Raw genomic sequence first — 98,501 nt, 5'->3', positions numbered from 1 at the left:
GCTCAAGAACCAAAACCATCAAATCACTCAAGCCTGATATCCGCCTTCTTGATCAACTCCCGCCACTTCACAACCTCGGCCCGAACAAACTCCCCAAATTCCGCGGCACTTCCCGGTTTAGGCTCAGCCCCGGCAGCCAACATAGCCCTGGCAGTCCCCCCATCCGACAGCACCTTCACCAAATCCGCATTCAACTTGGCAACGATCTCCCCAGGCGTCCCTTTGGGCGCCATCAATCCGCTCCACGAATACGCCTCATACCCCGGCAACCCCGACTCCGCAATCGTCGGCACCTGCGGCAACATGCTCGACCGCGCAGGATTGCCGACGCCCAGCGCGCGCACCTTGCCCGTCTTCAAATGCGGCACCGCCGAAGGCCCGTCGGCGAACATCACCTGCACTTGGCCGCCCAGCAGATCCTGCATCGCCGGCGCACTGCCCCGATACGGAATATGTTGAATCTTCACCCCCGCCATCGCATTGAACAGCTCCCCCGCCAGATGCGTGCCACCGCCCGTGCCCGACGAGCTGAATGACAGCTTGCCCGGATTCGCCTTCGCATACGCGATCAGTTCGCTCACCGAATTCACTGGCAGTGACGGATTCACCACCAGCACGATCGGAAACACCGCCGCCATGCCGACCGGCACGAAATCGCGCGTGATGTCGTAGGTCAGGTTGTCGCGCAGACTGGGCAGCACCGCGTGGTGGATGGACGCGAAGAAGAAGTTGTAGCCGTCGGGTTCCGCCTTGGCGGCGAACTGCGCGCCCACGATGCCGCCCGCACCCGAGCGGTTGTCCACCACCGTCGGCACCGACCAAAGGTGGCCCAGCGGCTGGGTCGTGAAGCGCGCCGTCGTGTCCACCGGGCCGCCTGCGGGGAAGGGCACGATGAACGTCACGGCGTGGCCGGGCCAGGTGGCGGCTTGGGCGAAACGGGGTAGCAAAACGGTGGCGCACGCAGCGCCCAGCCCCGCGACGACGCGGCGGCGTTGTGGATCTAGCACAGCAGTCTCCTGAGTGTCGTTCTTGTCGGTGGCGTAGCCGCAAACCGCACCAGAACCACGCGGTGCCTTGCCGCCAGCCTGCCCCTTTTTGCGATGCGCCGCGCGTCAGGCGCGGCCGGGGCTTTTTTTATTATTTGTCGCCTGACCGCTTTTGCCGCTACACATTTTCAAAAGCCCCTCTTTCGCATCCGCGCCCTGTTCGGTCATCGGACACTATCTGATGCCGCCGTCGCAGTGGCGCGACACTTGCACAAATGGGGCCGTGTCGGCGCTCTAGGGAAAAACCCGCGCTGCGTCTATTGCCCGCGCGCCGCGCGTTGCACGTGCTCGATGAAGCACTCGGCGAAACTCGGCAAGTCGCGACCGCGCTGGCGGCACAGCAGACGGTCGCGCAGGGCCCAGGGGTCGTCCAGCTTCAGCACGTGCAATGCATCGGGCCGGCTGTAGCGGGCCGCGCAGGCGCGCGGCACCACGGCGATGCCCGCGCCGGCCTCGACCATGCGACACACGGCCTCGAAGCTGCCGACGTGCACGCGCTGGCAGATGCGCTTGCCCAGGCCGCTGGCGATGTCTTCCAGGAAGGTCTGGATCGCGCTGTCGGGGTGGATGCCGACGAACTGGTAGGCGTCGACCAGGTCGGCGAAATGCGCCGATTTCTGGGCTGCCAGGGGGTGATCCAGCGCCGTGACCACCGTGAGTTCATCGCGGAACAGCGGGGTGACGTCCAGGCCCTCGACGTCGATGTTGCCCGCCACCAGCCCCAGGTCGCCAGCGCCCGCGCGGATCGCAATGACGATGTCGCCCGAGATCTTTTCCTCGAGCTCCACGTCCACGTCGGGGTTCTCCGCCAGGAAGGTGGACAGCGCATCGGCCAGGAAGGAATTGGTCGCGGTGGTGTTGGCCAACAGGCGCAGGCGCCCTTTCAGGCCGCTGGCGTAAGGCTGCAGGTCGGCGTTCAGGCATTCGAGCTGGCGGAACACGGCGTTGGCGTGCTTGAGCAGCACCTCGCCCGCGGGCGTGAGCGCCACGCCCGTGGCCATGCGCACCAGCAGGCGCGCCTTGAAGGCTTCTTCCATGTGCTTGACCCGCGCGCTGGCGGCGGGCAGCGACAGGAACGTGCGTTCGGCCGCACGCGTCAGATTGAGCGTTTCTCCCACGTTCAGGAAGAGCCGCAGGTCAGTCAGATCATGTCTCATGTTCCACCACACAGAAGGGGGGCATTTCTAATTTTGAATTCTTCGAATGCCGTCACGAACATACCATGGGGCAACCCCGTAAACCATCGGGTTTGACGCGGAACTGTTTTCCATGCGGCGTGCGCGCCGCGGCACAGGAGTAGGCGCAATGAGCGGTATTGTTTCCGGCAAAGTAGTGGTCGTGACGGGCGCGGGCGGCGGCATCGGGCGCAGCATTGCGCTGGCCATGGCGCAAGCGGGCGCCAAGGTAGTGGTCAACGATATCGGCGTGTCGCTGACCGGCGAGGGCGGCGGCGACGGACCCGCGCAGGCGGTGGCGCGCGAGATCGTGGCGGCGGGCGGGCAGGCCGTTGCCAATACCGACAGCGTGGCGGCCTACGACAGCGCCAACCGCGTGGTACAGACGGCCATCGACGCCTTCGGCCGCATCGACGCCGTGGTCAACAACGCCGGCAACCTGCGCGACCGCGTGTTCCACAAGATGAACGAAGAAGAGTGGCGCCAGGTCATCGACGTGCACCTGAACGGCTCGTTCTTCATGAGCCGCGCCGCCGCGCCGTATTTTCGCGAACAGGAGTCGGGCGCCTTCGTGCACATGACGTCGACCTCGGGCCTGATCGGCAACTTCGGCCAGGCCAACTACGCGGCGGCCAAGCTGGGTATCGTGGCGCTGTCCAAGTCGATCGCGCTGGACATGGCGCGTTATCACGTGCGTTCGAACTGCATTGCGCCGTTCGCCTGGAGCCGCATGACCAGTTCCATTCCCGCCGAGACCGACGAGGAAAAGGCGCGTGTCGAAAAACTCAAGAAAATGGAGGCCGGCAAGGTCGCGCCCATGGCGGTATACCTGGCCAGCGATGCCGCCAGCGAAATCACCGCGCAGATCTTCGCGGTGCGCGCCAACGAGATCATGCTGATGAGCCAGCCCCGGCCCGTGCGCAGCGTGCATCACAGCGAAGGCTGGACGCCCGAGCGCATCGCCGAGATCGCCGTGCCGGCCATGCGCAAGCACTTCTACGCGTTGGAGCGTTCGCCCGACGTGATCGACTGGGATCCCATCTGAGGCCGCCATGCCGCTTGACTACGCAACCGTGAAGCACTGGCGTTTCGATGACGTGCGCCAGCACTACGAAGACAAGGACACGATGCTGTATGCGCTGGGCATCGGCCTGGGCCAGGACCCCGAAGACGCGCGGCAGCTGCGCTACGTCTACGAAAAGGGCTTGCAGGCGTTTCCGACCATGAGCGTGGTGCTGGGCTATCCGGGGTTCTGGATGAGCGATCCGCGCGCCGGCATCGACTGGGTGCGGCTGGTGCACGGCGAGCAGCGCATGGCGCTGCACGCGCCGCTGCCCACGTCCGGCACCGTCGTCGGCAAGAGCCGCATCACGCATGTGATAGACAAGGGCGCGGACAAGGGCGCCATCGTCATCACCGAGCGCACCTTGCACGACGACCGCGGCACCCTGCTGGCGACCTTGCAGCAAAGCACGTTCTGCCGCGGCGACGGCGGCTTCGGCCAGGGCGATGCCAGCCCCGAGCCGCTGCCGGCCGCCCCGCAAGGCGAACCCGAACGCCGCTGCGAACTGCGCATTGCGCCGCAGGCGGCGTTGCTGTACCGGCTTAACGCCGACCGCAATCCGCTGCATGCCGACCCCGAGGTCGCGCACCAGGCCGGCTATCCGCGCCCTATCCTGCACGGACTGTGTTCGTACGGCGTGGCGGCGCACGCCGTCGTCAAGACCTGGTGCGATTACGACGCCGCGCGCCTGACCGGCCTGGCCGCGCGCTTTTCCGCGCCGGTCTATCCTGGTGAAACGCTGCAATGCGACATGTGGCGCCAGCCCGATGGGCAGATCCGCTTCATCGCCCGCGCCCTGGAACGCGGCACGGTCGTCATGAGCCACGGCACGGCCGAGGTGCAATCATGACGCGCCTGCCCGCGCTGGACGGCATCCGCGTGCTGGACCTGTCGCGCATCCTGGCCGGTCCGTGGTGCACGCAGAACCTGGCCGACCTGGGCGCCGACGTCATCAAGATCGAACGGCCCCGCGTGGGCGACGATACCCGCGCCTGGGGCCCGCCGTTTCTCAAGGATGGGCAGGGCGCCGACACCAACGAGTCCGCCTACTACCTGAGCGCCAACCGCAACAAGCGTTCGGTCGAGGCCGACATGGCCACGGCCGAAGGCGCCGCGCTGATCCGCGAACTGGCGGCTGTCAGCGACATCCTGGTCGAGAACTTCAAGGTCGGCGGCCTGGCCAAGTACGGGCTGGACTACGCCAGCCTGCAGGCCATCAATCCGCGCCTGATCTACTGCTCGGTCACCGGCTTCGGCCAGGACGGCCCGTTCGCGCGCCGCCCCGGCTACGACTTCATGATCCAGGGCATGGGCGGCCTGATGAGCATTACCGGCGAACGCGACGACCTGCCCGGCGGCGGACCGCAGAAAGCCGGCGTGGCCGTCACCGACATCGTCACCGGCATGTACGCCACGGTCGCGATCCTGGCGGCGCTGCAGGAGCGGCACCGCAGCGGGCTCGGTCAGCACCTGGACATCGCGCTGCTCGACAGCCACGTGGCGCTGCTGGCCAACCAGAACTCGAACTACTTCAACTCGGGCGTGGCGCCGACGCGGGCGGGCAACGCGCACCAGAACGTGGTGCCCTACCAGGTGTTCGCCGCCAGCGACGGCCACCTGATCGTGGCCACGGGCAATGAATCGCAGTACCGCGCGTACTGCACGGCCATCGGCGCGGCCGAATTGGGAGAGGACCCGCGCTTTGTGACCAACCGCCTGCGGGTGACGAATCGCGATACGTTGGTCGCGCTGCTGGCCGGCATCATGCGGCAAGGCAAGCGCGATGACTGGATCGCCAAGCTCGAGGCCGTGGGCGTGCCTTGCGGTCCGATCAATGACATCGCCCAGGCCTTTGCCCACCCGCAGGTGCAGGCGCGGCAATTGCGCCGCGATCTGCCGCATCCGGCCGGCGGGGTGGCGCCCGTGACGGCCAGCCCGTTGCGTTTCTCGGCGACTCCTGTGGTGTACCGGCGCGCGCCGCCGCTGCTGGGCCAGCACACCGAGGAAGTGCTGCGCGAGGTCTTGGGTAAATCGCCGGCCGCCATCGCCGCGTTCAAGGCGGGCAACGCGCGCTGAGCGCGGGCCCGCGGCCCGCCGGTCTGCGCAGCAGCCTCGCAACAAGCGCCGGCGCCGCACCCGCCATGCAGGATTGGGCGGCCAGGCAGGCAGGTGTCAAGGATGCCATTGCGTGCGCACCGGCGCGGCGCGTTGCGCGCCGCCGCTCAGCGCATACGACAGCTGGCTGGCCTTCTGGCTGACCAGCTTGGCAAAGCCTTGCAGCTTGGCGCGCGGCAAGCGGCCCGCCGGGCCTGATACGCTCAACGCGCCCAGCAGGCGCCAGTTCGAGCCGAACACCGGCGCCGACACGCTGGCGATCTCGGCCTCGCGTTCGCCGATAGAGATGTAGAACCCATCTCGGCGAATCCGTTCGTACAGCGCGCCCGGCTCGCCCGAAAACGCCAGCAGCACACGCCCCGGCGAGCCCTTTTCCAGCGGCAGCACCTCGCCCATGCGGATGTGGTGGCGAATCGCCTTGGGCCCTTCCACCCGCACCAGGCAGGTGCGGATATCGCCTTCGCGCACGAAGAACGACGAGCTCTCGCCGGTCTCGCGCGTGAGGGCGCGCAGGGTCGGCTCGATCTCGTTGTCCAGGTCGAACGAGGCTTGGTAGCGCGCGCCCAGCCAGCCCGTCGCGGGGCCCAGGCGCCAGGCGCCGTCTTCCTCGCGCTGCACCAGGTAGCGCGCCTGCGCCAGCGTGCGGGCGATGCGCAGCGTGGTGGTCTTGTGCATACCGGCGCGGCGGCTCAGCTCGGCCAGCGACAGGAACGCGTCGTCCACCTGGAACGCTTCCAGCAAGCGCATCGCGCGGGCCACGGCGATCACGCCATCGGCTTCACGGGGCTCGGCGGCGGGGACAGCGGCGACAACGGGCGTCTTCTTCATGGCGTTTCACGGCACGGGCCGCGTTTCATTCAGTGAAACAGCATTGTATGCAGCGAAACGAATTTCTATAGTTCGACGGCCATCAAGCCCGCATGCGACGAGCGGTGGCAACCGGCCCGCGGGGCCTGTGGATACCCAAAATATCGGAGACAAGACAATGAACCTGTTTACGCGCGCGGCCGTCCTGGCCGCCGGCCTGCTGTGGGGCGCCACCAGCCTCGCCCAGACCTTCCCCGACCGCCCGATCCGCCTGATCGTGCCCTTCCCGCCGGGCGGCGGCACCGACATCATCGCCCGCGAGCTGGGCGTGGCCATGAACAAGACTTCGGGCTGGAGCCTGGTCGCCGAGAACCGGCCGGGCGCCGGCGGCAATCTGGGGGTCGAGACCGCGGCGCGCTCGGCGCCGGATGGCTACACGCTGGTGCTGGGCCAGACCAGCAACCTGGCCATCAACCCCACGCTGTACACCAAGCTGTCATACGACCCGTCCAAGGACCTGGCGCCGGTCGCGTTGGTGGCCACCGCGCCGCTGGTGCTGGTGGTGGCGACGAACGCGCCGTACCAGACGCTGGCCGACATGGTGCGCGAGGCCAAGGCGCATCCGGGCGCGCTCAACTTCGCCTCGCCCGGCAACGGCACGGTCGCCCACCTGACCGCCGAACTGCTGCAGCAATCGGCCGGTATCCAGTTGCAGCACATCCCCTACAAGGGCGCCAATCAGGCGCTGAACGACCTGTTCGGCGGCCAGGTGCAGTTGTTCATGTCGTCCATTCCGACCGCCCTGGGCCAGATCCGCACCGGCAAGCTGCGCGCGCTGGCGGTCACCTCGGCCAAGCGCGTGACCGAACTGCCCGACGTGCCCACCGTCAGCGAAGCGGGCTACAGCGGCTTTGACGCCACCACCTGGTTCGGCCTGCTGGCCCCGGCCGGCACGCCCGAACCGGTGATCCAGGCCTTGAACGCCGCCGCCAACAAGGCCATGGCCAGCGCCGAGTACCAGGAAAAGATCCGCGCCGAAGGCGGCGAAGTGCTGGGCGGCACGCCGCAGGCGCTGGCCGAGCGGCTGGGCCATGACCGCAAGCTGTGGGCCGCCATCGTCAAGAAGTCCGGCGCGAAGATCGATTGATCCCCGGTTCTCTTTTTATCCAGACATAGGAAGCAGCATCATGAACCAGACCTCCCTGCCCGCCATCCGCCGCGACATCCAGCGCGTGCGTCCCGACTTGGTCGAACGGGCCCGCGGGTTCCAGGCCGCCATCCTGGCCGACGTGGGCGGACGCCGCGGCGCGCTGGGCGGCCGCATTGCGCCGCTGTCGCCGCGCATGACGGTGGCCGGGCCGGCCTTCACCGTCGAACTGCGGCCGGGCGACAACCTGATGTTCCATGCCGCGCTGGCGTTGGCGCAGCCGGGCGACGTCATCGTCGTCGAAGGCAAGGGCGACCGCTCGGCCGCGCTGTGCGGCGCCATCATGGTGACCCAGGCGCGCGCCAGCGGCCTGGCCGGCTTCGTGGTCGATGCCGCCGTGCGCGACGCGGCTGAGTTGGTGGAAGGCGACTTCCCGGTGTTCGCCGTGGGCACCAACCCGAACGGCCCCACCAAAGGCCTGCCGGGCCGCGTGAACTGGCCGGTGACGCTGGCCGGCGTCACCGTCAACCCGGGCGACCTGATCGTGGGCGATGCCGACGGTGTCGTGGTGGTGCCGCGCGAAAACGCCGAAGAGATCCTGGCGCTGGCGCAGCAGAAGGTGGATGCCGAAGCCCGCCGCATCGCCGAGATCAAGGCCGGCAAGCTGGGCGCGCCGTGGCTGGAAGACGCCCTGCGCGCGGCCGGCGCGCTGCGTGCGGGAGAATCGCTGTGACTGCCGCGGCAACAGCGGCGTCCCGCCCCGCCATTCTGGTGACCGGCGCCGACCTGGCCGACGAAGCCGTCAGGACGCTGGACGGCTACGGGCTGGTCTACGCCGGTGCGCGCCCCACCGAAAGCGAACTGCTGGCGCTGGTGCGCCAGCACGATCCCGTGGCGCTGATCGTGCGCTACGGCCGCATCAGCGCGGCCATCATCGAGGCGGCGCGGTCGCTGCGCGTGATCTCCAAGCACGGCAGCGGCATCGACACCATCGACACGGCCGCCGCCGCCGCGCGCGGCATCGCCGTCAAGGCGGCGGCCGGCGCCAATGCCGCCGCGGTGGCCGAACACGCCATCGCCCTGCTGCTGGCCTGCGCCAAATCCATCGTGCCGCTGGACGCCCGCATGCACGCTGGCCACTGGGACAAGGCCACGCACAAGAGCATCGAACTGGCTGGCCGCACGCTGGGCCTGGTCGGCCTGGGCGCCATCGGCCGGCGCGTCGCCGCCGTGGCGCACGCGATGGAAATGCGGGTGATCGGCCACGACCCTTACGCACAGGACTTGCCGGCGTGGATCGAACCCGTGGATCTGCCACGGCTGTGGGCCGAGGCCGACGCGATCTCGTTGCATTGCCCCTTGACCGATGCCAACCGCGACCTGATCAACGCGGCCACGCTGGCGCAATGCCGCGACGGCCTGCTGCTGGTCAATACCGCGCGCGGCGGGCTGGTGCACGAAGCCGATCTGCTGGCCGCGTTGCGCAACGGCAAGGTAGCGTACGCCGCTCTGGACAGTTTCCAGCAGGAACCGCCGTCCATGCCGCATCCGTTCCAGGGCCAGCCCGGGCTGCTGCTGAGCCCTCACATCGGCGGCGTCACGCAGGACGCCTACGTGAAGATGGGCGTGGGCGCCGCGCGGAATGTGTTGCAGGCGTTGCAGGCATTCTGAAGCGCGAAACGGCCTGGGCTTGCCCGCCCGGCAAAGCGTCTGGCACGGCCAGCGCAGCCGCCCTGGCCTGCTTCAGTGTGGCGCGTCCAGCATCCAGTGGCGCGCCGCGAACCAGCCGCGGAACACGCGCGCGCCTTGCTCGCCGGCCTCGTGCTGAGGCAAGGTGACGCCGCGCGCGGCCTGGTGCAGCCCCCGCATGACTGGACGGAAGCGCGCCTGGAATGCCACGCTCTGCGCAGCCAGGTGCGTCTCCATGGCGGCGATTACCGCCCCCCGCGCCCCAGGCCCCGCCAGCGACAGGAAGAACAACGTCTGTCGCCAGGCAACGGCCGTATTGCGCAGCATGCGTATGCGCGCATGCCAGGCGTCGATCTTCATCTGCTGACGCGCGCACAGCCATTCGAACGCGGCCAGCGCCAGTTGTCCGTGGCGTTCGCTCAAAGCGGGCTCCAGTCCGCCGTCCGTGATCAGCAGCGCCAGATTGTGAGTGGTCAGGATCTGCTGTTGTTCGATCACCATGCCATTGGCGCCGACCTGCCCGAGCGCAGGTGCCACGCCAGCGCGCGCGGCGCACAGCCTGACAAACGCCCCCTCTCCGCGTATGGGCGGCAACGCCAGAATGGCGGGCACGTCAATCGCGTAGTACCGGGCGTACAAGCTGCCGTCCAACAAGGCCGCCGAACGCCGGGCGGCCTCGACAAACTTGGGACCGAACGCGCCCATGAAGATATCGGCCGCCAATTCCTCGACCCAGGGCAGGTCGCGTCCCGCCCGTTCGCTCAAGGCGCGCAGTTCCTGCAGCAACTTGTTGGGCAACGCGGCGTGCGGAAATGCGGTCACGGCCAGGCCGGCGATTTCGATCAACGCGGCACCTGCCGCGTCGACATCCTGTTGCGCCGGCCGGCGATAACTTTCAATAGCGGCAATCCAGGGCAGATCGCCAAAAACGGCCTGACGCGCCAGATTGAGCAACAACAGGGATCGACGGCGGCGAAACGCGCGATAGGTGGCTTCATGCAGTGCCCGCAATGGCGGATCGGCAAGCCCTCCCCCTTGCTGCGCGGCGGTGACCTGCGGGGTCAGCGTAGCCAGGAATTCGCCCGAGCGGATCAGGCCTCGTTCGACCAATTGCGGCAACGAAGCGGTCTGGCAGCGCAATACCCGGCGCGCGATGGGCGCCGGCACCGCCATTCCCGCTGACGCCCCCGCGTCGCGCGCCTCGTCGGCAGCCAATGGCGCCAGCAAGGGCGTCAGATCCCGCACACCGGCCCCCGCGGGGTAGCCTCGCAAACGGGCGGCGACAACGCGCGCCACCCTCTCGAAGCCGGGCCCGGCAACCTCGTCGCGCTGCCGGGCGCGCAGGTCCTTCACGGCCTGGCCGTCCGGCGCGCCGTGTGCCCGCAAATAATCATGCAGCAGGCGGCGCACCCGCCCGACCTGCCTGCCCGTCAAGGCCTCGGGGGCCCGGACGCATTGCGCCAGCAGATCGAATAATTCACGTTTGTGCCGGTGCCGTCGCGACACGCCGGCCAGCGGTTGCCCGGACGCCGCGCGCGCCGCCTCGATCTCGTGCAGTAACACCGCCGCGCGTTCCGTCCACCCCTCGGGATAGCGCCTGCCGGGCCAATCGTCCTGCACTGTTTCCAGGAACAAGGCGACGGCTCGGTCATGCCGCGGCAGCAGCTCGCGCACCGTCGCCTGCTGCGCCCGCAGGCGCGGCTGCGGCGCCAGGCCAGCCAGCCGTTCCGCCACCTCGCCCGCCGTCCCGACATGCAGATCTGCGCCGCCCCACTCGTCGCCGGCCCACGGCGCGGGATAAAAACGCAGGCGATCGAAGAACGGCGCCAGCGTCGCGACCAGGTCGCGCGCAGCCTGCGCCTGGCCTTGCTGCAATAGCCAGGCCACGGTCAGCAACGCCGCTTCCTCGGGTAAATCGATGCGATAGTCGCCGTCCGCCAGGCGCGCCTGCAATTGGGCAACGCCCGCCTCGCTCAGAAAATACGTATTCAGATCGCGCCGCTCGCGGCCCTTGCGGACCCCTGGCGTGCTGGCGGCCAGCTCGCGTTCGAAGTCCGCCAGCGGTCCGCCCGCCAGCAATTGACCGGTGGCAAAGCCGCCCGTGACGACCTCCAGCGTGACCCAATCGGGAATGCCGGCCAGCGGTGTGCGCGAACCATAGTCGACCGTGCCGGCGAGCGTTTGCGCCAGCACCTGTTGCCAGCGCCGCACGCGCTCGGCGGCGCGCTCGCGCACTTCGGGATCGGCGTGGGTTTCGTGGGTCAGGAATGCCTTGGCGAGCATGGCGGCCGCGTAACCGCTACCTATCGCGCCCGCCTCTGGCAAGTCATCATGATGCATCGCGCACCTGGAAGAATGGGGATCCGGGAGCTGGAGTCGAACCAGCGCCTATCCAGACTGGAGCCGGATGTTCTACCGCTGAACTATCCCGGAACAGCGGCCAGTATAAACACAGCCCGGCCCGCGCCCAAAAAAAGGCCGCGACGAGCGCGGCCGATTTCTGATGGACGAGGCTTACGCCACCGCGACCGGGATCTTGCCGATCCTGGCCTGCCATTCCTTAGGCCCGGTCGTGTGGACCGAGGTGCCTTGGGCGTCAACCGCCACGGTCACCGGCATGTCCTTCACGTCGAACTCATAGATGGCTTCCATGCCCAGGTCGGCAAAGCCCAGCACCTTGGCGCCGCGGATCGCCTTGGACACCAGGTAGGCCGCGCCGCCCACGGCCATCAAGTAGGCCGAGCCGTGCTTCTTGATCGCCTCGATGGCGACGGGGCCGCGTTCGGACTTGCCGATCATCGAGATCAGTCCGGTCTTCTCCAGCATCATGTCGGTGAACTTGTCCATGCGCGTCGCGGTGGTCGGACCGGCCGGGCCCACCACTTCGTCGCCCACCGGATCCACCGGGCCCACGTAATAGATGACGCGGTTGGTGAAGTCCACGGGCAGCGGCTCGCCACGGGCCAGCATGTCCTGGATGCGCTTATGCGCGGCATCGCGGCCGGTCAGCATCTTGCCCGACAGCAGCAGGGTCTGGCCCGGCTTCCAGCTGGCCACTTCTTCGCGCGTCAGCGTGTTCAGGTCGACCTGCTTGGACTTGTTGTAGTCCGGCGCCCAGTGCACTTCAGGCCATTCGGACAGCGACGGCGGATCCAGGCGGGCCGGGCCCGAGCCGTCCAGCTCGAAGTGGGCGTGGCGGGTGGCCGCGCAGTTCGGGATCATGGCGACGGGCTTGGAGGCCGCGTGCGTCGGGAAGGTGCTGATCTTGACGTCCAGCACGGTGGTCAGGCCACCCAGGCCCTGCGCGCCGATACCCAGCGCATTGACCTTTTCGTACAGCTCGATGCGCAGCTCTTCCAGCTTGTTCTGTGGGCCGCGGGCCAGCAGCTCGTACATGTCGATGTCTTCCATCAACGACTGCTTGGCCATCAGCATGGCCTTTTCAGCGGTGCCGCCGACGCCGATGCCCAGCATGCCCGGCGGGCACCAGCCGGCGCCCATGGTCGGGACCGTCTTGAGCACCCAGTCCACCAGCGAATCGCTGGGGTTGAGCATGGCGAACTTGGACTTGTTTTCCGAACCGCCGCCCTTCGAAGCCAGCTGCACGTCAACCTTGTCACCGGGGACAAGCTCGACGTGCAGGATACAGGGCGTGTTGTCGCGGGTGTTCTTGCGGGCGAACAGCGGATCGTCCAGCACCGAGGCGCGCAGCGGATTGTCGGGGTTCAGGTAGCCGCGGCGCACGCCTTCGTCGCACAGCTCTTGCAGCGTACGCTTGGTGTCGAAGCGCACTTCCATGCCGACCTTCAGGAACACATTGACGATGCCGGTGTCCTGGCACAGCGGGCGCTTGCCCTCGGCGCACATGCGCGAGTTGGTCAGGATCTGGGCCATCGCGTCGCGCGCGGCCGGGCTTTCCTCGCGCTCGTAGGCGCGGGCCAGGTGGCGGATGTAGTCGACGGGGTGGTAGTAGCTGATGAACTGGATGCCATCGGCTATCGACTGGATGAAGTCTTCTTCTTTGATGAGGACGGACATGGCGATATGCGGGTTACGAAGGGAACATGAAAACGCGGCCGGCTAGCCGGCCGCGGAATGAAAGAAGGATTTTTGCCTTGGGGCCGCCCCAAGGCAAAAAGCCCCCCCGGGGGCAGCAAGCTTGCGAAGCAAGCGCGGCGTGGGGGCAAGATTCATTTGCCTTGCCAGACGGGCTTTCTTTTTTCAGCGAAAGCCGTGGCGCCTTCCTTGGCATCAGCGGACGAGAAGATATGGGCGATCAGCGGCCGCTGGCGGTTGAACATGTCGTCCTGGTTCCAGTCGCCCGACTGCGCCACGATGCTCTTGGCGGTCTGCACCGACAGCGGGCCGTTCTCGACAATGGCGCGGGCCAGTTCCAGCGCGCCGGCCAGGGCGCCGCCCGGTTCGGTCAGGCGGTTGACCAGGCCGAATCCATAGGCGCGCTCGGCGGTCAGCATGTCGCCGGTCAGGATCACTTCCATGGCGATATGGTACGGCAGGCGGCGCGGCAGGCGCAGCATGCCGCCAGCGCCGGCCACCAGGCCGCGCTTGACTTCGGGCAGGCCGAACTTGGCGTTGCTGGCGGCCACGATCAGGTCCGACGCCAGGGCCATTTCGCAACCGCCGGCCAGGGCGTAGCCCTCGACCGCAGCGATCAGAGGCTTCTTGGGCGGCGCTTCGTTCAGGCCGGCGAAACCGCGGCCCTCGACGTAGGGACGCTGCCCCGACTTGGCAAAGGCCTTCAGGTCCATGCCCGACGAGAACGTGCCGCCCGCGCCCGTCAGGATGCCGATGCGCACGTCATCGCGGCTGTCCAGCTGGTCCAGCGCGGCGGCCATGGCCTGCGCGGTTTCCAGGTTGATGGCGTTCTTGGCTTCAGGGCGGTTGATCGTGATGATCTGGATGCCGTCGGCGACTTCCACCTTGATCAGGTCAGACATGCGGATGCTCCTTCCGGGGTATTGATGTTATGCGTTGGTTTTATATAAGACTTGGCGTCAACCTGGAATGATACGACCAATGATTGGCCGCCGCAGGCGCGGGGCCGGCCGGTGTCCGCCAGGAGCACGCCGTCCAGGCGGACCGGGCGCCAGGCATAGCGAGGATGTAACAACGGGGACGGCCCGGCGGAATGTAACCGCGGGATGGCACCCCATTTCCGGGGCCCGGCCCCCGCCCCGTCCCGGGCCAGTTAAAATGCCCGGTTTCCCACGCCCACGGCAGACGTTGCCCGGCGACCGAATTCCAAGAATCCTATGCTCACCTTTCAGCAAATCATCCTTACGCTCCAGGAATACTGGGACAAGCAGGGTTGCGCCCTGCTGCAGCCCTACGACATGGAAGTCGGCGCCGGCACCTCGCACACGGCCACGTTCCTGCGGGCCATCGGGCCGGAACCCTGGCGCGCCGCCTACGTGCAGCCCTCGCGCCGCCCCAAGGATGGCCGCTACGGCGAAAACCCCAATCGCCTGCAACACTACTACCAGTACCAGGTCGTGCTGAAACCCGCGCCCCCGGAAATCCTGGACCTGTACATCGGTTCGCTCAAGGCCCTGGGCATCGACCCCACCCAGCACGACATCCGCTTCGTCGAAGACGACTGGGAAAACCCCACGCTGGGCGCCTGGGGACTGGGCTGGGAAGTCTGGCTCAACGGCATGGAAGTCACCCAGTTCACCTACTTCCAGCAGGTGGGCGGCCTGGATTGCACCCCGACCACGGGCGAAATCACCTACGGCCTGGAACGCCTGGCCATGTACCTGCAGGACGTGCAAAGCGTGTACGACCTGGTCTGGACCGAAGGCGCCAACGGCAACCGCGTGCTGTACCGCGACGTGTTCCACCAGAACGAGGTCGAGCAATCCACCTATAACTTCGAGCATTCGTCGGCCGAGATGCTGTTTTCGCACTTCAACGACTATGAAGCCGAGGCCAAGCGCCTGATGGACGTGCCGCTGGCGCTGCCCGCCTACGAGGCCGCCCTGAAGGCCGCGCACACCTTCAACATGCTGGACGCGCGCGGCGCGATCAGCGTGACCGAGCGCGCCGCCTACATCGGCCGCATCCGCAACCTGTCGCGCGCCGTCGCGCAGGCCTACTACGATTCCCGCGAACGACTGGGCTTTCCCATGCTGGGCCGCGATAAGGCCGCCGGGGAGGCTGCATAAATGACGACGAACATCCGCCCCCTGCTGGTCGAACTGCTGACCGAAGAACTCCCGCCCAAGGCCCTGCAAAAGCTGGGCCAGGCCTTTGCCGAAGGCGTGCGCGCCACGCTGGCCCGCCACGGCCTGCTGGCCGAGGGTTGCGCCGTGCAGGCGTTCTCGACCCCGCGCCGCCTGGCCGTGCACCTGTCGGCCGTGCTGGCCCAGGCGCCTGACCAGGCCTACGCCGAAAAGCTGATGCCCGTGAAGATCGGCCTGACCGAAGACGGCAAGGCCACCCCGGCGCTGCAAAAGAAGCTGGCCGCCAAGGGCCTGGAAAACATCGACCTGGCCACCCTGGAACGCGAATCCGACGGCAAGCAGGACTACCTGGTCGCCCGCGGCACCGCCCCCGGTGCCCAGCTGGCCGCCGGCCTGCAGGAAGGCATCGACGCGGCCATCGACGGCCTGCCGATCCCCAAGGTCATGCGTTACCAATTGGCTGATGGCGTCACCACCGTCAAGTTCGTGCGCCCGGCGCACGGTCTGGTCGCGCTGTTCGGCGCCGACGTGGTGCCCGTCGCCGCCCTGGGCCTGACGGCCGGGCGCGACACCCTGGGCCACCGCTTCATGAGCCGCGGCGCGGTTTCGTTCGCCGACGCCGACGCCTACGCCGCCACCCTGGCCGAAAAAGGCCATGTGGTGGCCTCGTTCGAAGGCCGCCGCGACGAGATCCAGCGCCAGTTGCTGGACCACGCCGGCCGCCTGTCGGCCACCCTGGGCGACGACCCGGAAGTGGCCGCGCTGCTGGACGAAGTCACCGCCCTGGTCGAACACCCCACCGTGTACGTGGGCCAGTTCGAAGCGCAGTTCCTGCAAGTGCCGCAGGAATGCCTGATCCTGACCATGCGGCTGAATCAGAAGTACTTCCCGCTGTTCGACCCGGCCACCGGCCGCCTGACGCACCGCTTCCTGATCGTGAGCAACATGCATACGGACAACCCGGTGAACATCGTCGAAGGCAACCAGCGCGTGGTGCGCCCGCGCCTGGCCGATGCCCAGTTCTTCTTCGAAACCGACCGCAAGACGCCGCTGGCCGCGCGCGTCGAACAGCTCGGCTCCATCGTCTATCACAACAAGCTGGGCACCCAGCTTGAACGCGTCGAGCGCGTGCGCGCCATCGCCCGCGACGTGGCTGGCAAGCTGGGCGGCGACGTCACCGCCGCCGACCGCGCCGCGCTGCTGGCCAAGGCCGACCTGGGCTCGAACATGGTGGGCGAATTCCCCGAGCTGCAAGGCATCATGGGCGCCTACTACGCCGCCGGCGACGGCGAGCCCGACAGCGTCGTGCAAGCCCTGCGCAGCCAATACCGCAACCGCTACGACGCGCCCGTCACGCAAGACGGCCTGACCGCCGCCACGCTGTTCATCGCCGAGCGCGCCGAAACCCTGGTCGGCATCTGGGCCATCGGCCTGGCGCCCACCGGCGAACGCGACCCCTTCGGCCTGCGCCGCGCCGCGCTGGGCCTGATCAGCGCGTTTGAACAACTGGCCGCGGGCGGCTGGCTCAAGCTCAACCAGGACGGCCCGCTGTCGCTGGACGGCCTGCTCGCCGCCACCGCCGCCACCTTCCCGGCAGGCAAGGTGCCCGCCGAGACGCTGGCCGAAGTGCGCACCTTCATCTACGAGCGCTACCGCAACCAGCTCATCAACGACCACGACCGCAACGCCGTCGAGGCCGTCATCGCCCTGACGCCGCCGCTGCACCAGGTGGCCGAGCGCGTGCGCGCCGCCGCCGCCTTCGCGCAGCTGCCCGAAGCCGCCAGTCTGGCCGCCGCCAACAAGCGCATCGGCAACCTGCTCAAGAAGGCCGAAGGCGAGATCGGCGCGGTCAACGACGCCGCCCTGGTCGAGCCCGCCGAAAAGGCGCTGGCCGCCGCGGTCGCCACGCTGCGTCCGCAAGCCCAAGCGCAACTGGCCGCGGGCGATTTCGCCGCCAACCTGCGCACGCTGGCCCAGGCCCGCGAACCCGTGGATGCCTTCTTCGCCGACATCATGGTCATGGCCGAGGACCCCGCAGTGCGCGCCAACCGGCTGGCACTGCTGGGCCAGTTGCACGGCCTGATGAACCAGGTTGCTGACATCTCCAGGCTGGCACAGTGAAACTCATCATTCTCGACCGCGACGGCGTCATCAACCAGGACAGCGACGCCTTCGTCAAAAGTCCTGACGAATGGATCGCCCTGCCCGGCAGCCTGCAGGCCATCGCCCGCCTGACCCAGGCGGACTGGACCGTGGTGGTCGCCACCAACCAGTCGGGCCTGGCCCGCGGCCTGTTCGACATGGACACGCTGACCGCCATCCACACCAAGATGCGGCGCGAACTGGCCGCGGCCGGCGGCAGCGTCGACGCCGTGTTCCTGTGCCCGCATGGCCCGGATGACAACTGCACCTGCCGCAAGCCGCGTCCCGGTATGTTCGAGCAGATCGGCCACCGCTACGACGTCAACCTGGCCGGCGTGCCGGCCGTGGGCGACTCGCTGCGCGACCTGCAGGCCTCCACCGCAGCGGGCTGCTCGCCCTGGCTGGTGCTGACCGGCAACGGCAAGAAGACGCTGGCCAAAGGCGGCCTGCCCGACAACACGCGGGTCTGCGACGACCTGTCGGCAGTGGCCGACGCCCTGCTCCAGGACAACTGATGGCCCGGCTACGCTCGCTTCTGTATTTCCTGTTCCTGGCCATCACGGTCATTCCCTACGCCTTCGCCTGCATCCTGTGGGCGCCGCTGCCGCTGCACCTGCGCTACAAGCTCACGGTGGGCTGGCCGCGCCTGGCCATCTGGGGCGCCAAGGTGTTCTGCGGCATCCGCTGGCAGGTCAAGGGCTGGGAAAACCTGCCCGACGGCCCGGCGGTGCTGCTGTCCAAGCACCAGTCGGCCTGGGAAACCCTGTTCTTCCCGGCCTACATGCCGCGCGAAGTCTGTTTCGTCTACAAGAAAGAACTGCACATGGTGCCGTTCTTCGGCTGGGGCCTGGCGCTGCTGCGCATGATCGCCATCGATCGCGCCAAGGGCCGCGACGCCTTCGAGCAGGTGGTCAAACAGGGCCAGACCCGGCTGGACGAAGGCCGCTGGCCGCTGCTGTTCCCGGAAGGCACCCGCGTGCCGCCGGGCAAGACCGCGCGGTTCAAGATGGGCGGCGCCCTGCTGGCCTCGCGCACCGGCGCGGTCGTCATCCCCGTCGCGCACAACGCCGGCGAATGCTGGCGGCGCAACGCTTTCGTCAAATATCCGGGCATGGTTACGCTATCCATCGGTCCCGCGATAGAATCCAAGGGACTCTCCCCCGAAGAACTGAACCAGAAAGTGCAGGACTGGATCGAAGGGGAAATGCGGCGTCTCAACCCAGAAAGGTATGGCCAGCACTGATCAGCTCGAACTTCTGTTCGACGTGCAAGACCACGACGCGCCCTCGGGCGCGTCGCCGCTGATCGCGCCCCCCCCGGCCCGGCCGGCGCCGCGCCCTCCCGCCGTTGCGCCCGCGCCGCTGTTTCCCGACGCCGCGCCGCCCGCGACGGATGCGCCCGCCAAACCCGCCGGCGAACCGCTGCTGACGCTGTCGCCCAACGCCGTTTCGCGCGTCCCCACGCCCTGCCCCGACCCGATGCCGCCCGGCGCCCGCTGGCGCGAGGTCGATACCGACCCGCAGCCCATCGGCTTCGTGCTGCTGCGCTCGCGCCGCCGCAGCATCGGCTTTGTCATCGCCGACGACGGCCTGCGCGTCACGGCGCCCAACTGGGTCACGCTGGCGCAGATCGACGACGCGGTGCGTGAAAAAGCCCGCTGGATCGTCGCCAAGCTGCGTGAATGGCACACCCGTAAGCAACAGCTGGCCATGGCGCACACGCGCTGGCAGGCCGGCGGCGAACTCCCTTACCTGGGCAAGCGCATCGTGCTGGGCGTGGGCGGCGACAGCCGCCAGACGTCCCTGTCGGGCGATGCCGAGGCCCCCGCCGATGGCGACACCCTGTGGCTGGCGCTGCCCGCCAACGCCGACCAGGGCCGCATCCGCGACGCCGCGCAAGCCTGGCTGCAGCAACGCGCCGGCGCCTGGTTCGGCGCGCGGCTGGCGCACTTCCTGCAGATCAGCGGCCTGAAGATCCGCCGCTGGCGCCTGTCGTCGGCGGCCACGCGCTGGGGCTCGTGCACCAGCGACGGCAACATCATGCTGAACTGGCGCCTGATCCATTTCGCGCCCGCCATCATCGACTACGTCATCGCGCACGAGCTTGCCCACTTGCGCGAAATGAACCACAGCCAGGACTTCTGGCGCGAAGTGGGCCAGATCCTGCCCGACTTCGAAGAAGCCAAGAACGTACTGCGACGCCACGATCCGGCCTCGCTTCCCCAGTTCTAGAACGAGGCCACTTTGCGTACCCTCGGAGACAAAAAATGCTGCTGCTGATTCCCGGCCCGGTCACGACCGACGCGCGGGTGAAGGCTGCCATGGCGCAAGACTACGCGCCGTGGGACAACGAATTCCGCGCGCTGTACCGGCAGGTCTGCGCCGGCGTGCTGCGCGTGGCCCAGGCCGAGGCCGGCCAGCACGAGGCCCTGGCGCTGCCCGGCTGCGGCCACTTCGCAGTGGAAGCCGCGATCCGCACCTTCGTGCCACCCGGCGGGCGCCTGCTGGCGCCGTCCACTGGCGCTTACGCCAGCCGCCTGCAGAAGCTGGCCGCCGACGCCGGTCGCGTCGCCGTGCCGCTGGCCGTCGGCGTGCGCGAGCGGGTCGATCCCCAAGCCGTCGCGCGGGCGCTCGAACAAGACCCGACGCTGACACACGTGGCGCTGGTCTACAGCGAAACCGGCAGCGGCATCTGCCATGACGTGCCCGAGCTGGCCCGCGTGGCTCACGCCCTGGGCCGCCGCGTCATCGTCGACGCCGTGTCCGCCTTTGGCGCGCTGCCGCTGGACCTGGCGGCCCTGCCGGCCATCGACGCCGTGGTGCTGACCGCGAACAAGTGCCTCGAAGGCCTGCCCGGCGCCGCCTTCGTGGTGGGCCGCCGCGACAGCCTGGAAGCCGCCCGCGGCAACGCCGGCAGCTGGTCGCTGGACCTGGCCGACATCTACCAGCACACCCTGGCGCCCAACGCCGGCCCCCGCTTCACGCCACCCGCGCCCACGCTGGCGGCGCTGGCCGTGGCGCTTGATCTCTATCACCAGGAAGGCCGCGAGGCCCGCCTGGCGCGCTATACGGCCAACATGCGCACCCTGTACGACGGCGTGGCCGGCCTGGGCCTCACGCCCTACCTGCCCGCCGCGCTGCAAGGCCCCATCGTGGTCAATGTGCATGCGCCCGACGCGCCGACCTGGAACCTGCAGCTGTTCGTCGATGCGCTCAAGCAGCGCGGCTTCCTGATCAGCAATTTCACCAACACCGAACAACCCACCTTCCGGGTCGGCTGCATCGGCGCCTTCGGGCCCGACCAGATGCGGCTCGCGGTCGACGCCATGGGCGGCGCACTGCAAGACCTGGGCATTTCCAGGGACCACGCCAGGCAAGCCCGGTTCGTCCCCTCGCCCCTCACCGCTTAAGGAATCTCTCCATGCGTATGCTCCACACCATGCTGCGAGTCGGCAACCTCGACAAGTCCATCGATTTCTACACCAACGTGCTCGGCATGCGCGTCCTGCGCCGCAACGACTACCCCGATGGCAAATTCACCCTGGCCTTCGTGGGCTACCAGGACGAATCCGAAGGCGCCGTCATCGAGCTGACCCACAACTGGGACACCGACAAATACGATCTGGGCACCGGCTACGGCCATATCGCCCTGGAAGTCGACAACGCCTACGAGGCCTGTGACAAGGTCAAGGCGCGCGGCGGCAAGGTCACCCGTGAAGCCGGCCCGATGAAGCACGGCACCACCGTGATCGCGTTCGTCGAAGATCCGGACGGCTACAAGATCGAATTCATTCAAAAGAAGGGGCGGGTGGACTGACGACCAAGGCCCCGCTCCGCAGGCTTGCTGCCCCCCCCGAGGGGGCGCTTCCCCCTTGGGGCGGCCCGGCGGGGAAACAAGGGCCCCCACGCCGCGCCCGCTCCGCAGGCTCGCTGCCCCCCGAGGGGGCGCTTCCCCCTTGGGGCGGCCCGGCGGGGAAAGAACCCCTCTCTTAGATTGATTGATTTTTCTCGACCGTCATCATGATCCACACCATCCTGAAAATGGGCGATCCCCGGCTGCTTCGCGTGGCGCCGCCGGTCGAGCGCTTCGATACTCCCGAGCTGCACGCCCTGATCGCAGACATGTTCGAGACCATGGCGGCGGCGCAGGGGGTCGGTCTGGCCGCGCCCCAGATCGGCGTGGACCTGCAACTGGTCATCTTCGGCTTTGACCGCAACGAGCGCTATCCCGATGCCCCGGCGGTGCCGCAGACCATCCTGTGCAATCCGGTCATCACGCCGCTGTCGGACGAAATGGAAGACGGCTGGGAAGGCTGCCTGTCGGTGCCAGGCCTGCGCGGCATGGTGCCGCGCTATCGCCACATCCGCTATCGCGGCAAGGACCCTTACGGCCGCGACATCGAGCGCGAGGCCGAAGGGTTCCATGCCCGCGTGGTGCAGCACGAATGCGACCACCTGATCGGCCGCCTGTATCCGTCGCGGATCCAGGATTTCTCGAAGTTCGGCTTCACTGAAATCCTGTTCCCCGGCATGGACCCGAATCAGGACGACTGAGCGTCCCCGGCAGCGGCCGGCGGCTTCACGGCCGTTTCCACTTGCACCGCCGGCCGCTGGGCCGGCGCCGCGTCGGCCGCGGCCGCCTGCGGTGAAAGGTCCCGTGGCGCGAAATCATCCACTTGCAACACCCGCGACACGATCGTTTCCGCCTCTTCCAGCTGCGCGGCCTGCGCGTCCGTGATCGCGCCACGGCGATGCGCCTCGTGCCAATCGCGCACGCCCGACTGCTTCAGCCGGTCGCGGATCGGCTGCACGGCATCCACCACGGCAAAGGCGCGCGTCAGCAACGCCAGCGGATCGTCGCTGTCCGCGCGGTCGGCCGCCGCCCGCTGCAGATCGGCCGCCAGCCGCGCATGGGTCGGCGACGGCTTGAGCAACAGTTCCGCGCAGTCGCGGGTCAGCGCGTCATCGGGCCCCTTGGCCAGCCGCAGCGGCAGGATGGCGGCCCGCAAGCCCCAGGCCATCACCCGGCCAGGCAGGTTCGACAGCACCTGATCCATGCGTTTTTCGATGTCGGCGTAGCCCTGCTGCATGCACCAATGCACCAGCGGCAGGTCGTCGTGCTTGCGGCCTTCGTCTTCCCACCGCTTGAGCACCGCCGACAGCAGGTACAGCTCGGACAGGATGTCGCCCAAGCGCGCCGAGATCATCTCGCGGCGCTTGAGCCCGCCGCCCAACTGGGCCAGCGTGGCGTCGGCCAGCAGCGCAAAGCCGGATGCATAGCGCCCCAGCCGCCGATAGTGCCGGGCCGTCGGGCCAGACACCGGCGACGGCGCCAGCACGCCGCCCGTCCAGGCGCGGCCGACGGCGCGTAGCGCGTTCATGCCGGTATGCCGCAGGTGGCGCCAGAACACGTCATGGAACACCTCCATGCCGCGCTCTTCGTCGGGATTGCCCAGTGCCAGCATTTCCGGCATCAGGTACGGGTGGGCGCGGATGGCGCCCTGGCCGAAGATGATCAGGTTGCGGGTCAGGATGTTGGCGCCTTCGACCGTGATGGCGATGGGCACCGCGCGATACAGCGCGCCCAGGTAGTTGCTGGGTCCGTCGATGACCGCGCGGCCCGCATGCACGTCCATGGCGTCGTTGACCGACACCCGCATGCGCTCGGTGGCGTGGTATTTCATGATGCCCGACACGACCGCGGGCTTGACGCCCTGGTTCAGGGCCGCGCAGGTCAGGCGCCTTGCGGCTTCCACCAAATACGCATTGGCCGCCAGGCTGGCCAGCCTTTCCTGGACGCCTTCGAACTTGCCCACCGGAATGCCGAACTGCTCGCGCACCCGGGCGTACATGCCGGTGGCGTGCGCGCTCATGACGCAAGCGGCCGCCGACAGCGACGGCAGCGAGATACCGCGCCCGGCGGCCAGCGCGCTCATCAGCATCTGCCAGCCGTGGCCGGCGCGTTCGGCGCCGCCGATCAGCGCGTCCAGCGGCACGAACACGTCGTGGCCGCGATTGGGGCCGTTCTGGAATACCTGCATCGCCGGCAGGTGGCGGCGCCCGATCTCGACGCCGGGCGCGTCGGTGGGCACCAGCGCCACCGAGATGCCGATATCGCGCTCCTCGCCGAGAATGCCGTCGGGGTCCGACATCTTGAACGCCAGCCCCAGCACCGTGGCTACGGGGCCCAGCGTGATGTAGCGCTTGTGCCAGTTCAGGCGCACGCCGATCAGCTCGCGGCCGTCCACCACTTGGCGGCAGACCACGCCGGTATCCACCATGGAAGCGGCGTCGGAACCGGCTTCCGGGCTGGTCAGTCCGAAGCACGGCACCTCGCGGCCGTCGGCCAGCCGGGGCAGCCAGTAATCGCGCTGGGCCGGCGTGCCGAACTGCAGCAACAGCTCGCCCGGCCCCAACGAATTGGGCACCATGACAGTGACGCCCGCCGTGATGGAGTAGGCGGAAATGCGCCGCACCACTTCGGAGTGCGCGTACGGCGAAAAGCCCAGGCCGCCGTAGCGCTTCGGGATGATCATGCCGAAAAAGCGCTGCGCCTTCAAGAAAGCCCAGACCTCGGGCGGCAGGTCGCGCCGGTTCCAGGTGATGTCCCATTCGTCCAGCATGGCGCACAGCTGCGTCACGGGGCCGTCGATGAAGCGCTGTTCATCGGGCATGAGCGCCGCGGCGGGAACGTCGAGCAGCTTGCGCCAGTCGGGGTTGCCGGTGAACAAGTCCGCATCCCACCAGGTGTCGCCGGCCTCGATGGCCTCGCGTTCGGTGGCCGAAAGCGGCGGCATTGCCTTGCGCGCCCATCGATAGGCCGGTTCGGAGATGCGGCGCCGGCGCCATGCGTTCAGATCCATGTGCTCCCCTTCTTGTTCGATGCCACTGGGGCGTATCGGGTCAAAGTACCAGAATTGACCCGCCGGGGCCAAGCCGCGGCGTGCTGACTCTGCGACAATGGGCGACCCCCGCGCTGGTGCGCAATCAACCGCTGTCCGGGCACACTCCGCATGCTGAACAAACTCTGGCTGGGCTTTTTCCTGACGGCCGCCGTCGCCGCCCTGTACCGCTGGCTGGCCATCGGCGACCCGGACGTGTTCCGCGCCATGGTTGCCAGCCTGTTCGACATGGCGCGGGTCTCGGTCGAGGTCATGGTGCTGCTATTCGGCACGCTGACGCTGTGGCTGGGGTTTCTGCGCATCGCCGAGCGCGCCGGGCTGGTCGAACGGCTGGCAAGGCTACTGGGGCCGCTGTTCGCTCGGCTGATGCCGGAGGTGCCGCGCAACCATCCCGCGATCGGCCTGATCACCCTGAATTTCGCCGCCAACGGCCTGGGCCTGGACAACGCCGCCACGCCCATCGGCCTGCGCGCCATGCGCGAACTGCAATCGCTCAATCCCACGCCCGAAACCGCGAGCAACGCCCAGATCCTGTTCCTGGTGCTCAACGCGTCATCGCTGACGCTGCTGCCGGTGACGCTGTTCATGTTCCGCGCGCAGCAAGGCGCGCCCGACCCCACCCTGGTGTTCCTGCCCATCCTGCTGGCCACCAGCGCGTCCACGCTGGCCGGCTTCCTGGCGGTGGCGGCCTGCCAACGCTTGCGGCTGGCCGACCCCGTCATCATGCTGTGGCTGGGCGGCGCGGCGCTGGCGCTGGGCGGCTTCATGGCGCTGCTCGCCAGCATGTCGGCCACGGCCATCGCCGCGCTCTCGTCGCTGATGGGCAACCTGGCCCTGTTCGGCATCCTGCTCGCCTTCCTGGTGGTCGGCGCCTGGAAAAAAGTGCCCGTCTACGAGACCTTCATCGACGGCGCCAAGGAAGGCTTCGACATCGCCAAGAGCCTGCTGCCCTACCTGGTGGCGATGCTGTGCGCGGTGGGGGTGCTGCGCGCCTCGGGCGCGCTGGATTTCCTGCTCGACGGCATCCGCTGGATCGCCGCGCACGCGGGCTGGGACACGCGCTTCGTCGACGCGCTGCCCACCGCGCTGGTCAAGCCGTTCTCGGGCAGCGCGGCGCGCGCCATGATGCTCGAGACCATGACGCACTTCGGCGTGGACAGCTTCCCGGCGCTGCTGGCCGCGGTGGTGCAAGGCAGCACCGAAACCACCTTCTATGTGCTGGCCGTCTACTTCGGTTCGGTCGGCATCCTGCGGGCGCGCCATGCGGTCGGCTGCGCCCTGGTCGCCGACCTGGCCGGCGTGCTGGCTGCCATCGGCGTGTGCTACTGGTTCTTCGGCTGAGCGGCCGCTGGCGGCGGCCCGCGGCCAGCCGCCAGCGCACGGATCAATCCACCAGCAGGATCTTCATCCCATTGGTGCCGCCGCTGTCGCGGTAGAAGTCGCCCTTGGTCAGGATGACCCAGTCGCCTTCCTTGACCAGATTGCGCTTTTTCAGTTCGTCGATGGCGGCATTGCTCAGGTCGGCCGGCTCGTAGTCGGACGGCGAGAACGGAATGGTGTAGACGCCGCGGAACATGGTCACGCGGTTCTGCGTGACGCTGTGGGGGCTGTAGCAGTAGATCGGCACGCCCGAACGGATGCGCGACATGATCAGCGGCGTGTGGCCGCTTTCGGTCAGCGCGATGATCGCCTTGACGCCCGGAAAATGGTTGGCCGCGTACATCGCCGCCAGCGCGATGGTTTCATCGCAACGCGTGAAGGTCTCGCCCAGGCGGTGGTGCGACTGGGTGCTGGTGGGGTGCTTTTCGGCGCCCAGGCACACGCGCGCCATGGCCTGCACGGTCTCGACCGGATACGCGCCCGAGGCGCTTTCCGCCGACAACATCACCGCGTCGGTGTAGTCCAGCACGGCGTTGGCCACGTCGGAGACTTCGGCGCGCGTGGGGATCGGGCTGGAGATCATCGACTCCATCATCTGGGTCGCGGTGATCACCACCTTGTTCAGCGTGCGCGCGTGCTGGATGATGCGCTTCTGGATGCCGACCAGTTCGGCGTCGCCCACTTCCACGCCCAGGTCGCCGCGCGCCACCATCACGCCGTCGCTGGCGCGGATCAGCGCGTCCAGCGCCTCGTCGTCGGCCACGGCCTCGGCGCGTTCGATCTTGGCGATGATCCACGCGTCGCTGCCCGCCGCACGCAGCAGCTCGCGCGCCTCGTCGATGTCGCTGCCGTAGCGCGGAAACGACACCGCAACAAAGTCCAGCTTCATGTCGGCGGCCAGCTTGATGTCGACCCGGTCCTTGTCGGTCAGGCTGGGTGCCGACAGGCCGCCGCCGCGCCGGTTGATGCCCTTGTTGTTCGACAGCGGGCCGCCCACGGTGACGGTGGTGTGGACCTCGTCGCCTTCGACCTTGTCCACCACCAGCACCACACGGCCGTCATCGAGCAGCAGCTCGTCGCCCACGCGGCAGTCCTGCACCAGCTCGGGGTAGTCGATGCCCACGATACTGGCCGTGCCGGCGTCCTTGGGATAGACGCGCGACAGCGTGAACGGCTGGCCCACCTGCAACTGCACCAGCTTGTCGGTGAAACGCGCAATGCGGATCTTGGGGCCCTGCAGGTCGCCCATGATGGCGACGAAGCGGCCCTGACGCGCGGCGGACTCGCGCACCAGGCGGGCGCGTTCGCGGTGATCCTCGGGGCTGCCGTGCGAGAAGTTCAGCCGTGCCACATCCAGGCCCGCCTTGATCATGGCGTCAATGCGTTCGGGCGTCGACGTCGACGGGCCCAGGGTGGCGACAATTTTGGTGCGGCGCAATACAGGCATGGCGATCCACTCTCACATGAACAACGAAAGCGCTATGGTACGCCGCCAGCGAACACGCGGGTATCATGGTCAACACCCTGACACCAACCGACCGTGGCCGCCTGCCGTGAAAATCGTTATCGCACCCGACTCTTTCAAAGAAAGCGTGTCCGCGCCCGATGCGGCCGCCGCCATCGCGCGCGGCGTCAAGGCGGCCTGCCCCGGCGCGCAGACGGTGTGCATCCCGATGGCCGATGGTGGCGAAGGCACGGTGCAGGCGGTGTTGGCGGCGGCCGGCGGCCAGGCGCGTCAACGCACCGTCAATGACGCACTGGGCCACAAGGTCGATGCCGGCTGGGGCCTGCTCGACGACGGCACCGCCATCATTGAAATGGCCGCGGCGGCCGGCCTCGAACTGATCGCGCCGTCCAAGCGCGACCCCATGCGCGCCAGCAGCCACGGCGTGGGCGAATTGATCCTGGCGGCGCTGGACGCCGGCGCCGAACGGATCATCCTGGGCCTGGGCGGATCCGCCACCAACGACGCGGGCGCCGGCATGCTCACCGCGCTGGGGCTGCGGCTGCTCGACAAGGAAGGCCGCTGCCTGCCACCGGGCGGCGGCGCGCTGGGCCAGTTGGCCAGCATCGACACGCATGGGCTCGATCCCCGCCTTGCCAGGATCCGCATCGACATCGCCTCCGACGTCGACAACCCCCTGTGCGGCACGCAGGGCGCCTCGCATGTCTTCGGTCCGCAAAAAGGCGCCACGCCCGAGCAGGTGGAAACGCTGGACGGCATGTTGTCGCACTTCGCCGACGTCTGCGCGCGCCAGTTGGGCGTCGACCGCCGCGATGAAGCCGGCGCGGGCGCGGCCGGCGGCCTGGGCTTTGCCGCCAAGACCTTCCTCAACGCGCACTTCCGGCCCGGCGTCGACATCGTGGCTGAACTCGGCGGCCTGGCCGCGGCGATGGAAGGCGCCACACTGGCCTTCACTGGCGAAGGCCGAATGGACGCGCAGACCCTGCGCGGCAAGACCCCGGCCGGCGTGGCCCGCATCGCACGCCAGGCCGGCGTGCCGGTGGTGGCCCTGGCCGGATCGCTGGGCGAAGGCTACGAAGCCCTGCACGCCGGTGGCATCAGCGCCGCGTTCAGCCTCGCGCCCGGCCCCATCACGCTGCAGCAGGCCTTGAACGATGCCGAACGCCTGCTGCACGACCGGGCGCGCGATGTGATGCAGCTGTGGATGGCGGCGCAAAAGCGCATGCTGTAAGCGCACGTTTGCCGTGCACGAAAAAAAGCCCGCTCGACGCGGGCTTTCTTGATGGCGCGGCGGAATCAACCGCCTTGCAATACGCCGGCCTGGACCAGCGCATCCGACAAGCGGATGTAGCGATCGACCGAGATGTCTTCGGCGCGGGCGGTGGGCGCGATGTCCAGCGCTTCCCAGGGCACCTGCGGCGCCCAGTCGGCCATCACCCGGCGCAGCATCTTGCGGCGCTGCGAAAAGGCGCGGGCCACCACGGTCTCGAAGGCGCGCTCGCTGACCGGGCGCAACCGGTCCGCCGGCAGCGGCACCATGCGCACGATGGCAGACACCACCTTGGGCGGCGGATCAAAGGCCTCGGGCGGCACGTCGAACAGCTTGTGCATGCGGTAACGCGACTGCAGCATCACGGACAGGCGGCTGAAATCGCCGCTGCCGGCCTGCGCCACCATGCGGTCGATCACTTCACGCTGCAGCATGAAATGCTGGTCGCGGATGTGGTCGGCCCAAGTCATCAGATGGAACAGCAGCGGGCTGGAGATGTTGTAGGGCAAGTTGCCCACCACCCGCAGATTGCTGCCGAACTGCGAAAAATCCACGGTCAGCGCGTCGGCCTCGACCACGGTCAGGCGATCGGCCTCGAACTGCTTGCGCAGGCGGGCCGCCAGATCGCGGTCGATTTCAACCGCGGTCAGGTGGTTCAGCCGCTCGAGCAGGGGCCGGGTCAGGGCCGACAGGCCAGGGCCAATTTCGACCACGGCATCGTCGCGGGCGGGGCCAACCGCCCGGACGATGGACTCGACGACGCTCTCGTCGGTCAGGAAGTTCTGGCCAAAGCGCTTGCGCGCCTGGTGTGAAGACATGTAAAGCCCGGGCTGCGATCAGCGGTTGTTCTGGTTGATGCGGTCCTGCTTTTCAAGGCGGTTGTCCACGTACGCCTGGGCGCGCAGTTGATCAAGCCAATCTTCAAAAGCGGGTTGAGCACGACGCTCGAAGAGAATCTGGCGGGCCTTCATGCGGGCCAGGTCGTCGGTGGCGTCATGCTGGCGACGCTCTTCTACCTGGATCAAGTGCCAGCCAAAAGGCGTCTGGATGGGCTGGCTGATCTCGCCCGGCTTGAGCGCGTTCATGGCGGCCTCGAAGGGCGGCACGGTTTCACCCGGGTTGAGCCAGCCCAGATCGCCGCCTTGCGGCGCGGTCCCGTCCTGCGAGTACTGGCGCGCCATGTCCGCGAACTTGGCGTCGCCGGCCACCAGGCGCTGGCGCACCTGCTCCAGGCGTTGGCGGGCAAGCTCGTCGCTCATGACGGTGGACGTCTTGATCAGGATGTGGCGCGCGTGGGTCTGCATCACTTCCACCGGACCCTGCGGCGCTTGCGCCTGGGGTTGCGGACGCGGCTGCGGCGCCGGGGTGGGCGCAGGCGCGCGGGCCGTGCGGCTGGGCGCGGGTTGCGCGGTGCCACGATCCATGACCTTCAGGATGTGAAAGCCGTTACCGCTTTGCAGCAGCGTGCTGACCTGGCCTTTCTGCAGATTGGCGAGGGCCTTGGCGAACAGATCGGGCCAGCCATCCAGCGGGCGCACGCCCATGACGCCGCCCTGCAACGCCTCGGGGCCATCGGAATTGGCGGCAGCCAGGCTGGCGAAGTCGTCGCCACGCTTGGCCGCGGCGAGCAGGCCTTCGGCCTTCTTGCGCAACGCGGCCAGTTGCTCGGACGACGAGCCTTCCGGCACGCGCACCAGGATCTGCGCCACGGCGTAGAGCATCGGGCCAGCCGGCGCGGCGGCCTGCTCGGGCGCGGCTTCGGGCTGCGCCTGCGGCGCGGCCTGTTGCTGCGGCTGGGCGCCGGCGGCAAACGCCGGGTTGCGGCGCTGGTCCTTCAGGAAAGCGTCCACCTCGGCGTCGGAGATGACGATGTTCGAGTCCACCGCGCGCTGGCGCAGGCGGTCGGAACGGATCTCGTCGCGCAACGACTTGCGGTAGTTGTCCCAGGTGGTGCCGGACTTTTCGATTTCCTGGCGCAGTTGCGCCACGCTGATCTTGTTGCGCTCGGAGATGGTCTTGATGGCCTGGTCCACCTGGGCGTCGTCGACCCGGATGCCCATGCGATCGGCTTCGTGGCGCTGCACGCGTTCCATGATGAGGCGTTGCAGCACCTGATGCTGCAGCGTCTTGTCGTCGGGCACCTGGATGCCGCGCGCCTTGAGCTCGCCGGCGATGCGCAGCGAGGCCTCGCGCAGCTCGCGCAGGGTGATCACGTCCTTGTCGACCACGGCCGCGATGCCGTCGACGAACTGCTCGCCGGCGGCGGGCGGCGCGGCCTTCTGCGCAGCGGCCGGCGCGTTCCTGGCGCCCTTGCCGGTCGGCTCCGCCGCGTGCGCGGCGGAGAAAGCGGCGCAAACGGCCAGCAACAGCGCGTTGCTGGAGAAGCGACGCAAAGAGTGCAACCTACGCATCATTCATACCTTTCATATGTGGTCCCGGTGGGAACAGGCGGGGTGATGCGCGAGTAACCGGGGATACTTCTATTCAGCAGGTTCATCGGATCGGTTCCCAGGGAACCCAGTCCGGTCAACTCAAGCTGGAAAAACAGCGCCGTATTGGCGTCGGTGGCGGACACGGCGTAACGCTGGAACACCATCCGGCCAACCCAGCAGCAATCGCCCTTGTATTCGAGGCCGGCAATGGCCTGCGTGATCCGCGGGGAATCCGTGGTGCCGTTCAGCGTGCTCGAAGGCCCGTTGCGCAGCGAATAATCGACCCGTCCCACGCCATACCAGCGCTTGGTGAACGGCCACTGCACTGCCAGGCTGATCTGGTTCTGGCCCTGCGGCTGATACTGTACGCCGGTCTGCGGATCACGCTGGTAGCGATAGGCCAGCGCAACCGTCGTCAGGCGCTGTGGCGACCAGCGGCCACTCAGGAGCGTGCGCGACCAGCGGTTGTCGTAGGGGTTGTACTGCGCGGCCACGTCGGTGGAGAACGTATCGGTCAGCGCGGCGCTGGCGCCCACCAGGAAGTCGGAACGCACGTTTTCGCGCGGCGTCTCGCCCGGCAGGGTCACCTGCTGGTCGGCGAAGTACAGCCGCTGCGCCACGGCTAGCGAGGCGCGCTCGAAACCGGTGGACGCATCGAGCCAGCGCGTGGTCAGCGCGGCCGTCAGTTGGTTGGCGTTGGAAATGCGGTCCCAGCCGCCCGAATAGATATTTTCTTCAAAGGCCTGCGAGAAGCTGAAGTCGGACAGCGACGTGTCATAGACCGGAATCTTGGACTGGTCGCGATACGGCACGCGCAGATAGTACAGGCGGGGCTCCAGGGTCTGCGTCGACGCCTTGCCGAACAGCGTGGTGTCGCGCTCGAAGATCAAGCCGGTGTCCAGCGACATGATGGGCACCGTGCGGGATTGCGAACGCGGGTAGCCGAAAGCCGTACCGGCATTGGCGGTACCGGCGTTCAGGCCCAGGTAGTCGCCGTTGTACCAACTGGTCTGGTACTGGGTGTAGTTGACGCCAACCTTGGGCACCACGAACCAGCCCGGACGAACGATCGGGTAGGACACAGTGGGGTAGCTCTGCAGACGGTCGCCGTTGGGGCCGTTGCGCTTGCCCAGCAGCAGCGGCTGGCTGAAACGCACCGCCGTCGAGGTCCATTCCACGTCAAAGCCGCCCCAGTCGTAACGGGCGCCGCGCAGATACAGTTCCGGTTCCTTGTCGTACGGCGGCGTCAGCAGCGCGTTCGGATCCTGCAGCGTCTGGTACTTGTAGACCTGGGCGTAGGCGCTCCAGTAGTTCGACGACCAGCCCACCCGCGCGCGCTGCGGCAGATAGGTGGTGGAGGCCTGATTCAGGCCCAGTTGGGAAATATCGCGGAAGTAGTCGTTATCCGACACCTTGGCCACGTCCCAGTCCGCGTAGAAGCCATTGGTGAACAACTGCTGGTGGCGCCACCAGTACATCCAGCGGTTGTCGCCGGTGACGTTATCGTTGGGCAGATAGGCGCCGTAGATGCTGCCCGCGTAGCTGGATCCCAGGTAGCGGAATTCGCCGCCCAGTTGCAGGCCGCGCTTGGAGAAGTAGCGCGGTTGCAGGGTAGCGTCGTAATTAGGCGCAATGTTCAGGTAGTACGGCAGCGAGAAATCGAAGCCGCCCTTGCTGGTGGTGCCGTAGGTCGGGATCAGGAAGCCCGACTTGCGCTCTTTCTTGACCGGGAAGGTCATATAGGGCGACGCCAGGATCGGCACGTCCTTGAAATACAGCACGCCATTGCGGGCCACGCCTTCGTTTTCGTCGAAGTCGATGTCGACCGTGTTGGCCTTGATGTACCAGGATGGCGTTTCGCAAGCGCAGCCGCTGTAGGTGACCGTATGCAGCCGCATCTGCGACTTGCTGAAAATGTCCGCTTTGTCGGCCACCGCGAAGCCGCCGGTAGCGCCCAGCCAGAAATTGGGCTTTTCGACTTCGCCGGAATACTTGTCCACATTGAACTTGGCGTTCGGGCCGGTCACCAGGGTGCCGTCGCGCATCATGCGCGCATTGCCCTGCACGTCGACCTCGCCGGTATCCTTGCGGTAGTTGATCCGGTCGCCCTTGATCACGCCGTCGATGCGGCGCACCTGCGCCGCGCCGGTCAGGGTCAGGTCGGAATCCGGATCACCCTCGATGGTGTCCGCCTCCATATAGGCGGGGATGTTCCCGTCGGGCAGGCGGTGTATCCGCAACCCGGGAGATGTGCGCAGCTCGGGAGCCGCGGTGATCGACGTCGATGAGGGAGCCGAACCCTGGCTGCCCTGGGCCTGAGCGGCCCCGGCGACGCTGATAGCAGATAGGATCAACCACCGAACCTTGCGCACGAGTGAAAACAGCCCTTTTTTACGATGGGGGAACCCGGCAAAGGCGCCCAAGAAGGGCCAATGCTAACGGAAACGAGCCGGTATTATAGAGAAGCCGCGCCAGACGCCCAGCCTTATGTGCGCGGAACCCAATTTTCTGCAATGTTGCCCTTCTGACACGGATCTTCCTTGAAAAACGATCACGACCCCCGCCTGGCGCAGATCCGCGGCTGGCTGGCAAGCCTGCCCGCCGCGCTGGGCCTGGCAGTGGACACACTACGTCCCGCTTCGGCCGACGCCAGTTTCCGCCGCTATTTCCGTCTGGACGCCGCCGGCCGCACCCTGATTGTCATGGACGCCCCGCCCCAGCACGAAGACTGCCGCCCGTTCCTGCACGTGGGGCAACTGCTGCGCGACGCCGGCCTGAACGTGCCCGCCGTCCTGGCGCAGGACCTGGAACTGGGCCTGCTGCTCCTGTCCGACCTGGGCGAGCAAACCTATTACCAGCGCATCCAGGACGGCCTGGACGACGCCCGCCTGCAATCGCTCTACCGCGACGCCCTGGCGGCCCTGGTGCGGTTGCAGCAGGCGTCCACCGCCGGACTGGCCGCCTACGACACCTCGCGGCTGGCCGACGAGCTCAAGCTATTCCCCGAGTGGTACGTGCAAAAGCACCATGGAGTCACGATCGACGACAAGACCGCGCTGTCCCTGGAAAAGATCTTCGCCCTGCTCTCGGCCAGCAACGGCGGCCAGCCCACCGTGCTGGTGCATCGCGACTTCCATTCGCCCAACCTGATGGTCTGCGATCAGCCGCAATACGGCCCCAACCCGGGCGTGATCGACTTCCAGGACGCCCTGGCCGGCCCCATCACCTATGACCTGGCATCGCTGGTCACCGATGCGCGCACCACCTGGGAAGAGCCCCAGCAACTGGACTGGGCCATCCGCTACTGGGAAATGGCGCGCGCCGCCGGCCTGCCCGTGGATGCCGACTTCGCCGAATTCCACCGCGCCTACGAATGGATGGGCCTGCAGCGCAACCTGCGCATCCTGGGCGTGTTCGCGCGCCTGAACCACCGCGACGGCAAGGCCCACTACCTGGCCCACATGCCACGGGTGAACGGCTACGTGCGCCAGGTGGCGCAGCGCTACGGCGTCTTCACGCCCCTCTTGCGCCTCCTGGACAAGCTGGACGACCGCCAGGTCAGCGTCGGATACACCTTCTGATGCGCGCCATGATCCTGGCCGCGGGACGCGGCGAACGCATGCGCCCGCTGACCGACCGGCTGCCCAAGCCGCTGTTGCCGGTCGGCGGCAAGCCCCTGATCGTCTGGCACCTGGAACGCCTGGCCGCGGCCGGCATCCGCGAGGTTGTGATCAACCACGCCTGGCTGGGCCACGAGATCGAACAGGCCCTGGGCGACGGCGCCCACTTTGGCGTGCGGATCCAGTACTCGCTGGAAGGCGCCGCCCTGGAAACGGCCGGCGGCATCGCCCAGGCACTGCCGCTGCTCGGTCCGGCCCCGTTTCTGGTGATCAGCGGCGATATCTGGTGCGATTGGGACGTAGCCGCGGCGCCCGCTCTGGCCGCCGGGCTGCCGCAGGACGGCGCCTGGATCCTCATGGTCGACAACCCGGCCCATCACCCGGCGGGCGATTTCGTGCTGGAACCCGGCGGCCGGGTGCACGACCACGGCGAGCCCCGTTTGACCTATTCAGGCATGGGCGTCTACCATCCCAGCCTGTTCGCGGGCATTTCCCGCGGCACGGTCGCGAAACTGGCGCCGCTGCTCCGGCAAGCCATGGAGCAGGACAGGGTCCGCGGCGCACGCCACACCGGTCGATGGACCGACGTCGGCACTCCCCAACGGTTGGCCGACCTCGAGGCGCAGCTTGCTGCCCGTGCGGCGTAAGCCCCGGCCAATGCCCACATATTTCACAATATCAAGGTGCGCAACGAGGCTTGTCCGCGCGCCCTACGCCCCGGTTAACCGGGTATTCTCTGACGCTTTGGCTGGCGCGCGCTGCGCGCAGCCGGGCAACACACAGGAAGTTTTCTAGGAATGGGGATGTTCGGAAGATCACAACGGGCCGTATTCAAGCCCTCCGTATACCAACCCGGCCAACGCACGCGCCGCATGCCGCGCTGGCTGGTCCTGCTGCTGGTGGGCATCGCCCTGGGCGCGGGCGGCGTGCTCTTCCTGCAAACCAACTATGGCCCGCAGCGCCTGACCGTCGAGCAATCCGAACAGTTGCACAGCGAACTGAGCGCATCCAAGCTTGAAAACCAGCGCCTGCAAAGCCAGCTCGAAGAAGCCACGCAGCAGCGCGACGCCAACAAGTCGGGCCACGAAAAGCTGACCGCCGACCTGGCCGACGCCCGTGCCAAGCTGGAAACACAGAACAAGGAACTGGTCCTGTTCCAGGACGCCATGCCGCCCGACCCCCGCGGCGGCAACCTGGGCATCCGCTCGGCCACCTTCAAGCGCGCCCCCGGCCAACTGGACTACCAGGTGCTGGTGATGCGTGAAGAGCGCACCGGCGCGCCGTTCAAGGGCACCCTGACCTTCTCCATCGACGGCAGCTACCCCAACGGCCGGGTCGCCACCATCACCCCGGAAGGCCCCGCGCTCAACGTCGACCGCTACGACTACGCCCTGGGCCAGTTGAAGCTGCCCGACGGTTTCACGCCCAAGGTCGTGGTGCTGCGCGTCATGGACGGTGCCCAGAAGCAGCAGGCCATGCGCATCTACTACGTGCGCAACTGAACCTCGCCTGCCCCAATGAAAAACCCGCCCATGCAGGCGGGTTTTTCATTGCTTGCCGCTCCCGGCCGGCCGCGCACAGCAAGCTCGCCAGCGAGAGCCCGGTTCAGGCCGCCTTCGGCGCGGTGGCCCCCATCTGCGCCGCCGCCTCGTCCATGAATTGCGCCATGCGCACATCCAGTTCCGTAACGCCGCCCGCGTCATGCGTGGTCAGCGTCACGTCCACGCGGTTGTAGACGTTGGTCCATTCGGGATGGTGGTTCAGCTTTTCGGCGAACATGGCGACGCGTGCCATAAAGCCAAAGGCGGCATTGAAATTGGCGAAGCGAAAGCGCTTCTCGATGGCGTCGCGCATCGCGACGGCCTGCCAACCGGACAAGGCGGCGACCGCGATGTCCGTGCCGATGCGGGCAGGGGGAAACATGCTCATGACTGACTCCTTATTGCTTGACCGCGTACAGGTAGATCTCGACCCGGCGGTTCAGCGCACGGCCATCCGCGGTGGCATTGTCGCCGATCGGATCGTTGGGCCCGCGGCCTTCGATCGACAAGCGCGTTGCCGCCACGCCCTGCCTGGACAGGTAGTCCGTCACGCTGCGCGCCCGGTTCACCGACAAGGTCTGGTTGTGCGCCAGCGCGCCCGTGCTGTCCGTATGGCCCACTACCTTGGCCCGCAGTTCGGGATGCTGGTTGAGCGACCGCGCCACGCTGTCCAGCACCGGCAGCAGCGCCGGCTTCAGATCCGTCTTGTCGGTGTCGAACGACACGTTGCTGGGGATGTTCACCTTCAGGCTGCCATCGGGCATCTCGACCACGTCGATGCCCAGCGAGGTCGCGCCGGAGCGCTGCACGTCGTCTTTGACCACCTTCCAGTTGTAGCCCACCAGTCCGCCCGCCACCGCGCCGATGCCGGCGCCAACCGCCGCGCCCGTGCCATGTCCGACCAAGGCGCCGATGCCCGCGCCGATTGCGGCCCCCGCCCCTGTGCCAACCGCGGTATTGGTCTGCTGCTGGGTGGCGCAGCCCGCCATCAAAGCCCCTGAAGCCGCAACTACAGCGATACGCTTGAGTATTGTTCTTGAGTACATGACAACCTCCACGATCCTGTCCGTGCGCCGGCGGATGCCGGCAGGAATCATGTTAAGTCCAGTCATGCCTCGGGCGTCAGCGGGCAGCACGCAACATTTTGTACGGCGGCGCCCATGGCTGAAGGCTCTGCAGCCCGCCATCCGACGCGGATTGCACCGCAGCAACTATCGCACTGCCGCCCCGCCTTGGAAGCCGGCCAGCCAGGGCAGCGCCTCGTCCAGCCGCGGCGACTGCGCTTCGGGCAGCGGCGCGCCCTCCGGCAGCGCCAACCCGACACGGTTGTGCCAGTAGGTGCGCAGGCCGACCTTGCTGGTGCCGAACAGGTCATAACCCGACCCGGCAATGAATGCCACCTGCGGCGCCGGCGTCTCCAGGCGCGTCAACGCCAGCTGATAGGGCCGAGGATCGGGTTTGTAAAAGCCGGCCTCTTCCGAAGTGACGACTACGTCCCAGTCCACCCCCAGCAACCCAGCAGCCCGATGCCCCAAACGCTTCGAACAGTTGGTGACAACGCCCAGGCGGCAATGCGGCCGCAGCGCCTGCAGTAATTCGCGCGCGCCGTCCCACACGGGCAGGCCGTCCCAACCCGCTTCCAGCGCTGCGGGAGCCGTCGCCGGCAGACCGACGGCGCGGGCCGCCGCCTCGACCAGTTGCTCGTAGGGCTGGTAGGCGCCGCAGCCGTACGTCAAGCGCAGGTATTCGGCCCGCCACGCGCGCCCCTGGGCCTCGGACCCGGCAGCGGCATTCCACACCGTCCAGGAATCCAGCAGGGCGGTAAGCAGATCGAACAACACCGCGCGGGGATAGGCGGCGGGCGAAACAACGGCGGACATGGCGGCACTCCTGAAATCGATGCCGTCACTATAGAGAGGCCGCCGCCCGCCGTGGTTTAGCCCCAGTGCAACCACCCTTAAGACCTGCCTTAATGCGCGCCCGCTGCCCGCAATGGACAACCCGGCTCCTCTGCCCCAACGGACAGCCCGCCCTCGCATCGAACAGCGGTTGCAATTAAATCGTGAGGCGATAGAATCCAGTCTGCATACGATTGCAATTGCAATCATATGGATGCGGACCGGGCGTGACGCATCCCTGGCAACGCCTTCACTCAAGCCTACTCATCCAGGTCATGCAGCATGCGACTATTGAACATCGTGTCCTCCCCCCGCGGCGCCCACTCCGCCTCCATCGCCATCGCCGACGCGTTCATCGACGCCTATCGCCAGGCCTGCCCGTCGCTGGAGGTCGATACCCTGAACGTCTGGGAAGAGGATCTGCCCGACTTCGGCAACCAGGCCATCGGCGCCAAGTACAAGCGCGTGTCGAACACGCAGATGGACGCCGCCGAAGCCTCGGTTTGGACCCGCATCGAAGCGCTGGCCAAGCGCTTCCAGCAGGCCGACCGGATTGTGTTGGGCGTGCCGATGTGGAATTTCGGCTACCCCTACAAGCTCAAGCAACTGATCGATCTGGTCAGCCAGCGCAACCTGCTGTTCACCTTCAACGGCCAGGCCTACGGCCCGCTGCTGGACATCGAACGCGCCCTGGTCATCCACGTGCGCGGCCAAAGCCACGACAAGGCCGCCGGCGCCGACAGCCCTGGCTTCACGCATCAGGCCGATTACGTTGAGTTCTGGTTGCGGTTCATCGGCGTGAAGGACGTCAGGAGCCTGACGGTGGAACACACCTGGGATGCGCTGGCGCCGGCAACCATCCTGCAGGGCAAGGCGCAGGCGGTTGCGATGGCGGGGGATTTCTAGCCGGGTGCGTGCAAGCGCAAGAAGGGCTTGCGGGCGCTTGTCGAAGCGCCTGCGCTGCCCGCACCAGCCGCGGGTGCCGCGGGCAGCCTTGCACAAGGCGCGGCCGGAAATTGAAAAAGCCGCTGACGATCAGATCGTCAACGGCTTTTGAATTCTGGTGGGCTGTGAGTGGCTCGAACACTCGACCTACGGATTAAGAGTCCGTTTCAGGGGTGTTTTGCCAGGGGCAGACCAACATGAATATCTAGAGAAATCATGAGCTTAGCTTACCGGGACTTACCGCCACCTAACGCACTTTACTGCGGTCAGTGCGTTAAAAGTGCGGTCAATTTCGATGGCGCCGGGGCAGATTGTACGGCCTACCGGGGGGTACTGCCAGGCAGCCATGGCTACCCATGCCTGTCTATACTTTTTGCTGGCATGTGCCAGTGCCTTCGCGAAAGTAAAGATGGAAAAACTTCTTACCCCTGCTCAACTGGCCGCCGTCCTGGGCTTGTCCGTGCAGACCTTGTACAACCGGCGCACGCGCGGAGAGCCCCTCCCTCCTTGTGTGAAAGTGGGCAGACTGCTGCGCTATGAGCAGGCGGAGGTTCAAGCTTGGCTGGCATCACAGCGTGAAGCGCAGCATGCCCCCCAAGTAGCTCTTGCAACATCTGAGCGAACAGCTGCGCTACAGGTTGCACGCCGACGTGGGAGGCCAACCAAGGCTGAACAGCTTCAACGACGGCAACTGGCAAAGCCAGATTAGGCCAAGGCGTATATCGGCCAAACAGCCCCGCCATTTGTGGTGTTCTCTTTCAGCGAGCCCACCCCATACGCCGCTCTGCACCCGATTTCGGAAAAACACGTCAAGGGCGGGCTGCATGGTCAGTCGATCATGGCACAACAAGCCTCGAGAGAGCTCGGCTCTACCTTACTGAATGTCGAAGCGTAGGTAATGCCACAGTGTGCTACTTTCCCTCGTTGCCAGTACTACAAAATTAGTTACATACCAATGATCGACGACATCAAGCGGACGTTATGGTCCGCAGCAGACAAGTTGCGCGCCAATATGGATGCGGCCGAATACAAGCACTTGGTGCTAGGGCTGATCTTTCTGAAGTACATCTCGGATGCCTTCGCGGCACGGCAGGCCGAACTGCGTGCACGCTTCGCCGACGAGAACGATGAGTTCCACTTTCCCGGTGCTAGCGAAGATGAGCTGACTGCCGAGCTGGAAGACCGCGATTACTACACAGCGGCTAATACTTTCTGGGTGCCCGAGGCGGCTCGTTGGGAAAGCCTGCGTGCCGCCGCCAAGCAGCCCGACATCGGCAAGCGCATTGATGATGCCCTGACTGCCATCGAGTCCGAGAACCAAAAGCTCAAGGGCATTTTGGACAAACGCTATGGCCGTGCCCAGCTTCCCGACGGCAAGCTGGGCGAACTCGTAGACTTGGTGTCGACTATCGGTTTCGGCAGCGACGCCAACGCAGCCCGAGACATCTTGGGTCAGGTGTACGAATACTTCCTGGGCCAATTCGCCAGCGCCGAAGGCAAGAAAGGCGGTCAGTTCTACACTCCCGCCAGCATCGTCAAGACGCTGGTGGCGGTCCTTGCTCCGCACAAAGGCCAGGTGTATGACCCCTGCTGCGGCTCGGGCGGTATGTTCGTGCAGTCAGAGAAATTTATCGAGGCGCACGGCGGCAAGATTGACGACGTGTCCATTTATGGACAAGAGTCCAACCCCACCACCTGGCGCCTGGCCGCCATGAACCTGGCGATTCGGGGCATAGACTTCAATCTGGGCAAGGAGCCGGCTGATACCTTCACGCGCAATCAGCATCCGGATCTACGAGCCGACTTCGTCTTGGCCAACCCACCGTTCAACATCAGCGACTGGTGGCACGGCAGCTTGGAGGGCGATGCCCGCTGGGAGTATGGCGACCCGCCCCACGGTAATGCCAACTACGCCTGGCTACAGCACATGCTGTATCACCTGAAGCCCAACGGCCGCGCAGGCATTGTGCTGGCGAACGGGTCGATGAGCTCTAGCCAGAACAACGAGGGCGTCATTCGCGCCGCCATGATCGATGCCGACGTGGTGGAGGTGATGGTGGCGCTGCCCGGGCAGCTGTTCTTCAACACCCAGATACCGGCCTGCTTATGGTTCCTGGCCAAACAGAAAAAGCGCAAAGGTGAAGTGCTTTTCATCGACGCGCGGAAGCTGGGGAAAATGATCTCCCGTGTGCAGGCTGAGCTGGATGACGCAGCCATTGCTCGGATCGCAGAAACCGTGGCCGCATGGCGTGGGGAAGTCGAGGATGGCGCCGACACCATGGAGTATGCAGACGTGGCAGGGTTTTGCCGCAGCGTGCCGCTAGCCGAGATTGTCCAGCATGGGCATGTGCTGACTCCCGGCCGCTATGTGGGTGCAGCAGAAGTCGAACACGACGATGAAGCCTTTGCCGAAAAGATGCAGAAGCTGACCGAGAAGCTAGGCGAACAGATGGCAAAAGGGGCGGAGCTGGATGCGCTGATTCGGCAGAAGCTGGGGGGACTGGGCTATGAGTTCTGAGTGGCCTACAGGAAAACTCGGCGAGTTCATCGAGTTAAAGCGCGGCTACGACCTGCCGAAAGCCAAACGAAAACTCGGCACGGTACCCCTGATCTCGTCATCTGGCATTAGTGATACCCACGAAGTTGCGATGGTCAAAGGGCCCGGTGTCGTAACGGGGCGATATGGAACCATTGGTGAAGTATTTTATGTTGATACCGACTTCTGGCCCCTTAACACGACACTTTATGTTCGAGACTTTAAGGGAAATGACAGAAAATATATAAGTTATTTCCTTAAAACACTGGATTTTCACGCCTACTCCGACAAAGCGGCTGTGCCAGGCATCAATCGAAATCACTTGCATGAGGCGGTAGTGACGTTGCCGCCAATTGGTGAGCAAAGAGAGATTGCAAAGGTTCTCGGAACGCTAGACGACCGAATCACCCTCCTACGCGAAACCAACAAAACCCTCGAATCCATCGCCCAAGCCATCTTCAAGTCCTGGTTCGTGGACTTTGACCCGGTGCGCGCCAAAATGGAAGGCCGTCGGCCTGAAGGGATGGATGAAAAGACCGCGGCGCTGTTTCCTGATTCGTTTGAAGAGTCAGGGCTTGGATTAATTCCAACGCAATGGAGTGCAATCTCCTTCCACGAAACGATCCGCATCATCGGGGGGGGAACGCCTAAGACCTCCAATCCTGATTACTGGGGAGGTCACATACTCTGGTACTCCGTCGTTGACGTGCCGAGCGGCGCTGATACCTTTGTGGTAAATACGGAAAAGAAGATTACTCAGGCAGGCTTGGACGGATCTTCAACAAAACTGCTTCCATTTGGCACAACGATCATTTCCGCTCGGGGAACGGTTGGCAAATTGGCTCTTACTGGATGTGAGATGGCAATGAATCAGTCTTGCTATGGACTGAGAGGGAAAAATGATGATATTTACTTCACCTATTTCTCTACGCAACGCTTGGTCGAGCAGCTTAAACAACAAGCCCATGGCTCAGTTTTTGACACTATTACCACAGCAACATTCAAAGGCGTGAGAGTGGCCAGTCCACCGCCGAGCATAATCGCCAAGTTTGAAACGAATGTGGAGATTCTCATGGAACGGGTGCTCGTGAATCTTAAGACGCTGACATCGTTAGCGCAGCTTAGAGACACCCTACTCCCCCGTCTCATCTCCGGCCAACTTCGCCTCTCCGAAGCCCAAGAACAAGCAGAGAACGCTTTGCAATGACCGAAGACCAACTCGAACAGGAAACTCTAGGCTGGCTCGCAGAAGTCGACTACACGGTTCGCAGCGGTCCAGATATCGCCCATGACGGTCCGGACCCCCAGCGTACAAGCTATGCACAGGTCATTCTGTCCCAGCGCCTGCGGGCTGCCATCGACCGCCTGAATCCCCACATCCCGGCTTCCGCGCGCGATGATGCGTTCAAGCAAATCGAGAACCTAGACACTCCTGTTCAGTTGGCCGCCAACCGCGTTTTCCACAAGCTGCTAACCAACGGCGTGAACGTCCAGTATCAAAAGGATGGCGAAACCCGTGGCGACTTCGTGCGGCTGGTGGATTGGGCTAATCCGCAAAACAACGAATTCTGGGCGGTTAGCCAGTTCACCATCAAAGGCCCGCACCATACGCGACGACCAGACATCATTTTGTTCATCAATGGCTTGCCGTTGGTGCTGATTGAGCTGAAGAACAGTGTCAATGAGAATGCCGACATCTGGAAGGCCTACGACCAGATTCAGACATACAAGGCACAGATTCCAGACGTCTTCGAGTACAACGAGATTCTGGTCGTGTCCGACGGTAGCGAAGCCCGGTATGGCTCACTGTCCGCCAATGCCGAGCGCTTCATGCAATGGCGCACGATTGATGGTGTAGAGCTTGACCCCTTGGGGCAGTTCAACGAGCTCGAAACGCTCGTGCGCGGTCTGCTCGCGCCTGCATACCTGCTCGACTATCTGCGCTACTTCGTGCTGTTTGAAGACGACGGCGCCCTCATCAAAAAGATTGCCGGCTACCACCAGTACCACGCCGTGCGGCTGGCCATCCAGCACGTGGTCGAGGCGTCGCAACTACAAGGCAGCGCGAGCCAGCGCGGTAAAGGCGGCGTGGTATGGCACACCCAGGGCAGCGGCAAAAGCATCACCATGACCTGCTTTGCCGCCCGCGTGATGCAGGAACCGGCCATGCAGAACCCCACGGTTGTGGTCATCACCGACCGCAATGACTTGGACGGCCAATTGTTTGGGGTATTCAGCCTGTCGCGAGACCTCCTGCGCGAACAGCCCGTAAAGGCCGATACCCGTCAGGACCTGCGTAGGTTGCTGACCAATCGTCCTTCAGGCGGCATCGTCTTCGCTACCATTCAGAAGTTCATGCCTGGAGAAGATGAGGACACCTTCCCGGTCCTATCGGACCGCGGAAATATCGTTGTGATTGCAGACGAAGCCCACCGCACGCAGTACGGTTTCGAAGCCAAGCTCAAGACTCGCAAAAACAAGTCCTTCAGCACCAACGAATACGGTCAGTTGGCTGCGAACGATGACCTGGGTGTTGGCGTGACCGCCGCGTTGGCAGTTGCAGAACCCACGGTCACCTATCAGGTGGGTTATGCCCAACACCTGCGGGATGCGCTGCCAAACGCCACCTTTGTGGCCTTCACGGGCACGCCCGTCAGCAGCACCGATCGCGATACGCGCGCCGTGTTTGGCGATTACATCCATGTCTACGACATGCAGCAGGCCAAAGAGGATGGCGCCACCGTGGCCATCTACTACGAGTCGCGCCTGGCCAAGCTCAAGCTCAAGGAAGCTGATCTGGCATCGCTGGACGAAGAGGTCGACGAACTTGCCGAAGATGAGGAAGAGCAGACCCAGGCTCGCCTGAAATCGAGATGGGCAGCCCTGGAAAAAGTCGTAGGCGCCGAGCCGCGTATTGCCAGCGTGGCAGCCGACCTCGTCGAGCACTTCGAAGAGCGCAACAAAGCGCAGGATGGCAAAGCCATGGTAGTCGCGATGAGCCGCGATATCTGTGCGCTCCTGTATAAAGAAATCATCGATCTGCGCCCCGACTGGCACGATAAGGACCCAGAAAAAGGCGCTATCAAGGTCATCATGACGGGCAGCGCGAGCGACAAAGCCTTGCTGCGCCCGCACATCTACAGCGGTCAGGTCAAGAAGCGGCTAGAGAAGCGCTTTAAAGATCCCAAGGACCCATTGCGGCTGGTCATTGTGCGCGACATGTGGCTGACAGGCTTTGACGCGCCGTGCGTCCACACCATGTACATCGACAAGCCCATGAAGGGCCACAACCTCATGCAGGCCATTGCCCGCGTGAACCGTGTCTTCCGGGACAAACAGGGCGGCCTGGTGGTCGACTACATCGGCATTGGCAATGAGCTCAAGGCCGCCATGAAGGAGTACACCGCCAGCAAGGGCCGCGGTAAACCCACCGTCGATGCCCACGAAGCCTTCGCCGTGTTGCTGGAGAAGCTCGACGTCCTGCGCGGCATGATGCATGGCTTCGATTACTCGGGCTTCAAGACTAGCGGCCACAAGGTCCTGGCGAGCGCCGCGAACCACATCCTGTCGCTACGCCCGCCTGCGGGCGACAAGGACGCCAAGCTGGACGGCAAGAAGCGATTCGCTGATAACACGCTAGCCCTGAGCAAAGCGTTCTCCCTGTGCTGCACACTGGATGAGGCCAAGGCGCTTCGCGACGAAGTTGCGTTCATGCAGGCCGTCAAGGTAATCCTGACCAAGCGTGACATCAGCACGCAAAAGAAAACCGACGAACAGCGAGAAGCCGCTATCCGTCAGATCATCAATCAGGCCGTGGTCAGTGAAAGCGTGGTCGACATCTTCGACGCCGTAGGTCTGGAGAAGCCCAACATCGGCCTCTTGGATGACGAGTTTCTTGCCCAGGTTCGCAACCTGCCCGAGCGCAACCTGGCCGTCGAGCTGCTGGAGCGTCTGCTGGAAGGAGAAATCAAAAGCAAGTTCGCCAGCAACCTAGTGCAGCAAAACAAGTTCTCCGACATGCTCGGCAATGTCATCAAGCGCTACCAGAATCGCAGCATCGAGACGGCTCAGGTCATGGAAGAACTGGTCGACATGGCCAAGAAGTTCCGTGAAGCGGCGAAGCGTGGCGAGGAGCTGGGGCTAACTGACGACGAGATCCGCTTCTATGACGCTCTGGCCAACAACGAATCTGCTGTGCGCGAGTTGACCGACGAGACGTTAAAGAAAATCGCGCACGAACTGACAGAGAACCTGCGCAAGAACATCACGGTTGACTGGTCCAAACGCGAAAGCGTTCGGGCAAGTCTGCGACTCATGGTCAAGCGCATATTGCGCAAGTACAAGTATCCGCCTGACATGGCGGATTCTGCCGTAGAACTAATTCTGATGCAGGCTGAAAGGTTGGGAGAGGAATGGGTTGTTTGAGTTGTGAGCTGTTCGATTGGGCCAAGCCGACTCGCGCTCCCGAGGGGATACAGGGAGACAGTGAACGGGCTACAGCGGTCATACGTGAGAGGCTGTTTTCGGCCAAGAGCCCGCAATGGCCTGAATATCTGCTCGTCCGCAAGAGCACTGAATTCCGCCGAATCTGAAGTCTGAGCCTCACTAATGGACCAACATTTCGTTTGGCGCTTTGCATGGGAGACGCAGCGCAGGAACTGCCATCGTGCGGGCTCGCTGCGTGAATCTGTTCAATTTTCCCTGACTTTCTGTTACAACTCTAGGAGCATCCCGGCCCGAAGCTGTTACCGAACAAGGAGGAGTTGTGGCGGAGACCATAAATATTGGGGAGATCGCGGCCCGTCTTTCCAAAGATATTTTTAAGCATTTTCTCTGGGAAACCCATCCAAAAACGGATGACAACTTCGAATGCATAAACGAGAAGCATGTCGGCGAAGGGGGAAAACCAAAGGCAACACACCCCGGTGATGTGGTGTTTTCATACCGGGATCCCTACTTGGGTAAGACGGTTTATCTCCACACAGATTTGAAGAGCTACGCTACTGACTCAATTACGCCTACCAGGCTGCGTGGCGCGTTCAAATCTCTCTGCATGACAATAGACTGCGCACGCTGCTCTGACGTGTGGCGTGCAAAATACTCTGTAGACGAGTCAGACATGCATGAAGTGCGCGGATTGCTGTTCGTTCACAACCACGACAATGGCTACGACAAACCGTTTTACGAAGCCATTGACAAGGTCAATCTAGACGCGCTCCCGGTGGCCTCAGGAACTCAGTTGCATTATCTTGGGCCAAAGGACATCCAGCGCCTGTATAGCGTAGCGAACGACATAATTCGCCTAAAGGGCGAAGGTGAACTGCCGCAGACCTACACGTTCTATTTTCCCGATTTGGTACTGACTCGTCGTCAAGGGGACGTCTGGGCACAGCCCGCATCAGTTGAGACACTCACTGCACCCTATATCATCATCAAACATCTCGCGAATGGCGATCGAAGTGCGGGATATGTGATCTACTACAACGCGCCTGCGTCGTGCCCAGAAGAGTTCGAGTATTTCCTCGATAGCTTATCGAGGTACCAGATGCTCGAATCCGGCGAGCGAATCCTTTTGCGCGTGACCCATCCAGACGCGCCGAATGACCTCAAGTCCATCTTTCGCATGGCACAGAAAAAGTACGTGAAAGCCTGGGGGTTCGACCCCGCACGCGAGGAGATACTAGGGCAGATCCAAATAGAAAGGATCACGAGCGTCACCAGCACATATAACCCTGGAGACATGGGATGGCGGGAATGAAAAAGCGTGCTTACGGCCCCTCGCTTTATTATGCCAGTGACAAAAACGTCTTTGACGCGTTGAATCAGCACAAGGTAGACGCCCCCACCGTCAGCCGACTTTTCCAGCGACGCAATGTCGTTGTAAGCAAAAAGACGCCGCGAGAGGATCTCGCGAAGTACTTCTCCACGCTCACGCACGACTACTATGATCACAAAGAGATCGCAGCGAGACTCGGAGTGGCTGCAAGGCGTGAGCGTACGACGTCAATGGACGTTTCCGGGATCGACGATGTTGAGGATTTGCAGGCCGTCGTTGAACAGTTAAAAAAAGAGATGGAGGCTAGTGGTGACACCGTGCGGGTGACGCGCGACGGGGATAATCTTAATATTGGCGTCCAATATTCTCAGATTGACTATAAGCGAAACGAGTTCTCCCAAGTGCAAGTCCGAGACGGCACTGTTGAATTCGTCAAATCAGCTACGGGTTATGTCGTACGAAACACGCAGAATGATTATCTAAACGGGGTGCGGGAGACACTGCTTGCAAAAGTCGAAAAAGTCGTTCCAGCGCCTTTGACGAAGGTGACAGTCTCCCTGTTCGACATTCCGTCGCCGAAGCTTCGATCGAAATTTTTTCATGAACTAGCGAGTTCACTGCCAGGCTTCGTTCGCCGCGACGTTACGGACGTTTATGTATTTAAAGCCAAGCCAGAATCGGAAGAGGATGACGGGGAAGATACTGCTGATAGTTCGGAAACCCATGTGGAGCGAGTTTTCCTCCGCGGCAACGGCGTAAGTCGCTCAGAGATTCTGAATGGACTACTCGATGAAGAGGATTACTACATTATTAAGATGGGTTGGACTGCAACCGAAATTTTGGGAGATGGTAATGTCTACGATGTCGAGGCGGGATTTTCTGATTTCAGAGACTGCACCGGCTTTTCATTCATCTTGAGTGGTGTTTTCCCGGTAGAAGATGGGAGGACATCAACGCGGCGGCGATCGCCGCACAAACACGAGATTCACGCCTTTTCTCGAGTTATTGAATCGAAAGCACGGGACCTTGTAACGGCTCTTCACGCTGATTTTCTTGCAACCGTCACCGGGGATGAGTGATGCAAATCAGGTATCGGTGGTTTCGAATTCAACTTCCTACCCGTGTTTTGGATCTGGGAGCACTCATAACGACCTGCCCCTTTGAGTCCACTTCCGCTTATGGTTTTGCGCGAGCAGCAGGGGACGGTGCGTCTTACCGTTTCATGTGGCGGTCCCGTGTGGTGGTGACCAGACTGGATGCTGAAGGAGCTCCAACCTATGAGCAGATTGACAGCATCAGTTTTACTGATTTCGTAGTGGTCGAACTGGACGACCTGCTCTTCCTGCGGATTGAGAATCCGAGTAGGAATATTCGTGATCTGCTCAACGCTCTGGAGAAACTCACCGGAATGGGATTCACAGCTAAGCCTGTGACTTTCGAGAGGGGGCGCCCCTCGACTATTTTTGATTCGGTTGACTCTTCTAAGCTTGTAGGGTTAAAGGTCATTGGGGCTGTCCTTGACCACGACCTCGTGGCTAGAATGGAGTTTGCGTCAAAGGAGGGGACGGCAATCGAGCGAATTTCTGTTCTTGCTGGCCTAAAATACAAAGTCGAATTCGCGGCATTCGAACTCTTCCTGACTGGGCTGAAAGGGCAAATTTCGTTTGCAGCAAACGGAACCGTTAAAATTAGCGGCCAACTTGCGCCGAAGATAATAAATCTGATCGAACAAGATCTTCCTCATTTCATTTAATCGGAATCCAACCCCCACCCTATTACATGATCAATCCGCCAAATTACCGACTAAGCTCCATAGCTCCGGACAAGCGGTTCTGCTCGAGACCCTCGCCGCAATAGGTCGGAAGCTACCCTCCATTGACGGCCACCTCGGCCTGTTTCTGTCATTCAAGACAGTATACCAATCACGCAGGAAGTACTAGTTGGTGACTACTATCTTAGATTGCAAGAAACGGCAAAGGCCCTGCCCCTGAAACCAGCTATGACCTAAGGCGAACTAATTTGCTAGAAGCACTCATAAAAAATCTGAGCCAAGACATTGCCGTGATGCAGCGTCGCATCGAGTTAGGCAAAGACGCTGGCTTCAACGACATGTCGCGACTCCTGGAGGTTTTGACAATTCAGTTCTTTAGGTCGTTGGATATTGCAGACCTCGTGCGCGCCGATCAACTCCGAACGAACTTTCCGGCCATTGACGCCGCCGATAAGAACAAGAGTGGTGGTATTGCTGTGCAGGTCACCTCGGTGGCGAATGCAGCCAAGGTAAAAAAGACGATAGAGGCCTTTGAGAAGAAGGCCCCCAACGGAACGTCCATCAAGGACAGTTTCGCCAAGCTTTACATATTCGGCTTCTGCAAGCACGCAAAGCGGGCGGAAGTGCCAACGTATTGCGAAGTGATTGGCCCGGGGTTTCTTATCAACCGATTGGTGGATCTCGGCGATGAAGTTCCCGTGCAGGACATTCTGGATGCCATCCGGCGCCATCTAGATTACGGATCAATTCATCCATACGACGACGTGGCGTGCTTGCGAATCGCACTCGGATACATCAGCCGCAACGCAGTGAGGCACTTCATGTCATGCGAGGGCGACGTCAACGATATGACCCGAGGCCTGACTGAGATCACTGAATTGATAGGCAAAGGTACGGTGAACCGTAAAGAAAAATCTAAGGCGCACCATGAGTTCCAGGACGACGAGATAGCCGGCTTCCTCCGGCTTGTGATGGATCGGATCGGCCGAATCACAGCGATGGTCAACCATCGACGGCGTCCCGGTCAGGACTTTGTATGTTTAGAACATAAGGACATGCAGACAATCGACCAGTTGAAACAATCAATAGCATCGTCGGCTCAGACCATCGCCACGCGCTATGGAATTTCCGACATTCATCTGGCGATGCACGTGGTCGACTAGCGAGCAGTTATCGCGGTCGGCCAGCAGCTGCCCCTGGATGCGTGTAGTGACAATTACAACAGGCTGATAAGAGTCGTTCACCACAAACTGATCGATTGGCCGGTGCACTTATCGCACGACGCGCGATGGAAATGGCATCAAAAGACTGCGGTGCAGATAAGATCTATCAGTTCCGATCTAGTGGTTGGATGCGTCCATCTCATAGCTGTGAACACAGTCTTAGGTGCCTCTGGGATTTTGATTAGCCACAGACCCATGTGCCCAGTGGTGTGGGCCTCCTACGGCAATGTAGCGCAAACTCTCTTACGATCTTATTTGCTGTTCTTAGCCATAAGTCGAAATCCACCATGCTGACCTTTAATGAAGCCCTAGCGACTCTTCCTGCCAAAACTCTGCCGGCAATTTTGCTGGGGAATGGGTTCTCTCAGTCCTGGAATGCGGAGATATTTAATTATGCAAGCTTGTTCCAGGTCGCTAATTTTGGCGATCGTGACGCTCAAATAAGGTTACTGTTTGAGCGTCTGAATACTTGGGATTTTGAAGCAGTTATGCGCACGCTGCTCTCGGCAGAACTGGTAGCCGAGGTGCATGGACTCGATCAAGAGGTCATTGACACGATAAAGGGCGAGCAAACGATCCTCAAAGAGGCACTTCTGAATGCAATCTCCGAAAACCATCCTAACTTGCCCAATGAGCTGTCGGAAGCGCAGTATCAAGCCGTACGTCAATTCCTCAGACGCTTCAGCCATATCTTCACGGTCAACTATGATTTGCTGATGTACTGGGCACGAAATCAGGATTTAGAGCCTGCGTGGATAACCGACGATGGTTTCCGTGCGCCACAGCTCTGGAAAGGATACGGGACCGATCAGGCGGTTCACTTCCTCCACGGGGGCATCCACCTCTATGAAGTTCCGATGGGTGTTCGGAAACATGCGTACACGGGCGAAGTCGGCGGCGGAATCGTCGGTCAAGTACGAGACAATCTGAACCTTCAGCCACCACGATTCCCGCTGTTCGTAGCCGAGCCGACCCACCAGAAGAAGAAGGAGCGGATTGATCGTAGCCCATACTTGTCCTACTGCCTGCGTAAGTTGACGACCATTTCCACCCCAATTTTCATTCTCGGACACTCGATGGATGAGAACGATTTGCATATTTTTAGGGCAATCCGCGCATCAGCTGCGCGGCAGGTTTTCGTCAGCGTGTTCGGCGACGAGCACAGCGATGCGAATCGTCGATTGATCGCCAATGCAAATGCACATCTTGGAGGACCGTTGAGGACCATAGACTTCTTCGATGCCAGTACCGTCGCAGCCTGGGGCTGAGCCCGCCAAAGCCGATTATCGGGCTAGTGGCATCGCCTCGCGCCCATGTTCTGACCACTTGATTGTTCACACAAGGGAAAAAGCATGCCGGCGTTTGGCTTCAACCTTGGGTGACCGCTTCCCAGCATGCCACCGAAGGTGAGCGATTGGCCGCAATCGGTCGTCAGCAGTTACAGACGCCCATATGCTTGAATCGGCTCCTCGTAAGTCGCTCTCACCCCATCCTAGTGAAGTTGGGACAGCCATTCGTCGCGAGCAGTCCTGTGGAAATGCTCGCCATACGCGTTCTGCTGCGGCTGGCCAAGCTGGAGGTGTTCGCCCGCCAAGCCGCATCCCAGTGCAAGATTGCCGCGCCTGGATACTCGGGGCCGTTATCGCACCAAATAATGGCTGAGGGCTTGCGTCGCCCGCCGGAGATCTCCGTGACCGTGCGAATCGCGCGCTCGGACGGCAGCGAAAAGTCGACCTCAATGTCCAACGCGTCGCACTTGAAGTTATCGTTCACGACGAGCACCCGAAGGCTGAGGGTAATCCCCCCGCAAAAGCGATGAGGTCAGAAGTAGAATTTTCTCGTTGAGGAGTTCTACCGCATGAAGAAGTCGAGATTTACGGATAGCCAGATCATTGAAGCCATCAAGCGCGTGGAGGCTGGTCTTGCCGTTCCTGAGCTGTGCCGAGAACTGGGCATCAGCTCGGCTACGTTCTACAAGTGGCGTTCCAAGTATGGCGGCATGGACGTATCGCTGATGGCACGCATGAAGGAGTTGGAGGCCGAGAACGCCCGGCTGCGCAAGATGTACGTCGAGGAGAAGCTCAAGGCCGAGATCGTGACGGAGGCGCTAGAAAAAAAGTGGTGAGGCCATCTCGCCGCCGCGAGATGGCCCAACGTGCTGTGCAGGACCGCGGCGTATCGATCCGGATGGCCTGCGAGGCGTTCGGGGTTAGCCAGACTTGCTATCGGTACGTCGCCAAGACGGATGCCGAGAACGAGGAGATCGCCAACTGGCTGCTGCGTCTGACCGACAACCACCGCAGCTGGGGCTTTGGCCTGTGCTTTCTGTATCTGCGCAATGTTCGAGGCTTCGGCTGGAACCATAAGCGGGTGTACCGGATTTACCGCAATCTCGAACTGAACCTGCGGATCAAGCCGCGCAAACGGCTGATTCGGCAGACGCCTGAGCCACTGACCGTGCCGACCAACGTGAACCAGGTCTGGTCGATGGACTTCATGCATGACCAGCTTGCCGATGGGCGCAGCATCCGCGTGTTCAACGTGATCGACGACTTCAACCGCGAAGCGCTGGGCATAGAGGTTGACTTCTCGCCGCCGTCCGAGCGCGTGATCCGCACGCTCAAGCAGATCATCGGCTGGCGGGGAAAGCCCTTGGCCATTCGGTGCGATAACGGGCCCGAATACCTGAGCGCGGCAATTGTCGATTGGGCCGGGGCATGGGGCATAAAGCTCGAATATATCCAGCCGGGCAAGCCACAACAGAATGCCTACGTCGAACGGTTCAACAGGACCGTGCGCTACGAATGGCTGTCCCAATATCACTGGGAAGATCTGGACCACGTACAGCGCGTCGCCACGCAGTGGATGTGGTCCTACAATCACGAGCGCCCAAATATGGCTCTGGGCGGATTTACCCCAAAACAGCGGTTAGCCATGGCCGCGTAGCGTTCCTACTTCTGCCAATCGCTAAAAATGGGGGGATTACCCTTCCTTAAACTGCCACCCGATACCGTCTTGATGGTGGCCGACGAGGGCTTAGATCTGGCAGTCCAGAGCGACAAACCAGCGCCCAGGCTGATCGGAGAGTGGCGATCACTCTGGGCCTTTGAAGCAGTTATCACACAACAACATTCAGGGATTTGTTCTTTCTACTACGCCATCTCGACTTCTAATGGGCCGAGCGAAGGTCTCGCAACAAATCCGGGCAGAGACTTCTGATGAACATGAGCAACCTATGCAATCGGCATTCGCCGAAGACCAGAGGGCGCCTGCGGGGGATCACTCTCAGCGAGCTCAGAAATGCGGAGGCAAGAAGTGGACAGTCACGAGCGACTATTCACTGCCAATAGCAGCCAATGACAACTAGCGAAGGCGGACTTTCAACGTTGAAGCTCATCGGCGGAATGACGCTTGTCCAAGCGGATTCGGTAGAGCGATCATCAGGCGTCGCTTTCGCCTCCAAGCGACAGCGATGACATAGAAAACATCACTAATGAGGAATTTCCATTACATCCAGCACCTCAAAAGAAATTCTCTTATTTTCTTCAATCGACATGCCCAATCTGTCTGTCATCGCATTCAGTTTTGGCCAGTTGCTCTCAAGAATTTCCATCCGTTTACCGTTATCCATGGAAACCATCATAGATCGAGCGTGAGCTCCAGATTGATCAGGTACTCGTTGAGTATTACTGAGGCAAGCCATATATGCCTTAAATCCATAGGCAGGTGAGATGAGGTTGCAAAAATAAAACCAGTTAATATTTGGATCAACCTTCTTGAACCACTTGCACACCTTCCGAATTTCCCAGAGTTCCCTCCGGTCTGCATCATAGCCAGAGATGCTCAATTCGACACGGCCTTGGAATTTCCGGCACAGTGCGTCACTGGCTTCAATCCGGCGAAAAAAACTAATTACTGGGCGAACATTTCCGTCTTCAATGTCCTTCCGGTCGACGGCGTAGTGAATGAAATCGAAACGAGACAGCGTGTCATTGAAGACCCAATGCGATTTCAACCGATCTAGGTGGTCCGTGGGTGGACCCACAATTTCAAGTAGTCTCTTCTTGTCGCGTTCGAAGATGTTCTCCCTGGGAATTAACATCTTCCACCCTGTAGGAGTTCCCTCAATTCGAGACTGGCTGAAATGCTGCCAATAAGTCTTCCCGCTTGTGTCGTCATGAATGACGATCAAAACCGGCATAGGTAAATTCAAGTAGTAGTTCAGATGTTTGAGCTCGCCATAGAATGTGAAACCCGCGGCTCCGCCATCTCTAAGAAACGACTTTCCAGTCTTGATCTGAACTGCGAGGCATTGACCGGTGACAGCTCTACTGTCAGTGACTATGTCGATATAGCCATCAATGCCGAAGTCATGCTCGTTGTGATTTCGTCGAAATATCCATTCGAACTTGTTGTTCACTGTGGACGAAACAGCGTTGACGCCCGTTTCCCCAGTTCGTATGGGCTGGCGGATGCTTGGAAATCCCTCTGTCATCTAAGATCACTCTTGATATTTATTCAATTTCGGCCTCACATTCAGCGAGCCTGAATGTGTGCGATGATATCTCTCCACTCTAAGCGCTCGCTGTTCCGCAACTGCCCCGCACGCCCATAAGTTGTGTCTCGTGGCAGACTCGTAGCATTCACAAGGGCTAACCACCCGTCCACACGACGGTAGTGCTCCGGTTCCCAAATTCATTTGGGAGCAGTGTGAGAAAGACGTTGCATTTTTACGCGAATGGCGCTTCCTTAGGTTTTCTTGTGCGGCCTTATGTTGGAGGTGATGTACGCAGTTAGGCGTCCGTCTGAGCGACGAGTTAGGCTGGATCGATGACGTGTTCGTTGATCCATTCCCAAGCGTCTTCCGGGAGCCAACCCTGATACGTGCGCACGACCTTAATGACGAGAAGCCGGTCGTTCTTGTCGGTGTGCGCCAACAACCGATCAGAAAGCTGGTCCGCGCTTTCTGCTGTAGAGATTAACCACGTCGAGTCGAGGTAGTGCCACCAACTGGAAGATTTTTTCAGTTCTTCGTAGAGCGCGCTGTAGTTTTGTCCGGCCTTGTTGAGGTCATACGACACAATATATACGGTCATCAATTTTTTCCCTTCATTTGCCTACCGTAATGTACGGCTACACCGATCCGTAGCCCATCGCTAGCGCCTGCGTCTAAATCGGCCGGCCCAAAACCATAGAAACAGTTTGTATCATAACGCTATATAAATTCCCACCATTAAGGTCAGCCGTTCGCTGCCCACGTCTGTGACGTTATAGGCTCAGAACCAAAAGTCGGCGTTTACAGCGTTGGGCTATCACCGCGCTGATTGCGTGCGTTCGGGGGCCCACCGGAACACAGCTCAGGGTCGAAAACGGACCGTCGTCAACGGCTGCTTCCGGCCAGGAGCAGCCGTCACCGCAAATGAAAGCGGACGTTCAATGTGAAGGTGAGCAGCGCCTTGCCGCAACTTGTCCGAGTCCACCGACCTGTTATGCGGCATCTGCGACGCCCTCACGGACTCGCGTTCTTCTCGAAGAGTAGCTTGCCGATCCACCACACGGCGCGCCCGACGTTGTGGATAAGTTGCTCGCCCTGGCGCAGGTACGAGAAATTCTCGTCGATCCCGGCGAGTTTCAGGGCGTCCCCAATCTTCGATCCAGTCGGATGCGCATCGCCGACTCTCATCTCATAAGCGCCGACTACGGGACCAAGCACCGTTCGCGCTCTATCCTCCCCGACTTGCTTGGCTAGTACGTCCTGAAGGAGTTTGTTGGAGCCAAGCTTGTCCTTCTCCTTGTGAGTCGAGAGTTTACGGAGCTCTCGAACGTTAAGGCGATCCGAAAAGACTCTGATGATCTCCTTCGCGAGACGCAGCAATGAGGCTTGGTCCTTGCTGTGAAAGCGAGATACCTGCTGCATGGCTGAATCGTCGTCGATACTGTGGCTGAACAGCTCAACCCCAAACTTGTCGCGGAAGCCCTGTTCGAGCATTCGCATGCTCACAAAGAGCAACTCTTCCACGGCATGTGTGGACGCCGGTTGCGTCTTAACTTGCGCAGATAGCAGTTCTCCTGAGACCTTTCCATCGGGAGGAACGTTGTGTGCTGCCCAGATATGCTGCTCCCACGCCGCGAGCCGAGCGATATCGTAGGCGTAGACAGTTAGCAAGTCAGCGGAATTGATACCGAAATGCGTGGCGTAGCCAGAGGTAGACCCAATGGCACCAGTCTCTGCGGTGTACCACTTGAGGGAGAAACCTCGTCGACCGAGTAGGTCGGTCACCACGCTTGTGCGAAACCATAGCCAGCGACCAATATCTTCAGAGTCGAGCACTGAGGACGCCGCCCTTGTTCCATCAGTCTCAATGATGAAGTGCGGCAAAGATTGATCGGTGTCGCCGCGAACCCGCACGCTCATGCCTCGGTGATCGATCCATTCATCTTTCCAGAACTCACCTTCAACGCGGACTCCGTCGGGCCCGGATCGGACGCCTTCCGACTGCTCGGATTCTGTGTTGTCGTCCCTCTCCGGTCCCAGCACTGGAGCATCTTCTTCCTCATCGACATCAGTTCTCCAGATGCGGAACGACGCCCAACTTCCGCCATAGACGTCATTGAGGCTTCGAGAGAGGAGTTCAAAGCGACCGCCATCTCGATCGTCCTGATGGTTCTCCAGCCCTTCGTACTCAGTGCCTTCAAGCGAACCTACATTTTCAACACGTTGCCGATAGTAGGAGAGACGTAGCGCTAGACCTCTGGCGGCAAGATAATCAATCAGAAACTCTCGTTTGATCTCGATAAGCCGATACCTGCCATCGTCGTCCAAAAACTCGCGAGCGACGACAACGAAATCTTCCTCCGGCCTCACCCAGTTGTTGCCTTCCTTAACTAGGCGGAGCGCGATGACAAGGTCTGGATTCAATATCCACTTTGTGCCTCCGACGACAGGCTGGTCATGCACGAATACCAGCTCAACTCCAAACGGCTCTTTGTCGTTGTACTGGTACTGGTCTACCGGCGAGTAGTAGCCATCCTCATATGCGTACGGTCGCGCGCTGTGGCCGATGCCCAGATCGCTCCAGCCCAGTGTCTCTGCGAATTCTCGGTGTTGCGGAGGGAACGCGACCGATCCACAGCCAAAGAACTCGCTGACATAGCCAACTTGAGTAACCAGAGCTTTGCCCTGCTCAGCATCTTGTGATGCGCGCAGCGGCACCCATGTCGCGTTCGCAAAGGATCGGCGCGTCTCGCGTGTTTGAAGAATCCAGTCTCTGTTCATTTTCTGGTCACTTAGAGTCAGAGGTGTTGCGCCGTCTCGGTCGGTGACCAATACGGCTGTTCAGGCCACGCCGTGGACCGCCGCAGCTTCCTTAAGCCGCAGCCCCCCCGCAAAACCTACGAAATAAACCAGGACGTGCGGGATATTCTGGACACTGACTTCTCCTGGAAGAGGCTCGCGACAAAGGTTTGCACGGGACGACCCAGTCAAAAGTACAAGTATAAGAATTCCGTGAAGCCCGTCACACGCCAACTTGCCACACTATCGATTGCTAGTAGGCGGAGACCGGAATTTCCAACAGTAGCGGGCGGCAAATCGATGGCAGCTTCAGGGTGCCGTTGCTCAACGGAGGCTCGGGGTCGGAAGCGGACGACGTCAATGGTCCTGACTGCCCTGCTCTGGCCGGGAGCTGAACGGCCTGGGATAAGCTGTTACCTGAGATGGCTCGTGCATCGCACTAGAAGCTCACCCGCCTGAAGTAAGTCGGTAAGTCAACCAACCGTCATTGGGTTGGGTAAGGGATCCCCCTGCTTGTCCCACCCCACCATACGTGCAGTTCCGCATTCTGCGGCTCCCTGTGCGCCCATCCCAATGTGAGAAGGTCGTTCAGATAAACATCGAATCACTCTCGCTCAGTAACGCGCTTGATTCAGGCTTCGTGGTGGCAACCCAGTGTTAACCGCCGTATAGCGAGTCCACAAACTTGCAATAGCGATATCTATGGAGGGACCCGGTCACACCCTCACCGTTGAATAGGCGAGAAGCGCCCCAAGTTCGCTGTTACCTGATATGGTTCGTGCATCACCGAAACGCTTGCGGAAATCCGATCAAACCAAGGCGCAGAAGCTTTGTTGTCTGCCTACTGACATCAGAGAAAGCGAACCGTGCAGCGTTGTGAGTGGCGAGGCCCCATAAGCCAAAGCAGGGCTGAGCTTTGAACCACCCAAAGGAAAGGCCCACGCTATGCATGGGCCCTGTTTAACTCTTCGGAACGGCGCCCGCAAAATGCTATTCGCAAATTGCGCCTCATTGAGGCACCCCGTTCGACTGGACAGCTACGCTGAGTGACTCCAGTCCTGCTCCACAAGCCTCGACCGTAATGTCACTCCGGCCGGACTCATCGTCGATTTCAGCCTCGCCAGTATATCAACGGAGTTCGGCGAGTGCGCAGACACACGAGATCAATTGCCGTCACCATCCACAGAGGCAAATCCCGGCAGGCCCATATCAAGTCTCACCGGCTTCTTTAGCCCGCAGCCATCTGACCACGGTGGATTGGTTCACATCCAGCTGCCCTGCCACTTGCCGCGAGGTCAAACCGGAGGCGGTCAGCATCGCAGCCCTCTCCCGCAGCTCCTGAGTGGCGAACCTTCGCGCGACGCCAGAGGCCCACCCTCGAGCCGCCTGAATAGCCCGGAAGCCACTTGGCGTAAATCGCTTCCACACCCAGCGACTGACGCTGCGTGCAATGCTCTTCACCTCTCCGAAGCCCAATGGGACCGGTAAAGTTCGGTTCAGGGATTCAGCCTCCCGCAAGAGCCATTCATAAAAAAGCTCGTCTCCTGCCGGTCGCCAGAACGCCTTTACCCGCAAGTACGCCTGCTGTCTCAAGCCTTCGAATAACCAGCAATTCCGCCCCAAGGCGGCATAGTCCGGATTGATTCGATCTGTTCGCATCTCCTCCAAGCGAGGCAGCTCAACATGCTCAGCAAGTTCACTAAGCTCGTACTCAACGTCGTTCGCGGGCTGCCATAGATGCCAGTTGGCATGCAGCGGATTCTTCGCCAAAGGCCCTCGAAACGCGCGATCAGCTACAAGCTTACGGTTGTAGGCGTACTCAATGGCCGCAAGATAAGCCAAGGGCTTTTGACGACCGGCGTCCGTCTTGCACACTGGACTGGTAGGCGCATATCCGTAGTGCGCATGGCCGTTGGAGGGATTTACGGCGACATAGGTGGGAGGGGGAAGATTACAGTCCTCCCAGGTATGAGACGCTCCCCCCTTGTCGATATCAAACTGGAGCCAGAACACATGCGCCGGCGGGTTGAGTTGAATGTAGGGTTCCGTTAAGGCAGTCGCTAAAGGCCGAACACGGCAACGGTCTTTCTCTGGTCCACACCACGGCCGACGTGGCGCAGACGCTTCAATGCGAGCAAGCAAAGCTGCTGACATGGCACGCCTAAATGACGTGCCGCAACGAAATCAATGTTTCCTAACTGAGCAGCAATATGTCCTCGCCGCTGCGGCGGGTTTTATCTTGAATGCTGGCGGGCGAGCAGACCTCTTCCGCTGCCCGCCAGCAATCCCCATCAGATGCCAAAACTAGGCAATAGCGCGAGTCCGCGATGGCATTTCACGCAAGAACTGCACTCGAATGACGTTGCTCGTGGTCGGGTCGCCGACCCGCTGAGCAGGCACACCCACCGTCGTCCCGGAAGCCAGTTCGATAGCCCTGGGCACAGCCAAAGCATTCGCCGCGCCAGGCAACGGTTCCGATCGAGCCGCCTCCACCGCACGCATTCGCGCCGCCAATTCCTGTGCAGTCGGGTTGTAGTACCTCATGGCCATTTGCAGCGTTTTCCAGCCCATGATCTTGGCCAGCTCCTGAGGCATCATGTGCGGAGCAAAGCGAGTCGCCGCTTCGTGACGAAGATCGTGAAAGTGCAAATCAAGCAAACCAACAGCAATGCAGGCCGCCTTGAAATCGCAATCCAGCTTGCCGGTCTCGTGATAGCCCTTGACGACCTTCTCGGTCGGACGAGGAATGCTCTGAAGGACGCGTACCGCCTCGAGGTTCAAGCCCACTGATCGCTTGCTGCCATTGCGGGCCTTTGTCAAGTGCATGACGCCGCCTTTCAGATCAACCTGTGACCACTCGAGAGTCAGGAGCTCACCGGCACGCAAACCCGTGGCCAGCGAGAGTCGAATGCATGCTTCCAGCCAAACGGGTTGCCGCACGCGCTCGACGCTGACTCCCGAGAGGAGCCGCGCCTCCTCATCCCCACGAAGCCGACGCTCACGGCCCTCGGGCGCCGACGGCCGCCTCACATCCTTCAAGGGATTGTCGAGTGGCCAGTTCCACTCCTTCTTGCCAATCGTGTACAGGTGCGAGAGCAGCGCCAGCTCCAGCCGCACGGTGTTAGCGCTGCCTACTTGTGCGGTCCGCTCATTGCGGTACTTGGCAAAGTCAGAGGACTGAAGGGTGCTCAGCTCACGCCTGGCCAGTGATGCTTCTTCAGCAGTCGAATTCGATTGCGCTCATTGCGCTGCCCGCCTACGGCCTTGGTCGGGACGACTTCGTCCATGTAGCGGTCCAAGGCATCGCCGAGGGTCAGTTTCGCGATGGGGCGGGGGTCTCTGAATTTCCCCTCGTCCATTTGCCCCTCGTGCTTTCGCGCCCACCGTTCGGCGTCGTCTTTGGTCAAGAACGTCTGGGTCTGCCGCGGAAAGCCTTTACGACGAATGTCTGCCTGGTACTGATATTCACCGCGCTTTTGAATGTTAGCCATGATGCCTATCTCACAATTTTTGGATTGAGGTATAGGCGCCAACGCGGGTGGACTCTCGCTTCGCTGGGCTCCGTTTTGCCGAAAACTACCAGCAAATGGAGGCAGAAATTTTTTCTGTAACAGCGCTCGGAGGTCGCTGCCAGAGCCCGCCAAAACACCGAAGTGCGTTAGAAGTGCGGTCAAAATTCCCAGAAAGCAAAAAGCCCACCGTTTCCGGTGGGCTAAGCGCTTGATACTACTAGAGAATTCTGGTGGGCTGTGAGTGGCTCGAACACTCGACCTACGGATTAAGAGTCCGCTGCTCTACCAACTGAGCTAACAGCCCTGCATGTTCATTCACTTCGATCTTTCAGGCATTCAGCTTTGCGCTGTTGCCGTCGCGTTTCGTTGTGTGTGAACTGCGAAGAAGCGAGATTATAGGGAGCTTTTTTTATTTGTGCAAGTCGGTGGCCAATCGACCACAAAAAAGTGACCGGCCGCCCGCGCGCGCAGGCGGGCAGCCCGTTCCCACGGGCCGCCGCGCGGCCCACGCGCATCAAGCGGCGAAGCCGCCATCCACCGCCAGGCTCGCACCGGTCACGTAGCGTCCATCCGGACCGGCCAGGAAAGCCACCATGCCGGCGATGTCGCGCACCTCGCCGTAATGGGGCAAGGACAGCACGGCCACCAGATCGCCGGCGTGGTCGCCGTCAGCCGGATTCATATCGGTATCGATCGGCCCCGGATGCACCACGTTGGCCGTGATGCCGCGCGCGCCCAGGTCGCGCGCCAGGCCGCGCGTCATGCCCAGCAGCGCCGACTTGCTGGCGGCATACAGCGTCACCCCTGCACGGCCGGCGCGCTCGGCCAGGCAACTGCCGATGTTGATGATGCGACCGCCGTCCGGCATCGACGCCTGCGCAGCCTGGATGGCCACGAAAGGCGCGCGCACATTGATGTTCATCGTGCGTTCGTAGTCATCCAGCGTGACCTCGTCCAAGGGGCCGGCCAGGAAGATGCCGGCGTTGTTCACCAGTACGTCCACCGGCCCAAGTTGCGCGACGGCCTGCTCCACTGCCTGCCGGACCTGGGCCGGATCGGCCGAGTCCGCCTGGATGGCGCGCGCGCGGCGGCCGTTGGCCTCGAGTTCGCGCGCCAGCGCCGTGGCCGCGTCTTTCGACGAGGCGCTGACATAGGTGAACGCGATATCCGCGCCGTCCGCGGCCAGGCGGCGGACGATCGCCGCGCCAATACCCCGGCTGCCGCCGGTCACGAAAGCCACTTTGCCGTTCAGATTCTGCATGGGTCAACCTCAATTTGTAGTGATCAGTACAAATATCATCCAACGACACGCACCCCGCCGTCAACGATTTTCTTATCGATCAACACAAAATAGTTCTCCCGAGTAAAATCCGCGGCATGGCAGAACGTGGGCGCCCCCGGAACTTCGACCGAGCCCAGGCCTTGCGCAAGGCCATGGAAGTGTTCTGGTCGAAGGGATATGAAGGTGCATCGCTAACCGATCTGACGGCTGCGATGGGCATCAACTCGCCCAGCCTCTACGGTGCATTCGGCTCAAAAGAAGGACTATTTCGCGAAGCGGTGCAGCTTTATCGCGACACCGACGGCGCGGCCTCGCGCCGCGCGCTGACCGATGCCGCCACCGCCCGCGACGCCGTGCAAGGCATGCTGCTGGCCGCCGCCGACCGCTTCACCGCGCCAGGCGCGCCCCCCGGCTGCCTGATCGTGCTGGGTGCGCCGTCCGGCGCCGACAACCACGACGGGGTCGGCGCCTTCCTGGGCGACAACCGGCGCGACATGCAAAGCCGCATTCTGGCCCGCCTGACCGCCGGCGCCGCCGACGGCGAACTGCCCGCCAGCGCCGACCTGAAAAGCCTGGCGGCGTTCTACACCACGATCCTGCATGGGATGTCCATTCAGGCGCGCGATGGCGCCAGCCGCAAGACTCTGCAAGCGGTGGCGCGCCAGGCGATGTGCGCCTGGGATGCGCTGACAGGCGGCATGCCGCCCTCCGGCCTGCCGCCAGGCCGCGCTTCCTCCTGACACGGACGCCCTCCATGTTCCGCATCGACCTCCGGCGCCTCATCCTGTGGATCAGCCTGCTGTCGATTTTCCTGGTCCTGGCCGCGGGTCTGCATGCCAGCTACCTGGTCCAACGCGATCTGCTGCTGCACAACGCGCTGGAAAGCAACCGCGTCTACGCCGCCAAGCTGGCCGCCACCACCGAGTATTTCCTGGGCGATCTGCGCCGCCACCTGGCCTTCAGCGCCGACATGCTGGCGGATATGGAGGCCCACCCCGAACTCGCCGCGGCCGAAACCCGCCGCCAGGAAGAGCAATTGGGGCACTTCAATTCCAGCTTCGTGGTGTCGCCGCAAGGCCTGGTGCTCGCGGTGTCGCCCACGTACCCGCAGTTGAAGGGCCAGCAGTTGACCAGCGATGCCGCCAGGACCGCGCAGACGACGCGCCGCCCGTTCATCAGCGAACCCTATCGCGCCAGCACCGGCCGCTGGCTGATCCTGTACACCCACCCGATTTTTTCGCGCGACTACCGCTACCTGGGCTATATCGCCGGTACGCTTTACCTGCACGAAGACAACGTGCTCGACCGGCTGCTGGGCCAGCACTTCAATCGCGACGATTCCGTGCTGTACGTGCTGGCGCGCGACGGCACGCTGATCTACCACCCCGACCGCAGCCGCCTGGGCCACATGTCCGCCGACAAGGACAAGCTGGCGGCCGCGTTGCGCGGCGAGACGGGCGAGCAGCGCTTCACGGATTCGGAAGGCACCGAGATACTGGCCGGTTATGCGCCGGTGCCCAGCACGGGCTGGACCATCATCGCGCAGCGGCCGGTGGCCAGCACGCTGCTGCCGCTGCACGACCTGCTGATGGCGACCGCCCGCAACACTTTGCCACTGCTGCTGCTTTCCATTGTGCTGCTGTGGCTGCTATCGCGCTGGATCGCCCGGCCGCTGGGCGAGCTGGCCAGCATCGCCAAGCGCATGCAGGACCCCGACTCGACCGAGCGGATCCGCAAGGTGAAGTCCTGGTATTTCGAAGCATCGCAACTCAAGCGCGCGCTGCTGATGGGCCTGGCGTCGATCCAGCACAAGATCCGCGACCTGCGCCGCGCCTCGACCACGGACAAGCTGACGGGGCTGCTGAACCGACGCGGATTGGACGAAGCGATGGCGCTGCTGCAGGCGGCCGAGACGCCGTTGTCGATCGTCGCGGTGGACATCGACCACTTCAAACACGTCAATGACCGCTACGGCCACGCGGCCGGCGACCGCGCCCTGCAGGCGCTGGCCACGCTGCTGACCGAAGGGTCGCGCAGCGGCGATACCGTGGCCCGCAGCGGCGGCGAGGAATTCGTGATGCTGATGCCCGGCGCGCCGCTGGCGGCCGCGGTGGCCACGGCCGAACGCCTGCGCTTGAAGCTCGCCCAGATGGGCGCCACGAACGGCCTGCCCGCGCCGATCACGCTGTCGGCCGGCGTGGCGCAATACCCGGAGCACGGCGCGACGCTGGATGAAGTCATCCAGCGGGCCGACCGGGCGCTGTACCACGCGAAGAACCATGGCCGCAATGCCGTCTGCGTCGCCGACAACCAGGCCAAGGACGGCGCGCGCATGGCGTTGCCGCGCTGATCCGGCTGGCCCGCGACACGCGCGGTTGCCGTGGCGGGCCAATGCCCGCGTCCGATCACGCGCCCTATCCTACTTGCCCTTGGCCGGCGCTGGCGCCTTGGGCGGCACGCGCATCTGCTTGAGCAGCGTGGCGCAGGAATTGTCGTCGGTCGTGCTCGGCGCGATCAGGGCCAACAACCCCGCCGCCGGCGTCAGGATCACGCCCAACGCCACCATGCCCGCGCCGCGCGCGGCCAGCGGCAGCACGTGCACGCCCACATCCGGCGACCCGAAGGTGCCGCGCACATACAACGGCGAACGCAGCGAAAAGATGCGAAAGCCCTTGCTGTCCGGCGTGATGTCCAGGTCCAGCTTTTCATTCTTGAAGTCGGTCGTGCCGGTGATGTTGATCAGGGCGTTCTCGGTGTCGAACACGAACACGCGCGGCGTCATGACGCCGCTTTTCATTTCCAGGTCGGCCGCGCCGCAATTGATCTTGACCTCGTCGTCGCCGAACAACTTGGACATGACGTAGTTGCCGACGTTGAGTCCCGCAATCTCCATCAGGCTGCGGCTGATGACGCCATCGTTGACCAGCATCTTCACGTCGCCGGTAGCCGAGCCCAGCAGCGCGGCCACGGAATTGCCCGTGCCCGACAGCGCCAGGTCGCCGTTCAGTTCGCCCAGCGTCTTCTGCATGGACTCGGTGGCGGGGAACAGTTGCTTCAGGCGCAGGCGCCGCGCATGCATCTCGACGCGGCCGGTCAGCGGCGCCTTGGAGCCGTCCAGCCGCAGCGTGGCGGCCATGTTGCCGCCCGCCATGCCGAAGCGCAGCGGGTCCAGCGTCAGTTGCCCGTCCTGCAGGATCAGGTGCACCGACAGGTCCGACAGGGGCAGCTTGGCGTCATGCACGATGCGGCCGGCTTCCAGCGCCACGTCGGCATCCATGTCGCGCCAGCGGTCGGTGCGGAAGGCTTGCGTCGGCAGCACCTTGCCGCCGGCGCGCTTGACCGGCGCGTCCTTGGGCTTGTCCTGGGCCGGCGCGGCCTTGCCGGACGGCACCCCGATCAGCGGCCCAAGATCAGCCATGCGCAGTTGCTTGGACGACAGCTTGCCGGTCAGTTTGGGGCGCGGCGCCGCCAACGAGAACGACACGTCGCCATGCAGGTCGCTGTTGCCCACCTGGCCGTTGAAATCCCGGTAGTCGAACACCGCGCCGCCCGCGTTGCGCAAGCGGGCCACCAGATGCCCGTCGGTGGAATACGGCGGCGTGTCCGGCAGGGTCACGCCGGTCAGCGGATACAGCTGCGCCATGGACGCGCCCGACAGCTTCAGGCGCAGGTCCAGCGCGCCCAGGTTGACCGGATCGGTCAGGGTGCCCGTCACGGCAGCCTTGGTGCCGCCGATCGCCACATCGGCCTGCACCGGGAAAGGCTGCTTGGCGTCCTGCAGGGCCAGCATGCCGCCGACCTTGCCCTCGCCCTTCGTGGCCAGGCCCTTGTACTTGCCATCGACCTTCCAGCCGAAGACATAGTCGCGCGGCGCCGGGGCCGCGCCGTCCTCGGCGACGAAGGCCGCGCCGGCGACGTCGGCGAACGGCACCGGCTTGCCCAGCGGATCGACCAGCACGGTCAGGTCAGCCTGCAGGATCGCGTCGGAATAGCCGACCCGGCCCTTGTCGAAACCGATTTCGTTGATGTCCAGCACCCACGGCGACGGCTCGCCCGATTCGGGCAGCGTGAACAGCCAGTTGGCGCGGCCGTCGGCCAGGCGTTCCAGGTCGGCGGCCGGCTCGGTCAGCTGGATCCGCCGGATCACGACCCGTTGGCTGAGCAGCGGCAGGGGCGCCAGGCTGAATTCACCGCGCTTCAAGGTGGCGAACTGGGGCGCCTTGGCCCACTCGGTGTTGCCGACGCTGATGTCGTTGGCCACGATATGCGGCCATGGCACCCACGCGCGCCAGCCGCCCTCGTCGGTCTCGCGTGTCCATTGGACGCTCAGGTCGCCGTTGATGGCGAAGGGCCGCCCGATGGCCGCGGTGACCCGCTCGTTGATCATGGGCTTGGCGCGGTTCCAGTCGAACGTGGCGATCACCACGATCAGGATCGCCACCAGGAGCGCCAGCACGCTGACAATTCCGACCGCTATTTTTGTTTTGCGTGTCATCGTTATGATCCTTGCCGTTGCCGCCGGAGCGCCGATGCCCCGGCCCTAATTTACCCCCAGGGTACCGCGCCGGGCCGGGCAGGTTAAGCTTGCCGGCCCCATAATGTGTGCGGATTTTTCCTTGTCATAGAGCGCCCGGTCGGCAAAAGTTACAAAGCAACCGGGTTCCACCCGTTTTTCCCCGGGCACGGACGGAATAATCCCTACCGAATTTTCGACGCCGCCCCTGTTCAAATGCGCGATCGACCGATCCCGCGCCTGGACAGGGGCGGACAGCAGCACTACCTGGAGGCCCGATGCGGCATTCAAGCTTGATTTTCGTGGTGGCGGCTTTTGCGCTGCTGACACTCAGCCGCCTGGCCCTGGCCGCATGGCAATGGCAGCGCGTGCGCAACGCGGGCGGCCTGGCGCCCCTGCTGTTGGGCGGCCTGCGCATCGACGCGCACCAGATCTGCGTGCTGGCGGCGCTGCCCGCCGTGCTGTCTCCTTGGCTGGGCCACCTGCCCTTTGCCGCCACGGCCGCGGGCATCTGGTACCTGGTCGCCTTTATCCTGCTGGCGTTCCTGGAAGTGGCCACGCCCCCCTTCATCCTGGAATACGACACCCGTCCCAACCGGCTGTTCGTCGAATACCTGAAGCATCCCCGCGAAGTGTCGGGCATGCTCTGGCGCGGCTACAAGGGTGCGCTGCTGGGCGGACTGGGCGCCTTGGCGCTGATCGGCTGGGGCGCCTACGGCCTGTTCGGTCACGCCACGCCCGACGCGCCCTTGGCCTGGTGGCAGATGCCGCTGGCCAGCCTGGCGATCCTGGCCATCGTCATTCTGGCCATCCGCGGCACGCTGGGCCATCGGCCCATCAACCCGTCGTCGGTGGCCTACAGCTCGGACGGCATGCTCAATACTCTGGCGCTGAACTCGCTCTATAACGTGTTCTATGCCGTCTACAGCATGAAGAACGAGAAGTCGGCCTCCGCCGTGTATGGCGGCATGGACGATGACGACATGCACCGCCGGGTGCTGGCGCAAGCCGGCCTGCCCTACCCGCCCGCCGACGCCAACCACCCCAGCCTGCATCGCCAGCCCGCCACGCGCAAGACCACGCGCCCGCTGAACCTGGTGATCATCCTGGAGGAAAGCCTGGGCGCGCAGTACAGCGCCGGCCTGGGCGGCATGGACCTGACGCCCGAACTGGACGCCTTGGCGCGCGAGGCCTGGACCTTCACCCGGGCCTATGCCACCGGCACGCGCTCGGTGCGCGGGCTCGAAGCCGTCGTGACCGGCTTTCTGCCCACCCCGGCGCAGGCGGTGCTGAAGCTGCCTCGTTCGCAACGTGGCTTTTTCTCGCTGGCCGACCTGCTGGGCCGCCATGGCTACCACTCGCGCTTCATCTACGGCGGCGAATCGCACTTCGACAATATGAAGGGCTTTTTCCTGGGCAACGGCTTCAAGCAGATCGTCGATCGCGAAGACTTCGTGGACCCGGCGTTCGTGGGCACCTGGGGCGCCTCGGACGAGGACATGTTCAACCAGCTGGACCGGCTGCTGCGCGAAGACGGCGACAAGCCGACCTTCACCCTGGCCTTCAGCGTGTCGAACCATTCGCCCTGGGAGTACCCGGCGGGCCGCATCCCCACCGAGGGCAACCCCGCCACCGTGGAAAACACGGTGCGCTACGCCGACTGGGCGCTGGGCCGCTTCTTTGAACGCGCCAAGGCTTCCCCGTACTGGGAAAACACCGTCTTCCTGGTGGCCGCCGACCATGATTCGCGCGTGTTCGGCGCCAGCCTGGTGCCGGTGCGCCACTTCCATATTCCCGCCGTGATCCTGGGCGCCGGCATCGAAGCGCGGCGCGACGACCGGCTGATCAGCCAGATCGACCTGCCGCCCACCCTGCTGTCGCTGATCGGCGTGGACACCGAGCATCCCATGATCGGCCACGACCTGACGCGCAGCGCCCCGGGCCGCGCCATCATGCAGTACGACAACACCTACGGTTATCTGAAAGAAAACGACCTGCTGGTGATGGCGCCGAACAAGACGCCGGTGCAGTACCGCTACACCGCGCCGGAAACCTATGCGCCGGTGCCGTTGGACCCGGATCTGGCCACCGAGGCGCTGGCCCACGCGCTGTGGCCCAGCTGGGCCTATCGCGAAGGACGCTATTGCATCCCCGGCACGGCGCCGGTTGCGCCGCCCCCCCAGGGCGCCGGGCAGTAGCCGAAACCGCTGCCGCGCAACGGCAAGCGACAGCGGCTTGGACCGGAGGGGGTTTCAGGAAGACCGTCCTGGTCTGCCGTTCTACGCTGGCCGCCGGAATGCCTTGCGCGCCTTTTCGCTGAGGCCGTGGCAGTAACAGTCGGGGTGGTGGTCGTTGACCATGCCCACCGACTGCATGAAGGCGTAGACGGTGGTGGGGCCGACGAATTTCCAGCCCAGTTTCTTGAGCGCCTTGGACAGGGCTTCAGACTGCGCCGAGGTGGACGCACCCGGCGTGGATGCTGCCCCTGCCGGCGCCTCGAAGCGCCAGAAGAATGCGCCCAGCGAACCTTCGCGTTCGATCATTTCCAGTGCACGCTGGGCGTTGTTGATGACGGCTTCGATCTTGCCGCGGTGGCGCACGATGCCGGCATCGGCCAGCAGCGCCAGCACCTGCTTTTCGCCAAAACGCGCGACCTTGGCCGCGTCGAAATTGGCGAAACCGCGGCGAAAGGCCTCGCGCTTGTTGAGGATGGTGCGCCAGCTGAGGCCGGACTGGAAGCCTTCCAGGCAGAGCTGTTCAAACAGGGCCCGGTCGTCGCCTTGTGGACGGCCCCATTCGGTGTCGTGGTACGCCATGTAGTCGGCGGAGGTGTCGACCCAGCCGCAACGGGCGCGGCCGTCGGGGAAGGCGGAATTGGCATTCATGGGGATGATCCTGGCGGCAATCGATTCCCGATGCTACCCCAGCCACGTCCCCGAAAAAAGTCGTAGCTACCGCAGGCGAAATCCCGCTACTATTTCCGCCCCTGATCCCGCGCCGGCCGTGTCCGTGCGCGCCCCCGGATCGGCCAGGCGCACGGGCGGCTTGCCCCCCACCGCCCGCCGTTACCTGGGCCGGACAGGCTTTCGGACTTTCCCGCCATGTCCCTGCTCGAGACATCCGTCATCACCTTCGTGTCGCCCGCCACCCTGGCCGGCGATGCCAACCCGGCCGCCAACCCCTGTCTGGACTGCGGCGCCTGTTGCTCGCACTTCCGGGTGTCGTTCTATTGCGGCGAACTGGCGGGCGAAAACGGCGGCCACGTGCCGGTGGAATTGGTCACGCAGATGAGTCCGCTGCGGGCCTGCATGAAAGGCACCGAAATGGGTGGCGGCCGCTGCATCTCGCTGCGCGGCGAACTAGGCAAGCCCGGCATCCATTGCGCCATCTACGAAGACCGCCCGACGCCCTGCCGGGAATTCGATATCTGGCTGCCGGACGGCACGCCCAATCCCGATTGCCAGCGCCTGCGGCTGGCGCTGGGCCTGCCGGCCGTGCCGCCCCGGCCCGACGCCGAAAACGATCCGCAAGGCCCGTCGCACCCCAACCAGCCCGACCAGCCCGCCGCTGCCTGAGGCAACCCGTGCAGCGGGCTATGCATGGACGGGCAGTGCTCAGGCCCGGGATCCCCCGGCCGGTCCCGCGCCTTGGCCGCGCACGCCGTGCCGCCGCGGCCCTAACGGGCCGCCGCCAGCAGGCTCTCCGCGCCCTGCTGCGCCGCCTGTTCGCGGCAACGCCGCGGTTCCGCGGCGCGGCGGCGCGTGCGCACGATCTGCGGGTCCTTGCCCAGGAACTCCAGCACGTTCTGCATCACCCGTTCGCGTTCGTGGTCCACGCAGATCATGTGATAACTGTCTTGCAGCAACACCACTGACGCGCCGGGAATGCGCTCACCCAGCAGCCGGGCCGACCGCGGGCTGGTCAGTTCGTCCTCGACCGCATGCATCACCAGCGTCGGGCAGCGCATTTGCTCCAGCCCGCGCTGGACCATGTTGCGCAGGCGGTCCACCTGGCGCACGCAGGCCAGCGGCACCCACTGGTAATGAAAGCCGTCGCCGCGGGCGAAACCCGCCTTGATGAAGGCCCGCACCAGCTCGCTCTTGACGCCGTAAGGGTCTTCTTCCTCGACCCGGATGCGGCGCGGCACGCCCGGCACGTGGTACAGCAGATAGCGCAGCCCCCGGTACCAGGGCGTGCTCCAACCGTCCAGGAACACCGGCGCCGACAGAGACACCAGCGCCCCGCGAGTATGCGATTCGCGCTTGCACAGTTCCACCGCCAGCAGCGCCCCCAGGCACATGCCGATGACGTGCACCACCTCGTATTGGGCGCAAAGTTCACGGTAGCGGCGGGTCACCACGTCCATCCAGTCCTCGACCCGCACGTCCAGCAGGTCCTCGGGCCGCCCTGCGTGGCCGGGCAGCGTCACGCCGTGGGTGTCAACCCCGGCGCGCGCCAGCACCTTGTGCAGCGACCCCATGTCGAACTCGGTGCCGCCCAGGCCATGGATCAGCAGCGCGGCCGTGCGCGGCCCTGCCGGCTGGCCACTCGGTTGCACGGTCACGACACGCTCCCGGCCGCGGCGTCCAGCTGCCAGGCGGCACGGGTGGCCGCCAGCAGACGCGCCAGGATCTGGGCAAAGGCGATGACCGGGGCGGGCGCCACGGCGACGCCGGCGCTCCCGGCCGGCGAGAGTACGAAGAAAGGTTGGCAAGTCATGGAACACCCTTGAGGCATGGAGGGCAGGACGAGAAAACCTGTCCTACCCTGGTGCCATGGTAGGCAAAGGGCGTGCGGGAAGATCCGCAGATCTGTCGGAAAAAAGTGAAGATCCGTAAAGGCTGGAGCGGGCTATTCCCGGCCGGCCAGATAGCGGGTGGGCGTCATGCCGAAGGCGGCGCGGAAGCTGCCGATGAACGCGCTGGTGCTCTCGTAGCCGACCGACAACGCCACCTCGGTCACCGAACCGCCGCTGCACAGCATTTCCAGGCCGCGCAGCAGGCGCGCCTGCTGGCGCCATTGGCCCAACGTGACGCCGGTTTCCTGGCGGAAACGGCGCATCAGCGTGCGCGACGACATGTTCAGGCGCTGGGCCCATTCGTCGATGCCGGAGGTGTCGTCCGGCGTGCCCAGCAACGAATTGGCCAGGTCCTGCAGCCGCGGATCATCCGGCATGGGCAGCAGCAGGGGCACGTGCTCGCGCTGCTCGATCTCGGCCAGCAGCACATCGAACAACTGCTCGAGATAGGCGTCGGACAGCGCGCCGGCCGGCGTGTTGGTGAAACGCTCGATCAACGCGTCGATCAGCTTGGACGACGGCCACGAGCGGCAGTGCGCCGGCAGCCGGTGGCAGGCATCGGCCCGCACATACAGGAAGGACCCGCGCGCCTCGCCGAACCAGCGCGCGGCGTGCGACACCCCGGGCGGGATCCAGCCCAGGCTGCCCGGCAGCACCGTCCACACCTGGGTGCCCGACTGCACCATCACCAGCCCTTCGTGGACGAGCACCAGCATGCCCTCGTTATGGACATGGTCGGGAACGGAGATGCCTTTGGATTCCCGGCGATGCCGCATGCTGAAAGGCGTCAGCAGGACGTCGGGCAAGGCGTGGTGGACCACGGTCACTTGGAACATGGTTGGCAGATTTGAGCTACAGGTTGACGGATTCCCGTTAGCGGGTTCATTTGAAAATGTACATCATTCTCATCATTCGGGCATCGGCCCCGGAACGGAGAATCAACATGGACCACACCCGGTTGCGCGTGGCGGGCATCAAAGCCACTTTCCCGCGCCTGAAGATCCTGGACGTCTTCCACCAGCATGCGGACCAGCACATGAGCGCGGCGGACATCTACCGCAACCTCATCTCGGAACACAGCAGCATCGGCCTGGCGACGGTTTATCGCGTCATCACGCAACTTGAGGACGCCGGCGTGCTCAAACGGACTCAGCTCGACACTCACTCGACCGTGTACGAGCTGAATGACAAGGGACACCACGACCACCTGGTCTGCCGGCATTGCGGCCGGATCCAGGAATCCAGCGATCCCGCGATGGCGCAACAGGTGAGCAAGATCGCCAGGCAATGCGGTTTTGCGCTGGATTCCTACAGCCTGGTGCTTTACGGCGGCTGCGGCTGCCGCAAGGATGCGCCCGCCCCTTACATCGGAGAATTCGAATGAACCGCGATCAGTTTTTCTTCCACGACCTGTCCCAATTCCCCATCGTGACCGCCAAGCACGGCAGCGCGCCGGCCGGCTATTCCGCCAGCTGGATCCGCGAAATGGAGATGCTGGTCGATAACCCGCAGACCTTCGTCATGGTGGTGCCGGACATGCGCCAGGAAGCCAGCCACGATGACCGCAAGGCGATGATCGAATGGCAGACCAGCAACATGCCTCGCCTGAAGGCGCGCTGCCGCGCGTTCATCGCGGTCGAACGCGATGCCGGCGCGCTGGACAAGATCCGCAAGCGCGGCGAAAAGATGGCGCGCGCGTTCGGCATGCCCTTTTTGGCCGTGGCCACGCCCCACGAGGCGGTGCAGTGCGCACGGGAACTGTTGGGCCACGCGGGCCCGGGCGGCTTCGTGGTGGACTGAACCGCCGGCCCCTTCCGCCCATTTTCAAGCGCGCCTTCGGGCGCGCTTTTTTTTCGTCTCAAGCCCTCGTGTCGCCGCCAGGTCCAGGCCCTGCGTCTTGTTGCCGAAATTAGAATGCAATATTGATAAATTTGCGATTGTGGCAAAAGGTGTTGCTGGAATAAATTCCACCTCTGGCCCAATCGCCTGTCCCGCAGGCCTCAGGGTTGGCATTCCAGCGCACCGCCCCTCCCCGGAGGGCGCATGCAGGCTGTGCGTGGCGCAACCCGCCATCGCTTCCGCGGTCCGACGCCATTGGCTGGCGCGTTCATAAGACGCCGCGGCGCGACCTCCCCAAGGGCCACCGCCTTCCGCGCACCCTCTTTTAGCGGTTGCCGGCCGCCCGGGCTCGACACTGAGATTTACGGCACTCAAATCAATGAAGCGATTCCAATTCGACAGCACCGCGCTTCGTTACTTTCTCGCCGTCGTCGACACAGGGTCCGTCAATGGCGCCGCCGCGCGGCTGAATGTCGTCAGTTCGGCTGTCAGCCGGCAGATCGCGGGCCTGGAGCAGCGCCTGCACAACCAACTGTTCGAGCGCCACCCCAAGGGCATGCGAGTGACCGAAGTGGGCCGGATCCTGGCCGACCACGCGCGCCGGGTGGAAGCCGACGCCGCCCGCACCTATGCCGAGATCGACGGCCAGAACGGCCGCTACACCCAGACCGTGAAAATCGCGGGCGCCCCAGGTTTTGCCGCCTGCGCCCTGCCGCGCAAGTTCGCCGCCTTCCAGGCCGAACACCCTTCGATCCGCTTCAACCTGCACATTCTGGATGCCGGGCTGGTGGCCGAACGGGTCCGTTCGGCCCAGGCCGACATCGGCGTCACCTACAGCCATTCGGCGGAAAAGGACATCGCCGTCATCTACTCGCATCCGGCCGAGATCGTGGCCGTGATGCGCCCTGGCCACCCGCTGGCCGCCTGCGAATCCCTGCACATTACCCAATTGCCGGCGTATCCGCTGGCCTTGCCCGAAGGCGGCAGCGCCCTGCGCCAGGTGCTGGACATGGCCTGCAGCCTGTACAACATCACCCTGTCGCCGGCGTTCACGTCCAACCTGCCGGACGCCGCCTACCAGTATGTGCTGACCGGCGACGCCGTCACCCTGTGCGCCCGCCTGACCGCCGCCGACCACCTGGAAACCGGGCGGCTGATCTGCCGCCCGATCAACGACGCGCTGCTCAACGCCGGCCAGTTGCAATTCCAGACGCACGCCTCGCGCCCCTTGTCGGACGCCGCCCACCGCTTCCTGCGCTACATCCGCAGCGACGCACCGCAGCTGTTCTAGCGGTATACCCGGGGGGCGTTGCCGAAACCAGAACGCCCCCCTGAAAAATGATCAATTGTTAAATATGTAATTCAAATTTACAGTCAGCCCGGATTTTCCGAGACCACGCTTTGACGGGTCAGCCCCAAGACACACACAGGAGCCTCCCAACATGCTGAAGAACCTGAAGATACGTACCGGCCTGTTGGCCGTCCTGGCCATCTTCGTCCTGGCGCTGGCGGTCGCCACGAGCATGGGCTGGCTGTACGCGCGGGCCGCCGATCTGGCGGTGGACGACCTGAGCTCCGTCTCCACGGAACAGACGCGGCCGCTCTACGAAACCCAGACGCTGCTGCTGCGCAGCCGGCTGACCCTGGTGGCCGCCTACCTGGACATCGTTTCCGGCAAGGGCTCGCAAGCCCAGGCCAGCATCAACCAGGCCACCCAATACCTGCAAGATGCCCGCAAGCGCTTTGCCGTCTACCAGCGCGTGCCCAAGAACACCGAGGCCGGCATGAAGCTGGCCAGCGATCTGGACAGCGTCTTCACCGCCTACGTGCGCAGCATCGAAGCGCTGGAACAGACCTTGCAAAAGCAATCGGCCGACGCCTATGCCCTTGCCGTGGTCGACACCCGGACCGCCGACGCCCGCTTCGCCGAACGCGTCAACACCTTCCTGGAACACACCGAGCGGCGCGCCGACGAGATCAATGCCGCGTCCGACCAACGCTACGACCGGGCCGAGCTGTCCACCATCATCATGCTGGCGCTGGCCGCCGCGCTGGCGATCGGTTGCTGGCGCTTCATCAGCCGCCAGGTGCTGCAGCCCCTGAAAGACGCCGCCGTGCACTTTGATCGCATCGCCTCCGGCGACCTGACCCAGCGCGTGGCGGTGAACTCCGACAACGAGATCGGCGTGCTCTTTACCGCTTTGAAGCGCATGCAGGAAAGCCTGACCCGCACCGTCAGCGAAGTGCGCCGCAGCGTCAATGAAATCAACACCGGCGCCGCCGAGATCTCGTCGGGCAACGCCAACCTGTCCTCGCGTACCGAAGAGCAGGCCGCCTCGCTCGAGGAAACTGCCGCCTCCATGGAGGAACTGGCCACCGCGGTCAAGCAGAACACCGAGCACGCCCACCAGGCCAACAGCCTGGCGGCCGAAAGCCGCGGCGTCGCCCTGCGCGGCGGCCAGGCCGTCAGCCAGGTGGTACAGACCATGACCCGCATCTCGGAAAGCTCCAAGCGCATCGCCGAGATCGTCTCGGTGATCGACGGCATCGCCTTCCAGACCAACATCCTGGCCTTGAACGCGGCGGTCGAAGCCGCCCGGGCCGGCGAGCAGGGCAAGGGCTTCGCGGTGGTGGCCGGCGAAGTGCGCAGCCTGGCGCAGCGCAGCGCCCAGGCGGCCCGCGAAGTGAAGGACCTGATCGAGCAGTCGTCCAGCAACGTCGACAGCGGCGCCGACCAGGTCCGCGCGGCCGGCGACACCATGCAGGAGATCGTGGCCTCGGTGCAGCGCGTCACCCAGATCATGGCCGAAATCACCGAAGCCTCGACCGAGCAGTCCATCGGCATCGACCAGATCAACCGCGCCGTGACCCAGATGGACGATGTCACCCAGCAGAACGCGTCCCTGGTCGAAGAAGCCGCCGCGGCGGCCGCCTCGCTGGAAGACCAGGCCAAGCGCCTGGCGGCCACCGCGGCGTTCTTCAAGCTGCCCGCCGAAACCGTCATCGACGTCACGCCTCAGGCCATCGCCGCGCCGCTACGCCCGGCCTACGCGGCCTGAGGCCAGGACGAATCCCAGGCAGGCGAGGCCGACACGGCCCGCCGGGCGTCGCCGCGCCGGGTAATGCGCCGTGGCCATTTAAGAGTCCGGCCGCCGGGCCGTTGTCCCTAAAGTAAGGCCCTGCAAGCGCGCTTGCACCGGGCCTCCCTTTGACCTCGAGCCCCCGACGCATGAGCCGCGCCCTTGCCTGTCATTTTTGCCTCTCAACGCTGGCGCAAGGCGCGCCCCTGCTGGAAAACAACGGCTCGGCCATCTGCAAGCCCTGTGTCGATGCCTTCTCGGCCGAATTCGCCGAACGGGCCTGGACCATGGCGTCGTCGCTGGACGAACAGCTGGATGTGCTGCTGGCCGAAAGCAAGCGCGCCCTGGAACAAAGCGCGACCCTGGCCGAACGCGCCCGCTGCTGCGGCCTGAGCCTGACCGAACTGTCGGCCATGCCGCCGCGCACGCTGTCCTGACCGGGAGAAAGGGCGCGCCGGCGGGGCAGGCCGGTGTGCGACTGACCTGCGCCAGCAACCGCGTTCAGGCGCCAAACGCCCCGCTGCGAAAATCCTGATAGGCCTGCGCGATCTGTTCGGCCGTGTTCATCACGAAAGGACCGCGGGCCACGACCGGCTCTCGTAGCGGCAAGCCGCCCGCCAGAAATACACGCATACCCGCGCTGCCGCTGGACATCAAAATGCCGGAGGGATCGCCGGTTTCCGGCCGGGCCATCCAGACCACCTGCCCCGCCTGCACGGGTTGCTTGTCCGGCCCGACCGTGCCCTCGCCCTCGAGGATATGGAGAAAGACGTTGTAGTCGCCGGGGATCTGCTCTTCGTAGCCTCGTCCGGGCTGCATGCGGATGTCCAGCACCGTCACCTTGGCATAGTTGAGCGTGGGCGCCACGACGCCGCCCGATACGCCAGAAAAAACCCGGATATCCACGCCGTCGAGTTGACGTCGTGGCATGTCGCTGCCGATCAGATCCTGGTAGCGCGGTTCGACCATCTTGTCCGCCGCGGGCAGATTCACCCACAACTGCAGCAGGTGCACAGTCTCTTTCGCGACGGGCACTTCATTATGCAAAATGCCCCTGCCGGCGGTCATCCACTGTGCATCGCCTGGCTGGATCACCCCGCCATTGCCGTGGTTGTCGACATGCTCGAGGTGCCCTTCGAGTACGAAGGTTACGGTTTCCATGCCGCGGTGCGGGTGTGTATCGAAGACGCCCTTCGGGAACCAGTCTTCGGCCATCAGCAGAAACGGATCGTTGAACGCCCAATCCCCGGGGGCGATCAGCTGGCGCGCACAATGCAACGCGTTGATGCCCTGATGGATCGACGGATTGTCGATGCGACGAACCGAGCGTTGGATGTTTTCGGCGTACATAAAAGACTCCCTGTGAAATGCCCATCGGTGGCGGATTTACCAGTGATAGCCCACGTTCAACATACCGCCGTAGCTGCTGCCGCTGCTATGGCTGGCCTGGCCGAACACATTGCCCGACACCTTCACCGCGCGGCCGATGTACCCTTCGGCCCCCAGCTTGAGCTCCAGGCGGTTGCGCGATTCCTTGGCGTCAAACACATTGCTGCCCATCTTCACCGACGGGTTGCTGAAGCGATGCAGCCAATTCGCTTCCAGGAACGGGCGCACGACCGGCGCACCCGCCGTGGCCTGCGGATACACGCGCACGCCCAGCCGGGAGTCCAGCGCATCGTTGTCGCCGCTGCGCATGCGCGTGCCTTGCAGCGTCGCGTCCTGCGCGTCATAGCGGCTATAGGTCAGTTGCGCGTGCGGCTGCACCACCACCGTCCCCAGCATCGAACCGGGTGCGAACGGCGTCATCGCATAGCCGGCTTCCAGCGACGTGCTGATGACGGTCGAACGGTAACGCGCCGAGCCCAGCTCGCTATTCACCTGGTTGTTGTAGCGGCTCCATTGCAGCCAGGTATCGGCGTAGGCGCCCAGGCGCGTCGCGTCGTTCTGGTAGTAGGTGCCATACAGGCCCACCGAGTAACCGGACAGCTTGCCGTCGGTACGCGCATGCGCGGCCGCCCCATTGGGACGCATCAGCGTCGCGGTCGAGCGCACCCGGGCATCGCCATAACCGCCCATCAGGCCGGCATACACCGCGCCGTTCTGGCCCAGGTCTGCCTTGATCAGGTCCGCGCCCAGCTGCACGATGGCGCTGTCCGTGGTGATGTTCACCCGCCCTTGCGACATGCCCTGGCCGCTATCGCGTCGCCCCTGCACCCGCGTCCACACACCGCGCTCGCGCCCGGCGCCGTCCTGCCCCGCGTAGCCGGGCACGCGGTCCTGCTGGCTGTGGCTGAACAAGCGCATGCCCGCGGTCTGGATTCCGCTGTAGGCGCCGCTTTCCGGGGAGACGTTCCGGCCGGAGAACAGCACGTCTTCGGACGTCAGATACCAGTCCTGCGCCTCGCCGCCATTCCCGCCGCGCACCAGCGCGTAGTCATACCCGTTCAGGGACAGCATATCGGCGCTGGCGCGATAGCCCGTGGAGCCGGCATCCAGGCGAAACGCGTCCGCGCCGGTCGTGCCGCCATTGACCGCCTGCACCACGCGGATGCCTTGTCGCGTCCGGCCGCCCTCGCCATCCGCGTTGATCACGCGCAGCGACGTCGAACCCGACGCCGTGCCGCCATCGACGACCAGCTTGTCGGTGGGCGAGGCGTCATCGCCCAGGCGCGTATTCAGCACCAGCGTGCCGCCGCCCACGTAGTTGTTCACGGTCAGCGTCTTGAAACCGCTACCGCCGCCCGGCGCCACGAACGCAACGGTGCCGGCGTTGTTCAGCGTGCCCAGGCGGGAGTCGCCACGCACGTTCCAGGTGCTGGAGCCGTCCACGGCAACGTCGCTGACGCTGCCCGCGCCGCGCTGGACCACCGCGCCGGTCAGCGTCGACCCGCTCTTGAGCTGCACGCTGGCAGTGCCTTCTTCGACCAGCACGTCGCCGTTCAACGTCGAGCCGGCCGCGTCCAGAGTGACCTGCTCGCTCTTGAAGCCATCGCGCGAACTCGCCAGCAGCAGCACGCCTTTCCCGATGTCTCGACTAGCCCGGCCAGTAACGGTGGAGTCGGTTACCAGGAAGGTCTGCGCGCCGCGCAGGGTCGCCAAAGCCGCGCCATCCGCGGTGGTGATTTCGCTGCCGTTGCTGATCTTCGTTTCGGTCAGGCCCTGGCTGTCCGCCGGGCCGCTATGGCTCAGCACGCCAATGGCACCCTGGCCCGTGGCCGTGATCCGGGTGCCGTCCAGCGTGACCTGGGACTGGTTGCCCACCGCAACCCCCACCGCGTTGGCGCCGGTTGTATTCACCCTGGAAGACGTCACAGTGAGCACGCCGCCGTCGAATTCCCCGCCTGCCTGCAGGCCGATTGCCTTGTTACCGGCAAGGATGATGTCAACATCCGTCAAGGTGGCAGTGGACATGGAGGAAGTCAGCTGATCGCGAGCGCCTACCGAAACGCCGATTGCGCCGTCTTTGGAAGCGGTGACGCTGCCGCGCGTCATATCTAACTTTGCGCCGCTATGCGCGGCCACGGCCGCGAACGCCCCGCCACTGTTGACCACGGTATCGTTCAGCGATACTTCGCCCCGGTTGGACGCCACGACGGCGTAGGTATAGTCGCCCGTTGTCGTAACGCTGCCGCCCGTCATCGTTATCCCGGCATCGCCGTTGACGGAATAGACCCCGAAGGCGAGGTCCCGGGTGGAGGAGGCTCCGGCCCACTGCTCAATCTTGACGTTCACGTTCTCGGCGCTGATGCCACCCGTGGAGCCGATGGAGACCAGGCCATGGCGGCTCTGGGCCGTCACGGTGCCACCCGTCAACGAGATCCAGCCACCGTAGCTCTGGACCGCTGCAGTTTCGCCCCGCCCACTGCTATTAATCGAGATATGGCTATCCGTCAGTACGGCCTTCCCGCCCCCGTCAACGTGTAGACCTATGCTGGTATTGAGGCTGGCTGAGACGACAATTTTGTCCCCGCTAAATTGAGAGTGGGCGCCTGTCACATAAATCGCACTTCCGGCGCCGTTGGACGAAACCGTGTCGCCTTCATCGAGGACCAGGTTGGGCTGGGAGTCATTTACCGTGATTTGTCCTCGCTCGGCGGCCATGGCGGGAGCGGCCAGAGCAGCAAGCAAAGCGAGCATGATGGGATTCAGAGTGGTGCGCATCGCTGGTTCCTTGCCTCTCGAACCAGACACATGCAAATCCCGATCAACAGTTCAATGGACCACGCCACAACCCTTGAAACGTCCTTTGCCCTGTGTTCTGCGGAGGCTTTAGTTGTTTGAAGAAGCATAAGAATGGCTTCTCGCCCAGCCGCAAAGAATTAGAAGTTTCCGAAACATGTAACGATTTGGACGAAAGCCCCGCGACAACCTGATCGCCTCATCCACGGCGCGTCACCGCTGCGCCGCTTTCCGTTAAGGACGGTTCGTCAGGACACGCGCTTGCGCCGGACTGCACCGCCAGCAATCGTGCCGCACCCGTTGTTCAGGAAAGCCGGGCTGCCCGGGCCGCATGTCGAAAAAAAGCCCATCGCTCACGGGATGGGCCTTTCTCGTTTCCAGAGGCTGTTCGGCGCCTTGATGAACCACCGCTCGGAATCATGGTGTTCAACGCATTTGAAACGGCGTGCTGCCCGGTTCCGCCACAGCATTGCTGAATCAGCGGCACCAGACCCGCTATTTCAATTGCATGAAAATACGCGCGCTCAGCAGTTCGGGCGGCGTGCCCGCATCGTGCAGATACTGCTCGAACAGCGGAAAATCCGCAGGTTCCCTGCCGCTGGCCGGCAACCATTCCGCGAACAGCCACTGATAGGCGTTGATCACTTCGTCCGCGGGCCCCGAGTAGTCCAGGATGGCGTACTGCCCCGCGGGAATCTCAAAGCGCTGCAGCGCATCCCCCAGATCCGCCCCAGGCGCGACACTCATGCCCACCACGGCACGCAGTTCGGCCACCGGAACCTCTTCAGGATCGTCAAAATAAACGCCATAGCCCAGGGCATTTTTGCCGGCCAGGCCCCGCTCGGTGGCCAGCGCCATGGCGCGTTCGAAAACCGGGCCGATTTCCTGATAGCAGCCTTGGTGAGGCAGCACGGCAAGGGTGGTTCCTGAGAAAAATTCAATGTTGATGGGATACAAGCGTCGCTCCTGAACGTGAGAGCCGTACCGGGCTGGACGGCTTCTCCACGAGCAATCTACGTGCCCCCTCTCTCAAAGCGCCATTGGAAAATTCTAATTTTTGAGTCCGATGCGTAAGCGCCCAGGTCAAGTGGCCATTGGTTGGTAGACGATCGGAATCAGCCATCGATCGGCAATTGCATGAACCTGTTCGAGGTTGACCAACAGGTGCGCCCTTCGGTGCGACAAGTGCGATTGAACCGCTCGCCGGGTGAGCACTTCCGCATTGCAGACCGCACGACCGGGCATGAATCGATTGAACCGATGCAGGAAGACCTCGATGCCTGTCTGCGCCACTACCACCACGAGCAGCCGCGTCAAGTAGTCCGGGGGATGGAAGGCAAAACTCGGGCGCAGATGCTTGATGCCGGACCCTGGAGCCTGGCGTTTTTTTTAACAGCGGCTATCTCGCTTTCATCCATAGAGGGCGGATTGGGGTAAACCTCCTCAGACGATTCCGGATTTTTTCTACCACGGATTATCTCTTTTTTCCGGTGATAGATTGAAAAAACACTCGCTGAATTCGTTTTCATTCACTGTTTTAAAACAAGATTTCAAACACGATTTGATTCACCGATCGACTACGTGAATCGCAAACAGAGTTTGAACTCGGCGCGTGTGGATACAAAAACAACAGGAGACTCCCATGACCGGATTCAAGTTTAGTAGCGCTTTACTTCCAGCCACCGCGCTGGCCGCCTGCCTGGCAATCAGCCCCATCGCAACGGCTTCGCCCTATGACGAAATTGTCTTCTTCGGCGATTCACTGACTGACAATGGCTCCATGACTTCCCGCGCTTTCAAGGGCAGCGACATTCTTGCGCCGGGTGGAGTTCCGCTCCCGGAATATCTGACCAAAAACGCCGCACAGATTATCAAGCTTCAGCTCAATGGCTTCGCAGATGCCGGAGCAAAGTTAATTCCCCAGCTATTGGATGTTTGGCAACCGGATCCGAACGATATACTACAGGCCGCGGCTAAGGCGTTCCTACCCAATCTGATCGGCAAGAATATGCCCACGCTCTTACCCAAGCTCAAGGATGAACTATCAAAGTACGTCCTCTCCAACCTCGCGCCGGTCGTCGTGCCTGTCGTTACCAAGGTCGCCGCCGACCTTCCCATCTCGACGCTGGCCGATGCCGCGCAGAACATCCGCATCCAGCCGGCAAACACCACCAACCCTGACCCGACCTGGGCCTATCATCTGGCGAGAGCGCTGGAGGGGGACAACACGATCGCCTGGAAAACCGCCCTGGATGGCGGCAACAATTACGCGCGAAGCGGTGCCCGCAGCGTCGAAGGGGTCAGATTCGAGATCCCCGGCACCGACGTTCTTACGGGCGGCGCGGGCCCGCTCTATCTAGTGATTCCCTCCGTCAGAAGCCAGGTGTCCGCTTTCTTGCAACGGCCTTCCGGCCCAAGCCGCAATGGCCTGTACACGGTCTGGGCCGGCGCAAACGATTTGCTGGTGACGCTGCTGGAGCACAAATCGGCGCTGTCGGCGCCCGCGACGCAAGCCGCGGCTGCCCAGCAGGTACTCTCGATCTCCGACCTGACCGCGGTCGATGTCGCCAGCCAAATCCGGCGACTGGGAGACGCGGGCGCCGGCACCATCCTCGCCCTCAACATGCCCGACATCGGCCACACCCCGCGGGCGCTCGAATCTCCCGAGCAAGGGCGCCAGCTCATGAGCTACATGACATCGCGCTTCAACGACACGCTCAACGGCGAACTGGCGGACTATCGCGGCAACCTGGCCTTGCTGGATGTCCATGCCATGCTGAATGAAGTGATTGCCAAGCCTGACCGCTACCGGCTGCGCAACGTCACTCAAGCGGCATGCGGCAAGACCAGTGCGCAACGCTGCGATCGCGCGTCGTTGGCGGCGCCGGACGCCAACCGCAGCTACTTGTTCGCGGACGGCATCCATCCCTCCGGATTCGGCCACGAACTCATCGCCGATTACGCCCTGTCGGTGCTGCAGGCGCCGGCCCGGATCGGCCTGTTGGCAGAGGCGCCGCTTGCCGGCACGCGCAGCGGCTTGCGCGTGATCCAGGATCGCCTGCAAAACCGCGACAGCTCATCCGCGGTGCAAACGTATGCCTCGTACCAACACGCCAGCGACCGCCAACGTGATGACGGCATCTGGAAACCCGGTCTGGGCAACCAGATGGACCTTCTTGCCATGGGCGTGGACGGTGGTGTCGGCCAGCACTGGACACTGGGTGTCAATGCCGCACAAATCCAGCACCGTGCCACGCTGGGCCAGGATGCTGGGTCGTTCCGTCTGGGCCAGACGCAGATGTCCGCGTATGCGCGCTATCGCCTGGGCGATTGGTCGACCGGCTTGATTGGCAGCGCCGGCTACCTGAGCTATCGCAGCGTTTCGCGTGATTTTTCCATCGGCCCCGCCCGCCTGCGCGAGGAAGGCTCGACCACCGGCATGGCGTCGGCCTTGTCCATGCTGACCCAGTATGACTGGGACGCGGGCATATTCACCCTGACGCCATCGGTTGGCGCCACGTTGCAGAACGTCAGTGTGCGGGGCTACAACGAATCGCGCGATGGCGGACGCACAGCAACCAGCATGAACTATCGCGAGCAACAACGACGTTCGCTGGTTTCCACGCTGGGGCTGCGCCTGCAGGCCGACCTGCGGCAAGGCGACTATCTGTGGCAACCCTACGGCGGCCTGGCCTGGGAACATGAGTTCAACCGCGACACCCGCGAGGTTCGCGCGCACGTGCGTGACATGGCCGGCAGCTTCGCCCAGGCCATGCCGCTGGCGCCCGCCGATACGCTGTTGGCGACGGCGGGGCTGGGCTTCTCACACGGCACTGCCTGGAGCGGCCAGATCGGCTACTACGGCCGCTACGGCAGCGCCACGCAATCGCAGGCGGTCCAGGCGACCGTGGCATACCGATTCTGATTTTGTCAGGGCGAGCGCCTGGGAGGAGCTTGCCCGTCTACTCGCTCACCAGATAGGCCTGACCGCCCGGCTTCAGATAAGGCCGCAAGTCCTGAAAGGGCACTGTGGCGTGCGGCCCAAGGCAAACACCCATGGCATGGCCGATGCCCGACACCGACAACACCAGTTCACCAGGCGACGCCACGCTCAAGGCCAGATAGCTGGGCCAGACGTCCGAGCAGCCTTCCAGCGATTCGCCGTCGGCCGCGCCCTTGGCGTCTTGCGCGGCCAGCGGCGCCCGTGCTTTTTCCATCAGCGCCAGCAAGGCCGGGCTTGCGGTGCGCAGGCCGTCATCAACGGGCACATAGGCGTCGAAAATGCGGTTCCAATCCAGGTATTCGCCACGCAGCAGATCAAAGGTGTAGGGATCGAAATGATTGTCCGGATGCGCACCGCCGCAGTACAGGCTGCCGGACTCGGTCACGGTCATCAACGCCGTCGACAACCAGTCGACCGTGATGTTCTCGTCGTCATAGCTGCCCAGCGTGCCCGCCGCCGGATTGCCGTCGGTGTAGATCATGGCCATGCACCCCAATGCCGCCAGGTTCATCTGCCAATGGCGTTGTTCCAGCAGATGGTTGATGCGTAGCAGCACCTGCGGGTCCGGATGCCGGCTAAGCCGCGGATAACTGAATTTCGTGCGCGGATCACGCCATAGGCGATAGGCCACATTGGCGTTGCCAATGTCGTGCCCGACAGGTACGGCATAGCCCGCCAGCTTCAGCGTTTCATACGGTGCATGCCGCAAGTCGATACCGGCATTGACGTCGATACCGCTGCCTACGCCACCGCTAATCGCATCGGTCACGGCCTGCACGGCATCCGGCGCCAAGGCGCCGGGATCGTACTCGGCGACGCGGCGCAGCTTGAAGCTGCGCGCCTTGCCCGTACGCGCATCGACCCATTTCCCTTCGTAGCCTGCGGCGTCGCGCTTGCCCGACCAGGTGGCGGCCGGCGGCGCCGCGTCCGATTCCGGATCGCCGCCGCTTTCCTTGATCTCGTAATACGTCCTGGGTTCGTTTAGCGCCTGCGGCGTGCCTTTGAGCGGGATGTCGACGCCATGCTTCGGATAGAAATAGCGGCCGCTCACCGTGCCATCGGCCGCGGCTTGACTGTCCAGCTCCATCACCACGTCGCCGGCACCTTGCAGCTTGCCCGCGTACACGATGCGTGACGCAGCATGAACGGGTGTGCCGAGTAGCCCTAGAACAGCCAGGACCAACGCCCATGCTCCGGGCATTGAACGGAAAAGACGGATCACGGTCTGGGGCAAAAGATGCAAGGGTTGCCTGGCCTTCCACTGAACAATGCCCACCCGGCTGGCGTTCTTCCTGGTGCGGCATGAAAAAAGCCCCGGCATCGTGGATGCGGGGCTTTCTGCAAATTGGGTTGGTGGGCTGAGCGAGACTCGAACTCGCGACCAACGGATTAAAAGTCCGCTGCTCTACCGACTGAGCTATCAGCCCGACCGAAGCCAGAAATTATGGCTTATTTCCAGAGCCTTGTCAAAAAATAGAGGCACAGGCGAGTCTGCGCCGCAACAGCGGCAGGGCTACCGCCCCGGGCCGGAGCTCGCAGGCCGCCGCAGGCCACGACCACCGATACAGCGCGGCATTTCCTGCGGGCAATGAAAAACGGCCGCTTGCGCGGCCGTCTGGCATGGTGGGGACTGCCGCTGGCTTACCAGGCAGCGACCACGGCGCCCTTGAACTTGGTCTCGATGAATTGCTTCACCGCCGGGCTGTGGTAGATGCTGACCAGCTTGGCGAACTCGGGGCGGTCCTTGTCCTTTTCACGCACGACCAGCACGTTGGCGTACGGCGAATTGGGCGATTCCTGGGCGATCGCGTCCTTGGCCGGATTCAGGCCGGCTTCCAGCGCAAAGTTCGTGTTCACAGCCGAGGCATCGGTGTCGTCCAGCGAACGCGGCAGTTGGGCGGCGTCCAGTTCGATGAAGCGCAGCTTCTTGGGGTTCTCGATCACGTCGATCGGGGTCGCCTTCAGGCCGGCTTCCGGACGCAGCTTGATCAGCCCGTTGGCCTGCAGCAGCAGCAAGGCGCGGCCGCCGTTGGTCGGGTCGTTCGGCAGCGCGATGCGGGCGCCGTCCTTCAGTTCGGCCAGCGACTTGAACTTCTTGCTGTAGATGCCGATGGGGAAGATCACGGTCTTGGCGATGCTGACCAGCTTGTAGCCGCGATCGGCGTTGGCATTGTCCAGGTAGGGCTGGTGCTGGTAGCTGTTCACGTCCAGATCGCCCGAGGCCAGCGCGACGTTGGGCTGCACGTAGTCGGTGAACTCGATCACCTGGATATTCAGGCCCTGCTTGGCGGCTTCCTGCTTGACCACATCGAAGATCTGGGCGTGCGGGCCGGCGGTCACGCCGACCTTCAGCGGCTTGTCCTGGGCCAGCGCGGGCTGGGCGAATACGGCGGCGCCCAGGGCGAACGCGGCCAGCGACTTCAAAACCTTGATGCTCATGTTGCGAATATCCCGAATGTCGGAAGTAGAAGAAGAATTGCCTGAAAGATCAGCGATGCGAAATGCGGCGCACGTAGCGGTCGCCCAGGCTCTGGATCAGTTGCACCAGCACGATCAGCACGATGACCACGGCGGCCATCACGTCGGACTGGAAACGCTGGTAGCCGTAGCGGATCGCCAGGTCGCCCAGGCCGCCGCCGCCGATGGCGCCGGCCATGGCCGAATAACCGATCAGGCTGACCACGGTGACGATGGTGGCGGCGATCAGGCCGGGCAGCGCCTCGGGCAAGAGCACCTTCATGATGATCTGCATCGGCGATGCACCCATGGCGCGCGCGGCGGTGATCAGGCCCGGATCGACTTCGCGCATCGCGTTCTCGGCGATACGGGCCATGAACGGAATCGCAGCCACCGACAAGGGCACGATGGCGGCCGTGGTGCCGATGGACGTCTGGGCCACCAGGCGCGTGAACGGAATGATCGCGACCATCAGGATCACGAACGGCACTGAACGCGTGGCGTTGATGACCGCGCCCAGCGCGTGGTTCACCGGCTGGTTCTCCAGCATGTTGCCGCGCGCGGTCACGGTCAGGATCACGCCCAGCGGAATGCCGACCAGCACCGCGATGGCGCTGGCCACACCCACCATCAGCAGGGTGTCAAGCAGCGACGTAATAAGCAGGTCGATCAGTTGCGGGCTCATGAGCGATTTCTTCAACGGTAATGTCACGGGCGGTCAGGGCGGCAATCGCGTCCTTGACCGCGGCGGGGGTGCCTTGCGCCAGCACGAACATCGTGCCCACGGCCACGCCCTGGATGTCTTCGACGCGGGCCTGTACCAGGCCGACGTCCAGCGCGTATTGCGTCGACAGGTCGGACAGGAACGAGCCCGACGCGTCGGTGCCGGTCAGCGCCAGGCGCAGCAGGCGCACGGCGTGGCCCGGCTTGGCGGCGGCCAGCGTCTCGATGCGCTGCTTCACCGCGGCCAGCGTGGCGTCGGTCAGGTCCGAGGCGGTCGCGGCCGACACCATGGCGCGGGTCACTTCGTGGCGCGGCTGCGCGAACACTTCGCGCGTGCTGCCCATTTCGACGACTTCGCCTTGCGACAGCACGGCCACGCGGTCGCAGACCTCGCGCACCACTTCCATCTGGTGCGTGATCATCACGACGGTCACGCCGGTCTTGCGGTTGATGTCGCGCAAGAGCGCCAGGATGTTGTGGGTAGTTTCGGGGTCCAGCGCGGACGTGGCTTCGTCGCTGAGCAGCACGTCCGGGTTGTTGGCCAGCGCGCGCGCAATGCCCACGCGTTGCTTCTGGCCGCCGCTGATCTGGCTGGGATAACGGTCGCGCAGATGCTCCAGGCCCACCAAGGCCAGCAGGCGTTCGACGCGCGCCGGAATCTCGCTCTTGGGCACGCCGGCGATTTCAAGCGGCAGCGCCACGTTGCCGTACACCGTGCGGCGCGACAGCAGGTTGAAGCCCTGGAACACCATGCCGATGCGGCGGCGCTGGGCGCGCAGTTGCGCTTCATTCAGGCCGGTCAGTTGCTGGCCGCCGATGGCAATGGAGCCTTCGTTGGGGCGTTCAAGCAGGTTGATGCACTGGACCAGCGTGCTTTTACCGGCCCCGCTGGGGCCGATGATGCCGAAGACCTCGCCCTGCTGGATATGCAGGTTGATACCCCGCAGCGCCTGGAACTGGCCATGCGGCGTGGCATAGGTCTTGGATAGGTTCTCGATCTGAATCATGGCAAGCGATTTTGTATCTTTTCTCTTCTAAAGAGAACGACCGTTTTTTCCATTTTTAATAACTAACAGTAATATAAAATTCGTCCGCGCAAAGACGTAAAGGGCAGTCGGGAAGGAAAGCCTTCCTGACTGCCCTTTTTTCGCGCGTGGCCGCCTTGGCGGCCACGTCGGGATCAGCGAGCGCGCGAGATACGGACTTCCGCGCCGCGGCGCTTGACCTCCAAGCCCTCGGACGGCGAAATGCGCAAGCCTTCCAGCCCCTTGATGTAGCTGGAGCCTTGCATCTGCATGACGCGGATCTTGTTGCGCATGACCACCGGGTTATGCACCGGCATGCCGAACATCCAGACCTCGTCCAGGATGCGCGCCGAGTTGAACTCGCCCGTGTGCTGCGCGGCCGGCCCCAGGCACAGCATGTGCCCTTCGCGGCCGAACACCGGGAACTGGCCCAGTTCGCAGTCGATGGTCCAGGTGGTGCCGCCTTCGTAGCGATGGCCGGTGTTCAGGTCCCACCAGGCGTCGCCCTTGGGCAGGTACACCCGCACCTGCTTGCCCGGCTCGGTAACCGGCGCCACCAGCAGGGCCGGGCCCAGCAGGTATTGCAGGTCCCATTCGTGGGCGTGCGGGTCATTCGGGAACGACAGCGCCATGGACCGCTGCACCGGCAAGCCGGTACGCGCGGCATCCTCGATGGCGCCCAGCACATAGGGCACCAGGCGATAGCGCCACTGCATCCAGGTCTTGACGTGGGCCAGGGTCTCGTCGTCGAAGTCCCAAGGCATCAGGCCGGCAACGCCCTGGAAGGAGAAGTTCGCCGAGAACACGCCCGCGGCCAGCCAGCGCAGATACAGCTCGGGCGTCATGCCGGCCGTGGGGCGCGAGCCGGAGCCGATGCCATGCACCTGCACGGGCAGGCCCGAAGCGCCGATGGACAAGGCCGTGCGCAGCGTATGGCGCAGCCCTTCCCAGGTGTTGTCGACCTGCGGACCCACCTGCCACGGCAAGCGCTGCGCGGCCGGGAACAGATCGGTGCTGGGCACCACGCCTTCGGGCGGCACCTTCAGGCCGGCGACGGCGTCGAACAGCGCGCGGCGCACCAGCAGCGGATACATGCTGCGCAGCGCCGGGCCGGTTTCACCATTGCGGGCGTTCACGCCGTCGGGAATCGAGATCTGGGCGTCGCAGGCAGGCGCGTCCAGGCCGTCTTCGATCAGTTGACGATGACGCTCGACCCACTGGTTGTAGATATCGCGATAGGTCAGATCCAGCAGGCCGTAGGGCTGGCCTGAGGTGGCGGCGTTGCCGTCGAACACCTGCGCCGAACCGTCGTCCTTGGCCAACAGCCAGCCGCGGTCTTCGAGTTCCTCGAACAGCGGGCTGGACTTGATCACGCCCGGGAAGCCCGAGGCGGCCACGTGCACGTTGTGCTTGTGGAACAGCGCCAGCATCTGCTTGGCGTCGGGGAAGCGCTGGGCGTCCCATTCGAAGACGGCCTTGTCGGACTGGAAGCCCCAGGCCGCCGGCTGCGCCAGCGTCACGGCGTCGACCGGGATCTGGTTTTCGCGCATGCGCGCCACCAGCGCCACGGTTTGCGTCGGCATTTCGCCGCTGGCCTGCTGCAGCCATGCACCCATCGCCCACAGCACCGGCTGGCCGGCCCGGCCGGTCAATGCGGTGTATTGGTTCAGGATTTCGGCGGGCTCGCCGGCGAACAGGAAAACGTCCAGCACCGCGTCGTCGACGTTGACGACGTAGGCCGAACCGGCCGGCGCCACGCCCACCGAGTGCTCGACCCGGCGCATCGTGTTGACGTACACGCCCCAGCCGCGCGGGCTCCATGCCAGCGGCAAGGCGCGATGCTCGGGGTCGTCGGACACGACGGATTCGTCGCGGCGGTTGAGGTCGCCCGGGGTTTCGCCCAGGCCGTAGACGCGTTCGTCCGGCAGCAGGGTGAAACCCGCCGTCCAGACTGCGTCGTCGGCCTGGTCCAGCGCGTTGTGCCCAAATGCGGGCGTATGCGCGGAAACCTCGGACTCGAACACGCGTGCGTCATTGCGATACAACGCAATCCGCACGGGGTTGGATTGGATCTCCAGGGCGACGTCGCCCTGGGTAATGCGCCAACCGTCACCGCCTTCGCGTGGCGCGACGGCGGCCTCGCCCACGGCCTCTTGGCGCGCGAGCAGCATCTCGGCCACGGCGCGCGCACGCGCGCCGGGCTTGTCATCGGTAAGGTGGTTCGCCTCGCCGCAGCGCAGGCGAAAAACACCAGGCGCATGCGCCTCGACTACCAGGTGCAACCCATCGCCCGCGTCGAAATCGATGCGACTGGGGCGGGACGTCAGCAGCTCGATGTTGTCGAGCTGGGTAGTATGGGCAAAGTCGAACTTGGGCGGCACAGAGCATCCCCCGGCTTAAGCCAAAAACCATCAAAAGACGCTATTTTGACGGATTTGAGCTTTGAAATAAACTCGGTCCCTCGTTTGGATGGCGATATCATCCAAAAAAGGGGTCACAAAGCCCCCCGCCAACGCCTACCCGGCCTATCACCGGTGCGCCGCCGGAACGCCAAGTTTGCGCGCAAAGCGGGCTATTTGGCGCCAAATCCTGGCATTTCCTGCAATTCTACGCCACCCCGCGCCGCCGCCCCCGGGCGCCTGAAGTTTTTTTCAGCGTGGAAAAATAAGTTGTGCCAAGTCGTTTTCAAGCGGTGACGGTTCACCGCAAAGACGCGCCGCGATCAGATCGCCCATCAGCGCCGACCAGGACAGTCCCCGCGACGCGTAACCGGCGGCCAGCCACAGGCCCGGCGCATGGGGCAGCTCCCCCACCGCGGGCAGACGCCCCGGCAATACCGCCCGCCAGCCCGCCCAGCCCGGCAAGCTGCCCGGTGCCAGGGCCTCGAACTTTGGCAACGCGCCCCCCAGCAAACCGGCGGCCTTGTCCAGTGTGATGCGCTGGCCCTCGGCGCCGATATCGGCCTGCGTGGCGCCATGCACATAGGTGCTGCCCGCCACGCAACCCGCGCCGGTGTCCGGTAATAGATAGCCTTCGCCACCCACCACGCAGCGCGGGCCGCCGCCCAACGCGGCGGCAGGAATCAGGGTCACCTCGCCGGCCAGCGCATGCATCTGGGCAACCCGCGGCAATGGTTCCAGCAAACGGCTGGCCTCCAGCACGCCGCGTGCGCCAAAGGCATTGGCCAGCACCACGGTCCCGGCCCGCGTCAATTCCGCGCCGGCGGCATCCAGCACCCGCCAGCCCGCCACATCGGCCGCGACTTGCGCAACCTTGCCGGGCACAACCCGCACCCCGGGCGTTGCCAGCAGCGCCGGGATCAACCGGTCCGGCTGCACCAGCATGCCCTGCCCGAAAAACACGCCGCCCCGCGCCAGCGGCAGGCCGGCCAGGACGCTGGCCTCGTCACGATTGACCTCGCGCACCCAGTCGCGGGGAAATGCCAACGTTGCCAGCGTGCCGGCCAACGCCGCCGCCCGGCCTTCATCGCGCTCCAGTTGCACCGTGCCGCAGACCGTGGGCGCGGCGCCCGGGCCAAGCGCCGCCCAGCGCGCCTGCGCCCGTGCACTGCCGGCGCGTGACAAGCGCGCACGCGCGTTGTCGTCGCGCGCCAGCACGGGTGTCAGCGCCGCCGCCGTATGGCCCGCGTGCGCGGCCACGCCCTGCGCCAACCCGGCATCCAGCACGGTGACGCGCCAGCCGCGCAGCGCCAGCGACTGCGCAATGCCGGCGCCCGCCAGCCCCGCGCCCACCACCACGGCATGCCGGGCGTCGTCGGCCATCGCGGGCGCCGCGGCGGCAGCCCCCGGCGCGGCGGATGCCACCGTCATATGCCACTTGCCGCCATAGCCTGGCGCCCGGCGCGCCTCGAACCCCGCCTCTTGCAACGCCCGCCGCAATTCACCGGTGCACGCCCAGGTGGCCAGCGTGGCGCCGGGCGCGGCCAGGCGGGCCAGGGCCTTGAGCAGCGGCGCCTGCCACATCTGCGGATTGCGCTCCGGCGCGAAACCGTCCAGGAAGTAAGCGTCCACCCTGGCCGACAGCCGCGGCGCCAGCACCTGCGCGTCGCCGAAGCCTAAGGTCAGCGTCACGGCGCCGCCATCGAATTCCAGGCGATGCAGGCCGGGCAGCAGCGGCGGCCATTGCGCCGCCAGTTGCCCGGCCAATTGCGCCAAGGGCTCGGGCGCATACCGCGCCAGCAACGCCGCCAGATCCGGGCGCCCGAACGGCTGCGCTTCCAGCGACACCACATGCAGCGTGCGCGATCTCTGCGGATCGTCGCGCCAGGCGCGCCACAGCGCCAAAAAGTTCAAACCGAGGCCGAATCCCGTCTCGCACACCGTGAACGCGCCGCGTCCGCGCCAGCGTTCCGGCAAGCCGTTGCCGCGCAGGAACACGTGGTCGGCCTGCCCCAAGGCGCCGGACGGCGAGTGATACACATCGCCATAGACCGGACTGTAAAGCCGGCCTTGCGCATCGAATTCAACGGCGGCGGGGATCAGGGGAACATAGGACGAAGACATGGAAACCAGCGAATCGGACGGATATCGGAAAGAAGGGATTATCGGACGGTGCGGCGGCCTGCGTTGGATGGACGCCACGGAAACGGTCCGCTTTACGCGCGCCGCCACGGATTTGACGCATACCTGGGCTTACACTCATTTCATGGAAACCTATGATCAGCCCCGCTCGCTGGCTTCGCCCATTGACCTGTGCGCCGCGATCGACGCCGCGGTCACGGCGGCGCATGCCGGTGCAGCCATCCTGCAATCCTACGCGCACCACCGCGCGGACCTCGTGATCGACCGCAAGGCGCGCAACGATCTCGTGTCCCAGGCCGACCGCGAAGCAGAGGCCGTCATTATCCAAGCGCTGCAGGCCCGCACGCCCAAGTTCGGCATCGTCGCCGAAGAAACCGGCGGCCAGGCCCAAGGTACCGCCACCTGGTATATCGACCCGCTGGACGGCACCACCAACTTCCTGCACGACATCCCCCACTACGCCGTCTCGATCGCCCTGATCGCGCACGCGGGCGCCGCCGTCTCGGCCGACGAGCGCCTGGCCGTCGACACGCCCGTCGTCGGCGTGGTCTACGACCCCTGCCGCGAAGAACTCTTTACCGCCGTGTACGGGTTGGGCGCCTGGCTCAACGGCCGCCGCATCACCTGCTCGCGTACCCGCACGCTCGAAGACTCGGTGCTGGCCACCGGCTTCCCGTTCCGCGACTTCTCTTTCGCGGGCCAATACATGCCGATGCTGCATGACGCCATCAACCGCGCCCGCGGCGTGCGGCGCATGGGCGCCGCCGCGCTGGACCTGGCCTGGACCGCCTGCGGCCGTTACGACGGCTATTGGGAAATGGGGCTGGCCCCCTGGGACGTGGCCGCCGGCACGCTGATCGTGCGCGAAGCGGGCGGCGCTTGCAGCGACATGCACCGCGCCGACTCCTGGCCGATCGGCGGGCGGGTGGTGGCGGGCAATCCGGCCATCGAGCGCGCCCTGCACGACATGATCGCCCCCCACCTGGACCAGCCGAGCTGACACCCGGCCTCAGGCCCAGCCGTACCCGCCGCCTGATATGAATCAGGCGGTCTGGCCCTGCGGGGCCGCGGCCTTGGCGGCCGCCTCGGCATCAGGACGCAGCTCGCGGCGCAAGATCTTGCCGACATTACTCTTGGGCAGTTCGTTGCGGAACTCCACGAAGCGCGGCCGCTTGTAGCCGGTCAGCTTGTCCTTGCACCATGCCTGTACGTCGGCCTCGGTCAGCGCCGAGTCTTTCTTCACCACGAACACCTTCACGGCCTCGCCCGAATGCTCGTCCGGGACGCCGATGGCCGCGCATTCCAGCACGCCCGGCATCTGCGCCACCGCGGCTTCGACTTCGTTCGGGTACACCTTGAAGCCGGACACCGTGATCATGTCCTTCTTGCGGTCGACGATGCGGGTATAGCCCTTGTCATCCATGATGCCGATATCGCCCGTGCGGAAAAAACCGTCGGCGGTCATGGCATGGCGGGTTTCCTCCGGCTTTTGCCAGTAGCCCACCATGACCTGCGGCCCGCGGATCGCGACCTCGCCGCGCTCGCCCAGCGGCACTTCGTTGCCGGCATCGTCCAGGATCGCGACATAGGTGGACGGCAAGGGCAGGCCGATCGAGCCCGAATACGACGTGGCGTTGGTCGGATTGGCGGTCGCCACCGGCGAGGTTTCGGACAAGCCATAGCCTTCGATCAACGGCCGGCCGGTGATTTTCAACCAGCGCTCGGCCACCACCTGCTGCACCGCCATGCCGCCGCCCAGCGACAGCCGCAACTCGGAAAAGTCCAGCTTGGCAAAATCCTCGTTGTGCACCAGTGCGTTAAACAGCGTATTGACGCCTGGAAACACGGTAATCGGGTGCTTGCGCCACGCGGCAATCAACGACGGCTGGTCGCGCGGGTTGATGATCAACACGTTGCGCATGCCCGCATACAAGCCATACAGACCGGCCACCGTCATGGCGAAAACGTGATAGAGCGGCAAGGCGCTCAGGACGGTCATCTGGCGCGCCGCCACATCATGCAGCGCGGGCGCGGCCACGACCTCCATCTGCAGCACATTGGCGGTCAGGTTGCGGTGCGACAGCATCGCCCCCTTTGGCACGCCGGTGGTGCCGCCGGTGTATTGCAGCACCGCCAGGTCGTCCATCGAAATGGCCGGCGCGGCGAACGGCAGCGCGGCGCCCTGGCTCAACACCTTGGGCAGCATTAGCGCGCCGTCGATGCGCCAGGCGGGCACCAGCTTCTTGACGTAGCGGGCCGCCAGATTGACCAGCGGCGCCTTCAGCCCGCCCAGCAGGTCACCGGGGCCGGTCACCACGACGTGCTTGAGCTGGCCGCGGTCGGTCACGCTTTGCAGCGTGTGCGCGAAGTTCTCGAGAATCACGATGACGGACGCGCCGCTGTCCAGCAACTGGCGCTGCAGTTCGTCGGGGGTGTACAGCGGATTGACGTTGACCACCGCATGGCCGGCGCGCAGCGTGCCCAGCATGGCGACCAGGTAGGCCGGCACATTGGGCATCATCAGCGCGACCCGCGACCCCTTGGGCAGCGCCAGGCTCTGCAGCCAGCCGGCGAACGCGCGGGCATGCGCATCCAGTTGCGCGAAGGTGATGTCACTGCCCATGGCGGTGCAGGCGACCCGATCCGCGTACTGCTTGCAGGCCCGGTCCAGCAAGTCAGTCAGCGACGTATAGCCGTCGGTGGAGATATCGGCGGGAACCCCTTGCGGGTAATGGGCAAGCCACGGACGGTTCATGGTGTTTGTCTCCATTAAACTGGTTTTTGATTGATGATAACCTTGTTGCGTTCCCAAATTCCGCCCGATCCCTCCCATGAAACTGCTCGAACCCATCGTCGCCTGGCACAACGATATCTCCCAGATCCGACGCGACATCCACGCGCATCCCGAATTGGCGTTCGAAGAATTCCGCACGGCGGACGTGGTGGCGGCCAAGCTCGAGGAATGGGGGATCGAGATCCACCGCGGCCTGGGCGGCACCGGCGTCGTTGGCATCATCCGCGGCAACCTGCCCGGCGATCGCGCCGTCGGCCTGCGCGCCGACATGGACGCCCTGCCCATGCAGGAAGCCAACACCTTCGACCACGCCAGCAAGCACGACGGCAAGATGCACGCCTGCGGCCACGACGGCCACACCGCCATGCTGCTGGCCGGGGCGCGCTATCTGTCGCAGCACCGCGACTTCGCCGGCACGGTCTATGTGATCTTCCAGCCCGCCGAAGAAGGCGGTGGCGGCGCCAAGCGCATGATCGACGACGGCCTGTTCACCCGCTTCCCCATGGAAGCCGTGTTCGGCATGCACAACTGGCCCGGCATGAAGCCCGGCCAGTTCGGCGTGACCGCCGGCCCCATCATGGCCTCAAGCAACGAATTCTCCATCGTGATCAAGGGCAAGGGCACCCACGCCGGCATGCCCAACCTGGGCATCGACCCGGTCATGGCCGCGGTGCAGTTGGCGCAGTCGCTGCAGACCATCATCACGCGCAACCGCAATCCGCTGGACGCCGCGGTGCTGAGCATCACCCAGATCCACGCGGGCAGCGCCGACAACGTCGTGCCCAACCACGCCGAACTGCGCGGCACGGTGCGTACCTTCACGCTGGACGTGCTGGACCTGATCGAACGCCGTATGGAAGAGATCTCGCGCCACACCTGCGCGGCCATGGATTGCGATGTGCAGTTCACCTTCCAGCGCAACTACCCGCCCACCATCAACCACCCCGAAGAAGCCGCGTTCTGTGCCGACGTCATGCGCGACATCGTCGGCGACGACATGGTCAACGACCACGTCCAACCCACCATGGGCGCCGAAGACTTCGCCTTCATGCTGCAGGAACTGCCGGGCGCCTACGTCTGGATCGGCAACGGCAGCGGCGACCACCGCGCCACCGGCCACGGCCTGGGCCCCTGCATGCTGCACAACGGCAGCTACGATTTCAACGACGAACTGCTGCCGCTGGGCGGCACCTACTGGGTGCAGCTGGCGCTCAAGCGTCTGGCCAAGTAATGCGCTAGACCGGTTGCCCCGCGCCCACCGCCAGGCACATCGCCAGGAAGCGCTGGGCGGCGCGGGCAGCGGCATCCGCATGTGGCACCAGGATGCTCAGGGTGCGTGTCAGCGGCCGAGGCAACAGCCGCAATGCCGCCAGCGCGCCGTCTTCGTGCCGCATCGACATCGCCGACACGAAGCCCACCCCCAGGCCGGCGCGCACGGCCTGCTTTACGCCTTCCACCCCCGCCAGCTCCAGCCCTACCGACGGGGTCAGCCCCGCATCGGCGAAGGCGCGCTCGACCAGCCGCCGCACGCCTGACCCCGGTTCGCGCATCACCAGCGGCGAGGCCCCCAGGTCCCGCAACGTCACCGCCCCCTTGCCCGCCAAGGCATGGTCGGCCCGCACGATCGCCACCACTTCATCTTGCCGCCAGGCGTACACCGCGGTGTCGGCGGGCAGGCCTGCCGGCACGTCGCCTTCAATGAAGGCCAGATCCAGCGCGGGCAGGCGCTCGACGATTTCCCGGGTATTGCCGTCGGACAGGTGCAGGCTGACCGCCGGAAAGGCATGGCGAAAGTCCGCCACCAGCGCGGGCAGCAGATAGCTGGCCGGCGTGGTGCTGGCCCCCAGCCGCAACGCGCCGGTTTCCAGCCCGCGCCAGGATTCGCGCACGGCCTGGGCCTGGCGGTACACCTGGCGCAATTGGCGCGCCTGTTCGGCTACCCGCTCGCCGGCTTCGGTCAGGGCGATGCCATGGCCGCTGCGACGGTACAGCGGTTCGCCAAACCACTCCTGCAAAGCGCGCAACTGGCCCGACACCGCCGGCTGCGACAGATGCAGCGCTTGCGCGGCGCGGCTGATGTTGCCGGCGTCGGCCACGGCAGCGAAGGTAAGCAGTTGGTCAGGAGTCATGGGCGCCGGGCTGGAGCGGCGATCGTGTGCCGCATAAATATCAGAATTTCTGATATTTCATATTGAAAATAAAGATTTTTCAAATAGTAGGCCTGAAATTAATATTTCGCCTAGTTATTTAGATATACCCAAAGGCCCGCCATGAGCTCCGCCACCAGTACCACCGCCCCGCTCTCTCCCGCCC

At 64.1% G+C, this 98,501-nt stretch carries 80 protein-coding genes and 3 tRNA genes; 43 read left to right on the top strand and 40 right to left on the bottom strand.

Annotation, left to right across the window (positions count from 1 at the left end):
• Positions 1-23 precede the first annotated feature (23 nt).
• Positions 24-1,007 (bottom strand): tripartite tricarboxylate transporter substrate binding protein, encoded by a 984-nt coding sequence (locus A9974_RS13795; protein ID WP_183004740.1) that lies wholly within the window; start codon positions 1,005-1,007, stop codon positions 24-26.
• A 296-nt stretch (positions 1,008-1,303) separates the two neighbouring features.
• Positions 1,304-2,203: a LysR family transcriptional regulator gene (locus A9974_RS13790; protein ID WP_183004739.1), complete on the bottom strand. Its 900-nt coding sequence runs from the start codon at positions 2,201-2,203 to the stop codon at positions 1,304-1,306.
• Between the two features lie 148 nt (positions 2,204-2,351).
• Between A9974_RS13790 and A9974_RS13785 the strand changes: the two genes are divergently transcribed.
• From A9974_RS13785 to A9974_RS13775, 3 genes are read left to right on the top strand one after another with little or no spacing between them, the layout of a single operon-like run.
• Positions 2,352-3,266 (top strand): SDR family NAD(P)-dependent oxidoreductase, encoded by a 915-nt coding sequence (locus A9974_RS13785; RefSeq protein ID WP_183004738.1) that lies wholly within the window; start codon positions 2,352-2,354, stop codon positions 3,264-3,266.
• Between the two features lie 7 nt (positions 3,267-3,273).
• Entirely contained in the window at positions 3,274-4,134 is an 861-nt protein-coding gene (locus A9974_RS13780) for a MaoC/PaaZ C-terminal domain-containing protein (protein ID WP_183004737.1), read from the top strand.
• Positions 4,131-5,360 (top strand): CaiB/BaiF CoA-transferase family protein, encoded by a 1,230-nt coding sequence (locus tag A9974_RS13775; protein ID WP_183004736.1) that lies wholly within the window; start codon positions 4,131-4,133, stop codon positions 5,358-5,360. Before A9974_RS13780 ends, A9974_RS13775 begins: the two co-directional genes overlap by 4 nt.
• Positions 5,361-5,456: 96 nt before the next feature.
• Here the strand turns inward: A9974_RS13775 and A9974_RS13770 are convergent, their stop codons facing one another.
• Positions 5,457-6,227 (bottom strand): IclR family transcriptional regulator, encoded by a 771-nt coding sequence (locus A9974_RS13770; protein ID WP_183004735.1) that lies wholly within the window; start codon positions 6,225-6,227, stop codon positions 5,457-5,459.
• 157 nt (positions 6,228-6,384) lie between these two features.
• On the opposite strand from A9974_RS13770, the gene A9974_RS13765 reads away from it, so the two are divergent.
• Genes A9974_RS13765 through A9974_RS13755 form a run of 3 tightly spaced genes read left to right on the top strand, consistent with a single transcriptional unit; the run spans position 6,385 to position 9,024 of the window.
• Complete coding sequence (locus tag A9974_RS13765) at positions 6,385-7,353, top strand: tripartite tricarboxylate transporter substrate binding protein (protein WP_183004734.1); 969 nt, start codon at positions 6,385-6,387, stop codon at positions 7,351-7,353.
• Positions 7,354-7,393: 40 nt separating this feature from the next.
• Positions 7,394-8,086, top strand: coding sequence for an RraA family protein (locus A9974_RS13760; protein ID WP_183004733.1), 693 nt, complete (start codon positions 7,394-7,396; stop codon positions 8,084-8,086).
• Positions 8,083-9,024 (top strand): NAD(P)-dependent oxidoreductase, encoded by a 942-nt coding sequence (locus A9974_RS13755; protein WP_183004732.1) that lies wholly within the window; start codon positions 8,083-8,085, stop codon positions 9,022-9,024. The genes A9974_RS13760 and A9974_RS13755 overlap by 4 nt, the downstream gene beginning before the upstream one ends.
• A gap of 72 nt (positions 9,025-9,096) precedes the next feature.
• Here A9974_RS13755 and A9974_RS13750 read toward each other — a convergent pair whose 3' ends face one another.
• From A9974_RS13750 to A9974_RS13735, 4 genes are all read right to left on the bottom strand, one after another.
• Complete coding sequence (locus tag A9974_RS13750) at positions 9,097-11,325, bottom strand: hypothetical protein (protein ID WP_183004730.1); 2,229 nt, start codon at positions 11,323-11,325, stop codon at positions 9,097-9,099.
• 78 nt (positions 11,326-11,403) lie between these two features.
• Positions 11,404-11,475, bottom strand: a tRNA-Trp gene (locus A9974_RS13745).
• Positions 11,476-11,556: 81 nt separating this feature from the next.
• Entirely contained in the window at positions 11,557-13,080 is a 1,524-nt protein-coding gene (locus tag A9974_RS13740) for a fumarate hydratase (protein ID WP_183004728.1), read from the bottom strand.
• A 152-nt stretch (positions 13,081-13,232) separates the two neighbouring features.
• Entirely contained in the window at positions 13,233-14,000 is a 768-nt protein-coding gene (locus A9974_RS13735) for a crotonase/enoyl-CoA hydratase family protein (protein WP_183004726.1), read from the bottom strand.
• A 315-nt stretch (positions 14,001-14,315) separates the two neighbouring features.
• Between A9974_RS13735 and glyQ the strand changes: the two genes are divergently transcribed.
• The 8 genes from glyQ to def all read left to right on the top strand — a co-directional run bounded on the left by glyQ (position 14,316) and on the right by def (position 21,940).
• Complete coding sequence (glyQ, locus tag A9974_RS13730) at positions 14,316-15,227, top strand: glycine--tRNA ligase subunit alpha (RefSeq protein ID WP_025136700.1); 912 nt, start codon at positions 14,316-14,318, stop codon at positions 15,225-15,227.
• Positions 15,228-17,366, top strand: a complete 2,139-nt coding sequence (gene glyS, locus A9974_RS13725; RefSeq protein WP_183004724.1) for a glycine--tRNA ligase subunit beta — start codon at positions 15,228-15,230, stop codon at positions 17,364-17,366.
• Positions 17,363-17,902, top strand: coding sequence for a D-glycero-beta-D-manno-heptose 1,7-bisphosphate 7-phosphatase (gene gmhB, locus A9974_RS13720; protein ID WP_183004722.1), 540 nt, complete (start codon positions 17,363-17,365; stop codon positions 17,900-17,902). Before glyS ends, gmhB begins: the two co-directional genes overlap by 4 nt.
• Entirely contained in the window at positions 17,902-18,630 is a 729-nt protein-coding gene (locus A9974_RS13715; RefSeq protein WP_183004720.1) for a 1-acyl-sn-glycerol-3-phosphate acyltransferase, read from the top strand. The genes gmhB and A9974_RS13715 overlap by 1 nt, the downstream gene beginning before the upstream one ends.
• Positions 18,617-19,618, top strand: coding sequence for a SprT family zinc-dependent metalloprotease (locus tag A9974_RS13710; RefSeq protein WP_183004718.1), 1,002 nt, complete (start codon positions 18,617-18,619; stop codon positions 19,616-19,618). The genes A9974_RS13715 and A9974_RS13710 overlap by 14 nt, the downstream gene beginning before the upstream one ends.
• 35 nt (positions 19,619-19,653) lie before the next feature.
• Entirely contained in the window at positions 19,654-20,796 is a 1,143-nt protein-coding gene (locus A9974_RS13705; RefSeq protein WP_183004716.1) for a 2-aminoethylphosphonate--pyruvate transaminase, read from the top strand.
• Between the two features lie 11 nt (positions 20,797-20,807).
• Positions 20,808-21,203, top strand: a complete 396-nt coding sequence (gene gloA / locus A9974_RS13700; protein ID WP_025136694.1) for a lactoylglutathione lyase — start codon at positions 20,808-20,810, stop codon at positions 21,201-21,203.
• A 203-nt stretch (positions 21,204-21,406) separates the two neighbouring features.
• Positions 21,407-21,940, top strand: a complete 534-nt coding sequence (def, locus tag A9974_RS13695) for a peptide deformylase (protein ID WP_183004714.1) — start codon at positions 21,407-21,409, stop codon at positions 21,938-21,940.
• Here the strand turns inward: def and A9974_RS13690 are convergent.
• Positions 21,928-24,249 carry an acyl-CoA dehydrogenase gene (locus tag A9974_RS13690; RefSeq protein ID WP_255468159.1) on the bottom strand — a complete coding sequence of 774 codons (2,322 nt, stop codon included), beginning with the start codon at positions 24,247-24,249 and terminating at the stop codon, positions 21,928-21,930. The genes def and A9974_RS13690 overlap by 13 nt on opposite strands.
• A 150-nt stretch (positions 24,250-24,399) precedes the next feature.
• On the opposite strand from A9974_RS13690, the gene A9974_RS13685 reads away from it, so the two are divergent.
• Complete coding sequence (locus tag A9974_RS13685; protein WP_183004712.1) at positions 24,400-25,629, top strand: nucleoside recognition domain-containing protein; 1,230 nt, start codon at positions 24,400-24,402, stop codon at positions 25,627-25,629.
• A gap of 43 nt (positions 25,630-25,672) precedes the next feature.
• On the opposite strand, the gene pyk is transcribed toward A9974_RS13685, so the two are convergent.
• On the bottom strand, positions 25,673-27,115 hold the full coding sequence (gene pyk / locus A9974_RS13680) for a pyruvate kinase (protein ID WP_183004710.1): 1,443 nt from the start codon (positions 27,113-27,115) through the stop codon (positions 25,673-25,675).
• Positions 27,116-27,221: 106 nt separating this feature from the next.
• On the opposite strand from pyk, the gene A9974_RS13675 reads away from it, so the two are divergent.
• Positions 27,222-28,364 (top strand): glycerate kinase, encoded by a 1,143-nt coding sequence (locus A9974_RS13675; RefSeq protein WP_183004708.1) that lies wholly within the window; start codon positions 27,222-27,224, stop codon positions 28,362-28,364.
• A gap of 65 nt (positions 28,365-28,429) precedes the next feature.
• Here A9974_RS13675 and rsmA read toward each other — a convergent pair whose 3' ends face one another.
• From rsmA to A9974_RS13660, 3 genes are read right to left on the bottom strand one after another with little or no spacing between them, the layout of a single operon-like run.
• Positions 28,430-29,221 (bottom strand): 16S rRNA (adenine(1518)-N(6)/adenine(1519)-N(6))-dimethyltransferase RsmA, encoded by a 792-nt coding sequence (gene rsmA, locus A9974_RS13670; RefSeq protein ID WP_183004706.1) that lies wholly within the window; start codon positions 29,219-29,221, stop codon positions 28,430-28,432.
• A gap of 18 nt (positions 29,222-29,239) precedes the next feature.
• Complete coding sequence (locus A9974_RS13665; protein WP_183004705.1) at positions 29,240-30,817, bottom strand: peptidylprolyl isomerase; 1,578 nt, start codon at positions 30,815-30,817, stop codon at positions 29,240-29,242.
• On the bottom strand, positions 30,814-33,207 hold the full coding sequence (locus A9974_RS13660) for an LPS-assembly protein LptD (protein WP_183004703.1): 2,394 nt from the start codon (positions 33,205-33,207) through the stop codon (positions 30,814-30,816). Before A9974_RS13660 ends, A9974_RS13665 begins: the two co-directional genes overlap by 4 nt.
• 168 nt (positions 33,208-33,375) lie before the next feature.
• Here A9974_RS13660 and A9974_RS13655 point away from each other — a divergent pair, with 168 nt between their 5' ends.
• The 3 genes from A9974_RS13655 to A9974_RS13645 all read left to right on the top strand — a co-directional run bounded on the left by A9974_RS13655 (position 33,376) and on the right by A9974_RS13645 (position 35,957).
• Positions 33,376-34,416: an aminoglycoside phosphotransferase family protein gene (locus A9974_RS13655; protein ID WP_183004701.1), complete on the top strand. Its 1,041-nt coding sequence runs from the start codon at positions 33,376-33,378 to the stop codon at positions 34,414-34,416.
• The gene (gene murU, locus A9974_RS13650; protein ID WP_183004699.1) at positions 34,416-35,102 is read left to right on the top strand and encodes an N-acetylmuramate alpha-1-phosphate uridylyltransferase MurU; all 687 of its coding nucleotides are present in this window, start codon (positions 34,416-34,418) and stop codon (positions 35,100-35,102) included. Before A9974_RS13655 ends, murU begins: the two co-directional genes overlap by 1 nt.
• A 156-nt stretch (positions 35,103-35,258) precedes the next feature.
• Complete coding sequence (locus A9974_RS13645; protein WP_183004697.1) at positions 35,259-35,957, top strand: DUF6776 family protein; 699 nt, start codon at positions 35,259-35,261, stop codon at positions 35,955-35,957.
• A 103-nt stretch (positions 35,958-36,060) separates the two neighbouring features.
• On the opposite strand, the gene A9974_RS13640 is transcribed toward A9974_RS13645, so the two are convergent.
• The 3 genes from A9974_RS13640 to A9974_RS13630 form a co-directional block, all read right to left on the bottom strand.
• Positions 36,061-36,384 carry a 4a-hydroxytetrahydrobiopterin dehydratase gene (locus A9974_RS13640; protein WP_183004695.1) on the bottom strand — a complete coding sequence of 108 codons (324 nt, stop codon included), beginning with the start codon at positions 36,382-36,384 and terminating at the stop codon, positions 36,061-36,063.
• A gap of 10 nt (positions 36,385-36,394) precedes the next feature.
• Complete coding sequence (locus A9974_RS13635; protein WP_183004693.1) at positions 36,395-37,042, bottom strand: OmpA family protein; 648 nt, start codon at positions 37,040-37,042, stop codon at positions 36,395-36,397.
• Positions 37,043-37,207: 165 nt separating this feature from the next.
• Positions 37,208-37,876, bottom strand: a complete 669-nt coding sequence (locus A9974_RS13630; protein WP_183004691.1) for an HAD family hydrolase — start codon at positions 37,874-37,876, stop codon at positions 37,208-37,210.
• Between the two features lie 300 nt (positions 37,877-38,176).
• Between A9974_RS13630 and A9974_RS13625 the strand changes: the two genes are divergently transcribed.
• The 11 genes from A9974_RS13625 to A9974_RS13575 all read left to right on the top strand — a co-directional run bounded on the left by A9974_RS13625 (position 38,177) and on the right by A9974_RS13575 (position 53,091).
• Complete coding sequence (locus A9974_RS13625; RefSeq protein ID WP_183004689.1) at positions 38,177-38,800, top strand: FMN-dependent NADH-azoreductase; 624 nt, start codon at positions 38,177-38,179, stop codon at positions 38,798-38,800.
• A gap of 334 nt (positions 38,801-39,134) precedes the next feature.
• A complete protein-coding gene (locus tag A9974_RS13620; RefSeq protein WP_338076564.1) occupies positions 39,135-39,548 on the top strand; it encodes a helix-turn-helix domain-containing protein in 414 nt (137 codons plus the stop codon).
• A gap of 246 nt (positions 39,549-39,794) precedes the next feature.
• Entirely contained in the window at positions 39,795-41,357 is a 1,563-nt protein-coding gene (locus A9974_RS13615; protein WP_128829588.1) for a class I SAM-dependent DNA methyltransferase, read from the top strand.
• The gene (locus tag A9974_RS13610) at positions 41,347-42,582 is read left to right on the top strand and encodes a restriction endonuclease subunit S (protein WP_128829589.1); all 1,236 of its coding nucleotides are present in this window, start codon (positions 41,347-41,349) and stop codon (positions 42,580-42,582) included. Before A9974_RS13615 ends, A9974_RS13610 begins: the two co-directional genes overlap by 11 nt.
• The gene (locus tag A9974_RS13605; protein ID WP_183004687.1) at positions 42,579-45,800 is read left to right on the top strand and encodes a type I restriction endonuclease subunit R; all 3,222 of its coding nucleotides are present in this window, start codon (positions 42,579-42,581) and stop codon (positions 45,798-45,800) included. Before A9974_RS13610 ends, A9974_RS13605 begins: the two co-directional genes overlap by 4 nt.
• Before the next feature lie 340 nt (positions 45,801-46,140).
• On the top strand, positions 46,141-47,133 hold the full coding sequence (locus A9974_RS13600) for a hypothetical protein (RefSeq protein WP_183004685.1): 993 nt from the start codon (positions 46,141-46,143) through the stop codon (positions 47,131-47,133).
• Positions 47,121-48,230: a hypothetical protein gene (locus tag A9974_RS13595; protein WP_220805941.1), complete on the top strand. Its 1,110-nt coding sequence runs from the start codon at positions 47,121-47,123 to the stop codon at positions 48,228-48,230. The genes A9974_RS13600 and A9974_RS13595 overlap by 13 nt, the downstream gene beginning before the upstream one ends.
• A gap of 164 nt (positions 48,231-48,394) precedes the next feature.
• Entirely contained in the window at positions 48,395-48,904 is a 510-nt protein-coding gene (locus A9974_RS13590; protein WP_370539630.1) for a hypothetical protein, read from the top strand.
• Between the two features lie 266 nt (positions 48,905-49,170).
• Positions 49,171-50,085, top strand: a complete 915-nt coding sequence (locus A9974_RS13585) for an SMEK domain-containing protein (protein WP_183004681.1) — start codon at positions 49,171-49,173, stop codon at positions 50,083-50,085.
• Between the two features lie 347 nt (positions 50,086-50,432).
• Positions 50,433-51,413 carry a DUF4917 family protein gene (locus A9974_RS13580; protein WP_183004679.1) on the top strand — a complete coding sequence of 327 codons (981 nt, stop codon included), beginning with the start codon at positions 50,433-50,435 and terminating at the stop codon, positions 51,411-51,413.
• Positions 51,414-52,003: 590 nt separating this feature from the next.
• Positions 52,004-53,091, top strand: a protein-coding gene (locus A9974_RS13575) for an IS3 family transposase (RefSeq protein ID WP_183004677.1) whose coding sequence is annotated in 2 segments (ribosomal slippage) — positions 52,004-52,256 and positions 52,256-53,091 — 1,089 coding nt in all. Because the reading frame shifts where the segments join, the coding sequence is not laid out codon by codon here.
• A gap of 544 nt (positions 53,092-53,635) precedes the next feature.
• Here the strand turns inward: A9974_RS13575 and A9974_RS13570 are convergent.
• The 8 genes from A9974_RS13570 to A9974_RS13535 all read right to left on the bottom strand — a co-directional run bounded on the left by A9974_RS13570 (position 53,636) and on the right by A9974_RS13535 (position 62,212).
• Positions 53,636-54,640, bottom strand: a complete 1,005-nt coding sequence (locus tag A9974_RS13570) for a DUF4365 domain-containing protein (protein ID WP_183004675.1) — start codon at positions 54,638-54,640, stop codon at positions 53,636-53,638.
• Between the two features lie 322 nt (positions 54,641-54,962).
• Positions 54,963-55,241, bottom strand: coding sequence for a hypothetical protein (locus tag A9974_RS13565; RefSeq protein WP_183004673.1), 279 nt, complete (start codon positions 55,239-55,241; stop codon positions 54,963-54,965).
• A 413-nt stretch (positions 55,242-55,654) separates the two neighbouring features.
• A complete protein-coding gene (locus tag A9974_RS13560) occupies positions 55,655-57,421 on the bottom strand; it encodes a hypothetical protein (protein ID WP_183004671.1) in 1,767 nt (588 codons plus the stop codon).
• A gap of 1,227 nt (positions 57,422-58,648) precedes the next feature.
• The gene (locus tag A9974_RS13555; RefSeq protein ID WP_183004669.1) at positions 58,649-59,593 is read right to left on the bottom strand and encodes a replication initiation protein; all 945 of its coding nucleotides are present in this window, start codon (positions 59,591-59,593) and stop codon (positions 58,649-58,651) included.
• Between the two features lie 150 nt (positions 59,594-59,743).
• Positions 59,744-60,556 (bottom strand): site-specific integrase, encoded by an 813-nt coding sequence (locus tag A9974_RS13550; RefSeq protein WP_183004667.1) that lies wholly within the window; start codon positions 60,554-60,556, stop codon positions 59,744-59,746.
• A gap of 71 nt (positions 60,557-60,627) precedes the next feature.
• Positions 60,628-60,930: a hypothetical protein gene (locus A9974_RS13545; protein WP_183004665.1), complete on the bottom strand. Its 303-nt coding sequence runs from the start codon at positions 60,928-60,930 to the stop codon at positions 60,628-60,630.
• 249 nt (positions 60,931-61,179) lie between these two features.
• Positions 61,180-61,255 (bottom strand) — tRNA-Lys (locus A9974_RS13540).
• Between the two features lie 210 nt (positions 61,256-61,465).
• A complete protein-coding gene (locus tag A9974_RS13535) occupies positions 61,466-62,212 on the bottom strand; it encodes a 3-oxoacyl-ACP reductase family protein (protein ID WP_183004663.1) in 747 nt (248 codons plus the stop codon).
• Between the two features lie 116 nt (positions 62,213-62,328).
• Here A9974_RS13535 and A9974_RS13530 point away from each other — a divergent pair, with 116 nt between their 5' ends.
• Both A9974_RS13530 and A9974_RS13525 read left to right on the top strand, forming a co-directional pair.
• Positions 62,329-62,973: a TetR/AcrR family transcriptional regulator gene (locus A9974_RS13530; RefSeq protein WP_183004661.1), complete on the top strand. Its 645-nt coding sequence runs from the start codon at positions 62,329-62,331 to the stop codon at positions 62,971-62,973.
• A 14-nt stretch (positions 62,974-62,987) separates the two neighbouring features.
• The gene (locus tag A9974_RS13525; protein WP_183004659.1) at positions 62,988-64,583 is read left to right on the top strand and encodes a sensor domain-containing diguanylate cyclase; all 1,596 of its coding nucleotides are present in this window, start codon (positions 62,988-62,990) and stop codon (positions 64,581-64,583) included.
• Between the two features lie 69 nt (positions 64,584-64,652).
• Here A9974_RS13525 and A9974_RS13520 read toward each other — a convergent pair whose 3' ends face one another.
• Complete coding sequence (locus tag A9974_RS13520; RefSeq protein ID WP_183004657.1) at positions 64,653-66,728, bottom strand: AsmA family protein; 2,076 nt, start codon at positions 66,726-66,728, stop codon at positions 64,653-64,655.
• A gap of 296 nt (positions 66,729-67,024) precedes the next feature.
• On the opposite strand from A9974_RS13520, the gene A9974_RS13515 reads away from it, so the two are divergent.
• Positions 67,025-68,944 carry an LTA synthase family protein gene (locus tag A9974_RS13515; RefSeq protein WP_183004655.1) on the top strand — a complete coding sequence of 640 codons (1,920 nt, stop codon included), beginning with the start codon at positions 67,025-67,027 and terminating at the stop codon, positions 68,942-68,944.
• Positions 68,945-69,025: 81 nt separating this feature from the next.
• Here the strand turns inward: A9974_RS13515 and A9974_RS13510 are convergent, their stop codons facing one another.
• Positions 69,026-69,631, bottom strand: a complete 606-nt coding sequence (locus A9974_RS13510) for a DNA-3-methyladenine glycosylase I (RefSeq protein ID WP_183004653.1) — start codon at positions 69,629-69,631, stop codon at positions 69,026-69,028.
• A 216-nt stretch (positions 69,632-69,847) separates the two neighbouring features.
• On the opposite strand from A9974_RS13510, the gene A9974_RS13505 reads away from it, so the two are divergent.
• Positions 69,848-70,321 (top strand): YkgJ family cysteine cluster protein, encoded by a 474-nt coding sequence (locus A9974_RS13505; RefSeq protein ID WP_183004651.1) that lies wholly within the window; start codon positions 69,848-69,850, stop codon positions 70,319-70,321.
• Positions 70,322-70,422: 101 nt separating this feature from the next.
• Here A9974_RS13505 and A9974_RS13500 read toward each other — a convergent pair whose 3' ends face one another.
• The 3 genes from A9974_RS13500 to A9974_RS13490 all read right to left on the bottom strand — a co-directional run bounded on the left by A9974_RS13500 (position 70,423) and on the right by A9974_RS13490 (position 72,380).
• Positions 70,423-71,310: an alpha/beta hydrolase gene (locus A9974_RS13500; protein ID WP_370539629.1), complete on the bottom strand. Its 888-nt coding sequence runs from the start codon at positions 71,308-71,310 to the stop codon at positions 70,423-70,425.
• Entirely contained in the window at positions 71,307-71,465 is a 159-nt protein-coding gene (locus A9974_RS13495) for a hypothetical protein (protein WP_183004649.1), read from the bottom strand. The genes A9974_RS13500 and A9974_RS13495 overlap by 4 nt, the downstream gene beginning before the upstream one ends.
• A gap of 132 nt (positions 71,466-71,597) precedes the next feature.
• Positions 71,598-72,380, bottom strand: a complete 783-nt coding sequence (locus A9974_RS13490) for an AraC family transcriptional regulator (protein WP_183004647.1) — start codon at positions 72,378-72,380, stop codon at positions 71,598-71,600.
• A gap of 107 nt (positions 72,381-72,487) precedes the next feature.
• On the opposite strand from A9974_RS13490, the gene A9974_RS13485 reads away from it, so the two are divergent.
• The 5 genes from A9974_RS13485 (at position 72,488) to A9974_RS13465 (ending at position 76,900) form a co-directional block, all read left to right on the top strand.
• A complete protein-coding gene (locus A9974_RS13485) occupies positions 72,488-72,928 on the top strand; it encodes a transcriptional repressor (RefSeq protein ID WP_183004646.1) in 441 nt (146 codons plus the stop codon).
• Positions 72,925-73,344, top strand: a complete 420-nt coding sequence (locus tag A9974_RS13480) for a hypothetical protein (RefSeq protein WP_183004644.1) — start codon at positions 72,925-72,927, stop codon at positions 73,342-73,344. Before A9974_RS13485 ends, A9974_RS13480 begins: the two co-directional genes overlap by 4 nt.
• A 418-nt stretch (positions 73,345-73,762) precedes the next feature.
• Positions 73,763-74,674 carry a LysR family transcriptional regulator gene (locus A9974_RS13475; RefSeq protein WP_183004642.1) on the top strand — a complete coding sequence of 304 codons (912 nt, stop codon included), beginning with the start codon at positions 73,763-73,765 and terminating at the stop codon, positions 74,672-74,674.
• 151 nt (positions 74,675-74,825) lie between these two features.
• Positions 74,826-76,442 carry a methyl-accepting chemotaxis protein gene (locus tag A9974_RS13470; RefSeq protein WP_183004640.1) on the top strand — a complete coding sequence of 539 codons (1,617 nt, stop codon included), beginning with the start codon at positions 74,826-74,828 and terminating at the stop codon, positions 76,440-76,442.
• A gap of 170 nt (positions 76,443-76,612) precedes the next feature.
• Positions 76,613-76,900, top strand: a complete 288-nt coding sequence (locus tag A9974_RS13465; RefSeq protein WP_183004638.1) for an MSHA biogenesis protein MshH — start codon at positions 76,613-76,615, stop codon at positions 76,898-76,900.
• Positions 76,901-76,964: 64 nt separating this feature from the next.
• Here the strand turns inward: A9974_RS13465 and A9974_RS13460 are convergent, their stop codons facing one another.
• The 3 genes from A9974_RS13460 to A9974_RS13450 form a co-directional block, all read right to left on the bottom strand.
• Positions 76,965-77,813: a pirin family protein gene (locus A9974_RS13460; RefSeq protein WP_183004636.1), complete on the bottom strand. Its 849-nt coding sequence runs from the start codon at positions 77,811-77,813 to the stop codon at positions 76,965-76,967.
• Between the two features lie 36 nt (positions 77,814-77,849).
• A complete protein-coding gene (locus A9974_RS13455) occupies positions 77,850-80,264 on the bottom strand; it encodes an autotransporter outer membrane beta-barrel domain-containing protein (RefSeq protein WP_183004634.1) in 2,415 nt (804 codons plus the stop codon).
• Between the two features lie 876 nt (positions 80,265-81,140).
• Positions 81,141-81,602, bottom strand: a complete 462-nt coding sequence (locus A9974_RS13450; RefSeq protein WP_183004632.1) for a GyrI-like domain-containing protein — start codon at positions 81,600-81,602, stop codon at positions 81,141-81,143.
• 180 nt (positions 81,603-81,782) lie between these two features.
• Between A9974_RS13450 and A9974_RS13445 the strand changes: the two genes are divergently transcribed.
• Both A9974_RS13445 and A9974_RS13440 read left to right on the top strand, forming a co-directional pair.
• Positions 81,783-82,082, top strand: a complete 300-nt coding sequence (locus A9974_RS13445) for a hypothetical protein (protein ID WP_183004631.1) — start codon at positions 81,783-81,785, stop codon at positions 82,080-82,082.
• A 205-nt stretch (positions 82,083-82,287) separates the two neighbouring features.
• The gene (locus A9974_RS13440; RefSeq protein WP_183004629.1) at positions 82,288-84,570 is read left to right on the top strand and encodes an autotransporter domain-containing protein; all 2,283 of its coding nucleotides are present in this window, start codon (positions 82,288-82,290) and stop codon (positions 84,568-84,570) included.
• 37 nt (positions 84,571-84,607) lie between these two features.
• Here the strand turns inward: A9974_RS13440 and A9974_RS13435 are convergent, their stop codons facing one another.
• From A9974_RS13435 to mnmD, 7 genes are all read right to left on the bottom strand, one after another.
• Positions 84,608-85,849: a hypothetical protein gene (locus A9974_RS13435; protein WP_183004627.1), complete on the bottom strand. Its 1,242-nt coding sequence runs from the start codon at positions 85,847-85,849 to the stop codon at positions 84,608-84,610.
• 150 nt (positions 85,850-85,999) lie between these two features.
• Positions 86,000-86,075, bottom strand: a tRNA-Lys gene (locus tag A9974_RS13430).
• A 214-nt stretch (positions 86,076-86,289) separates the two neighbouring features.
• Positions 86,290-87,087 (bottom strand): MetQ/NlpA family ABC transporter substrate-binding protein, encoded by a 798-nt coding sequence (locus tag A9974_RS13425; RefSeq protein ID WP_183004625.1) that lies wholly within the window; start codon positions 87,085-87,087, stop codon positions 86,290-86,292.
• A gap of 49 nt (positions 87,088-87,136) precedes the next feature.
• On the bottom strand, positions 87,137-87,790 hold the full coding sequence (locus A9974_RS13420; protein ID WP_006392981.1) for a methionine ABC transporter permease: 654 nt from the start codon (positions 87,788-87,790) through the stop codon (positions 87,137-87,139).
• Entirely contained in the window at positions 87,747-88,835 is a 1,089-nt protein-coding gene (locus tag A9974_RS13415; RefSeq protein WP_183004623.1) for a methionine ABC transporter ATP-binding protein, read from the bottom strand. The genes A9974_RS13420 and A9974_RS13415 overlap by 44 nt, the downstream gene beginning before the upstream one ends.
• Before the next feature lie 173 nt (positions 88,836-89,008).
• Complete coding sequence (locus A9974_RS13410) at positions 89,009-91,234, bottom strand: glycoside hydrolase family 31 protein (RefSeq protein WP_183004621.1); 2,226 nt, start codon at positions 91,232-91,234, stop codon at positions 89,009-89,011.
• A gap of 270 nt (positions 91,235-91,504) precedes the next feature.
• Positions 91,505-93,376: a tRNA (5-methylaminomethyl-2-thiouridine)(34)-methyltransferase MnmD gene (gene mnmD, locus A9974_RS13405; protein ID WP_183004619.1), complete on the bottom strand. Its 1,872-nt coding sequence runs from the start codon at positions 93,374-93,376 to the stop codon at positions 91,505-91,507.
• A 142-nt stretch (positions 93,377-93,518) separates the two neighbouring features.
• Between mnmD and A9974_RS13400 the strand changes: the two genes are divergently transcribed.
• A complete protein-coding gene (locus A9974_RS13400) occupies positions 93,519-94,394 on the top strand; it encodes an inositol monophosphatase family protein (RefSeq protein ID WP_183004617.1) in 876 nt (291 codons plus the stop codon).
• A 42-nt stretch (positions 94,395-94,436) separates the two neighbouring features.
• Here the strand turns inward: A9974_RS13400 and A9974_RS13395 are convergent, their stop codons facing one another.
• Positions 94,437-96,149: an AMP-binding protein gene (locus tag A9974_RS13395; RefSeq protein ID WP_183004615.1), complete on the bottom strand. Its 1,713-nt coding sequence runs from the start codon at positions 96,147-96,149 to the stop codon at positions 94,437-94,439.
• Positions 96,150-96,225: 76 nt separating this feature from the next.
• On the opposite strand from A9974_RS13395, the gene A9974_RS13390 reads away from it, so the two are divergent.
• Complete coding sequence (locus A9974_RS13390; protein WP_183004613.1) at positions 96,226-97,419, top strand: M20 aminoacylase family protein; 1,194 nt, start codon at positions 96,226-96,228, stop codon at positions 97,417-97,419.
• A gap of 4 nt (positions 97,420-97,423) precedes the next feature.
• Here the strand turns inward: A9974_RS13390 and A9974_RS13385 are convergent, their stop codons facing one another.
• Positions 97,424-98,317 (bottom strand): LysR family transcriptional regulator, encoded by an 894-nt coding sequence (locus A9974_RS13385; protein ID WP_183004611.1) that lies wholly within the window; start codon positions 98,315-98,317, stop codon positions 97,424-97,426.
• Between the last annotated feature and the right edge of the window lie 184 nt (positions 98,318-98,501).

The sequence above is a fragment of the Achromobacter sp. UMC71 genome, from assembly GCF_014170305.1.
Classification (GTDB): domain Bacteria; phylum Pseudomonadota; class Gammaproteobacteria; order Burkholderiales; family Burkholderiaceae_B; genus Achromobacter.
Note: the sequence above shows the minus strand (reverse complement) of the source record. Positions and strands in the feature narration are given on the sequence as shown.

What these genes read in the sequence shown, in the direction of transcription:
- A9974_RS13790 (WP_183004739.1), bottom strand. Translation starts at nt 2,203, where the DNA reads ATGAGACATGATCTGACTGACCTGCGGCTCTTCCTGAACGTGGGAGAA.
- A9974_RS13785 (WP_183004738.1), top strand. Translation starts at nt 2,352, where the DNA reads ATGAGCGGTATTGTTTCCGGCAAAGTAGTGGTCGTGACGGGCGCGGGC.
- A9974_RS13780 (WP_183004737.1), top strand. Translation starts at nt 3,274, where the DNA reads ATGCCGCTTGACTACGCAACCGTGAAGCACTGGCGTTTCGATGACGTG.
- A9974_RS13775 (WP_183004736.1), top strand. Translation starts at nt 4,131, where the DNA reads ATGACGCGCCTGCCCGCGCTGGACGGCATCCGCGTGCTGGACCTGTCG.
- A9974_RS13770 (WP_183004735.1), bottom strand. Translation starts at nt 6,227, where the DNA reads ATGAAGAAGACGCCCGTTGTCGCCGCTGTCCCCGCCGCCGAGCCCCGT.
- A9974_RS13765 (WP_183004734.1), top strand. Translation starts at nt 6,385, where the DNA reads ATGAACCTGTTTACGCGCGCGGCCGTCCTGGCCGCCGGCCTGCTGTGG.
- A9974_RS13760 (WP_183004733.1), top strand. Translation starts at nt 7,394, where the DNA reads ATGAACCAGACCTCCCTGCCCGCCATCCGCCGCGACATCCAGCGCGTG.
- A9974_RS13750 (WP_183004730.1), bottom strand. Translation starts at nt 11,325, where the DNA reads ATGCTCGCCAAGGCATTCCTGACCCACGAAACCCACGCCGATCCCGAA.
- A9974_RS13740 (WP_183004728.1), bottom strand. Translation starts at nt 13,080, where the DNA reads ATGTCCGTCCTCATCAAAGAAGAAGACTTCATCCAGTCGATAGCCGAT.
- A9974_RS13735 (WP_183004726.1), bottom strand. Translation starts at nt 14,000, where the DNA reads ATGTCTGACCTGATCAAGGTGGAAGTCGCCGACGGCATCCAGATCATC.
- glyQ (WP_025136700.1), top strand. Translation starts at nt 14,316, where the DNA reads ATGCTCACCTTTCAGCAAATCATCCTTACGCTCCAGGAATACTGGGAC.
- glyS (WP_183004724.1), top strand. Translation starts at nt 15,228, where the DNA reads ATGACGACGAACATCCGCCCCCTGCTGGTCGAACTGCTGACCGAAGAA.
- A9974_RS13715 (WP_183004720.1), top strand. Translation starts at nt 17,902, where the DNA reads ATGGCCCGGCTACGCTCGCTTCTGTATTTCCTGTTCCTGGCCATCACG.
- A9974_RS13710 (WP_183004718.1), top strand. Translation starts at nt 18,617, where the DNA reads ATGGCCAGCACTGATCAGCTCGAACTTCTGTTCGACGTGCAAGACCAC.
- A9974_RS13705 (WP_183004716.1), top strand. Translation starts at nt 19,654, where the DNA reads ATGCTGCTGCTGATTCCCGGCCCGGTCACGACCGACGCGCGGGTGAAG.
- gloA (WP_025136694.1), top strand. Translation starts at nt 20,808, where the DNA reads ATGCGTATGCTCCACACCATGCTGCGAGTCGGCAACCTCGACAAGTCC.
- def (WP_183004714.1), top strand. Translation starts at nt 21,407, where the DNA reads ATGATCCACACCATCCTGAAAATGGGCGATCCCCGGCTGCTTCGCGTG.
- A9974_RS13690 (WP_255468159.1), bottom strand. Translation starts at nt 24,249, where the DNA reads ATGGATCTGAACGCATGGCGCCGGCGCCGCATCTCCGAACCGGCCTAT.
- A9974_RS13685 (WP_183004712.1), top strand. Translation starts at nt 24,400, where the DNA reads ATGCTGAACAAACTCTGGCTGGGCTTTTTCCTGACGGCCGCCGTCGCC.
- pyk (WP_183004710.1), bottom strand. Translation starts at nt 27,115, where the DNA reads ATGCCTGTATTGCGCCGCACCAAAATTGTCGCCACCCTGGGCCCGTCG.
- rsmA (WP_183004706.1), bottom strand. Translation starts at nt 29,221, where the DNA reads ATGTCTTCACACCAGGCGCGCAAGCGCTTTGGCCAGAACTTCCTGACC.
- A9974_RS13665 (WP_183004705.1), bottom strand. Translation starts at nt 30,817, where the DNA reads ATGATGCGTAGGTTGCACTCTTTGCGTCGCTTCTCCAGCAACGCGCTG.
- murU (WP_183004699.1), top strand. Translation starts at nt 34,416, where the DNA reads ATGCGCGCCATGATCCTGGCCGCGGGACGCGGCGAACGCATGCGCCCG.
- A9974_RS13645 (WP_183004697.1), top strand. Translation starts at nt 35,259, where the DNA reads ATGTTCGGAAGATCACAACGGGCCGTATTCAAGCCCTCCGTATACCAA.
- A9974_RS13640 (WP_183004695.1), bottom strand. Translation starts at nt 36,384, where the DNA reads ATGAGCATGTTTCCCCCTGCCCGCATCGGCACGGACATCGCGGTCGCC.
- A9974_RS13635 (WP_183004693.1), bottom strand. Translation starts at nt 37,042, where the DNA reads ATGTACTCAAGAACAATACTCAAGCGTATCGCTGTAGTTGCGGCTTCA.
- A9974_RS13630 (WP_183004691.1), bottom strand. Translation starts at nt 37,876, where the DNA reads ATGTCCGCCGTTGTTTCGCCCGCCGCCTATCCCCGCGCGGTGTTGTTC.
- A9974_RS13625 (WP_183004689.1), top strand. Translation starts at nt 38,177, where the DNA reads ATGCGACTATTGAACATCGTGTCCTCCCCCCGCGGCGCCCACTCCGCC.
- A9974_RS13620 (WP_338076564.1), top strand. Translation starts at nt 39,135, where the DNA reads ATGGCGCCGGGGCAGATTGTACGGCCTACCGGGGGGTACTGCCAGGCA.
- A9974_RS13615 (WP_128829588.1), top strand. Translation starts at nt 39,795, where the DNA reads ATGATCGACGACATCAAGCGGACGTTATGGTCCGCAGCAGACAAGTTG.
- A9974_RS13610 (WP_128829589.1), top strand. Translation starts at nt 41,347, where the DNA reads ATGAGTTCTGAGTGGCCTACAGGAAAACTCGGCGAGTTCATCGAGTTA.
- A9974_RS13605 (WP_183004687.1), top strand. Translation starts at nt 42,579, where the DNA reads ATGACCGAAGACCAACTCGAACAGGAAACTCTAGGCTGGCTCGCAGAA.
- A9974_RS13595 (WP_220805941.1), top strand. Translation starts at nt 47,121, where the DNA reads ATGGCGGGAATGAAAAAGCGTGCTTACGGCCCCTCGCTTTATTATGCC.
- A9974_RS13580 (WP_183004679.1), top strand. Translation starts at nt 50,433, where the DNA reads ATGCTGACCTTTAATGAAGCCCTAGCGACTCTTCCTGCCAAAACTCTG.
- A9974_RS13570 (WP_183004675.1), bottom strand. Translation starts at nt 54,640, where the DNA reads ATGACAGAGGGATTTCCAAGCATCCGCCAGCCCATACGAACTGGGGAA.
- A9974_RS13565 (WP_183004673.1), bottom strand. Translation starts at nt 55,241, where the DNA reads ATGACCGTATATATTGTGTCGTATGACCTCAACAAGGCCGGACAAAAC.
- A9974_RS13560 (WP_183004671.1), bottom strand. Translation starts at nt 57,421, where the DNA reads ATGAACAGAGACTGGATTCTTCAAACACGCGAGACGCGCCGATCCTTT.
- A9974_RS13555 (WP_183004669.1), bottom strand. Translation starts at nt 59,593, where the DNA reads ATGTCAGCAGCTTTGCTTGCTCGCATTGAAGCGTCTGCGCCACGTCGG.
- A9974_RS13545 (WP_183004665.1), bottom strand. Translation starts at nt 60,930, where the DNA reads ATGGCTAACATTCAAAAGCGCGGTGAATATCAGTACCAGGCAGACATT.
- A9974_RS13535 (WP_183004663.1), bottom strand. Translation starts at nt 62,212, where the DNA reads ATGCAGAATCTGAACGGCAAAGTGGCTTTCGTGACCGGCGGCAGCCGG.
- A9974_RS13530 (WP_183004661.1), top strand. Translation starts at nt 62,329, where the DNA reads ATGGCAGAACGTGGGCGCCCCCGGAACTTCGACCGAGCCCAGGCCTTG.
- A9974_RS13525 (WP_183004659.1), top strand. Translation starts at nt 62,988, where the DNA reads ATGTTCCGCATCGACCTCCGGCGCCTCATCCTGTGGATCAGCCTGCTG.
- A9974_RS13520 (WP_183004657.1), bottom strand. Translation starts at nt 66,728, where the DNA reads ATGACACGCAAAACAAAAATAGCGGTCGGAATTGTCAGCGTGCTGGCG.
- A9974_RS13515 (WP_183004655.1), top strand. Translation starts at nt 67,025, where the DNA reads ATGCGGCATTCAAGCTTGATTTTCGTGGTGGCGGCTTTTGCGCTGCTG.
- A9974_RS13510 (WP_183004653.1), bottom strand. Translation starts at nt 69,631, where the DNA reads ATGAATGCCAATTCCGCCTTCCCCGACGGCCGCGCCCGTTGCGGCTGG.
- A9974_RS13505 (WP_183004651.1), top strand. Translation starts at nt 69,848, where the DNA reads ATGTCCCTGCTCGAGACATCCGTCATCACCTTCGTGTCGCCCGCCACC.
- A9974_RS13495 (WP_183004649.1), bottom strand. Translation starts at nt 71,465, where the DNA reads ATGACTTGCCAACCTTTCTTCGTACTCTCGCCGGCCGGGAGCGCCGGC.
- A9974_RS13490 (WP_183004647.1), bottom strand. Translation starts at nt 72,380, where the DNA reads ATGTTCCAAGTGACCGTGGTCCACCACGCCTTGCCCGACGTCCTGCTG.
- A9974_RS13485 (WP_183004646.1), top strand. Translation starts at nt 72,488, where the DNA reads ATGGACCACACCCGGTTGCGCGTGGCGGGCATCAAAGCCACTTTCCCG.
- A9974_RS13480 (WP_183004644.1), top strand. Translation starts at nt 72,925, where the DNA reads ATGAACCGCGATCAGTTTTTCTTCCACGACCTGTCCCAATTCCCCATC.
- A9974_RS13475 (WP_183004642.1), top strand. Translation starts at nt 73,763, where the DNA reads ATGAAGCGATTCCAATTCGACAGCACCGCGCTTCGTTACTTTCTCGCC.
- A9974_RS13470 (WP_183004640.1), top strand. Translation starts at nt 74,826, where the DNA reads ATGCTGAAGAACCTGAAGATACGTACCGGCCTGTTGGCCGTCCTGGCC.
- A9974_RS13465 (WP_183004638.1), top strand. Translation starts at nt 76,613, where the DNA reads ATGAGCCGCGCCCTTGCCTGTCATTTTTGCCTCTCAACGCTGGCGCAA.
- A9974_RS13460 (WP_183004636.1), bottom strand. Translation starts at nt 77,813, where the DNA reads ATGTACGCCGAAAACATCCAACGCTCGGTTCGTCGCATCGACAATCCG.
- A9974_RS13445 (WP_183004631.1), top strand. Translation starts at nt 81,783, where the DNA reads ATGAACCTGTTCGAGGTTGACCAACAGGTGCGCCCTTCGGTGCGACAA.
- A9974_RS13440 (WP_183004629.1), top strand. Translation starts at nt 82,288, where the DNA reads ATGACCGGATTCAAGTTTAGTAGCGCTTTACTTCCAGCCACCGCGCTG.
- A9974_RS13435 (WP_183004627.1), bottom strand. Translation starts at nt 85,849, where the DNA reads ATGCCCGGAGCATGGGCGTTGGTCCTGGCTGTTCTAGGGCTACTCGGC.
- A9974_RS13425 (WP_183004625.1), bottom strand. Translation starts at nt 87,087, where the DNA reads ATGAGCATCAAGGTTTTGAAGTCGCTGGCCGCGTTCGCCCTGGGCGCC.
- A9974_RS13420 (WP_006392981.1), bottom strand. Translation starts at nt 87,790, where the DNA reads ATGAGCCCGCAACTGATCGACCTGCTTATTACGTCGCTGCTTGACACC.
- A9974_RS13415 (WP_183004623.1), bottom strand. Translation starts at nt 88,835, where the DNA reads ATGATTCAGATCGAGAACCTATCCAAGACCTATGCCACGCCGCATGGC.
- mnmD (WP_183004619.1), bottom strand. Translation starts at nt 93,376, where the DNA reads ATGTCTTCGTCCTATGTTCCCCTGATCCCCGCCGCCGTTGAATTCGAT.
- A9974_RS13400 (WP_183004617.1), top strand. Translation starts at nt 93,519, where the DNA reads ATGGAAACCTATGATCAGCCCCGCTCGCTGGCTTCGCCCATTGACCTG.
- A9974_RS13395 (WP_183004615.1), bottom strand. Translation starts at nt 96,149, where the DNA reads ATGAACCGTCCGTGGCTTGCCCATTACCCGCAAGGGGTTCCCGCCGAT.
- A9974_RS13390 (WP_183004613.1), top strand. Translation starts at nt 96,226, where the DNA reads ATGAAACTGCTCGAACCCATCGTCGCCTGGCACAACGATATCTCCCAG.
- A9974_RS13385 (WP_183004611.1), bottom strand. Translation starts at nt 98,317, where the DNA reads ATGACTCCTGACCAACTGCTTACCTTCGCTGCCGTGGCCGACGCCGGC.